This window comes from Ignatzschineria cameli (assembly GCF_003121895.1).
Classification (GTDB): Bacteria; Pseudomonadota; Gammaproteobacteria; order Cardiobacteriales; family Wohlfahrtiimonadaceae; genus Ignatzschineria; species Ignatzschineria cameli.
On record NZ_QEWW01000001.1, the window covers coordinates 1 to 115343 of the forward strand.

The 115343-nt window shown below is 39.8% G+C and carries 87 protein-coding genes and 1 pseudogene (1 of these 88 running past the window's edge); 70 read left to right on the plus strand and 18 right to left on the minus strand.

The genetic code is table 11. The annotated features are described in order from the left end of the window. Positions 1-255: 255 nt before the first annotated feature. The 9 genes from DC077_RS00005 (at position 256) to ttcA (ending at position 26617) form a co-directional block, all read left to right on the plus strand. Positions 256-810: a YiiD C-terminal domain-containing protein gene (locus tag DC077_RS00005; protein ID WP_109202380.1), complete on the plus strand. Its 555-nt coding sequence runs from the start codon at positions 256-258 to the stop codon at positions 808-810. A gap of 337 nt (positions 811-1147) precedes the next feature. After that, positions 1148-2902: a glycerol-3-phosphate dehydrogenase/oxidase gene (locus DC077_RS00010; protein WP_109217699.1), complete on the plus strand. Its 1755-nt coding sequence runs from the start codon at positions 1148-1150 to the stop codon at positions 2900-2902. Between the two features lie 196 nt (positions 2903-3098). Next, on the plus strand, positions 3099-3431 hold the full coding sequence (locus tag DC077_RS00015) for a YerC/YecD family TrpR-related protein (protein WP_109217700.1): 333 nt from the start codon (positions 3099-3101) through the stop codon (positions 3429-3431). 703 nt (positions 3432-4134) lie between these two features. Continuing rightward, positions 4135-20640 carry an autotransporter outer membrane beta-barrel domain-containing protein gene (locus DC077_RS00020; protein ID WP_109217701.1) on the plus strand — a complete coding sequence of 5502 codons (16506 nt, stop codon included), beginning with the start codon at positions 4135-4137 and terminating at the stop codon, positions 20638-20640. A gap of 595 nt (positions 20641-21235) precedes the next feature. Then, a complete protein-coding gene (locus DC077_RS00025) occupies positions 21236-22228 on the plus strand; it encodes an ABC transporter substrate-binding protein (RefSeq protein WP_109202377.1) in 993 nt (330 codons plus the stop codon). 8 nt (positions 22229-22236) lie between these two features. Then, positions 22237-23082 carry an ABC transporter permease gene (locus DC077_RS00030; protein WP_094567016.1) on the plus strand — a complete coding sequence of 282 codons (846 nt, stop codon included), beginning with the start codon at positions 22237-22239 and terminating at the stop codon, positions 23080-23082. Next, positions 23076-23831 (plus strand): ABC transporter ATP-binding protein, encoded by a 756-nt coding sequence (locus DC077_RS00035; protein ID WP_109202376.1) that lies wholly within the window; start codon positions 23076-23078, stop codon positions 23829-23831. Before DC077_RS00030 ends, DC077_RS00035 begins: the two co-directional genes overlap by 7 nt. Positions 23832-24041: 210 nt before the next feature. Next, positions 24042-24509 carry a SprT family zinc-dependent metalloprotease gene (locus DC077_RS00040; RefSeq protein ID WP_109217827.1) on the plus strand — a complete coding sequence of 156 codons (468 nt, stop codon included), beginning with the start codon at positions 24042-24044 and terminating at the stop codon, positions 24507-24509. 1256 nt (positions 24510-25765) lie between these two features. Further along, positions 25766-26617 carry a tRNA 2-thiocytidine(32) synthetase TtcA gene (gene ttcA, locus DC077_RS00045; RefSeq protein ID WP_338033405.1) on the plus strand — a complete coding sequence of 284 codons (852 nt, stop codon included), beginning with the start codon at positions 25766-25768 and terminating at the stop codon, positions 26615-26617. Positions 26618-26635: 18 nt separating this feature from the next. On the opposite strand, the gene DC077_RS00050 is transcribed toward ttcA, so the two are convergent. Together DC077_RS00050 and DC077_RS00055 are read right to left on the minus strand one after the other, a co-directional pair. After that, positions 26636-27913 (minus strand): 5-bromo-4-chloroindolyl phosphate hydrolysis family protein, encoded by a 1278-nt coding sequence (locus DC077_RS00050; protein ID WP_109217703.1) that lies wholly within the window; start codon positions 27911-27913, stop codon positions 26636-26638. Positions 27914-27989: 76 nt separating this feature from the next. After that, positions 27990-29126, minus strand: a complete 1137-nt coding sequence (locus tag DC077_RS00055) for a toxic anion resistance protein (protein WP_239990378.1) — start codon at positions 29124-29126, stop codon at positions 27990-27992. Positions 29127-29684: 558 nt separating this feature from the next. On the opposite strand from DC077_RS00055, the gene DC077_RS00060 reads away from it, so the two are divergent. The 6 genes from DC077_RS00060 (at position 29685) to DC077_RS00080 (ending at position 35581) form a co-directional block, all read left to right on the plus strand. Beyond that, positions 29685-30590 carry a glycerophosphodiester phosphodiesterase gene (locus DC077_RS00060; protein WP_109202277.1) on the plus strand — a complete coding sequence of 302 codons (906 nt, stop codon included), beginning with the start codon at positions 29685-29687 and terminating at the stop codon, positions 30588-30590. A 268-nt stretch (positions 30591-30858) separates the two neighbouring features. Next, complete coding sequence (locus DC077_RS00065; RefSeq protein WP_109202276.1) at positions 30859-31617, plus strand: hypothetical protein; 759 nt, start codon at positions 30859-30861, stop codon at positions 31615-31617. A gap of 14 nt (positions 31618-31631) precedes the next feature. Beyond that, positions 31632-32012 (plus strand): hypothetical protein, encoded by a 381-nt coding sequence (locus tag DC077_RS00070; protein ID WP_094567022.1) that lies wholly within the window; start codon positions 31632-31634, stop codon positions 32010-32012. Positions 32013-32443: 431 nt separating this feature from the next. Then, on the plus strand, positions 32444-32614 hold the full coding sequence (locus DC077_RS10770; RefSeq protein WP_157953452.1) for a hypothetical protein: 171 nt from the start codon (positions 32444-32446) through the stop codon (positions 32612-32614). Positions 32615-33536: 922 nt separating this feature from the next. Next, positions 33537-34268, plus strand: a complete 732-nt coding sequence (locus DC077_RS00075; RefSeq protein WP_109202275.1) for a M15 family metallopeptidase — start codon at positions 33537-33539, stop codon at positions 34266-34268. Positions 34269-34366: 98 nt separating this feature from the next. Further along, complete coding sequence (locus DC077_RS00080; RefSeq protein ID WP_109202274.1) at positions 34367-35581, plus strand: DUF819 family protein; 1215 nt, start codon at positions 34367-34369, stop codon at positions 35579-35581. Between the two features lie 225 nt (positions 35582-35806). On the opposite strand, the gene lipA is transcribed toward DC077_RS00080, so the two are convergent. Beyond that, positions 35807-36745, minus strand: coding sequence for a lipoyl synthase (gene lipA / locus DC077_RS00085; RefSeq protein ID WP_109217704.1), 939 nt, complete (start codon positions 36743-36745; stop codon positions 35807-35809). A gap of 229 nt (positions 36746-36974) precedes the next feature. Between lipA and DC077_RS00090 the strand changes: the two genes are divergently transcribed. Further along, entirely contained in the window at positions 36975-37208 is a 234-nt protein-coding gene (locus DC077_RS00090) for a DUF3079 domain-containing protein (protein ID WP_094567027.1), read from the plus strand. A gap of 15 nt (positions 37209-37223) precedes the next feature. On the opposite strand, the gene DC077_RS00095 is transcribed toward DC077_RS00090, so the two are convergent. Then, positions 37224-38267: a PfkB family carbohydrate kinase gene (locus DC077_RS00095; protein WP_162297628.1), complete on the minus strand. Its 1044-nt coding sequence runs from the start codon at positions 38265-38267 to the stop codon at positions 37224-37226. Between the two features lie 718 nt (positions 38268-38985). On the opposite strand from DC077_RS00095, the gene DC077_RS00100 reads away from it, so the two are divergent. The 3 genes from DC077_RS00100 to DC077_RS00110 all read left to right on the plus strand — a co-directional run bounded on the left by DC077_RS00100 (position 38986) and on the right by DC077_RS00110 (position 40227). Then, the gene (locus DC077_RS00100; protein WP_109202271.1) at positions 38986-39504 is read left to right on the plus strand and encodes an adenine phosphoribosyltransferase; all 519 of its coding nucleotides are present in this window, start codon (positions 38986-38988) and stop codon (positions 39502-39504) included. Positions 39505-39712: 208 nt separating this feature from the next. Then, entirely contained in the window at positions 39713-39910 is a 198-nt protein-coding gene (locus DC077_RS00105; protein WP_109202270.1) for a hypothetical protein, read from the plus strand. 14 nt (positions 39911-39924) lie between these two features. Beyond that, positions 39925-40227, plus strand: coding sequence for a DUF2335 domain-containing protein (locus DC077_RS00110; RefSeq protein WP_109217706.1), 303 nt, complete (start codon positions 39925-39927; stop codon positions 40225-40227). Between the two features lie 41 nt (positions 40228-40268). Here the strand turns inward: DC077_RS00110 and DC077_RS00115 are convergent, their stop codons facing one another. The 4 genes from DC077_RS00115 to dnaE form a co-directional block, all read right to left on the minus strand. After that, entirely contained in the window at positions 40269-41360 is a 1092-nt protein-coding gene (locus DC077_RS00115; RefSeq protein ID WP_109202268.1) for a Fic family protein, read from the minus strand. 237 nt (positions 41361-41597) lie between these two features. Further along, positions 41598-42305 (minus strand): DNA/RNA nuclease SfsA, encoded by a 708-nt coding sequence (gene sfsA, locus DC077_RS00120; RefSeq protein WP_109217707.1) that lies wholly within the window; start codon positions 42303-42305, stop codon positions 41598-41600. Between the two features lie 14 nt (positions 42306-42319). Further along, positions 42320-43288: an AEC family transporter gene (locus DC077_RS00125; RefSeq protein ID WP_109217708.1), complete on the minus strand. Its 969-nt coding sequence runs from the start codon at positions 43286-43288 to the stop codon at positions 42320-42322. A gap of 113 nt (positions 43289-43401) precedes the next feature. After that, a complete protein-coding gene (dnaE, locus tag DC077_RS00130) occupies positions 43402-46893 on the minus strand; it encodes a DNA polymerase III subunit alpha (protein WP_109217709.1) in 3492 nt (1163 codons plus the stop codon). Positions 46894-47392: 499 nt separating this feature from the next. Between dnaE and DC077_RS00135 the strand changes: the two genes are divergently transcribed. The 18 genes from DC077_RS00135 to DC077_RS11110 all read left to right on the plus strand — a co-directional run bounded on the left by DC077_RS00135 (position 47393) and on the right by DC077_RS11110 (position 70459). Continuing rightward, positions 47393-48727, plus strand: a complete 1335-nt coding sequence (locus DC077_RS00135) for a capsular polysaccharide export protein, LipB/KpsS family (protein ID WP_157953453.1) — start codon at positions 47393-47395, stop codon at positions 48725-48727. Positions 48728-48891: 164 nt separating this feature from the next. Continuing rightward, positions 48892-50007: a KpsE/RkpR family capsule polysaccharide export protein gene (locus DC077_RS00140; RefSeq protein WP_109202264.1), complete on the plus strand. Its 1116-nt coding sequence runs from the start codon at positions 48892-48894 to the stop codon at positions 50005-50007. A 189-nt stretch (positions 50008-50196) separates the two neighbouring features. Then, a complete protein-coding gene (locus tag DC077_RS00145; RefSeq protein WP_239990383.1) occupies positions 50197-51351 on the plus strand; it encodes a polysaccharide biosynthesis/export family protein in 1155 nt (384 codons plus the stop codon). Between the two features lie 407 nt (positions 51352-51758). Beyond that, positions 51759-52553: an ABC transporter permease gene (locus DC077_RS00150; protein WP_239990384.1), complete on the plus strand. Its 795-nt coding sequence runs from the start codon at positions 51759-51761 to the stop codon at positions 52551-52553. Further along, positions 52550-53209, plus strand: a complete 660-nt coding sequence (locus DC077_RS00155; protein WP_109217711.1) for an ABC transporter ATP-binding protein — start codon at positions 52550-52552, stop codon at positions 53207-53209. Before DC077_RS00150 ends, DC077_RS00155 begins: the two co-directional genes overlap by 4 nt. Positions 53210-53246: 37 nt before the next feature. Beyond that, positions 53247-54695 (plus strand): bifunctional cytidylyltransferase/SDR family oxidoreductase, encoded by a 1449-nt coding sequence (locus DC077_RS00160; protein WP_109217712.1) that lies wholly within the window; start codon positions 53247-53249, stop codon positions 54693-54695. Continuing rightward, positions 54692-55816 (plus strand): CDP-glycerol glycerophosphotransferase, encoded by a 1125-nt coding sequence (locus tag DC077_RS00165; RefSeq protein ID WP_109217713.1) that lies wholly within the window; start codon positions 54692-54694, stop codon positions 55814-55816. Before DC077_RS00160 ends, DC077_RS00165 begins: the two co-directional genes overlap by 4 nt. Then, a complete protein-coding gene (locus tag DC077_RS00170; protein ID WP_109217714.1) occupies positions 55813-57105 on the plus strand; it encodes a CDP-glycerol glycerophosphotransferase family protein in 1293 nt (430 codons plus the stop codon). The genes DC077_RS00165 and DC077_RS00170 overlap by 4 nt, the downstream gene beginning before the upstream one ends. Positions 57106-57119: 14 nt before the next feature. After that, a complete protein-coding gene (locus DC077_RS00175) occupies positions 57120-58655 on the plus strand; it encodes a glycosyltransferase (protein WP_109217715.1) in 1536 nt (511 codons plus the stop codon). Positions 58656-58724: 69 nt separating this feature from the next. Then, complete coding sequence (locus DC077_RS00180; protein WP_109217716.1) at positions 58725-62228, plus strand: bifunctional glycosyltransferase/CDP-glycerol:glycerophosphate glycerophosphotransferase; 3504 nt, start codon at positions 58725-58727, stop codon at positions 62226-62228. Between the two features lie 55 nt (positions 62229-62283). Then, positions 62284-63579: an accessory Sec system protein Asp2 gene (locus tag DC077_RS00185; RefSeq protein WP_109217717.1), complete on the plus strand. Its 1296-nt coding sequence runs from the start codon at positions 62284-62286 to the stop codon at positions 63577-63579. A 65-nt stretch (positions 63580-63644) separates the two neighbouring features. Further along, complete coding sequence (locus DC077_RS00190) at positions 63645-64058, plus strand: hypothetical protein (RefSeq protein WP_109217718.1); 414 nt, start codon at positions 63645-63647, stop codon at positions 64056-64058. A 25-nt stretch (positions 64059-64083) separates the two neighbouring features. Then, positions 64084-64572, plus strand: a complete 489-nt coding sequence (locus tag DC077_RS00195) for an ATP-grasp fold amidoligase family protein (RefSeq protein ID WP_109217719.1) — start codon at positions 64084-64086, stop codon at positions 64570-64572. 148 nt (positions 64573-64720) lie between these two features. Continuing rightward, entirely contained in the window at positions 64721-66943 is a 2223-nt protein-coding gene (locus DC077_RS00200) for an acylphosphatase (RefSeq protein ID WP_109217720.1), read from the plus strand. 197 nt (positions 66944-67140) lie between these two features. Then, on the plus strand, positions 67141-69201 hold the full coding sequence (locus tag DC077_RS00205; protein ID WP_193450578.1) for a capsular polysaccharide biosynthesis protein: 2061 nt from the start codon (positions 67141-67143) through the stop codon (positions 69199-69201). A gap of 289 nt (positions 69202-69490) precedes the next feature. Then, entirely contained in the window at positions 69491-69673 is a 183-nt protein-coding gene (locus tag DC077_RS00210) for a hypothetical protein (protein WP_094567049.1), read from the plus strand. A 24-nt stretch (positions 69674-69697) separates the two neighbouring features. After that, on the plus strand, positions 69698-70111 hold the full coding sequence (locus DC077_RS00215; protein WP_094567050.1) for a hypothetical protein: 414 nt from the start codon (positions 69698-69700) through the stop codon (positions 70109-70111). A 153-nt stretch (positions 70112-70264) separates the two neighbouring features. After that, complete coding sequence (locus DC077_RS11110; RefSeq protein WP_109217721.1) at positions 70265-70459, plus strand: integrase core domain-containing protein; 195 nt, start codon at positions 70265-70267, stop codon at positions 70457-70459. A 178-nt stretch (positions 70460-70637) separates the two neighbouring features. On the opposite strand, the gene DC077_RS00225 is transcribed toward DC077_RS11110, so the two are convergent. Continuing rightward, positions 70638-73109 (minus strand): SIR2 family protein, encoded by a 2472-nt coding sequence (locus DC077_RS00225; protein WP_109217722.1) that lies wholly within the window; start codon positions 73107-73109, stop codon positions 70638-70640. 244 nt (positions 73110-73353) lie between these two features. On the opposite strand from DC077_RS00225, the gene DC077_RS00235 reads away from it, so the two are divergent. From DC077_RS00235 to DC077_RS00265, 8 genes and pseudogenes are all read left to right on the plus strand, one after another. Beyond that, positions 73354-73698 carry a capsular polysaccharide export protein, LipB/KpsS family gene (locus tag DC077_RS00235; protein ID WP_109217724.1) on the plus strand — a complete coding sequence of 115 codons (345 nt, stop codon included), beginning with the start codon at positions 73354-73356 and terminating at the stop codon, positions 73696-73698. Continuing rightward, entirely contained in the window at positions 73695-73862 is a 168-nt protein-coding gene (locus tag DC077_RS10775) for a hypothetical protein (protein ID WP_157953454.1), read from the plus strand. Before DC077_RS00235 ends, DC077_RS10775 begins: the two co-directional genes overlap by 4 nt. 69 nt (positions 73863-73931) lie before the next feature. Beyond that, a pseudogene (locus DC077_RS00240) lies at positions 73932-75004 on the plus strand (IS3 family transposase). Between the two features lie 229 nt (positions 75005-75233). Beyond that, positions 75234-75767: a hypothetical protein gene (locus DC077_RS00245; protein WP_109201282.1), complete on the plus strand. Its 534-nt coding sequence runs from the start codon at positions 75234-75236 to the stop codon at positions 75765-75767. After that, positions 75739-76200, plus strand: coding sequence for a hypothetical protein (locus tag DC077_RS00250; RefSeq protein WP_109201283.1), 462 nt, complete (start codon positions 75739-75741; stop codon positions 76198-76200). Before DC077_RS00245 ends, DC077_RS00250 begins: the two co-directional genes overlap by 29 nt. A gap of 12 nt (positions 76201-76212) precedes the next feature. Further along, positions 76213-76638 carry a hypothetical protein gene (locus DC077_RS00255; RefSeq protein ID WP_109201284.1) on the plus strand — a complete coding sequence of 142 codons (426 nt, stop codon included), beginning with the start codon at positions 76213-76215 and terminating at the stop codon, positions 76636-76638. Between the two features lie 512 nt (positions 76639-77150). Then, positions 77151-77780: a hypothetical protein gene (locus DC077_RS00260; RefSeq protein WP_109217725.1), complete on the plus strand. Its 630-nt coding sequence runs from the start codon at positions 77151-77153 to the stop codon at positions 77778-77780. A gap of 299 nt (positions 77781-78079) precedes the next feature. Further along, positions 78080-79051 carry an Abi family protein gene (locus DC077_RS00265; protein ID WP_109217726.1) on the plus strand — a complete coding sequence of 324 codons (972 nt, stop codon included), beginning with the start codon at positions 78080-78082 and terminating at the stop codon, positions 79049-79051. A gap of 917 nt (positions 79052-79968) precedes the next feature. Here the strand turns inward: DC077_RS00265 and darG are convergent. Further along, positions 79969-80997 (minus strand): type II toxin-antitoxin system antitoxin DNA ADP-ribosyl glycohydrolase DarG, encoded by a 1029-nt coding sequence (darG, locus tag DC077_RS00270; protein WP_109217727.1) that lies wholly within the window; start codon positions 80995-80997, stop codon positions 79969-79971. A 366-nt stretch (positions 80998-81363) separates the two neighbouring features. On the opposite strand from darG, the gene DC077_RS00275 reads away from it, so the two are divergent. Beyond that, on the plus strand, positions 81364-81816 hold the full coding sequence (locus tag DC077_RS00275) for a YbbD-related protein (RefSeq protein ID WP_109217728.1): 453 nt from the start codon (positions 81364-81366) through the stop codon (positions 81814-81816). 77 nt (positions 81817-81893) lie between these two features. Here DC077_RS00275 and DC077_RS00280 read toward each other — a convergent pair whose 3' ends face one another. Continuing rightward, positions 81894-82589: a CPBP family glutamic-type intramembrane protease gene (locus DC077_RS00280; RefSeq protein ID WP_109217729.1), complete on the minus strand. Its 696-nt coding sequence runs from the start codon at positions 82587-82589 to the stop codon at positions 81894-81896. Positions 82590-82892: 303 nt separating this feature from the next. On the opposite strand from DC077_RS00280, the gene DC077_RS00285 reads away from it, so the two are divergent. Beyond that, on the plus strand, positions 82893-83714 hold the full coding sequence (locus tag DC077_RS00285) for a hypothetical protein (protein WP_109217730.1): 822 nt from the start codon (positions 82893-82895) through the stop codon (positions 83712-83714). A 387-nt stretch (positions 83715-84101) separates the two neighbouring features. Here the strand turns inward: DC077_RS00285 and DC077_RS00290 are convergent, their stop codons facing one another. Together DC077_RS00290 and DC077_RS10780 are read right to left on the minus strand one after the other, a co-directional pair. Beyond that, a complete protein-coding gene (locus DC077_RS00290) occupies positions 84102-84482 on the minus strand; it encodes a hypothetical protein (protein ID WP_109217731.1) in 381 nt (126 codons plus the stop codon). A 216-nt stretch (positions 84483-84698) separates the two neighbouring features. After that, positions 84699-84869: a hypothetical protein gene (locus DC077_RS10780; RefSeq protein WP_157953455.1), complete on the minus strand. Its 171-nt coding sequence runs from the start codon at positions 84867-84869 to the stop codon at positions 84699-84701. Between the two features lie 611 nt (positions 84870-85480). On the opposite strand from DC077_RS10780, the gene drt2 reads away from it, so the two are divergent. From drt2 to DC077_RS00340, 11 genes are all read left to right on the plus strand, one after another. Next, entirely contained in the window at positions 85481-86758 is a 1278-nt protein-coding gene (gene drt2 / locus DC077_RS00295; RefSeq protein ID WP_109217732.1) for an antiviral reverse transcriptase Drt2, read from the plus strand. A 1374-nt stretch (positions 86759-88132) separates the two neighbouring features. Continuing rightward, positions 88133-88921 (plus strand): hypothetical protein, encoded by a 789-nt coding sequence (locus tag DC077_RS00300; protein ID WP_109217733.1) that lies wholly within the window; start codon positions 88133-88135, stop codon positions 88919-88921. 14 nt (positions 88922-88935) lie between these two features. After that, complete coding sequence (locus DC077_RS00305; protein WP_094567070.1) at positions 88936-89376, plus strand: hypothetical protein; 441 nt, start codon at positions 88936-88938, stop codon at positions 89374-89376. 212 nt (positions 89377-89588) lie between these two features. Next, on the plus strand, positions 89589-90476 hold the full coding sequence (galU, locus tag DC077_RS00310; protein ID WP_109217734.1) for a UTP--glucose-1-phosphate uridylyltransferase GalU: 888 nt from the start codon (positions 89589-89591) through the stop codon (positions 90474-90476). Beyond that, complete coding sequence (locus tag DC077_RS00315) at positions 90473-91780, plus strand: nucleotide sugar dehydrogenase (protein WP_109217735.1); 1308 nt, start codon at positions 90473-90475, stop codon at positions 91778-91780. Before galU ends, DC077_RS00315 begins: the two co-directional genes overlap by 4 nt. Positions 91781-91796: 16 nt before the next feature. Then, a complete protein-coding gene (gene pgi, locus DC077_RS00320) occupies positions 91797-93515 on the plus strand; it encodes a glucose-6-phosphate isomerase (RefSeq protein ID WP_109217736.1) in 1719 nt (572 codons plus the stop codon). 66 nt (positions 93516-93581) lie between these two features. Then, positions 93582-94601: a UDP-glucose 4-epimerase GalE gene (gene galE / locus DC077_RS00325; RefSeq protein ID WP_109201295.1), complete on the plus strand. Its 1020-nt coding sequence runs from the start codon at positions 93582-93584 to the stop codon at positions 94599-94601. A gap of 252 nt (positions 94602-94853) precedes the next feature. Next, a complete protein-coding gene (locus DC077_RS11050; RefSeq protein ID WP_275663852.1) occupies positions 94854-94982 on the plus strand; it encodes a hypothetical protein in 129 nt (42 codons plus the stop codon). A gap of 116 nt (positions 94983-95098) precedes the next feature. Next, positions 95099-95713, plus strand: a complete 615-nt coding sequence (locus DC077_RS00330; RefSeq protein ID WP_133243405.1) for a hypothetical protein — start codon at positions 95099-95101, stop codon at positions 95711-95713. A gap of 2 nt (positions 95714-95715) precedes the next feature. Beyond that, the gene (locus tag DC077_RS00335) at positions 95716-96132 is read left to right on the plus strand and encodes a hypothetical protein (RefSeq protein ID WP_109201297.1); all 417 of its coding nucleotides are present in this window, start codon (positions 95716-95718) and stop codon (positions 96130-96132) included. Between the two features lie 2 nt (positions 96133-96134). Continuing rightward, on the plus strand, positions 96135-96548 hold the full coding sequence (locus DC077_RS00340; RefSeq protein WP_109201298.1) for a protein-export chaperone SecB: 414 nt from the start codon (positions 96135-96137) through the stop codon (positions 96546-96548). A gap of 119 nt (positions 96549-96667) precedes the next feature. On the opposite strand, the gene DC077_RS00345 is transcribed toward DC077_RS00340, so the two are convergent. Further along, positions 96668-98038, minus strand: a complete 1371-nt coding sequence (locus DC077_RS00345) for a phosphohexomutase domain-containing protein (RefSeq protein ID WP_109201299.1) — start codon at positions 98036-98038, stop codon at positions 96668-96670. A 345-nt stretch (positions 98039-98383) separates the two neighbouring features. Here DC077_RS00345 and DC077_RS00350 point away from each other — a divergent pair, with 345 nt between their 5' ends. The 4 genes from DC077_RS00350 (at position 98384) to DC077_RS00365 (ending at position 101847) form a co-directional block, all read left to right on the plus strand. Further along, positions 98384-98701, plus strand: a complete 318-nt coding sequence (locus tag DC077_RS00350) for a DUF3870 domain-containing protein (protein ID WP_109201300.1) — start codon at positions 98384-98386, stop codon at positions 98699-98701. Positions 98702-99236: 535 nt separating this feature from the next. Continuing rightward, positions 99237-100154, plus strand: a complete 918-nt coding sequence (gene glaH, locus DC077_RS00355) for a glutarate dioxygenase GlaH (RefSeq protein WP_109201301.1) — start codon at positions 99237-99239, stop codon at positions 100152-100154. 739 nt (positions 100155-100893) lie between these two features. Then, a complete protein-coding gene (locus DC077_RS00360) occupies positions 100894-101247 on the plus strand; it encodes a hypothetical protein (protein WP_133243536.1) in 354 nt (117 codons plus the stop codon). Between the two features lie 3 nt (positions 101248-101250). Next, positions 101251-101847 (plus strand): hypothetical protein, encoded by a 597-nt coding sequence (locus tag DC077_RS00365; protein ID WP_109217738.1) that lies wholly within the window; start codon positions 101251-101253, stop codon positions 101845-101847. Between the two features lie 196 nt (positions 101848-102043). On the opposite strand, the gene DC077_RS00370 is transcribed toward DC077_RS00365, so the two are convergent. Continuing rightward, positions 102044-103510, minus strand: coding sequence for a YfcC family protein (locus DC077_RS00370; RefSeq protein WP_109201303.1), 1467 nt, complete (start codon positions 103508-103510; stop codon positions 102044-102046). Between the two features lie 9 nt (positions 103511-103519). Continuing rightward, the gene (locus tag DC077_RS00375; protein ID WP_164488748.1) at positions 103520-104656 is read right to left on the minus strand and encodes a M20 family metallopeptidase; all 1137 of its coding nucleotides are present in this window, start codon (positions 104654-104656) and stop codon (positions 103520-103522) included. Positions 104657-105666: 1010 nt separating this feature from the next. On the opposite strand from DC077_RS00375, the gene DC077_RS00380 reads away from it, so the two are divergent. Then, complete coding sequence (locus DC077_RS00380; protein ID WP_109217739.1) at positions 105667-107007, plus strand: c-type cytochrome; 1341 nt, start codon at positions 105667-105669, stop codon at positions 107005-107007. Between the two features lie 284 nt (positions 107008-107291). Beyond that, the gene (locus DC077_RS00385) at positions 107292-108140 is read left to right on the plus strand and encodes a c-type cytochrome (RefSeq protein ID WP_109201533.1); all 849 of its coding nucleotides are present in this window, start codon (positions 107292-107294) and stop codon (positions 108138-108140) included. Positions 108141-108554: 414 nt separating this feature from the next. Here the strand turns inward: DC077_RS00385 and DC077_RS00390 are convergent, their stop codons facing one another. Together DC077_RS00390 and DC077_RS00395 are read right to left on the minus strand one after the other, a co-directional pair. Beyond that, positions 108555-110243 carry a Na+/H+ antiporter gene (locus DC077_RS00390; protein ID WP_109217740.1) on the minus strand — a complete coding sequence of 563 codons (1689 nt, stop codon included), beginning with the start codon at positions 110241-110243 and terminating at the stop codon, positions 108555-108557. A gap of 250 nt (positions 110244-110493) precedes the next feature. After that, complete coding sequence (locus DC077_RS00395) at positions 110494-110757, minus strand: rhodanese-like domain-containing protein (protein WP_109201306.1); 264 nt, start codon at positions 110755-110757, stop codon at positions 110494-110496. Between the two features lie 376 nt (positions 110758-111133). On the opposite strand from DC077_RS00395, the gene msrB reads away from it, so the two are divergent. The 6 genes from msrB to DC077_RS00425 all read left to right on the plus strand — a co-directional run. Beyond that, positions 111134-111586 carry a peptide-methionine (R)-S-oxide reductase MsrB gene (msrB, locus tag DC077_RS00400; protein ID WP_275663868.1) on the plus strand — a complete coding sequence of 151 codons (453 nt, stop codon included), beginning with the start codon at positions 111134-111136 and terminating at the stop codon, positions 111584-111586. A gap of 356 nt (positions 111587-111942) precedes the next feature. Next, positions 111943-112251, plus strand: a complete 309-nt coding sequence (locus DC077_RS00405; protein ID WP_109201307.1) for an ArsR/SmtB family transcription factor — start codon at positions 111943-111945, stop codon at positions 112249-112251. An 8-nt stretch (positions 112252-112259) separates the two neighbouring features. Then, positions 112260-112682, plus strand: coding sequence for a YeeE/YedE family protein (locus DC077_RS00410; protein ID WP_109217741.1), 423 nt, complete (start codon positions 112260-112262; stop codon positions 112680-112682). Between the two features lies 1 nt (position 112683). Continuing rightward, on the plus strand, positions 112684-113094 hold the full coding sequence (locus tag DC077_RS00415) for a YeeE/YedE family protein (protein WP_109217742.1): 411 nt from the start codon (positions 112684-112686) through the stop codon (positions 113092-113094). Between the two features lie 1113 nt (positions 113095-114207). Beyond that, complete coding sequence (locus DC077_RS00420; protein WP_109217743.1) at positions 114208-114753, plus strand: fimbrial protein; 546 nt, start codon at positions 114208-114210, stop codon at positions 114751-114753. 336 nt (positions 114754-115089) lie between these two features. Beyond that, positions 115090-115343: the beginning of a fimbria/pilus outer membrane usher protein gene (locus tag DC077_RS00425; protein WP_109217744.1), read on the plus strand. It continues 2248 nt past the right edge of the window; 254 of the gene's 2502 nt are visible here — the first part of the coding sequence; its start codon is at positions 115090-115092; its stop codon lies beyond the right edge, outside the window.

Consider the following 115343-nt stretch of genomic DNA (forward strand, 5'->3'; position numbering starts at 1 on the left):
CCGGCGCATGATTTTTGGAAGAACGCGATAGTGAGATCCGGCAACGCGTCGGCCTCTCTTATTACAGTGAATCAATTATTTTGCTGGTGATAGAGATCGCCACTTGCCGGCGCGGGATTTTTGGAAGCGTGCAACAGTAAGATCCGGCAACGCATCGGCTTCTGTTTGTTATAATTTAATTCGCAGATTCAAATAGGAAGAACGATAAGGTCACTATTGTGCTTCATAAGAGAAGCTTGAGATTGAGGATTAACTATGGAAAAAGAGCAAGTTACATCATTGGTAGAGTTAGAGTCTAATGATTATAGAGATTCTAGTGGTTCTGCTAATTTACAAGAGAAGAGCGAAAGCGGTGATGAGGATATTTGCCACTATCTCTCTACATGGCTAGCAAAAGAGATCCCGATTAGTCAATCATTAGCATTAACACCGCTCTCATGGGAGCAGGGGAAGTTGATCTTTAAGGTACCATTGCAACCGAATCGAAATCATATGGGAACGGGTTTCGGTGGAAGTCTCTATACTGCATCGCTACTAGTTGCTTGGAGCTGGCTCCATCTTAAATTGAGAGAGTTAGGTGTTACGGAGGGGATCCATATTGTGATTCAAGATGCCCATATCCATTATCCGGCACCGATGAAAGCAGATGCATTAGCGATCTGTGAAGCCTCGAGCGAAGTAGCATGGAATCGTTTTGCGAAGATGTTTTCCCGTTATGGGAAAGGACGAATCTCCTTAGAGAGCCATCTTGAAAGTGAAGGGATTACAACAACTCAATTTAAGGGAGATTTTGTGGTCTATCGCGCCTAAATGGTCAGTAAATGATAAGTATATGATAAGTGAGTGATAAGAGGATTAGTTGTTTAGATCATATTATGGTGGCTATTTTCTTAAAGTATCCTCTAGAAAGTGTAAAATAGTGAGTCTAATTTTAGTCTTTATGAAAAAATGAAGCGGATAGCATCAACCCCTATAATCGGTATGAGTTATAAATTATGAGTTACATATTCATACCACCATATAACTAGATATCGTTTGATATCGCTTGATATCACTTAATATAACGGAGGTCGATTGAGGGTAGAGGGCACTAGTCGTGTTTTCATACCTTTCAATAGATCTCTATGACGAGAGAGAAGGAACCCTCATGACGCTTAATGCACGTGATCGACGACAAAATATTCAACTTTTAAAGCAGGAACATTATGATCTTATCATTATGGGAGGTGGTATCACCGGTGCCGGCATTGCGCTCGATGCTGCTTCAAGAGGCATGAAAGTGGCGTTGTTAGAGAGAGAGGATTTTGCCTCAGGTGCAAGTGGTCGCTCGACAAAGATGATTCATGGGGGTTTACGCTATCTTAAGAAACTGCAGCTTAAAAATGTTATGCAGACAGGGAAAGAGCGGGCCACGCTCTATGAAAATGCCCCTCATGTGATTGCGCGTGAGAAGATGTTGATTCCGCTCCATAAAGGGGGGAGCTTTGGTCGCCTTTCAACGTCGATTGGATTGAAAGTTTATGATTATCTTGCCGGTGTTCAGAAAGATGAGCGTCGTCAGATCTATCGCCGAGAGGAAGTTTTAAAGAGAATACCTCAACTGAAAGCGGAAGGATTACGCGGTGCTGCTGAGTATGTGGAGTATCGTACCGATGATGCTCGTTTAACTTTAGAAGTGATTAAGCGCGCTGTAGAGATGGGGGCTCACTGCTTTAACTATCTTGAAGCACAATCTTTCAATTATGATCCTCATGGTTATGTTGAGGCGGTGGTGGTGAAAGATCGAATGACACAAAACACCTATCTTGTTGAAGGAGATATTATCTTAAATGCAACGGGCGCTTGGGTCTATGATTTCTCGCCCGAAGCGATCGTCGATGGGATGGAGGTTCGTTATATTAAAGGGGCACATCTCGTCTTTGATCAGAGGGATCTCCCTTTGAAAGATGCACTCTATGTCGATACCGGTGATAGTAAACAGATGATCTGCGCGATTCCTCGCGGGGATAAGGTCTATGTTGGTGTGAGTAGCTCCCTTTATGATGGAAAACGAGAAGCGCCAACGGTTTCGACAACCGATCAATCTCGCCTTCTTACGGCAATCAATCAGTTATTGCCGACGCTCAATCTTACATCTGAGCAGATTGAATCCTCTTGGGCGGGAGTGACCTCGATTGTTATCGATAAGCATGATACGCGCAAGAAGGGACAAAAATCGCTATTAAAGAGCACCGGAGATGGATTGGTAACGGTTACAGCGGGTAAATTGACCGGTTATCGGGAATTAGCTGAATCAGTGGTTGATGAGATTGTGGCTAAATTGACCCATGAAAAGGGGAAACAATTTGGTGTTTGTCAGACGATGACGCTTCCAGTCTCCGGGGGAGATGTGGGGGGAAGTGCAGGATTGAATGCTTTTGTTGAGAAGGCCGTGACAAGTGGTGTTGCGGCAAATCTCACGGAAGATGAGGCACGAGAATTGGCAATGCGTTACGGGAGCAATGTGGATATTCTCTTCTCTATGGCAAGAACAGCCTCTCCCGAGGAGATGCAGGGATTACCGCTCTCACTCTACTTACAATTGCGTTATGCTTTAGAGTATGAATCGCTCTTAAGACCGAGTGATTTCTTTATTCGCCGAACGGGAATGCTCTACTTTAATATTGCTAAAATGATTCAATATCAAGTGGAAGTGGTTCGTTTTATGGCGCGTTATTTTTCCTGGAGTATTGAGCAGATTAAGCATTACAATAGTGAGCTTGAGATGGCACTCTATCAAGCGACACATCCCGTGGAGGATGATCGGGTTGTAAAATTGACGCAAAAAGAGCAAGATCTTGCCGCCTCGCCTGTGATTGAGGAGGTTGTAGAAGATCCCGCCAATCAAGATCGGGAAAAATAGAGGCGCTTTTTTTGTCGATTTATGTTTTGATATTAGCAACAATTATCAGCCATGAACGACCTTATTACACCTCTTCTATTTATGATGCGTCAAAGATATCATGGGTTGATGAAGTGGTGGGTGAAGACGGTAGGTTATTGCGCGTTGTACTGAAGAATAAAAATAATTTAGGTATCTATAGAGGTGAGGAAGCGTTATGAGTAAAGAACATCTGTCAGTGTTAGAGGAGCGTTTAGATGAGATCGATTTTGATAAATCGTTATGTAATGCCTTTTTAAAATTAAAAGATAGTGATGAGATATTGCTCTTTTTAAAAGATCTCTTAACGCCGAAAGAACTCAGTTCAGCCGTTGAACGTTGGAAAGTATGCCAACTTCTTGAGCGGGGAGATCTCTCTTATCGCGAAATTCATGCCTTAACTTCTGCGAGTTTAACGACGATTGGGCGAGTTGCGCGTTTTATTCATGAAGAGAAAAATCATGGTTATCGTCTAGTTTTAGAGCGCATGAGCGAAGAAGAGAAGATCTAAATTTTTCAGGAATTTTTTAATTCGTATTTTAATTCGTATTCTAACTCGTATTAATTTCTAATTAGTTCAAATATTTAATTAGTACTAATAGAGAAATAAAAAATAGGGAACAAATAGGAAATCATCAGCATAACCGGGCATTAGCTCGGTTTTTTTATGTCTATTGTTAGCAATATAAATTTTGCGTAATTTTATCTTCTTACTCTTTTTTAGAATGAATTTTAATTAGAAGAAATTGCTCGTTATTTTTTTCATTCAATAAGAAAGAATATTTTATAAAAAATAATAACTGTTGTTTATCATGATATTATGCCGATTAATAAAAAATATATATTGATTATCGGTAACTGATATAGATTGATGTTATCTTCACTTTAAGATTGATTAATTTTTACTATTTAATATTTATATTTATATGTCCTATTTTAAGTGTTATTTGTATCTGACAAAAAAAATAGGGCAAAAAATAGATTAAGTATTTACTTTCTTATTTCGGTTTTATTTTATTCAGTTTTTACTCTATTTTTTAATTCAATCAGATTATTAGCAGTTTTATAAAGATCTTTTTGAGGTCTTATTGAAGTTTTTATTAGCCATAAATTTCATTATTTTTTCTTCTGCTTTACATCAGCTTTTACACCATTTACTACTAATTTTAAGAAACTTTGATCGACTCAGTGATCGGAGAGGATGAGGTCAACTTATGAATAATATATTTAAAATTGTTTGGAGTCGTGCTTTAGAAACGTGGGTTGTAGCATCAGAACTCGCTCAAAGTAGAGGTTCGGGTACGCTTGCTAGTAGAAGTATGGAAGTTTCATCCTCTTCAAGCTCAAGAAAGGGGCGGTCGACATTAACGATTACACTGCTTGCCTTATTGAGTGCTGGCGTGCTTTCGGGGGCATCTGCTGAGAGCTTAAAAGATCTTCTCAATGCTGGGGGAACGACAGGAACTTCGAATGGTCGTGTTACTTACTACACCAACGATTCGATCGTGATGAAGGACCAGACTTACAACCTCTCCTTAACTTCAGCAGTTCCGGAAGAGCGGGAGCTAAGCTGGGAATATAATGGGGGCGCCTCAGGATCAACAGCTTTAACGCTTGATAATAGTACTCTCAATGTAGATGGACGTTTTATCACCTATGTTACTACAGGCACTACGCCAAAAGCGGGCACTTTTTATACTCGGGTCGATAATAAGAGTAATCTGAACTTTAATGAGTGGATCTATATTGGCGTTCCTGATATTAAAGCGGAGACTGAAACCAAGTTTGTGCTGAAAATTGATAATGGGAGCCAAGTATCGGGTCAAAATCTCTTTCTTGGAATTACAGGGGGGATTGAGCTCGATCGAGGGTCAGCTCTAAATGTCTCTACCACGAACTATTACAATGTGATAGGAACGCCTGAAGCCGAACTTACCCGAGATCATAAGGGGTATATCAAATTTACGAATGGTTCAGTTGTGAATATTGGGTCAGATACCGCGGCCTTAGCTGCCGGAGATAACTTAAGGCTGATTACAGATAAGAGTAGCACTTATAATTTACATAATGTCTATCTTTATGCCCGCACTTCTAATCCCGATTATAATGCCATTACCAATATTGGAGATGGAAAAACGAAGGCGCTTTTAAGACTTTTTACGCTTGATGCCTATGGATCAGTGGATCTCAATATTGCTGACAAAAGCGTTGTAGAGACGGCCGTTGATGGTGAGTTTATTAATGGATTGACCGGCAAAGGCCGACTTAATGTTAAAGCTAATAACATTTTCAATCGAGCGCAAGCTAATTTTGAGGGAAGTACGGAGATTGCAGAAGGAAAGAGTGCTTTAGTCTCGATCAATAATGCATTGGGTAAAGAAGCGAAAATTATCATCAAAAAAGATGCGACGATGACCTTTGTGGATGGCAAAGTGACGGAGTTACATAATGCCCTTGATTCTGTGGGACAAATCAATGTTGGGGCAAATAATGTCAAAGTCACCGGTAACCATTCAACTTTCACCGGAACTGTGAATGTAGCTCCCAAAAATGCGACTTGGAATATTGTGCAATCGGGTAATTATGATTTTCTCTACCAATTAAAGGGGGAAGGGAATGTTTTAGTGAGCGCCGGAGATGCGCAAAAAAATATTCACTTTAAGAATAAAACAGATCCTCAAGGATTTACCGGAACCTTTACAGTGAATCAAGGGATCTTAAATCTTGATCGATTAGCGCAAAATGCCTTAAAAAATGCCGATTTAACCCTTAAAGGCTCCTCTAGTACCGGGAAAGTATTAGATGATCTGACGGTTAAATCTCTCACAATGGATAATAGTACCTTAGCGGTCACGAATGATAGTAATAGTGAATTTAATCTTATTACAGCCACCGAAGGTATCACTCTGACGGGTAACAATAAGGTGGAGATTGCCAATAAAGATCTTTTAGGAAAAAGTTCGGCGATCAATAATATCAAACCGACAGGCACACTCCTTGATCAGCAGAATCAAGTGGTAACTGGTGAGATCTTTGCACTAGGTAAAACTGCAGGAGATCGAGATTCTATTGTACTAGTCGATAGCAGTGGCAATGCCATTACGAATGTTGTCAAAACTTCCAAGCCGATCTTAGGGCAAGAGGGTAAAGGGACTGCCTATTATGATTATAGTCGTTTAGTGGCAGATGATACCGGCATTCACGCAGGTTATGGTTTAACGGCGCTTTCAGCCAATAAAGGTCAATCGGTATCGATTAATAGTAGTGCTGCAAAGGAGCAAAAACTCTTTGTTAAACTGACCGGAGATGGTGGTTTTACCTATACTGGCAGTAAATTGATCACGGTAACAAATGGTGAGAATAATTATCTCGGGGATTCGATACTAAAGAGTGGTCAAGTACTACTTGGCGCGAATAACGCATTAGGAGAGCAGGGCGCGTTACTCTTGCAAGATCAGAGCAATTTAGACCTTGCTACATTTGCACAGAATGCGAGTTTTACCACGATCGATCAAAATTCAGTACTCAATCTTAATAGCGGGAATTTAACGCTGACTGCTAATCAGGCGAGTCTGATTGAGGGACAATTAGAGGGTGGAAAAGATTCGAGTTTAAATCTAAATCAAGGTGCTTTAACCGTTAATTCGAGTAACAATACGTTAGAAGCAGAAATTAATTTAGGCTCAAAAGCTACCGCAACGCTTGCTAAAACCGATGGTTTAGGAAAAGGAGATATCAATCTTACAGGTAGTAATAAGATAGCAATCAATGGCGCCGGCGATTTTGCTAATCGTGTGCAAGGGGACAGCTCTAATCAACTCAATATTAATGGTGCAGATGGTGCGGTCACATTAACTGCGGATAATAGTAAGTATGCCGGTGAACTCAACATTGCCGACAAAGCAGAAGTAAATGTCAAAGCCCTAAATAATCTAGGAACGGGGATTCTTGGCGTTGCAGGTATCTTACAATTCAATAGTGGTGTCAATGGTGATCTTAATAATGCCTTTAAAGGTGCCGGTAAGATCGTTTTGACTGATAATCAACTAGCGATTAAAGGGGATCATACAGGCTTTACCGGTACGGCAAGAATAGGTGAAAAAGCCACTTGGAGCGTTACCCAAGCGGGTGATTACGATATCAATTATGCGCTCTCGGGTAATGGAACGGCGACGGTGAATGCCGGTGGGATGATTGCGCTTAAAAATGCCGGAGATCAATCTTTTACCGGAACTTTTGATGTGACTAAAGGGCAGTTACAGCTTGATCAAACCGGTTTCGATCTTCTCACGAATGCCTCTTTAGGGTTAAAAGGGGGGCAGGCGAATTTGATGCTTGATGGGCAGAAGGTTAAAAATCTGACATTGAATACAGGTGCTCTCTATCTTGCCCCTTTTGATCAAGCGGGAACACGTTTAAATCATCTTACTGTGGATGGCACTATTAAGTTAGTGGGGCAAGATAACTTTATCAAAGTCGATTCTGCAAAATCAGTGGAGAAGCATGATATTGATTGGGGCTCGAGTTTTGTTGGAAAACCCTCTTTTATTGATCAGCAATATGGTGTCATTGGTGAAACCCTTGTTTATGGCAAGGTTGATAAAACAGAAGGTACGATCTTCCTTGCTGATAAAGATGGGAATTATATTCGCTCGGAAGATGTTGCACTCAGTGATCGAGAGATTCAAGCGGGAAGTGGTAAAGCCTCCTACGGTTTTAATGGTTTGTTGCCCAATGAGGAAGGCATTCATCTCAACTATGGTTTAGCGGTTTTAGATGCTTATCAAGGCAAAAATATTGAAGTATTAACGACAACGGAAAATACAGAAGCTGATCATAATATCCTACGGGCAAAATTGACCGGAGAGGGCGGATTTGTCTTTAAAGGGGACAAAGCAATTGTTATTGATGGCTTTGATAATGATTATAAAGGGGATACGAAGGTTTACGGCCACGTAACTGCTAAGAGCGATAATGTCTTTGGTAAACAGGGGGGCTTGTATATTGAGCCAATAAGCAAAGATGCTGAAAATACCTCTGCTGGTATCTTTGATTTAGGAAGTTATCAGCAGCAGGTAAGTTTTTTTATCATCGATTCAGATGGGCTATTAAATCTTAATAAAGGAACATTGATAGTTAATGCTCAAGATGAGAGATCTATAGTTTATGGTGATATTAGAGGAGAAGAGGGCTCTAAACTTATTTTTGAATATGGTGGGTTTAATGTAAAGTCGAGAAATGAGCCGCTCAAAAGTGATATCTATTTAACCAATAATGCTTCGATATCTCTCATTTATGCTGAAGGCTTAGGAAGTGCAAAGGTTCATTTAGGCTCAGTCGATGAAGAAAAAGGTAATAATATTATTCGCTTACATAATGGTGGGCAATTTGTTACCCAGTTATTGGGGGATGAAAGTAATACGTTTGTTATATTATCCTCAAAGATAGATAATCCTGTTGTTTTAGCTTCAGATAATAGTCAATTTTCTGGATTAATCGTCATTGCTAAAAATGCTTATGCAACTGCTAATGAATTAGAAAATGTTGGTAAAGGTATTCTTCAGGCTAATGGTGTTCTTACCTTGAATAAAGGGATGTCTGGAGTGCTCAGTAATGGGCTACAAGGATCGGGTAATATTATACTCAATGGTAGCAATCTGGAAGGAGTAGGCAAGCACGATAAATTTACAGGTCTGCTCAATCTCGCTGAGAATGCTACTTGGTCCGTGACCGATCGATCGGGGGATTACAATATCAACTATGGATTGGCCGGCAACGGAACTATGAATGTGGGTGCAGAACAAAATATTCTCCTCAATAACGAAAATAAGAATCAGAGCTACACCGGTAATTTCAATGTTCATCAAGGCAATTTAGTGCTCAATACCACAGCAGGTTATGCGCTGAAAACGGGTAATGTCCATCTATTAGCCGGCACAAAAGGAACGGTTGAGAATGACTTAATCGTGGGTTCTTTAGAACTTGATAAGAGTACTTTGAAAGTCACCGCAACAGATGGCAAGTTTAATCTTCTCACCGCAACGAATGGTATTGTTCTCGAAGGAGACACGAAAGTTGAGATCGATAATAAAGATCTCTTAGGTAATGCAGAGATTGATACTGATAAAGGATTATTAGATCAACAAAATATCGCCAATCTCGGTGAACTCTTTGCCAAAGGAAAAACCTCAGGGGATAAAAAATTGATTACCCTGATCGATGCGGATGGTAATGAGATTACCGAAGTGAAGGATATTCATATTCAGCTCAAAGGGCAGGAAATTGCCGGCGATGGCATCTATGATTATACGGGATTAGTCGCCGATGAGATCGGTATTCACGCAGGTTATGGACTCAAAGCGCTCTCGGCAAATAGTGGGCAGTCAATCAAAATCGATAGCACAGGGGCAGATGAGCAGAAACTTTTTGTGAAGCTTACCGGCGAAGGGGGCTTTACCTATACCGGCGATAAAGCGATCACAGTTACTGGCGAAAATAATGATTACCTAGGAGATTCCACTTTTGCCGAGGGTCAAGTCGCGCTCGGTGCAGATAATGCGCTCGGTCAGCAAGGTGCATTAATCTTTACCGGTATTAGCAGTCTTGATTTAAGCAAGTTTTCCCAAGTAGCTGATAGTGTAACGCAAAATGAAGAGTCGACAATCAATCTCAATAGTGGTCACTTAACCTTGACTGATCAGCAAGATTCTACTTTTGAAGGCGCTTTAAGCGGAACAGATCAATCTTCCCTCACCGTTGAGAAGGGCGCGTTAAATGTTACATCGAGTAATGCAGAGCTAGCCTCAAAGGTTCATTTAGGTTCTCACGTGATTGCCAATTTAGCGAAAGCAGATGCGCTTGGAAAAGGGAAGATCCATTTAGCTGAAAATAGCGTTATTAATGTCAATGGCAGTGGTAACTTTGCGAATGAGTTAATGGGCGATAGCAGTGCTGCGCTCAATATTCAAGGAACAGATAGTGATGTGACCTTATTAGGTGATAATAGTGCCTATTCTGGAACGCTCGATATTGCCGAAAATGCTAAAGCGAATGTGACGAATCTTAATAACTTAGGGGAAGCACTCTTAGGGATCGATGGTACTTTACATTTCAATGAAGGTGTCAATGGGGAGTTGCGTAATGCTTTTGCAGGAACCGGTGCAATTATCTTGACGAATAATCAGATTAAGATGCTCGGCGCAAAGGATGATACTGATTTTACCGGCTTACTCTCTTTAGGGGATGATGCGCACTTAAGTGTGGAAAAATCGGGCTTTTATCGCATTAACTACGATCTTTTAGGAACCGGTACGATCGGTATTACCGCGGATAGTACGATCAATTTTATGCCAGCAGATGGTCGAAATCCGCAAGCTTTCAACGGAACCTTCAATGTCCATAATGGTGCGTTACAACTCAATCAGAAAGCGTTTGAGGCCTTAACAACGGCAAATCTTGGTCTACTGGGCGGCGAAGCACATTTGACCGTTTCCGATCAATCGGTCAAAAACCTGACGATGAAAGAGGGGACGATCTATCTCACTGATCCCGATAAACCTGCCCATAATAATCATCTCAAAGTGACGGAAACAATCATTTTAGAAGGCGATAAGAACTATATCGGTGTTAATAAAGAATCACTTGAGAAGAAAGAGGTTGAGGCGAATGAGATTATTGCCGGGAATCCTTCATTCTTAGATCAACAATTTGGCGGAAAAGGGGAGGTTTTACTCTCATCCGGTAATGATATTGTGGTTAAAGACAATAGTGGTGCGATTAACCAAGACTTTGAAGCGATCTTCCTTACAGATCTCAATAAGGAATTGATTACTGGAAAAGATTTAGAGCACAGCACAGGGAGTCTTCAAGATGGCGCGGGAATAGGTTACTACGGCTTTAATGGTCTTCGTACGGAAGGAAAAGAGATCTATCTCAGCTATGGCTTAGATGAAATTGATGCGCAGGAAGATAGGGCCGTATTGATCACTTCTAATAATGATGAGATCAAAACTGAGAGTCGCGATCTACGAATTCGCCTAACAGGAGAGGGTGGATTTACCTTTACCGGCGATGCACCGATTACGCTATCAGGTAACTTAAATACCTATAGCGGTAATACGATTCTTGATAATACCAACATAACCGCAGGGATGGATCAAGTCTTTGGGGTTGGTGGTAACCTTGATCTTAATGGGGAATCTACCTTTGATCTTGGAAACTTTAGACAGCAGATTGATACGCTAAAGATTGACAAGGACTCGACCTTAAATCTCAATAATGGAGCATTACATTTAGTGAAGAATGAGGCTTCAGAGATTATAGGAACAATTAAAGGATCAGAAGATTCCAAACTTCATATTAAGCAAGGCATCGTAAATGTTCAGAGTTCTAATGCAGATTTAGAAACGACGATTGATCTTGATAATAAAGTGACGCTCAATCTTGCACAGGCAGATAGTTTAGGTCGTGGCGATATCGTTATGAATTCTACAGAGCTTGAAGCGGGGAATAATACCATTAACCTTAATGCCGGTGGCCAGTTTGCCAATCAACTCACCGGTGATGCTTCTAATAACTTTAATATTAAAGCGAACACTGAAGGAAAAGCTGTCGAATTAACAGCTGATAACAGTGGTTATGCAGGAAGCATCAATATTGCTGAAAAAGCAGAAGCAGAGGTGAATGTACTCAATAACTTAGGTTCTGGTTTAATCGATATTGCCGGAGGTTTAACCTTTAAGAGTGGCGCCTCTGGAAATTTTGATAATCAGTTTAAAGGGGGTGGCTCCATCACCTTAACCGATAATCTCTTAACGGTGAATGGCAATCATCATGCATTTAATGGAATATTAAACTTAGGTGAAACCGCCAATTGGACTATTGCGCGTCACGAAGATTATCGTGCCAATTATCAGCTTGCCGGCAATGGTTCGATGACCGTAGCGGTAGAAAGTGGGGATGTTAAAAACCTTGCCAATATTCAATTCACAAATAAAAATAAGAGTGATTTTGGTGGTCATCTCTATGTGAAAAATGGCAATCTGCAATTAGATGATGGTGCGCAAAATGCACTTGAAGCAGGGAATCTCCACTTCTCTAATGGCAGTCAAGGAACGGTTTTACAAGATATTACTGTCGGTTCGCTCGAGCTTGTTAACAGTACCCTAAAGGTGACCGACCAAGATGGGAAGTTCAATATTCTTACCGCAAGCAATGGGATTGCGCTCAAAGGAGATACGAAAGTTGAGATCGATAATAAAGATCTCTTAGGTAAAGGCCAAGCGATTGAAGAGATTAAGCCAAAAGGTACACTCCTTGATCAGCAAAATCAGCTCACTTTAGGGGAGACATTTGCGCGTGGTAAAACCTCCGGCGATCGTGACTCAATCACTTTAGTGGATAGCGAGGGGAATGTCGTGAGCGATATCTTCGATGTCAAAAAAGCGATTGTCGGGCAGGAAGAAAATGGGGTTGCAATCTACGATTACAGTAAGCTTGTCGCCGATGATACAGGTATTCACGCCGGCTATGGTTTAGCAGCACTCTCTGCTAATGCCGATAAAGTGGTGACAATTGATAGTGAGGATTCAACGGAAACAACGCTCTCGGTGAAGCTCACAGGTGAAGGTGGCTTTACTTATACTGGCGATCAAGCGATTACCGTAACAGGTCAGCAGAATGATTACCAAGGTGCTTCAACAATTGAGCAGGGATCTGTGAATCTCGGTGCTGACAATGCACTCGGTAAAAAAGGCGCATTGGTTCTCACTGGCGGCGCTCTTAATCTTGCGGGCTTTGCGCAACGTGCCGATCACTTAACAGCGGATGAAAAATCGAAGCTTGATCTTGCAGGTGGCACGCTATCATTGACGAATGGGGTTAACACCATTGCCGGGGAGGTTGCCGGAGATAGTAGCGCAACACTCAATGTGGAGCAAGGTTCACTTACGGTGAGTTCAAATAATGCTGATCTCTCCGCTGAAATCAATCTCGGTGAAAAGGTAACTGCAACATTAGAGAGCGCTGATGGGCTAGGTAAAGGCGATATTCATCTCGCTGGAGCAAATAAAATTGACATCAATGGTGGTGGCGATTTTGCCAATAACCTTACCGGGGAGAATGTCGATAATGCCTTGAATCTCAATACAGGAGCGGTCAATCTCTTAGGCAATAATAGTGCTTATGCTGGAGCTATTAACATTGGGAAAGAAGCACAAGCAAATGTCAATCGTCTGCGTAATCTTGGAACAGGATTAGTGGATATTGCAGGAAAGCTCAATTTTGCTAATTCAACGGTAAGTGGCGATTTCAATAATGCCTTTACTGGCACGGGTGAGATTAAGCTCAATGGCAATACGCTCAATGTGACCGGCGAGCATGATGGCTTCGGCGGGATTCTCAACCTTGCTGAAGGATCTACATGGTCAGTGACGGATCGAGAAGGAGGTTACAATATCAACTATGGTCTTACCGGTAAGGGGACAATCAATGTTGGCACTAAAGGTGCGATTGCCCTTAAGAAAGAGCATGTTGATAATTTTGTAGGCGATTTTAATGTCAAACAAGGAGATTTAGTCTTAGACAATAACGGGTTATCGACCCTTGAAAAAGCATCACTTGGCTTGATTGGCGGTTCTGCAACCTTAATGGAAGATGGGCAATCATTGAAAAATCTCATCTTTGATCAAGGAGCAATGACGCTTAATACTGTCACTGATGAGGAGCGTTTCAATCATCTGACAGTCACAGATACTATCTCATTGAGAGGAGATCAGAATAAGATCCAAGTCGATCCAGCGATCATTCCGGTTCATGATAAGGATTTGGGGAATGTCGATCAGAAGATCTCTTTCCTCGATCAGCAGTTTGGTGAGACAGGCGAGACGCTTATTTCAGGTAACGTCGCTGTTTATGATCATACAGGCGCACTCAGCTCCGACTTTGAAGCGATCTTTTTAGCGGATAAAGAAGGGAAACTGATCGAGTCGAAAGATGTGGGGCAAAGCACTGCCTTGATTCAGAATGGTGAAGGGAGAGCTTATTACGGCTTTAATGGTCTAAAAACCGATGATAAGGGAATCCATCTCAACTATGGATTAGATGAGTTAGAGGCATTTTCAGGACATAATATTGTTGTCTTATCAGACACCTCTAATGTTGAGACTGAAAGTCGAGATCTGCGTGTCCATTTAACGGGAGAAGGGGGATTCATTTTCAAAGGTGACCAAGCTATTACCCTCTCTGGTGTTGAGAATGATTACACAGGGAATACATTGATTGATGGTGCCTCCATTACTGCGGGAATGGATCAAGTTTTTGGGATTCAAGGCAATCTTACCCTTGAAGGGAATTCTCAATTCGATCTTGGTCAATTCAATCAACAGGTTGATACTCTAATGATAGAGGAGTCTTCTCTGTTGAATCTGAAGAGAGGGACATTCACCTTGGATGACAATGAAGTATCAACAGTTAATGGGTTGTTGCAAGGAGTGGCGGAATCTAAGCTTAATATTACTCAAGGCATCGTCAATATCAATTCGAGAAATAGCGGACTTCAGAGTGCTGTTAATTTAGGAAATGACGTTATTATCAATCTAGCAGAGGCTGATGGTTTGGGCTCAAGCATCATTGCGCTCAATCAAGGCAGTAATACCATTAACCTTAATGGAGGCGGTCAATTTGCCAACCAACTCACCGGTGATGCTTCTAATAACTTTAATATTAAAGCGAACACTGAAGGAAAAGCTGTCGAATTAACAGCTGATAACAGCGGTTATGCAGGAAGCATCAATATTGCTGAAAAAGCAGAAGCAGAGGTGAATGCACTTAATAACTTAGGGACAGGTTTGCTCGGTGTTGCTGGTAAATTAGCCTTCAATAGTGAGGCTTCAGGTGATCTTAACAATGCTTTTGCCGGCGCAGGTACCATTGCACTCAATGGCAATACGCTCAATGTGACAGGTAAACATGATGGGTTTACAGGTCTCCTTGAGCTGATGGAGGGTTCTACCTGGTCAGTGACGGGTCGCTCGGGGGATTATAATATCAATTATGCGCTTGCGGGCAGTGGCACCATGAATGTGGGTGCCGAGCAAAATATTTTACTTAATAACAAGAATGAGAATCAGACATATAGCGGTAATTTCAATGTTCACCAAGGAAATTTAGTACTCAATACCACAGCAGGTTATGCGCTTAAAACGGGGAATGTGCATCTCTTAGCCGGAACAAAAGGAACAGTTGAGACTGACATTACGGTGGGCTCACTTGAGCTTGATCAGAGCACTCTCAAAGTGACGGCAACCGATGGTAAATTCAATCTGTTGACGGCGACGAATGGAATTGCCCTTAAAGGCGATACGCAGGTGCAGATCGATAGCATATCTCAACTTGGTCATGCCGAGATTGAAAGTGATAAAAATGTGCTCGATCAACAAAATATCGCTAATCTCGGTGAGCTCTTCGCTAAAGGAGAAACATCAGGGGATCAAACATCCATCACCTTGATTGATGCCGAGGGGAATGCGATTACAGAAGTGAATAATGTTCATATTGCCCTCAATGGACAGGAAACTGCCGGCGATGGGATCTATGATTATACGGGATTAGTCGCCGATGAGATCGGTATTCACGCAGGTTATGGACTCAAAGCGCTCTTGGCAAATAAGGATCAGTCAGTCAAAATCGATAGCACAGGGGCAGACGAGCAGAATCTCTTTGTGAAGCTCACTGGTGAAGGAGGCTTTACCTATACCGGCGATCAAGCGATTACCATTACAGGACAGCAAAATGATTACCAAGGTGCTTCAACAATTGAGCAGGGATCTGTGAATCTCGGTGCTGACAATGCCCTAGGTGAAAAAGGGGCATTGGTTCTCACTGGCGGCGCTCTTAATCTTGCGGGCTTTACGCAACGTGCGGATCAGTTAACAGTTGATGAAAAATCAATGCTTGATCTGGCAGGTGGCACGCTGTCATTGACGAAGGGTGACAATACTATTGCCGGGAAGATTGCCGGAGATGGTAGCTCAACACTCAATGTGGAAAAAGGATCTCTCAAAGTCGATTCAAGGAATGCTGATCTCTCAGCAGCTATCAACTTGGGGAGTGAAGTTGCGGCAACCTTAGCAAATGCTGATGGACTAGGTAAAGGCGATATTCATCTCGCCGGAGCAAATGAAATTGATATCAATGGTGGAGGGAACTTTGCTAATAACCTTACCGGGGAAGATGTCGATAATACATTGAATCTCAATACAGGAGAGATCAATCTCTTAGGCAATAATAGTGAATATGCCGGCAGCATCAATATTGCCGAGAAAGCACAAGCAAATGTCAATCGTCTGCGTAATCTTGGAACAGGATTAGTGGATATTGCAGGAAAGCTCAATTTTGCTAACTCAACGGTAAGTGGCGATTTCAATAATGCCTTTACTGGCACGGGTGAGATTAAGCTCAATGGCAATACGCTCAATGTGACCGGCAAACATGATGGGTTTACAGGTCTTCTCAATCTGATGGAAGATTCGACCTGGTCAGTGACGAATCAACAAGGGGATTACAATATCAACTATGGCGTGACCGGCGGTGGCACCATGCGTGTGAGTGCGGCAGGAAAGATTGCATTTACCCAAGATTTGACGCAAAAACCGCAGAAGAATTTCACTGGTTATTTTGATGTCACCAAAGGAGATCTCGCTTTAGACGATAAGGGTCTATCGGTTCTTGAAAATGCCTCATTAGCACTGAAAGGCGGTTCTGCGACCTTAATGGAAGATGGGCAATCGCTGAAAAATCTCACCTTTGATCAAGGAGCAATGACGCTTAATACTGTCACTGACGAGGAGCGTTTCAATCATCTGACAGTCACAGATACTATCTCATTGAAAGGAGATCAGAATAAGATCCAAGTCGATCCAGCGATCATTCCGGTTCATGATAAGGATTTAGGGAATGTCGATCAGAAGATCTCTTTCCTCGATCAGCAGTTTGGTGAGACAGGCGAGACGCTCATTTCAGGTAACGTCGCCGTTTATGATAATACCGGTGCGCTCAACTCCGATTTTGAAGCGATCTTTTTAGCAGATAAAGATGGGAAACTGATCGAGTCGAAAGATGTAGGGCAAAGCACTGCCTTGATTCAGAATGATGCCGGTAGAGCCTATTATGGTTTTAATGGGTTGCGGACTGATGACAAAGGAATTTATCTTAATTATGGGCTTGATGAAATTGAGGCTTTTGAAGGACGAATTGTTACTGTTAAATCAGATAGAACAAATGTGACCCAAGGAAGCCGAGATTTACGGGTGGAGCTGGTTGGAAAAGGGGGCTTTACCTTTACTGGTGATGAGGCGATTACTCTTTCTGGTAACCTTAATACCTATACCGGTGACACGCTTCTTGATAATACTCAAATTACAGCGGGGATGGATCAAGTCTTTGGGATTGGCGGAGATCTCACGCTGAAAGATCAATCTAAATTTAATCTCGGCACCTTTAATCAACAGATTGATTCTCTACAAGTAGCAGGAGCCTCTACGTTAGATCTACAAAAGGGGAATTTATCGCTGATGAACAACGGGAATTCGACCATTGATGGTGCTCTGTTGGGGGAGGAGGGCTCTCAGCTTAATATCAATCAAGGGATTGTGAATGTTAATTCAAGCAATAGCGGACTTCAGAGTGCTGTTAATTTAGGAAATGACGTTATTATCAATCTTGCAGAGGCTGATGGTTTGGGCTCAAGCACTATTGCGCTCAATCAAGGCAGTAATACCATTAACCTTAATGGAGGCGGTCAATTTGCCAACCAACTCACCGGCGATGCTTCTAATCAATTGAATATTAATGTCAATGAAGGAAAAGTAGCGGTTGATTTAATAGCAGACAATAGCGGTTATTCGGGAAGTATCAATATTGCCGAAAAGGCAGAAGCACAGGTCAATGCACTCAATAACTTAGGCTCTGGTTTGATTGGAATTGCCGGTAATCTTGCGTTCAACTCTAAGGCTTCTGGTGATTTTAATAATCAGTTTAAAGGTACGGGTGAGATTACACTTCATGGCAATACGCTCAATGTTCTCGGTAATCACGAAGGATTCACAGGCTTACTCAATCTGACCGAAGATTCTATCTGGTCGGTGAGCGATCGTTCTGGGAATTACAATATCAACTATGGCGTGACCGGCGGTGGCACCATGCGTGTGAGTGCGGCAGGAAAGATTGCATTTACCCAAGATTTGACGCAAAAACCGCAGAAGAATTTCACTGGTTATTTTGATGTCACCAAAGGAGATCTCGCTTTAGACGATAAGGGTCTATCGGTTCTTGAAAATGCCTCATTAGCGCTGAAAGGCGGTTCTGCGACCTTAATGGAAGATGGGCAATCGCTGAAAAATCTCACCTTTGATCAAGGAGCAATGACGCTTAATACTGTCACTGATGAGGAGCGTTTCAATCATCTGACAGTCACAGATACTATCTCATTGAGAGGAGATCAGAATAAGATCCAAGTCGATCCAGCGATCATTCCGGTTCATGATAAAGATTTAGGTAATGTAGATCAGAAGATCTCTTTCCTCGATCAACAATTTGGCGAAAAAGGAGAGACCTTAATTTCTGGTCAAGTGATCGTCCAAGATAATAATGGTGTGGTCAATCCCGATTTTGAAGCGATCTTCTTAGCAGATAAAGATGGGAAGTTGATCGAATCGAAAGATGTGGGTCAAAGTACCGCGCTTATTCAGAACGATGCCGGCAAAGCCTATTATGGTTTTAATGGTTTAAAGACCGATGAGCATGGAATTCATCTCAATTATGGGCTTGATGAGCTTGAAGCATTTAAGGATAAGAATATTGTTGTTTTATCGGACACCTCAAATGTGAATACTGATGCTCGAGATCTGCGAGTAGAACTTGTTGGTGAAGGTGGATTTATCTTTAAGGGCAGTGAAGCAATCACGCTATCAGGGAATGAGAATAGCTATACCGGCAATACATTGATTGATGGAACATCGATCACTGCAGGTATGAATCATGTCTTTGGACAAGCGGGGAATCTCACAATCTCGAATAAAGGGGCCTTTGATCTCAGTGAGAAGAAGCAGATTGTTGATACACTTGCGATTGAAGAGGGATCAACACTCGATATTCGTCGTGGGGAACTCACTGTCCGTGAAAGTAGTACTCTGAAGGGAGGAACCCTTTTAGGCGCAGCAGGTACCTTTATCTTTGCAGGTAAAAGCGGGGATGAAGAGTTGACGATTGAAGGCATTCATAATGTCGGTGTCGATACGACTCTCCAAAATGGGCGCATGAATATCACTAAAGATGCCATCTATGGAAATGGTAACGGCACTGTAACTGTTGAGAATAGCGGTGTTCTCGGCGGCTATGGTTCTCTGAAAGGGAATCTCCTATTACAAGGTGAGTTAAATGTGGGAAGCACCATGTCACGCACTGTGGGTGAAGCACTCGGTAACTTTACGGTCAATGGTAACTTTAAAGCGGAGAAAGGGAGCCTGATTCGTATCGCAAGTGATGGTAAAGAGGCGGGTCGCTTAATTATTGCCGGTAATGCGGAAGGTGAGAGTCAGCTGCAAGTCAATGATATGCAGGGGCAGGATCTGATCCAACTTGCAGATGGAACGAAGAAGGTGGAAGTGGTGACGATCGGAGGGGATCTCAATACCTTAGAGCTCACCCAGAAAGGTCGTGCCGTTCGTGGAGCTTTTGATTACCGCTTAGAGAAGGGGGGCGATGGCAACTGGTGGTTAGTGGCAAAATCGGGTAATGATGGAGGAAATGGTGATAAACCTGTTTATCGACCAGAAACAGCTGCTTATACGGGAGGATTGGATGTGGCAAACCGACTCTTCACCCATCAGTTGGCAGATCGAAACTATCTTGACCCATCAAGTCGTCTCTGGACCATTATGGGCGGTGATTTTGGGAAGTTTTATGATGATGGAAAACATAATCGAACCACAATCGACAGCTTCCGCATGATGCTCGGGGGTGATATTGTGCAGACTCAGATCGAAGAGATGCCGGTCAAAGTTGGACTCTTTGCCGCATATGGTCATAGCTCGATTAAAAGCCGTCAAGCAGCAACAGGACTTTCGGCAAAAGGGCGCAGTAATGGATTTGGCCTCGGTCTTTACGCCACATTAGGGGATAAGGTGACAGAAGGTCTCTATCTTGATGGCTCGATACAATATGTTCACTTTAGAAATAAGATTTCTGGAGATGAGCTTGTTGAAGAGACCATGAAGACTAAAGGCTTGATCACTTCTCTTGAAGGAGGTTATACCTGGCAATTGGCGGAATCTTTCTATCTGCAACCTCAGGCGCAAATTACCTGGATGGGCGCGAAGATGGATAGCCTGACAGATCACTACGGCACCCATATCTCAGGTAGTAAAAATAATATTGAGACCCGCCTAGGTGCGCGACTCTTTATGGAGAAGACGTTAGAGAGCGGCCATCATGTGACCCCTTATCTTGAGCTTAACTACTACCATAATTCTAAACCTTTCTACACCTACTTTGATGAGACGAAGATTGAGCAGAAAGGGACACGGAATGTGGGGGAGATGAAGCTTGGATTTGAGGGTAAAGTGGAAAAAGATCTCAATATCTGGGGTGAAGTGGGCTACCGTAAGGGTTCAAATAGCTACCACAACACAACGATCTCCGTTGGGCTTCGTTACGATTTCTAATGAAGATCGGAAAGAGATCGGAAGATTTGTGATTGATCGTTACTTAATTGTTACTTGATTGTTACTTGATCGTCACTAAGAGTCGATCACCAGAAGTCGTCTAAAGGCGTAATGATCTTTAGTAAGAGAGAGGAGCCGGTAGTGATGCTATCGGCTCTTTTTTATGAGTGAATGTGGTCGATTGTCATTAATTGCCATTCTATTGCCATTAATTGCCATTAATTTCGATTAATGCATTAATGCATTAATGCATTAATGCATTAATGCAATTGTTGCGTCTGTTAGGATTGTTACGATTGATTCTATGATTGGCGAGGATTGATCGTGATTGAAAATAGAGGAAAAAGATTGACACTATTTAGGAATTGTAATACTGTATCACCACAGTAGTACAGAGAAGTGAAGATTAAGCTTAGAACACTCAAAAGAACACTCAAAAAAACCCTTAATAAGAAGATTCGAAAGAAGATTCAAAAAATTTAAGCTTAAGCAAAGATCTTTAAGCTACTTGACAATATAAAAGCAGTACTAAAGCCGTTTTAAAAGAAGCATTAAAGTTTCAAAAACGGAGGCAAAATAATCATTAGGAGCGATCATGAAAAAGTTACTTGCAGTGCTATTAAGTGCCACATTGGCAACCGGAATCTCATTGGCAGATGAGATGAAGAAGGTCTATGTTAATCAAATTGTAGAGCATCCGGCACTCGATGCCACTGCAAAGGGCATTCGTGATGGTCTTAAGGAGCGAGGATATATTGAAGGGGAGAATCTCGATTTTATCGTCGAATCTGCACAGGCGAATGTTGCATTAGCGGCACAAATTTCAACGAAGTTTGTCGCACAAAATGCAGATGTGACGGTCGGGATTGGTACCCCTTCAGCGCAGAGTTTAGTAAAACCTGCAATGGAAGGAAAAACAAAGATGGTCTTTAGTTCGATTACCGATCCTGTCGGTGCGAGCTTAGTGCCGGCGCTTGAAAATGGCAATAATAATGTGACAGGAATGTCGAACTATGTTGATGTTGCGCCGCAACTGGCCATGTTTAAAGAAGTTCTCCCCGAGATGAAGAAGATCGGTTTTATCTATAATCCCGGTGAAGCAAACTCCATTACTCAATTGAAAGATCTTGAAAAAGCAGCACCCGATTTTGGTTTAGAGGTGGTAACCCAATCGGTCAACCGTACAGCAGATGTTCCTCAAGCGGCAACACGCCTTGCAAATCAGACAGATGCGATCTTTATTTATGGCGATAACACCGCACTTGCAGCATTAGAGAGTATTGTTATTGCCGGTATTAAGGCGGGTAAACCGGTCTTTGTTGCAGATACGGATGCGGTTCTTTCAGGTCCTTTAGCGGCACTCGGTCCTAATCAATATCAGTTAGGGATCGATACTGCCGAGATGATTGCAGATGTTTTAGATGGTAAAGATATTAATACGATCCCGGTAGGATTTCCTGATAAGATGGAGCTCGTTATTAATATGGATACCGCGAATAAGCTAGGTTTAACACTTCCTTCTGAAGTTGTTGAAGCGGCTGCTGTCATCATTAAAGATGGAAAAGCGGAAGCCGTTCAACAAAACTAGGAAATAGGATGAGTTTAAGTGAATTGATTATGAGCCTGGAACTCGGGCTCATTTATGGAATTGTCGGGATGGGGATCTACCTCACTTTTAGAATTATCGACTTTCCAGATCTAACCTGTGATGGTAGCTTCGTGTTAGGAGCTGCCATCTCTTCCGTTTTAATCAAAGCGGGTGTTGATCCCTTTCTATCCTTGGTCTTTGCGCTTATCGGTGGGGCGCTTGCGGGGGCATTAACAGGGATCTTAAATAGCTTCTTTAAGGTAACCGACCTTCTTGCCGGTATCCTTGTGGCATTTATGCTCTATTCGATCAATCTCCATGTGATGAATGGAACACCGAATATCTCTCTTTTGATGTCACCGACCATCTTTATCACCAATAATCTCGTGGTTCTCGGAGGCATTGCGATTATTCTGATCGCGCTCTTTAGTTACCTTCTCAATACCGATTTAGGGCTCTCCATCCGTGCAGTAGGTCAAAATAAACGACTCTGTCTTAATGGGGGCGTTAATGTCAAGTGGATGGTAATTCTAGGGGTAGCGATGGGTAATGCGCTGATTGCAATGGGTGGCGCACTCTTTAGTCAGCAACAAGGATTTACCGATATCTCTGCCGGTATCGGCACCATTATTGCCGGTTTTGCCGCGGTGATTATTGGGGAGCGAATTCTACCATTTCGTTCGATGTGGATTAAGTTATTGAGCTGTATCGTCGGTTCGATTGTCTACCGTATTGTCACCGGTCTTGCACTCCATGCTGAATTCCTCAATCTGAAGAGCTACGACTTCAACCTGATTGCAGGGCTCTTGATTATCATCATTATGGCGATGCCAGGAGGGAAGCGTCGATGCTAAAGTTAGAAGGGATTAAACTTGTCGTCGGCAAAGGCACGCAACTTGAACGCACGATTTTAGAAGATCTCTCTCTTGAGGTTAAAAAGGGGGAGTTTGTTGTTATTATCGGTGGAAATGGTGCCGGTAAATCGACGGTTTTCAACACAATTTCCGGTTTTATGAAGCCGGAAAAAGGTAAGATCTTGATCGATGGCGTCGATGTTACCAAAAGTTCTCAGCAGGAGCGGGCAAAATGGGTCTCCATTGTGATGCAAGATCCTCGCGTTGGCACAATGGAGAATATGACCATTTTAGAGAATATGGCCTTCTCTTATAAGCGAGGTGGCCGTCGTGGTTTTTCGCTCTTCAATAATCGTGAGCGGCGCAATTTTTTTCAAGAGAAGTTAGCACTTCTTGATATGAATTTAGAAAATCGTCTCCATGAAACGGTGACTAATCTCTCTGGTGGACAGCGTCAAGCATTAAGTCTTGTGATGTCGATTGTGGCAGACTCTAAAATTCTGTTGCTCGATGAGATCACTGCGGCACTCGATCCTAAAATTGCCGAAAATGTGATGGCATTAGCGGATAAGTTAGTGCGAGATCAATCGCTCACCTGTGTTATGATTACCCATAATATGGAGCATGCGATCCGTTATGGTGATCGTACCATTTTGCTAAAAGATGGGAAGTTCCGTAAAGCATATAGCCGGGCAGAGAAGGAGAATCTGACGGTATTTGATCTAACACGGGAGTTTACTGATCCATAGGCAATGAGAGAAAAGATAGAAGTTGTTGGTCAATCCTTACTATTTGACGCCTCTACAGAGGGAGAGGCGTTATTGCGTTCACTATTACGTAAAGTTGAGGCGATTGAAAGTAGCGCTATGGCAAAATTAGCGGCGATATTACCTCCGAAAGAGTTTAAACAGTTCCAAAAAAGGATTGGAAAGTTACACAGTGCTTCTCAATCGCGCTGTATGGCAAGCTCATTTCGTGCGCGGATTGCGCCGCGAGTAGGGCTTTCGACAAAAGAGTGTTACCCTAAAATTTCATTCCATCTTCGAGGAAAGAGTGCAGGAACCGCACATCTCCGGCGTTGGGAGATTCGGCTCAATCCAATTCTTTTAGCTGAAAATGGGCAAGCCTTTATTGATGAGGTAGTTCCCCATGAATATGCACATCTCTTAGTTTATGCGCTCTTTGGTGATGTCTCTCCTCACGGACCAGAGTGGCGGATGATGATGGAGGAGATCTTAGAGGTTTCGGCTCATCGAACGCATCAATTCTCTACAGAGAATAGCCGTACTCGTGAATATCGAAAGTTCTCTTATCGCTGTCAGTGTCAAACTCACCAATTAAGTACTATTCGTCATAATCGTCTGTTACGAGGCGAAGCACAATACCACTGTAAAAAATGTGGCTCACCACTTGAGTTCATCGAATAGATATCTACTATTCTCATCAAGAGAGATCTCTACAGATTATTGGAGTGATTGAACAAAAAAGGCTGTTGAGTTGCCGGTCCTCACTATCGCGCTCTTCTATAAATCTCGCGCCGGCAATAGGCATCAAGGATGCCGATCTGCGGGCATACGGTGGTGATAAGAGCGAGATGGTAGGTTCCCGCAGCTCCATCTCTTTCTTAAGCACTGTTTATTGAAGCAAAAAGGCTGTTGAATTGCCGGAGAGCACCTCTGCATGCTTCTATCAATCTCATGCCGGCAAGGGGCGATCTCTCTATCACCGGCAGATGTTGTTTAACGGCTGTTTAAGAGCTGTTTAAGAACCGTTCAAATCATCTTTAATTATTTTTCCGGGATCGAAGATGCCGACCTGCGGGCATGCAGGAGTGAAAAGAACGAAATCGTTCTCTCCCGCCTTTCCAAAAACTATCTTAGAGAATATACATTAACTAACAGAAGCTGTTGAGTTGCCGGTCTTCACTATCGCGTTCTTTCAAAAAACATGCGCCGGCAGAGGGCAATTACTCGCTTACTAGAACATTTTCGGTATTGAAGATGCCAATCTGCGGGCATACGGTGCTGATAAGAGCGAGATGGTAGGTTCCCGCAGCTCCATCTCTTTCTTAAGCACTGTTTATTGAAGCAAAAAGGCTGTTGAATTGCCGGAGAGCACCTCTGCATGCTTCTATCAATCTCATGCCGGCAAGGGGCGATCTCTCTATCACCGGCAGATGTTGTTTAACGGCTGTTTAAGAGCTGTTTAAGAACCGTTCAAATCATCTTTAATTATTTTTCCGGGATCGAAGATGCCGACCTGCGGGCATGCAGGAGTGAAAAGAACGAAATCGTTCTCTCCCGCCTTTCCAAAAACTATCTTAGAGAATATACATTAACTAACAGAAGCTGTTGAGTTGCCGGTCTTCACTATCGCGTTCTTTCAAAAAACACGCGCCGGCAGAGGGCAATTACTCGCTTACTAGAACATTTTCGGTATTGAAGATGCCAATCTGCGGGCATACGGTGCTGATAAGAGCGAGATGGTAGGTTCCCGCAGCTCCATCTCTTTCTTAAGCACTGTTTATTGAAGCAAAAAGGCTGTTGAGTTGCCGGTCCTTACTATCGCATTCTTCTATAAATCTCGCGCCGGCAAGGGGTGATTTCTCTATTATCAGTAATGGAAATTATCGAGGATAGGCTATACAATAACGAACAAAAATTATAGCAAGGGGTCAATACCGGTGAGTCTATCCGTTTCTGAAAAAAAGTTAGAAAAACGTCTCCGTCGTAATGTGGGGCGCGCCATTATGGATTATCAGATGATTGAAGAGGGGGATCGCGTCATGGTCTGCCTTTCAGGAGGCAAGGATTCTTATGCGCTCTTAGATCTTCTCTTAAAATTGCAGAAGCATGCGCCGGTTAAATTTGAGCTCTTTGCCGTCAATCTTGATCAGAAACAACCGGGATTTCCAGAGGAGATTCTTCCTGATTATCTCCGTTCTATTAATGTCCCTTTTGAGATTTTAGAGCAGGATACCTATTCTGTGGTACAACGCCTTATCCCTGAAGGGAAGACTACCTGTAGCCTCTGTTCCCGGCTACGCCGAGGCGCGCTTTATCAATATGCGAAAGAGAAGGGATTTAATAAGATTGCCCTTGGGCATCATCGAGATGATATTGTAGAAACGCTCTTTATGAATCTCTTCTTTGGCGGCGTTTTAAAAGCAATGCCCCCTAAATTAGAGAGCGATGATGGAGAGAATATTGTGATTCGCCCACTCACTTACTGTAGTGAAAGTGATCTGATTAAATATGCAAAATTGCGACAATTCCCCATTATTCCTTGTAATCTTTGCGGTTCACAAGATGGATTGCAACGGCAGAGTACAAAACAGATGTTAGCCGAATGGGAAGCTCAATATCCCGGTAGAATCGATTCGATCTTTCGTGCGATCACCAATATAAAACCCTCTCAACTTGCCGATCCCCATCTCTTTGACTTTAAAGAATTCCTTGTGAAGGGTGGTACTGAGCCCACCGCGCTTGAGCGCAAGGAGAAAGGGATTGATCCGGAGAATAATTGGTTATGTTGATGCCATTATGATCGATGATTAATGTCGATCAACCTCAAATCCCTGACTCCGGAGTAACTTATCGATAACGGTGGTATCCACTTTAAGATCATGGAGATCATTTTCGACTAATTCATCGGAAAGGGTATCGAATGCCTGTTGTAAGGTCTGCATCGAGCGGAGAATCTCCTGATGCAGTTCGATCTGCTTATCGCGCGAGGCATACTCCATCACGGTAAGGTATTTCTGGAGATTCTCCTGAATCAACGGAAGATAACGATTTAAGAAACGTCCTCCCACTAAGACATCACGAGGATCACGCTCCATCGCTTTAATGATCTTTGACGCTGAGAAACCGATCTCCACTACCTGATCGGCAATATCGTGAGGCAGGCGATCAACCAACATCTCAATTTTTTCAAGAAGCTCAATATGTCGTCCGAAGAGTGCATATTTTGCCGCTTTTTCTGCCTCTAATTTCTCTGCGCGACGAAGGGCTGCAAGTTCTGCTTCGATCTCCCGCTCCGTCTCAATATAGGCTTGCTTCTCCCGTTCACTCATAAAGAAATAACTCAATTTACGGCGAATTTTTTTCGGTGCTAAAAGTCCAAAGAGGAGAGTGATTATCAGCGCTAACGAGGTAATTTTAGGGAAGATGGAGAAGGCAGCTGCAGGATGATCCGCTAAGCTTCCGGCTAAAAAGAGGAGCGCTAAGGGAATCGTAAACCAAAATGCGCGATTGTTGATATCTCGATCGCGAATGCCGGAGATCGCTGCAACAATCCCACCGATTAGAAGCGCGATCGGCCAGTAACCACTCAAGACCATAATGATTGTGGCGATAGTTCCCACGCTTAATGCAAAACGATTAGGACGGGAAGGGAAGAGCATAATGAGTCCAAGATAGCTACCGAGCAGACCAAATCCCGGGGTGATTCCATCACTTGAAGGGATAAAGATCCGCGCAATTTCTACCCCGATACCGGCAATAAATGCTTTTGCATGATCAACTAGGCGATTAAAGGTCGCTTTTGCCCCTTCAATACCGCGGCTAAAAGCACTATTGAGGCTATTGAAGATCTCCTGATCGTACGGGTTATTTTGATGGGTAACGTTACGCTTCTTCTCTCTTTTTTCTTCTCGATAAGCGGGGGAGAGATCCATAGCTCGTTCTTGAGCGTAGCGAAATCGCTCTTTAAGAGAAGCACCTTTTAGGGAGCCTCGTTCCGCTGCTGCTTTTTGTGCGGCACGACGTTCGAAGGGAAGCTCATTTGTACGCTCGGAACGAGCGTTATGTGGTTGACGATATTGGCTCATAGAGGACTCATAGATACAAAATAGATGTGATAATCATCGTTGATGGTTGATTGACCATTGTGATTAGCTCTAGTGATTAGCTATTGTATTTATCGACCACCGAGCTAATCCGCTCGCGAAGATTCTCTTCCATTTGCCCCAATTCTACTTCAACTTCTGCACGGCGGCGGCGTGCTTCTGTCGCAATCTTCATCGTCTCTTCAATGGTGTCGACTAAGCGAGTTTGAACTTCACGAATGGTCTCAATATCAACAATGGAGCGCTCCACCTCTTTTGCTGTTGCAATGGAGTTCTGTTGTAATGCGGCCGCATTTTTACGAAGTAACTCATTAGTGGTATCAGAAACATCTTTCTGTAATTGTGCTGCACGACCTTGCTCATCGAGTGAGAGTGAGAGCACAATTTGGCTCTTCCAGATTGGCAGTGTGGAGAGAATGCTCCCTTGAATCTTTTCCGCAAGCTGTTGATTATTATTTTGAATAATCCGAATTTGGGGTGCTGTCTGCATGGAGATCGTTTTTGAGATCTCAAGATCGTGTAGACGGCGCTCAAAGCGATTGAGATTCTCCATCAGATCTTTCACTTTTTGAGCATCTAAGAGATCTTTCGACTCCTCAGCTGCTTTCTGTAATGCCGGCAGTTCCGTCTCTTTAATCTCTTTTACCTTCGCTTTTCCTGCTTCAACAAAGAGGCTTACCTCTTTATAGTAATCGAAGTTTTTAAGATAGAGTTGTTCGAGGCGCTCATTATCTCTTAAGAGACCGACCATTGAGTTATCGAGATGGCTAGCAATAGCGTCGACTTGTGAGGTCAGTGACATATGGTCAATTTTTGCCTGCACCCCTTTTTGAAAGAGTGAACCGATTAGTGGTAATTTAGAGAGGAAGTTACCACTCTTCTCTTCAGCTGAGAGCGGATCATACTCTCGAATTTTCATAATAAGGGAAGAGAGCTGATCACCAATAACGCCTGAATCTTTACCTTTTACCCGATCTAAAAGTGTATCAGCAAATTTAGCGATCTCTTCCATCGGTTTAACACCATAGGCCATCACTTCCGCCGGATTATCGATATTGATTGTCTCGGAAATAGCATTGATTCGAACAAGATCTTCCTTCTTCACCGGGAGTTCTTTCCCTTCATCAAATTCTGCCATCTCTGTTGGGGTAACGGTTTGTAATGCTTTCTCTTCCAATAATTTCTCTTCACTCATGCTTGATCTCTCTTCTTAACGTTATCGTAATATTCCACCATTATAATGTTTTTTGACGGGATAATCCTCAATAATCTAGGTAATTTCCGATTTATGCTCGTTATATACTAATAGGAAAGTTCAGCGATCATAGCAGGGGATGTTTCAAGCTAACTCTTTAATGATAGTAACTTGCTTGATATGTGATTATATTGATGTAACTATATTAACTTAATCATATTAATCTAATCATATCCATCTAATCATATCCATCTAATCATATTCAGCTAATCATATCCATCTAATCATGTTTGGCTAATAATGTTTATACAATCATATCTATATAATGATAAATATTTAATTGTGCTCATTTAGGCGCACTTACTTAATCATGCTTTTAATAGTAACTGCTTAATTTTATTGGGATTAAGTGTCTTTTGTTATTGATAATCGATATTATTTAAATTAATTTAAAGAGAATCATAAAAAGTATTAAATAGTATTTTTCGATAGAAAGCGATCTAATAGAGAAAGAGGCGAGAAATCACCTCTACTACCTACATTAAAGAGGACAATATTATGTCTTTATATCAAAAAGGACTCTCAACTGAACCTAAAGTGATCGCTCATCGGGGTGCCGGAAAGAGTGCGCCGGAGAATACATTAGCGGCATTTCGTCACGCCTTTCAAGAAGGGTATCGCTACTTTACCTGCGATATTCGCTGTTCTGAGGATCGGGAACTCTTTCTCCTTCATGATGCTGATCTTGAGAGAACGACCAATGGTTATGGTAGAGCAGATGAATTGAGCTGGGATCAACTCTCTAAGTTAGAGGCAGGCTCTTACTATTCACCACTCTATATGGGAGAATCAATCCCCCGTTTTGAGGCAGTTGTAAACTTTATTATTAGTAATTATTGCCGACTCAATATTGAGGTGAAAAGTGGCGCGATAGATGATAGGGAATTGGGGCGAATAGTGGCTGAAAGACTCTATCGTAAGATTATTGATCGTCTTGATGCTTGTGTTGATATTCTCTTTGATGAGGATCTCGATCGACTCTTTGAGCGCCTCTTCAATGAGATGCTCGATGGACCGACCGATTATTGTATTAAAAATCAATTTCTCATCACCTCGAGCTCTCCCCTGATTTTAGAGGGGGCCTTTGCTGCCCAACCCTGGATTCCACGAGGTTATATTGTCGATCCTGACGATGATCGTTTTTTAGATAGAGGAGTGAATAGAGAAGTTGATAGAGACGTTGATAGAGAAGCGCTCTTTTCATTACTCAAAAGCTTAAAATGTAGTGCGCTTATTATCCCTAAGGAGTTTGTCACTCCACAACTTGTCGAGCGTTGCCGGCAGGAAAGTTATCTTCTATTTGTGACAGTAGTTGATGAGATTATCGAGATTGATCAACTCCTCAAGATGGGAGTCGATAGCGTCATTACCGATAATATCGATGCAGCGGCTTGTTTTTCTTAATGGTCGCTTTTTACAGAAGATGATAGTGGAAATACATTAAAGTGCAGCAATTGACTATAATAGTTAATGATTCAATCATGTTATATCTCATGTAGATATCTTATATTAGATATCTATATTAGGCGATAACTATTGGGTGCTTGCATTGCACAGCCTTATTAAATTTAGTTTAAATTAACGTTAATTCATTGTGGTTAAAGTCGGTTGATGCAATGTTAGTGCGCCTCATAAAATCTATTGATAGGGTTAAAAAGGAAGATTAGTTTTAATGTTATTACCCCAAAAGAACTCGGCAGAGTTAGCAAAGCTCTTTGCTCAAATGCTCGAAGAGGAGAATTATATAGAACCGGAGACGCCTGAGGAGTTCGCTTATTATCTTGAAATTAATAAAATCCCGAAGAGAAGTATGGATGATCTGCAAGCTTGGGCATTTTATTATGCAGTAAAACGAGATTCTGAGCGGGCAATCGATTATTTTAAACGCTCTTTTTATTTTGAAGATCCTGAGTTTTGTAGTAATTATCTCTACTATTTGATTCTATTAAAAAAGTTTGATGCTTGTGAGGAAGCCTTAATACGTGCTGTAGATAAATATCCCGTAAGTATAGCTTCAATCACTAAGCTTCAGCTCTTTTTTGCAATTTTAAAAGGAGATGAGGAGGGTATCTTAGACGCTTTTGACAACCTCATAAAATTAAAAAATGAGGAGAGTGATTATTATCGCTTCTTAAAAGCACAATACCTTGCCTTTATGCAGAATATGCGCTTTTCAGGAGAGATGCTTCAATTAATTGGGAAGATCTATCAAGCCATTTGTCATCAATATTCTTTTATAACCTATCCTAAAATTACTTTTGAGGTTGATGAGGAACATGGTCTCAATGCTATTATTTTTGCTCTGAAGTCAGAAAAAGATGTGATGCTTATCCCAGAGTTAAATGGAGAATTAGCAGATCGATTATCTCAGTTAGAGCAACTTGATGGAAAGGTATTTACTGCAACATTTGATATGATTAGGAATCTTTAAATATCAGAGGAAATATGGCGGTTAAAAGTATTGATTTTTTGAATTTTGCTGAAGACCTGTTTAAGAGCGCAAGTCGAGAGATCGAATATCGAAATGTAGTATCTCGTTCATATTATTCTTCTTTACATTTGATCAATTCTTTTGTTCTCAATGCACCTAAAAAGCAACAGAATTTAATCAATTATCTTTGCGATACAAAAGAGCATCTCAATGAAAAAGTTGACTCAAAAACTTTGAGATCATTTGGATTGAGATTAGAGCAACAACGGAGAAATAGGGTTAAGGCAGATTATTATCTACATAGACATCTCTCCTCTTATGAGGCAAAAAATGCGCTTAAAGAGGCCAAGATATGTCGAGCTTTACTAGAAAAAGAGGAAGATAAGAATATTTAGTATTGAGATCTATTAATAATCTCGGTAATGCTCTTATTACTCTTATTTTTAAAAGTAATTTGTAAGATATTGTAAATCTCGTACTAATGTGTGTGGTACGGGATTTTTTATTTGATTTTTCAATAGGTAAGAGAATCAGCGGAAGGGCGGGAACCTACCATCTCGCTCTTATCACAACCGCATGCCCGCAGGTCGGTATCCTTGATGCCGAGAAAGTTTTCTGGTAATCGAGTGATTGCCTTCTGCCGGCACGTGGTTTCTGGAAGAGCGCTATGGTGAGATCCGGCAGCGTTCAGCCTCTTTTGTTTAATAGATTCAACTCATAAGAAAATCTGTTGAGCCGCGGGAACCTACTATTTCACTCTTATCACAACTGCATGCCCGCAGATCGGCATCTTTGATGCCGAGAAATAGTATCGATATAGATCAGAATGGAGCGATATTTGCTGTTGATTGAGATCGCTAACTGCCGGCGCGTGTTTTTGGAAGAGCGTGATAGTAAGATCCGGCAGCGTTCGCTCTTTAAGATTGATCATCGCTATTTGACAAAAAAACTTGTCGTCGTAATATTATGGACAACAATCCCCTCAATCTCTGCCTAGTTACTAACTCTTAAAAGTTATTTAATCTAGGAACAACAGAGTTGAGGGCTTTTTTATTTTCTTCCCTAGAATCATCCATGATGAGGTGATAGTAAGATCCGGCAGCGTTCAGCCTCTTTTTTGAATCAATCATCCTTAAGAAGGTCAGTGGAGCCGCGGGAGAGAACCATTTCGCTCTTATCACAACCTCATGCCCGCAGGTCGGCATCCTTGGTGCCGGGAAAATAATTAAATATGATTTGAACGGTTATTAAATAGTTCTTAAACAGCAGTTAAACAATATCTGCCGGTGATAGAGAGATAGCTATTTGCCGGCACGAAATTTATAGAAGCATACAGGGGTGATCTCCGGCAACTCAACAAACTTTTTTCTATCAACAAATAGTCATAACAGGTGATCAAAGATTGCCAACTGCCGGCGTGATATTTCTGGAAAAACGCGATAGTGAGATCCGGCAGCGTTCAGACTCTTTTTCGAATCAATCGTCCTTAAGAAGGTCAGTGGAGCCGCGGGAGCCTACCATCTCGCTCTTATCACAACCGCATGCCCGCAGGTCGGCATCCTTGATGCCGAGAAAGTTTTCTGGTGATCGAAGATTGCCAACTGCCGGCGTGATATTTCTGGAAAAACGCGATAGTGAGGACCGGCAGCGTTCAGACTCTTTTTTGAATCAATCGTCCTTAAGAAGGTCAATGGAGCCGCGGGAGAGAACCATCTCGCTCTTTTCACAACTGCATGCCCATAGGCTGGTATCCCATTTCTTTTTAAGATCTATTATTCTTGGTCATGGTGAATATGATACAAATGAGTAGGAGGAGTGAAATCGGGTGAGTCGTTTCAATGATTCCTAACGATTCTAAAGACTCTAATGATTCTAAAAAGTCTGTTGTTTAAATAATATGAAATAGTGAAGGAGGGAATATGTTGGTGGATGATTGGCTCAAAACGCCGATTGTGAAAAATAGACTTGCATGGGAAAAGGTGGGGAAGATGGATATTGATCTATCTCATCATCTCCATCAGGAGCCTCTTGTTCGAGTCGTTCCCACAGCGAGAATAAGGGTCTATAGCGCCTATTATCATGATGGAATCTCAGGCGCGTTGGAATCGATCTATCTTCGGCAATCCGTTTTAGAGCGGTTAGAGCAACTGGTCGATCGATTGCCGGAGAATTTAGGGTTACTGCTTCTCGATGGTTGGCGTCCGGTAGCGGTACAAGAATCATTGCGTCACAATTTTCGTGAAGATTTAGAACGATCCTATCCCGATTTTAATCATGCCCAAATTGAAGATCTATTAGATCAATTTGTTGCAAAACCGAGTGCTAATCCCCTCGCTCCTAGCCCACATCTTACCGGAGGATCGATCGATTTAACCCTCTTTGATCTATCGACAGAGAGTGAAATTGATATGGGAACCTCTTTTGATGCGATGGAAGAAGCCTCCTGGAGCCACTATTTTGAGGAGAATGCTCATGATGCGCTCGAAAAGCAGATTCGAGATCATCGACGTCTCTTGATCAATGGGATGGCAGCGGTTGGATTTAGTAATCTTCCTTCTGAATGGTGGCATTTTGATTTTGGTAATCAGCTTTGGGGCTATTACCAAAAAGAGCGCGCTTTTTACGGTATTGCTTCTCTCTTAGCACAATGATAAATAGTAGAGAAGATCCGTGAAAGAAGATCTATTGAAAAACGATTAAAGAATAACTAAAAAAATTTCCCTAAAACAAATTAAAAGAGGAGAGGGGTATGGAGACCTTAATATCTGTTGATCAGACCTGGCTACTATTAGCTTTTCTATTTGTTGTTGCTTCTGCATCCATTGTGATAGAGCAGCGTTATAAGTGGTCGGCAAAAGTTCCCGGTGCGGTGATCGCGCTGATTATTGCGATTACATTTTCAAGTTTAAAGATTATTCCAACCGATGCACCGGTCTATGACATGGTGTGGGGCTATGTTGTACCAATTGCCATTCCGCTTCTGCTCTTTCAGGTCAATGTGAAGAGTATCTTTACAGAGAGCCGCCGGCTACTCTTTATCTTTCTTTTAAGCGCTCTTGGGACAATGGTGGGGGCCTTTATCGCCTTCTTTCTCTTTAAAGAGTGGATCCCCGAATTGGATAAAATTAGTGGAATGATGAGTGCTTCTTATATCGGTGGAGGTGTCAACTTTGCAGCAATGACGGCGAAATTAGATCCCTCTAAAGATATGGTGGCTTCCACTATTGTGGCGGATAACCTCATTATGGCGCTCTATTTTATCCTTCTTCTGAGCATCTCTGCGATGAGTTGGTTTCGTAAACGTTATAAAACCCCCTATATCGATGAAGTTGAGCAGAATGTTACCGCTAAAGATGAGAATCTTGCCGCTAGCTATTGGCAGCCCCGAAATATTTCGCTAAAAGATATCGCGATTAATATGGGTGCATCTCTTTTGATAGTCGCAATCTCATTTACCCTTGCTGATTGGTTAAAGCCACTAAGAGGCATGGTGGATCATCTGCTTTTAGAGATTTTAGTCAGCTTTATTACCGATCCTTACTTAATTCTCACAACTTTAACTTTTGTTGTGATCTTCCTTTTTCAAAAGCCTTTCCAGAAGTTAAATGGTAGCCAAGAGCTCGGGACCTATATGGTCTATCTCTTCTTTGTGGTGATCGGGATACCGGCATCCATTCCGATGATTATTCAAAATGCGCCGCTCTTACTTCTCTTCGTTGTACTCATTATGCTCGTCAATTTAGTTGTGAGTTTGGTTTTAGGGCGTCTCTTTAAATTTAGTTTAGAGGAGATTCTCTTGGTCTGTAATGCGAATGTCGGCGGCCCGACAACCGCGGCGGCGATGGCGATTAGTAAGGGGTGGCGCACATTGGTGGGTCCCATTTTAGTGATTGGGACGGTTGGTTATGTGGTAGGAAATTATGCCGGGACGATTATCTATCTAATCACGACACGATTAATGTAGCGAAGCTCAAATTAGAAACACGATTACAATGAAAGCATCATGACAATAAAAGCATTATTACAATAAAAATATCATTGCAAGAAATTGCAGCGTTCGATAAAAAAGGCGTCTCATTTGAGGCGCCTTTCTTGGTTTTTAATATTTATTGTTATTGACCATTGGTTTATTGATGATCGTTTATCGCTGACCATTATTGTGATGATCATCGATCTGTTACGATCTTTTTTATGCCAATGTATTATCGCCGGCATGGTAGCTTGAACGAACCATGGGGCCGATATGGGCAAGCTTAAAGCCTAAGCGATACGCCTCTTCTTCATATGCCTTAAAGGTTTGGGGGGTTACATAACGTTCTACGGCAAGATGGCCCCCTGAGGGTTGAAGATATTGGCCGATGGTGATCATTTCGATATCGTGTTCACGCATATAACGCATCACCTCCATCATCTCCTCATCAGTTTCACCAACACCGACCATCAATCCTGATTTTGTCGGCACATCGGGATTGCGTGCTTTAAATTTCTTAAGGAGCATAAGCGAGTGATCATAATCTGCACCGGGACGCACCTGTTTATAGAGGCGCGGAACGGTCTCCATATTATGGTTAAGAACATCGGGGGGTGTTTCACTTAAAATATCGATCGCAATATCCATACGACCTCTAAAGTCGGGGACTAAGATCTCAATTTTCGTGTGGGGTGAAAGCGCACGAATCTCACGGATACAATCGGCAAAATGGCCCGCACCGCCATCTCTTAAGTCATCGCGATCGACTGAGGTAATCACCACATAATCGAGCCCTAACATCTTCACCGTCTCTGCTAAGCGCTTTGGCTCTTCAGCATCGAGTGGGTTAGGGCGACCATGGGCAACATCACAAAAGGGACAACGACGCGTACAGATATCTCCCATAATCATAAAGGTGGCGGTTCCTTGATTGAAGCACTCACCAATATTGGGGCAAGCCGCCTCTTCACAGACAGAGTGCAACTTATTATCGCGCAAGATTTTAGTAATCTCACTAAAGCGTTTACCACTAGGGATCTTTGCCCGAATCCAGTCGGGTTTAGGAATGCGCTCCTCTTTAGGAACGGCAACAACCTTAATCGGGATACGTGCGGTTTTGGCAGCTCCGCGTAGCTTTTCACCTTGTTCTAATTTCATTGTTATGGTCACTATTTCGCAGATTAAAAAAATCGATAAGAGACAGTATAACAGGGAAAAGGGGGAAGTTAAGAATTGATCTGGAGAATGATCGAGCAACTCTTTATCACTATTGGCTGGAGAGAAAAAGGGGTGTTGAGAGTAGGCGCTAAGTGGCTTTTATGGCATGATGAAAGAGAATCTTCCACGCTTAGCGAATAGATCGAATGCTATCAGAAGGAGTCTGAAGATGATAAAAGCACACCGAAATGGGATCGGGAATGGGATCAAGAAAAAGCAGCGTATTCCTAAAAACCCTAAACATCCAGAAAGAATCTGTTGGGGCTGTGAGCGTCTTTGTGCTGCTAATAAGATGTTTTGTGGTAATGGCAGTGAGCGCTCGCAACATCCTTGTGAGCTCTTCGGTGAGGATTGGTATCTCTCCTTAACGGAAGAAGAGCTCGCTGATATCGAATTGGTATAGGGCATCATTACCACTTCACCACTTCTGGAAGGTGGCTAACTGCTCAGTAAATTGTTCTGGTAGCGTAACAAATGCGCCGGATTGGGTGCAGATATAGTGGCTTAAATGGTGCGCGAATTGATGTGCTTCTTGAAATGGTGCACCCTGATGAAGGGCGGTAATAAAGGCGGCAGAGAAGCTATCGCCGGCACCGATGGTATCTGCGAGGGCGATCGATTTTCCTGAAAGGGCGGAGTAATCATGCGGGCTCATCACGATACTTCCTTCGGCGCCTAGTGTTAAGAGAATCGCATTGAGTTCAAATCGCTCGATCAGGTGGTAGAGCGTATCTCGAAGTGAGAGCGATTCTAGCTGATAGATCTTCTGCAGATAACGTAGCTCCATCTCATTTAGTTTAAGAAGATCAGCATAACGGAGGAGTTGATCGACGAGTGAAGCGGTATAGTAGGGCGTTCGGAGATTCAGGTCACAAAATCGCATTGCTTGTGGATGATGCTGCAAAATTGAGCGAAAGGTTTCGACGGAGTCAGATTCAGCGGTGGGCTCCTTCTCACCCCTATTCTCACTTCCCCTCACACTTCCAGCTTTATCTCTATTATCACAATATTGCTGTGCTTCAAATCGTGCTTCAAATCGTGGGATAGCAGAGCGCATTGCGAGTGAGCCATAGGCGATAAGGGTTGCAGATTGCGCTTTTTCGAGGATCTCGTCACTCAGCGGAATCTGATCCCAGGCGGCGGGTGTAGCAAATTGATAGTGGGGTTCATCCTCAATCAGGGTGATATCGACGCGGCCGGTGGGAAGTTCATTTCTTGCGGCAATGACCGGAATCTTATTAGCGTTGAGCTGAGCTAATGCTGCATCTCCGAGAGAATCTTTACCGACGGCGGTGACCAGTGTTGCCGGGAATCCCAACTGATTGAGAAAGAAGCAGAGATTACTCGGCGCACCGCCTAAGATTCTCTTTTCTTCTGTTTGATTGCTCTCTTTTTGCGCCTCATCCTGAAAGCAATCCCAGAGTAATTCTCCGAAACAGAGCGCAGTGGCTTGATGATTCATATATCGTTCCCCTCTAAAGTATGCTTTTAAATGATGGCATTCCCAATAATGGGTCATCTTACCAATGAAGCGATAATTTTACGAGATCTGCTAAGAGAAGATTCCACAATGACGAAGTGCCACCTTGCCGGCGCGTAATTTGTGGAAGAACGCAATAGTGAGATCCGGCAACGCATCAGCTTCTGTTTGTTAATCTATATTTTCTATATCCTCTAAGATGATTTCTGGAAGGGCGGGAGAGAACGATTTCGTTCTTTTCACTCCTGCATGCCCGCAGGTCGGCATCTTTGATGCCTATTGCCGGCACGTAGTTTTTGGAAGAGCGTGATAGTAAGGACCGGCAACTCATCGACCTCTCTTATTACAGTGAATCAATTATTTTGCTGGTGATTGGGAATCGCCACCTTGCCGGCGCGTAATTTGTGGAAGAACGCAATAGTAAGATCCGGCAACGCATCAGCTTCTGTTTGTTAATCTATATTCCCCAGATTATCCATATCTTCTAAGATGATTTTTGGAGGAGTTCTTTTTAGGGGAAAGAGGTCATTTTTATCGATCAGTGGTATAATTTCTCTCTATCAGTAGTGGATTAAATTATCGAAGAGGTGATTTAATCGCTATTTAACAACGGCTTAAACTTTCATGAAATAGAGTTTAACCGATTGTTGATAGATACTTTGTAGATAGTTTATGATCATTTAGCGCATGAAGGACCGACATGGATTTAAAAAAGTATATTGCTCGAATCAAGGATTTCCCCGCGGATGGCGTCGATTTTAAAGATGTAACGCCACTTCTCAATGATGTTGCTGCCTATCGCTATGCGATTGATGAGATGAGTCAGTTTGTCAAAGCGTGTGGAGCGACAGTGATTGTTGCACCGGAAGCGCGAGGCTTTATCTTTGCAGCGCCAGTTGCCGTGATGACAGGAACACGCCTCGTTCTTGTGCGTAAGCCGGGGAAATTACCCCGTAAATGCCATAAGGTCGCCTACTCCTTAGAGTACGGTAATAATACACAAGAGATGCATGTCGGTGATGTGAAAGAGAATGATCGCGTTGTGATTATTGATGATGTACTCGCAACAGGCGGTACCATTAAGGCGATTATCGAGATGGTTACGCGGGAGAAAGCAACAGTAGAAGGGATCTGCTTCCTTGCTGATCTCACTTATCTTCATGAACCAGAAGTACTAGAGGGCTACAACGTGAAGAGCCTTCTTAGCTATGAGGATTAGTTCTCACTCTATTGACTCAGAAAATTTTAATAATTTAATAATTACTAATAGACTATTTTATTCATGCACATATTCTAAAACTTAAAATGCGGTTTTAGGGGGGATGTTTTACTTTAATATCTATTATCGATAATATGTCAGTGTGTTATGAGATATTTCTAAGTTAATATCTATAAGTTAATATCTAAAATTTCAAAAGGAGGGAATTATGGCATATGTAAAAAGAGGATTTTCAGAATCCTTATTGCATTTATTCAATTTTTTTCCCACTATCGTTGTATCAAGTCCAAAAAGTTATAAAGAAGCTTTAAGATCTGATGTAGAAAAATGTGGTGAGGATTTAAATAATTCTATCATTTGGTATACATCACAATTATCAGATGTTAAGAAGAAAGATTCAGTATAAGATTCGAATAAATAATGGAAGAGATTAAAGACAGTATTAGTTTGACTTCTGATGAGATTCTTGAAATGTCAGATCAAGATATAGAAGAGGCCATTCAAAAGAATCCTGAATTATTGAAGGATGCTGTTTTGGTTCAGCGGATGATGAAAAAATTTTCAGGTCCAATTCCGCATCCGGAGATACTTGAGGGTTATAATCAGATTTGTCCCGGCAGTGCCGAAAAAATTATCAATCACTTTGTGAAAGAACAAGATCATCGCAATCCCCTGAGATTTACCACTAAGCCCAGCTTAACTAGCTGGGCTTATTTTTTGTAATAAAAAACCGCAAACCGTGGGCTAATATTAGTGCTGAAACGCTATTTTCTGTTCAATATATCAATAAGATCATAATTGCGATAGACAATATTTCTTTTCTGATCATTGGGATAAACTATTTTTTGAGAGATGAAATATTTTAGCCATCTATTCGCTGTGGCATTAGTAATTCCTAATGCTTCTTCAATATTTTTAGCAGTAAATACAGGGTGAGAAAATGAGAAAATAAGTATTTTTTGCGCCGTAGAATTCGTACTAATTTTTTCATCTTTCCATAGGCTTGATAACAACTCTTGAACTTCTTTTGCCGTCTTAATATATTTTCGAGCTTGTGTATCAACGCTGGTTAAAAAGAACTTTAACCATTCATACCACTCGGGTTCATCTTTTCTTAAATTATTCAAAAGCGTATAGTATTTAAATTTATTTCTTTCTAACTCTTCGCTCACAAAAATAATACTATTCCCACAAACTCTCTTCTTTAGAAGAAATAGAGTGATTAATAATCTCCCTACACGACCGTTCCCATCTAAAAATGGGTGAATACTTTCAAATTGAGCATGCATTATCCCAGCCATTATTAAGGGGTCAAATTCATCATTAGTTTCATTTAAAAAAACTTCTAAGTTACCCATTAAATCCATCACATTAGATGCGATTGGTGGAATATAAGACGCTCTACTCATATCTCCACCACCGATCCAGTTTTGAACCCTTCTAAACTCTCCTGGAGCACGACTTGCGCCTCTAGAGTTATTTAATATGATTTTATGCAGTTCTTTAATAAAGGAGATTGTAATAGGGTGATCTTGATCTGTTATCTTTTGTACACCAAAATTTAAAGCATCTCGATAATTACGAACTTCCTGAACATCAACATTACCATCTTGATGCGTTGCCTCAACTTCCATAACTTCATCAAGAGTTGCCTGAGTCCCTTCAATTCTTGTCGATTGAACTGATTCTGCTAATGAAAAAACAGAAAACAAGTCGGTTGGAACAACTTGCTTTAATGCTTGTAGGGTATTTAAGCTGTTATGTGCTTTAACCACAATCTTCATCAGATCTAAATGCTCTTCGGCACTTAATGAGATTGGTAATTTTGGCAAATTAAAGGGGATCGCTTTTTTCATTTCATTCCATGCAGTTTACTATCTTAAGATGGTAATATATACCACATTAAGTTAATTTAAACAAAAAATTAACGTAACGATTGGCATGATATTAAATTTGAAAATGTATTTTATTTAGTTTCAATGAAAAATTGTCATCTTGTAATGATTCTTAAAAATAGTGCTGATTGTCAGAATCGTTTTTTCGTAAGTACTTAATTTTATTTCCTATTAAAACTGAAATATAACTAGTAACCCTTAAAGAATCACCGGTAATGGATGGGTGATCTTGATCTCTTCTGGCGTGATCGTCGTCCCGTAGGCGATCACCTCAACGCCTGCGGCGACTGCTTCTCGCAGTAATTTGCCATAAGTGGGATCGATCTCATCTGCCGGACGAACCCCTTTGGCGCCGGTGAGATTAATGCAGTAGAGTAAAATCGCTCGTGTACCACTTTTGGCGAGCGCTGTGAGCTCCCGAAGATGCTTCTGTCCACGTATTGTTACAGCATCGGGAAAAGCGGCAATATCACTCTCCTCAAAACCGAGCGTTACGCTTTTCACCTCAATGTAGAGCTCTTCTCCATCGGTTTTTGTCAGACAGAAATCGATGCGGGAGTTTTCCGTACCATAACGCACCTCTCTTTTTAGCGTAGTGAAGGGGCCGATATCGATTAAGCCTTCAAGGAGCGCCTCTTCTACTAAACGATTTGCATAATGGGTATTGATATTGGCAAGTGCGCCAAAAGGTGTGGTAGCAATCACCCAAGTGCCGGCGGTCCTTCTTTTCGGGTCATTTGCCGGAAGATACCAAAGATCACTACCGGGGAGCAGACAATTTTTCATCGAGCCGGTATTCGGGCAATGAAGGGTGATGATCTCGCCCGAATCGAGCTCAACTTCTGTTAAAAAGCGCTTATAGCGGCGGATCAATCGCCCTTTGGCAAGTATGGGAGTGAATTTCATGCTTCTATTCTCTTTTATCCATGCAGATAGGCAATGAGTGCTGTAACAGTAATTAGCATCCCGACGGTGGAGACCGCTAAAATGGAGGAGGCTTGCTGCTGATATTGTTGATATTTTGTCGCAAGTAGGACGATCATCGGCCCCGATGGCAGTGCGGCGAGGAGTAGACCCTCATCATAGATCAATGCCCCTTTTTGAATACCGAAGAGGAGCGCGATGGCGATAAAGAGTGCTGGCAATCCTACATTTTTTAAGAGGGCGATCAAAAGCACTTCAAAGCTGAGCTTAAAGCGATTAGCGGCAATGGTCATCCCGGCAACAAAGACGGCAACACCGGCAGTAGCTTTACCGATAAGCGTTAGCGAGTGATCCACCACCTCTGGCATTTTGATATCTAAAAAGACTAAGATAAAGGCTAAAAGAGGCGCCCAAACAAAGGGCGTTTTAAAGATTGCTTCATAGAGCGAATGAGCAATAAGCTTGAAGAGAGAATCGTGTTGATCTGCCATTTTTGCCAGGCTCAATTTAATGATAATGGTCGCCAGTGGGACAATTATTACGTTGATTACAAGAGAGATGATACTAATAGCAACACCACTTTCTACCCCATAAAGGCTCCCTAAAAGGGCTGGTCCATAGAAAGGGCCTGCCGAGAAGCTCACCGCGAGGCCGGCAATAGAGGATTCCACGCTATTACGTCTAAAGAGAATTTTTGCCACTAAAAAGCCGACAAAGTAAGCGATCAGTAGTGCGACTAAGAGCGCACCAAAGAGAATAATCTCTTCTAATAGTTGCGCCCGCGTCACCATAATAGTGCCGACGAAGAGCATCGGAGGAAGTGCGATTTTCAAGACAAGCGTGTTGATGGTCGGAATCGGATTAACCTCTGACCCCAATAATTTGGCCTTTTGCGCGCTAAAACCGAAAGCAAGCACAAAAATAATGGGAACAACAACAGCGGCAGATTGTAAAATATGATCCATGAGATGCTCCTTAAAGATTAGATGCCCTTATCCATTATAGAATTATATAGAATTATATATAGAATTATATATAGAATTATAGAGGATTGATTTGTATATAATTGATGAGGGGTTTAACGCTTCCGATAACCCACAGAGAGATCGATCTCATCATGATATTGCTGCTTTAAGCTCACAAGCAACTCATCATCGGCGATCACCTTCTCATTTTGCATCTGTAACACACCGGCACTGCTAGGATTGTGGTATTTAAAGATCAGCTGCAAGCCCTGCTCATCATCACGATGTGGCATGAGCTTTTGGAAGATCTCCTGAACGGTTGCAAGGGAGAGAGGCCGGCGATTCTCGATAAGGATAAAGTGGCCGTGGCGCTCTCGAACTTGTTTTAAGGTCTGCAATTCACTCACCCGAAGTGTCATGCAGTTATTGAAAGCATCCCAGCTATGGCTTCCGCGGATAAAGAGAATAGTGTCGGGTTCGATCTCTTCCCCCGCTTCATTGAGCGCCTCAATCGCCTCTTCATAGAGCCGGAATTCTGAGCGAGCAAGGCCATCATCAAGGACAACGAAAAACATCTTATTACCGGCTTTACTGATCCGAGTATAAAAGGCGGTAACAAGGCCGGCGACAATGACATTATCTTCATTGCGAGAGTGATATTGTGGCTCCGGCATGGCTTGTAGCGCCGTGAGTGTCGTATTGGCCACCTCTTTAATCTCCGCACGATATTGATCGATGGGATGCCCGCTAAAGAAGAAGCCTAAGACCGCTTTTTCCGCATGGAGAAGTTCTTTTTCTGTTAAGGGCATTGCGCTTTGGAGCTGATATTGGGGCTCATCGCTCGGCTCATCACTAAAGAGGCCAAAGATATCGCCCTGACCACTATTCTCATTTTTACGATTTTGATCGGCAAGGCGAATCGCTTCTTCCATCGTGGCAAGAAGTTGTGCACGATAGGCCGCTCGCTCTTGAATGCTCTCTACATCAGGATTGAGGCAGTCGAGTGCGCCGGCACGAATTAAAATATCGATTGCCCGTTTAGTGGTCTTTGAGAGATCGATTCTACGGCAAAAATCGAAGAGATCGAGATAAGGACCATTCTCCTCCCGCTCCTCAATCAGCTGAAGTGCTGCCGCTTTTCCATACCCTTTGAGTGCGCCAAGACCATAGATAATCGCGCCTTCTCTATTGACGGTAAATTGATGATAGGAGTGATTGATGCTTGGGCGGATGATCGGAATCTTCATCGCCAGCACCTCTTCAATGATAATAATAATCTTATCAGTATGATCGAGGTCGGCAGAGAGTACTGCGGCCATAAATTCCGGTGGATAGTGCTGCTTAAGGTAGGCGGTCTGATAGGAGAGGAGCGCATAGGCAGCGGAGTGTGATTTGTTAAATCCGTAGCCGGCAAATTTCTCCATCAAATCGAAGAGACGACCTGCTTTTTCACTATCAAAACCGAGGGTTTCCGCCCCTTGCATAAAGAGTGCGCGTTGCTTCTCCATCTCTTCGGGAAGCTTTTTCCCCATCGCTCGGCGAAGAAGGTCCGCGCCCCCCAAACTGTAGTTCCCAATGATTTGGGAGATCTGCATTACCTGTTCTTGGTAGACAATGACCCCATAGGTGGGCTTTAAGACCGGTTCGAGTTCAGGGAAGGGGTAGATCACCTCTTCACGCCCATGTTTACGGTTGATAAAGTCCTCTACCATCCCCGATTCTAGCGGCCCTGGGCGGAAGAGCGCCACAAGTGCGACAATATCTTCAAAGTTATCGGGCTGTAATCGGCGGAGAAGATCCTTCATCCCGCGTGATTCAAGTTGGAAGACAGAGGTGGTTTGACACGCCTTTAAGAGCTCAAAGGTGGGTTTATCATCGAGAGGAAGCGCATGCAGATCGATTGTCTCTCCGCGATTATACTCAATATTCTTAATGGCCCAATCGATAATTGTCAGCGTGCGAAGCCCAAGGAAGTCAAATTTGACCAACCCTGCGGCTTCAATATCATCCTTATCATATTGGGTGACGAGCGCTGTTGAGCCCTCCTCACAATAGAGCGGGGAGAAATCGGTCAATTTTGTGGGGGCAATGACAACCCCGCCGGCATGACGCCCCACCGATTTCGCTAAACCTTCGAGCTGTTTTGCCAGATCGATCAGAATCTTCACCTCTTCATCTTGATGGTAAAGATCATGAAGCTCCGGCTCCTGCATCATCGCTTTTTCGAGGGTAATACCGATATCCATCGGAATCAATTTCGCAATCCGATCGACAAAACCGTAAGGATGCCCCAATGCGCGGCCAACATCACGAATCACCGCTTTTGCTGCCATCGTTCCATGGGTGGCGATCTGAGAGACCGCTTCCCGGCCATAGCGATTGGCAACATACTCAATTACGCGGTCACGCCCTTCCATACAGAAGTCGATATCGAAGTCCGGCATCGAGACCCGTTCTGGGTTTAAGAAGCGCTCAAAGAGGAGGTCATAGGGAAGCGGATCGAGATCGGTAATCTTCAATGCCCAGGCAACCAGAGAGCCGGCGCCCGATCCTCGTCCGGGCCCCACTGGAATTTGATGATCTTTCGCCCATTGAATAAAGTCAGCAACGATGAGGAAGTAGCCGGGGAACCCCATATTATTGATCACATTGAGCTCAATATCGAGCCGCTCCCAGTAGTGTTGATTCGCTTCACTCTGTTTGCCAATTCGCTTCTCTAAACCGCGATAGGACTCCGCCTTAAAATACTCCTCAATCGTCATCCCTTCCGGAATTGGGAAGGCCGGCAATTGTGGTTTATGGAGTGTTAAGGTGACATTACAGCGTTTGACAAGCTCGATACTATTTTCGATCGCATCGGGGAAGTCGGCAAAGAGCGCCTCCATCTCCTCAATTGAGCGAAGATATTGTTTAGGGGAGTAGTTACGCGGACGATTGGGGTCGAGCATTGAATAGCCCGATTGAATCGCGACACGAACCTCATGCGCTTCAAACTCATCTTCCTGCATAAAGCGGACATCATTGAGCGCAATAAGAGGGAGTTGATGCGCCTCAGCAAAGGGAGCTGCCATCTGGATAAAGCGCTCATCATCTTGCTGTTCAAGGCGTTTGATACCGATATAGAGGCGGTCTTCTAAAAAAGCGGGATAGACACTCTGCAAAAAGCGTTCAGCCGCGGGAGCACCTTGATTGAGCAACTTCTGCCCAAAATGGCTCTCTTTGGCCATAATCACAATCAGACCTGCTTGATACTCCATCAGTTTCTCATGGGTAATATAGGGGACCCCCCGAATCTGATGGTAACGATAGCCGTAGCTTAAAAGCTCTGCTAAATTGAGGTATCCTTGATAATCTTGGGCAATCAAGGTGATTCGACCGACACTATTTTCTTCATCAATCACTAAGCAATCTGCCCCAAAGATCGGTTTAATCCCCGACTTGAGCGCTGTTTCATAAAACTTAATGGCGGCAAATTCATTTCCAAGATCGGTCAGTGCCGCGGCACGCATCCCCATCTCCTTGAGCTTGGCAAAGAGCGGCTTAATCCGAATTAAGCCATCAACCATCGAGAATTCTGTATGAAGATTAAAGTGGGTAAAGGTCATAAATATCTGCTTCACTAATTTGCAAAAAGAGTAGGGCAAAATGATACCACATTCATACACTTTGAGCGGGATCGATGCTGCTCATTCGATCAAATCGAACGATCGCTCTCAATAACCTGCGAAACAACTCAGAGAGCGAGTAGAGCCAGATTCTGATTCAGAACTGATCCAGATACGATCTCGGTACGATCCTAGAAGATCAAAGATAATCGCCTTAAAGATATCTGATGATTATTCGATAATTATCATATAATAAGGAATTTATTTTGGTGTTCGTTTTCGATTGATGTATGATACGGGCGCCTATTGTTAGAGCAACTAATAGAGCAACTAATAGAGCTATGATAGAGCCACGATCGCCCAATAATAGCGTCATTGATAACGTCATGGATAGCACTATTGGGTAGGCAGAATGAGCAGATAAACTCTATCAGTGATAGAGCGAATATAAAATATGGAATATCTCCACGGTAGATGGAGGGGCAGAGAAGGATTGTTTGTGGTCGCAGAGAGAGAACAGCAGGGCAGTCAGCCAATTGAGATCAGACACTACTGGGATGAGTTCCTAGCGGGGAGTGAGCGTATTCTCTTTCTTCAGGGACCGATCGGGCCCTATTTCTTCCATCTTGCGACACATCTAGAGCAGGCGGGCGGAAAGCGCTGCTATAAGATCAATTTTAATGGTGGCGATCTCTACTACTATCCGCTCAAAAATAGGAGAAAGGGCGCAACTTGGAACTATACCGGTAGCGTCTCCCAATTTAAAGAATCACTTAAAGCGCACTTGATAGACGAGAAGATCGATACCGTTGTCTGCTTTGGCGATGAGCGCATCTATCACCAAATTGCGCGAGATCTTGTGCATGAACTCAATCAAGAAGGAATTACGCCTACGCTCACTTTTTGGGCGTTTGAAGAGGGTTATCTGCGGCCGCACTATATCACCTTTGAAAAGTGGGGCGTCAATTACAATAGCCGTATTAATCGTAATACCGAGAGCTACCGACAATTTACCGACTTTACCGAAGTAGATGATCTTGAAAAGGATCTTAATAAAGGGGTCGTCCCCGTTGCCGCCGGTTTTTGGCGCCGAGCAAAGATCGCAATGCGCTACTATAAAGCGATGCGTGATCAGCGGCGACAATTTCCCCACTATCGCCACCATCGAGAGACGCGATTGCATGTCTACGCCTATGCCTGGCTCCTTGCCGGCTGGCGAAATTTACGTTATCGGCGACGTGATCATCAGATAGCTAAAGCGATGGAGGAGGGGCGCTATGGTGATTTCTTTCTCTTCCCCTTGCAGGTGCACAATGATAGCCAGATTATCCAGCATGGGCGGGGAAAGCGGGTGCCTGAATATATTCGGCAAGTGATCGCCTCCTTTGGGCAATATGCAAAACCAGAGGACCGCTTAGTGATTAAACATCATCCGATGGATCGGGGGTTTAATCATTATGGCGCGCTGATTGAGCGCCTTGCAAAGCGCTATAAGGTGGAAGATCGGGTCGATTATCTCTTTGAGATCCCGATGCCTATTCTCCTCCGAGCGACAAAAGGGGTTGTGGTGGTCAATAGTACCAGTGGGCTTTCTGCATTGATCCATAACCTTCCCGTCAAGGTGATTGGTGATGCGCATTACGATAATCCTTATTTAACGAATCAATGTTCTTTAGGTGCTTTTTGGCAACAGTGTCGGACACCGAATAGCCAATATGTGAAGCGTTATCTCTATGCTTTAAAGTTTAAGAGTCAGATGAATGGGAGTTTCTACTATGCGGAGCAATTAATGATGCCGGCGGTAAAATTTTCCGACTCCGACTCTAAATTTTGATACTATCTATGAACGATTTTGTCAGAAGCATCGTCTGCTTTTTTGGCAAAAAAGCGGTAGAGGTCAAGAGATCATTAAGAGATCATCAAGAGATCATGTTAAAAACCGAGATCGAATCGCTATCTCCTTAACCGGAAGAGCCTCTTTATAAAGTATGTCAAAGTATGTCTAAAAAAATAAAATCGATTTTAAGTAACAAACTTTTTGTCGCGATTGTGATCGCACCCTTTCTTATCTCGCTACTCTACTTAACGATTTTAGCGGCGAATCGCTATGTCAGCTCGGCGCAGATTGTTGTACGCCAACAAGAGAGCGGGCAACAGGCGGGGCTTCCTGGGCTTGCGATGTTGATGGGGGCGGTGGATCCCGTCTCGCGGGAAGATACGCTCTATCTGAAAGAGTATATTGTCTCGCATGATATGTTGCGGATACTTGATGAGAAGCTCAATTGGAGTGAGCATTATGCCGGCAGATGGTACGATCCGCTCTATGATATCGCGATCGATGCCCCCTTAGAGGATAAGCTAAAATTTTATCAGCGGATGGTGACCACCCACTATGATGAGACAACGGGGCTTCTCCAGGTGGAAGTGGCCGCTTTTGCCCCCGATTATGCGAAACGCGTTTTAGAAGAGATCATGGTGCAAAGTGAGATCTTTGTGAACAATATCACCCGCTCCATGGCGGATGAACAGCTCGCCTTTGCCCAAAGAGAGCTCGGCGCTGCGACCGATCGTTATGAGAATAAGCAGGCAGAATTGGTCGCTTTCCAGAATCAATACAATATCTTTAATGCCGAAGTGACGGCAGAATCGCTCAATCAGATTGTCGCGAATTTAGAGTCGGCAATTGTTACAGAAAAAGCGCGTCTCAATGCCTTAAAATCGCGCCTCTCTCACAATGCGCCGCAGATTAAAGCGCAAGAGAATAAGATCAATGCGCTTATCAAGCAGCTTGAAGCAGAGCAGCGAAAAATTACCACGAGTGAGATTACCGAAGATGATCTCCTCAATACCATCGCCTTTGAGTATCGCCGGCTACAGGTCGATCTCTTAGTGGCAGAGGAGTTCTATAAAACGAGCTTAGCGGTGGTCGAGAATGCGAAATTAGAGACGATTAAAAATATCCGCAGCCTGATCGCTGTGGTAAAACCCAATTTACCGGAAGAGGCGAGTTATCCGCGCCGAATCTATAATTTAATGACCATTTTAATTGTGTTACTCCTACTCTATGGCGTTAGCCGTTTTGTAATCGCTTCGATCAATGATCATCGTGAATAGCGATCGCGCTTAAAATAAAGATCCAACGGGAAGATCTCATTGGAAGATCTCATTGGAAGAGGCGATGGGAAGATGTGATCACCGTAGTGCAAAAGCGCGCTAGCAATTGCACATGGGACTAGAACGGATGAGCCGAAGTTGAGAGTAACCCTAATCAATAAGATTCTAACGACACACTGAGGTTGTTTAATGATGAGTATGATAAAAGATCAACCGATACGCCAACTATTGCGTATCTCCACCATTGTGATGCCGCTCCTGCTTGCCGGCTGTTCCGGCGTGATCTCTGCATCAGGGCCGGGCGCCTCCTCCATTATCAATCAACAAGATCAGATGACGGAAGAGGGGCCAAAAATTGTGGGCGGTTATGAGTTTATTGAGCTCAAGCCGGCCACCATCGCCCAATATATGCGCCCAAAGAGCACAAAGCTCAATACCGCCATTAGTAAACCTACCGTCCCTGATCTCCGTTTAACACCGGGGGATGTGATCAGTGTCATGATCTCCGATAGTGCCGAAGATGGCGCGCTCTTTGCGCCACTCTCTGCTGGCGGCACCACCTTCAATAAGGTGCGCTTAAGCCGAAATGGCTCTATCTCCCTCCCTTATGTCGGTATTGTGAATCTCAATGGTTTAACAACAACTCAGGCAGAAGCAAAAATTCAAGAGCAATTGAAGAAGTTTGTAACCGACCCACAAGTCTTCCTCAATATTACCGGGGATCTTGGCGGTTCTGTTCTGGTGGCGGGGGATGTTAATAAACCTGGGCGCTTCTCGACATTAGAAGGGCCTTTGACGATTCTCGATGCCGTCAATCTTGCCGGTGGTCCTAAGTTAGAACCCTATCTTGTGGATGTAGTGGTGCGTAATGGCCGTAATGTGACCCGTTATAACTATGCCGATCTCTTAAATGGGCTCAACCACCCGATTACCGCCAATAGTGAAGTGGTGGTCGAGCGTGCAAAACAACGCTTTGTGGCGATGGGTGCAGTGAATAAACCCGGGCTTCATGATTTCCCCTCACGCAATCCGAGCCTGCTCGATGTCTTAGGGACAATCGGCGGTTTGAGCGATCAAAAGGCCAATGCCACCGGTGTCTTTATCTTTAGGCTATCGGACGGTACCACTTTTGATGCCGCAACCAATACCATCACGGCTAAAGAGAAACCGCGCGTCTTCCAGCTCAATATGAAAGACCCCACCTCGCTCTTTGTCGCGCAACAATTTTTGGTACAACCAGAAGATGCGATCTATGTCACTAACGCAGGAACCTATGAATTCCAAAAGTTAATCGCCCCTATCTTCCAAGTTCTTCTTTTAGGAAATAGTGCCAATAACCTCTAATCAAAATAGTGATGATTAATCCCTCCTCTCTGCTATATAAGCGTGGAAGGATAAAAGTTAAAAGAGCGATAGGGCTAATCTCTATCGCTCTCTTTCTGAGGTTTTTATAGTTTTAAGATATCGGGGTCTAAATTAACATTAAATATTATTTTTTAACAATAAAGATCGACTCAAGGGGGCTAAATAACAGTTCTATTCTAGATTTTTATAAAATGATTAAAGCTGTTAAATATCAATTAATATATAGCCCGTTTCATAGTACAATGTTGCGGTAAAATTTTTATCTTTTCGCAAAAATTGCATATTCCCGCCACTTTTTACGATAGTGCCGGCATTTTATAAAGAATAATATAGGCGCAATAACACCTATTAGCGCACCTAATCATAGATTCTAAGAAGAGGAGAAGATGAGTTCCATATCCAGAAGAAGTCCTTGGCAGATTATGCAAGATGTGCTCTTTGCTCTTGTTCTGCGCGAATACCTCACCCGTTTTGGTAGCCGGCGGATGGGCGCTTTCTGGATGCTCTTTGAACCTGCCGCCCATATGGGGGTGATGATCTTCATCTTCACCGTGATTCGTGCACGCTCCGTCCCAGGGATGGATTACCCCATGTTCTTCTTAACCGGGATGCTCCCTTTCTTCCTGATGCGCAATATCATCTTTAAATTGATGGATTCGATCGGCGCCAATCAGGCACTCTTTGCCTATCCCAATATTAAAATATTTGATACCTATGTCGCCCGTGTCTTAGTGGAACTCTCCATCTCAAGCACGATCTACGGCATCTTTATCTTTATCTTTGGTTTCTGGATCGGTTACGATGTGGCGGTTGCTTACCCGCTAGAGTGGCTCTATTCTCTCGTAATTGCTATTCTCTTTGCTTTTGGTTTGGGGATTATCTTCTCTGTCTTAACGGTGATGCTACCCAATCTTAAATCCTTTATTCGGATCGTGTTTCTGCCGATCTATCTGATCTCTGGGGTGATTTTCCCCCTCTGGATTATTCCCGAACAGTACCTCCCTTGGTTACTCTGGAACCCATTTGCGCATATTATCAGTAATATTCGCGAAGCGGTTTTTGTCAATTACCCTGTTATTCCGGGCATGAGCCAAAGTTATCCCTTCTTCTGCACCATGATCACCCTCTTTATCGCCTTAGCGCTTTATCGTCTCCGCCGGCAGAGGTTATTAGTGAAATGATTAAGATCGAGAATCTCACCAAATCCTACCTGCACCATAAAGCAGGGCGCAAATATGTCTTTAAGGATCTCTCCTTTATTATCCCGAGCGATAAAAATGTCGCCATTATCGGTAAAAATGGCGCGGGGAAATCAACATTGATGAATCTACTTGCCAAGGTAGACTCCCCCGATAGCGGGCGGATCATTACCGATAAAACCATCTCTTGGCCCGTGGGCTTATCTGGCGGTTTCCAAGGCTCTCTCTCTGCACGGGAGAATGTGAAGTTCATCGCCCGTACCCAAGGCTTTCGCGGGAAGGAGTTATATGAAAAGGTCGCCTTCGTAGAGGAATTTGCAGAAATTGGCGATTATTTCGATCTCCCCACTAAAACATACTCATCAGGAATGCGTGGGCGCGTCGCCTTTGGCCTCAGCCTCGCATTCGATTTTGATTACTACATCGTCGATGAGGCGATGTCCGTAGGTGATGCCCACTTTAAAAAGAAGGCGAGCCAAGCTTTCAAGGATAAAGTCGGGAAAGCGAATATCATTCTGGTCACCCATGGGATGACACAAGTAAGAACCATGTGTGACCTAGTCATTATCTTAGATAATGGCAAAGCCGAGATCTACGATGATGTGGAAGAAGGCATTAAGATTTATCAAAATTTGTAACTTTTAAATTATTAATGAATATTATAGAAGGATTGTTATGTCAAAAGTAGTAGGCGTAATTTTAGCGGGCGGTGTTGGTGCGCGCATGGGGTTAGGATACCCAAAGCAATTTGCTAAAATTGCAGGTAAGACTGTCTTAGAGCATACCTTAGATATATTTCAGTATCATGACAATATTGATGAAATTATTGTTGTTGCTGTCCCTTTTTATGAAGAGGGGATTAGAAAGATAGTACTGAATGGTGATTACACCAAAGTAACGAAAGTGATTAATGGAGGAAAGGAGAGAACAGACTCTACTAAGTCGGCACTCTCTTCCTTGCATAACTATCCAGAGTCAACAAAATTGATTATTCATGATTCTGTCCGTCCATTACTATCTGCGCATGTGATCGATGAATGTATTAAAAAGTTAGATAGCTATAATGCGGTAGATGTTGTAATCCCTTGTTCAGATACAATTGTAAAGCTTAATTCAACGCATGATGAAATTATTGAAATTCCAAATCGATCGGATTTAAGACAAGGGCAAACACCACAAGCGTTTAATTTAGGCACGTTAAGAGAAGCTTATAAACGTTATGAAGCGCTAAAGCTTTCCGGAACCTGTGACTGTGGTATTGTTCTTAAGGCATTGCCGGAAGAGAAGATTGCAGTTGTATCGGGTTCAGAAACGAATATTAAATTAACACAATCTGTTGATCTCTTTTTAGCAGATAAACTCTTCCAGAGCCGTAGTAATTGCACGTTAGAGCAACTCTCTTCTGCCGACATATTCCAAAAACTTAACGGTAAAGTAATTGTTGTTTTTGGAGGTAGTTACGGTATTGGTGCGGAGATTATTGAATTAGCAGATCATTATAAAGCGAAAAGTTATAGTTTTAGCCGTAGTAGTGGTGTGAATGTTAAGGATATCACCTCAATTGAAAAAGCATTGGCGGATGTCTATAAAAAAGAGAAGCGGATTGATTATGTGGTAAATACAGCGGCGATCTTATCTAATCAGCCTTTAGATCATATGGAAGCCTCTCAAATTGCAGAGATGGTGAGCATTAACTTAACAGGAGCTATCAATGTAGCATTAGTCGCTAAAAAGTACCTTAAGAAAAGTAGAGGTGCTCTTTTAAACTTCACCTCTAGCTCTTATACTCGTGGCCGGGCATTTAGTAGTGTTTATTCTTCTACTAAAGCAGGTGTGGTTAATCTTACTCAAGCACTTGCTGAAGAGTGGATGGATGAGTCGATACGCGTAAACTGTATTAATCCAGAGAGAACGAAAACACCAATGCGTTTAAATAACTTTGGAATCGAGCCGGAAGATACATTGTTAGATGCTCAAACAGTCGCATTTGCATCCTTATTAGCATTAATTAATAATACAACCGGAAATGTGATTGATGTTAAAAGAAAGGATAAGCAATTTATCGATTCTATTTTAGATATTAAAAGTGAAAAAGATGAAGATTGGGTCTCTGAGTTGATATGAAATCAAGATATCCCTACGCACTCTATTTAGATAGTAAAATATTGGGGACTGCAACGCAGTTACTCTCTTTCTTTGAGCAAGAAATATTTTCTAGGGATAATACGATTATCTATTTAAAAAGGTATAAGGAGTCTGCTGCTTCCTTTCAAAAAATATTTGAAAGAGCGCGGGTTCCTTACCAGTTTATGCGTCCTTCCGAATTGGATCAATTATCAGGTCAAATAATATTTTATGCCTTTAATGCCCAATCTAATTGTCGCTTAGTGGCAAATCGTAAGTTAAAACATATTTTTATTACTCATGGTGAGAGTAATAAGGTCTCATCTATCAAGCCGATTATCCGCATCTATGATCATGTCACAATGGCGGGACAATTAAGTTTAGAACGATATTATAAAAGCGGTTTATTCGATGAAGATGATTATAAAAAAGGTCGCTTAATTTTAGTAGGTGATACATTTATAGGAAGAACCGGGTTTTCTTTGTCAACTAAAGCTACCCCGGTTCTTTTTTATGCTCCGACGTGGGAAGGCGGGTTAGCTACAGAAAACTACTCAAGCTTAAAAAATATTGAGTTAGTTAAAAGTTGTCTATTACAAGCATTAAAACAACTAAATATTAATAGAATAGTGATTCAGCCACATCCTAATCTAGGGCATAGGACGAAAAAGTATCTGGATAAATTAATAGAGTTGATACTTTATCTGAAAAAGTCTGGGGTAGAAATCTATTTTCATCATAATGAGATATCAATTAGTTTTATTCAAAAAATAAAGATACAACGTTCAGGGGTAAAAATAATAGAGCCCTCTCATCTTAAAAATTATTACGCTAAACATGCATTTGTTGATATATCAGCAATAGAAAGCCAATGTATTAATGAGTTAATACCTTACTTCTCTTTTTATGATGAAATTAATTTACGAGAAGATATTCCGACTATCTATTTAGATCGATATCAAAAAGTAGGAGTAGAGGTTAATCAAAATGGAATAGAGCTAGATCTCAAAAATGGGGGTTATAATCTCTTTTCATTAAAAGAAGCTCTCTTTAATAATACTCAAATAGATTCAACACAAGTTTTAAATAAAAGAATAACCTTATTAGAGGAAATAGTATGAGTAAGTTGACAAAGTTAATAAATAATCCGAATCTGTTTTTTAGAGACTTTTTTGATAAACGTTTAGGTAATAAAAAAAGCTCTGCTCCAGTATCAAAGTCTAAGCCTCTTAAAAAGGCAGCGCCTAAAGCACTAGTAAAGGCTGACTTAGATATTAGTAATGTAAATATTTATAAAAAGATTGTGCATATTATACATACAGGTGAGGGAATGACTCATGGTCCCTCACATTTGAATATGTGGATACCCCATTTTTTAAAAAATGGTAATGATTTTATGGTCTTAGTTAGAAATCAAGCTCTATTTGACTGGATGAAAAAGAATCACCCTTATGTTGATGTTGCTTATGCAAGACGACCAATAGATGTAGAAGACCTATTAATGCAACTTGCGTATGTTAAAGCTTTTTACTATTTATCTAATACCGGTAATTTAATTCATTCCTTAAGATATAATAATTATAAACATATATTTTTAGGGCATGGAGATAGTGATAAAGCAGCAAGTGCGCATAAGTTTTTTCGAGTTTATGACGAAATCTGGGTGGCTGGGCAGGCGCATATAGATCGATTTAAGAATGCAAGTTTTGAAACTAAACATATGAAATTTGTGAAAGTTGGTCGGCCTAATATGTTAGAAGCTCTTCTCGCATCTGTTACTCCATGGGAGAATCGTTTTCCTGATATTAGAGTGCTTTATTTACCAACTTGGGAAGGGGTTTATGAAGAAAATAATTATTCTTCTGCTCGAATATCAGTAGTAATGTTATCCGAATTACAGAAAAAATTTGGGGTATATCTATCTGCCAAATTTCATCCCGTAACGGGAAGTAGAAATAAACTTTTAGAAAATATTGATGATAAAGTTTCTAAAGCGTTAGCAGAAGTCGGTGCAAACTTTTATATTGCTTCTAAAGAGGATGATTTATCTCGCCTCATTATTGATTCCAATGTTTTTATATGCGATATATCGGCAGTAGTTTCTGAATGTATCGCTGCTAATGGACCTATTTTTGTATATATCCCGTCTGACAAAGAAATTGTTAAGTCGAATAGTAATTTAGATTATTCAGATTATGCATATGTATTCTCAAGTATCGATGAGTTATTTATGTTATTTGAGCAAGTCGTGATTAAAGGCGATGATTATCTAGCTGAGGAACGTTTAAAAGCAAGAGATTATTTATTGAGTGTAAATGAAACTCGTGAATGCATGTTTTCAAGTCAACTACAAGAATTATCAGGAGATAATTTCTCTTATGTTGTAGAAAGAGAAGATATTGTTCAATAATTTTAGAGGTATATATGAAAAATATATTAATGATTGTACACTCATTAAAATTTAAGCAGGGTGGGATAACCGGAGTTATGCTCAATAGAACTCATATATTTAATGAGTTATTAGGGTATAGTTCTAGGTTTTTAACATTTGATTCTGAAACGGACTATGAAAAGCTTGAATTAGCTTTTAAAGAAAGTGGTAGAATGCACAAAGACTCTAAAATTATCAATCTATATGATTTTTATCGAGAAAAAAACACTCTGAATAAAGCTGCTCCATTAGTGAATGATCGGAATAATAAAGATGTATTTATTATTCAAAGTCAATTTTATGAAAGTAAAAAATTTTTAAGATATTTCACTTTTGAAGGAAAGTTGGTTAAAACAGAATACTTTACAACTGAAGGATCCTTACATAAGGAAGAGTTTTATGATAGCTCTTTTGGTGTATCTCAGATTAATTATTATAAAAATAATATTAGGATTAAGAGTATAAGATGTGAGCAGAATAGTGTAGTAGAAGAAAAGCTTTATACGGCTGATGGTTTTTGTTTTTTTTCTAGGTTTAATAGACTGGGGAATAGTGAAAAAGAACATTTGTTTTTATTTGATCGATTAAGCAAGAAAGCTATTGGATTTAATAGTCGCAATAAACTTTACGCTTATTTTATTGAAGAGTTATGCACCAGTCATAAAAAAGAAGATAACATAGTTATAAATGATGGTCCTGGCTCAGTATCGAAAATAATGTCAATGGACCCAACAAAAGCACTAAGGTTTTTGACAATACATACTAATCATTATCAAGCACCATATAAGTATGGTGCACCAATAAAAAAAGATATATTTTCGACAATTGATAATGCTGGAAATGTAGATGGCATTATTGTTCTTACAGAGCAACAACGAAATGATATAGTAAAGCAATTCGGGTATCCTGAGAAGTATTTTGTGATACCAAATACTGTTAATTGTAGTAAAAAACCTTGTAAAAAGACAATAAGAAATAAAAAAATCATTAATGTAGTTTCTCGTTATGCTTCTTCTAAGCAATTAGATCATATAGTTTTATCAATTAATCTTTTAAAAGAAAATTATAATTTAGACTCATCTAAGTTGCACGTTTCTTTATTTGGTATTGGTACTCAGGAGGAGTATTTACGGAGCTTAGTTTTGAAATATGAATTGCAGCATATTATATCAATAAACTCATACGCTACCGATATAGATGAAGTATTTCATAAGTCTGATATAACTCTGATGTCCTCAGTATACGAAGGTTTTGGTTTAACAATTATAGAGGCGATGTCTAATAAAACACCGGTTATTAGTTACGATATTAATTATGGCCCAAGAGATATTATCACTGATGGCAAGGATGGCTTTTTAGTAAAGTCAGGTGATATTAAAGGACTAAGTAAAAAAATTTATGAGGTTTTGTTCAAAAACTATAGTTCTTTGCCTAATATATCTGAGAATGCTTATTATAAAGTAAAAGACAAGTTCGATCATAAAGTAGCATCTGAGTTATGGTCTGATTTATTTAATAATTTCAAATAAGATTAGTATGATATTTGTAATATTTAACTAAAATTAACACATATAAAAAAGTAAACATCAGGATTTAAAATGAATAAAAAAAACACTCTCCGTATAATGGATAAGAGCATGCCTTTAGTATCTATAATAATACCAGTATATAATGTAGAAAAATATTTAAAAGAGTGTTTGTTAAGTATCCAAAGACAAACTTATCCTAATTTAGAAATTATTTTAATTAATGATGGCTCTACAGATAGCTCATTATCTATTGCAGAGGAATTCGCTAATCTAGATGAACGAATTATTATTTATTCCAAAGAAAATGGGGGGTTGAGCTCTGCTCGTAATAAAGGTATTGAGTTAGCAACTGGAAAGTATATTTGGTTTATTGATTCTGATGATTTAATTCAAAAAAATGCAGTTAAAGTTTTTGTAGATATATTAGAAAAAACAGGTTCAGACTTTGCTGTAGGGTCATATTGTCGATTTAATTCGTTTGGCTATATGCAAGCGGCTCATTGGATTAGACAGGCTCATCACGCTAAGCAAGAAAAATTAAAACTGCAAGATTATACTGATATATTAGTCAATGCAATTGCTTGTAGTAAGATGATAAAGAGAGAATTTATTTTAAAGAATAATCTCTACTTTCCAATTGGTGTTCTATACGAAGATCAATTGTGGAGTGCGAAGTTATATAGCTCTGCAAAAGCATTCGATATCTTACCTGATATTATATATGACTGGAGAGTAAGGGATGATATGTCATCGATATCTCAACAGTCAAAAAATGTAGATAATTTAAAAGCTATACTGACAGCCGTACTGACCTCATTAGAGGAATTTGATAGGCAAGGGCTTTCTGATGTAGCTCGAGATAGAGTTGTTCAGTTCATGTCAAATAACATGAGGGAATATTTATCTTGCATAGATTATGCTGGCATAGAGTATATGGAGGAGTTATCTGAAAAGCTTACAACAATGACGCAACGTTTATCATTATCTGATTGGAAAGATATTCCTGCTCATCTTGCTGCATTGCAATGGCTATTAATCCAGAAAGATTTTGATAAAGTTCGGGAGTCCTTAGATTTAGGCATTAGAAATACCAATACTATGTCTGCTATTGCACAAGATCAGTCTATTGTATTAAAGGTCCCTTTCTGGAATGATCCCGAAGTATCTTATCCTCAAGAAGTGCTCTCATTAAAAGAAAATCAATATGTACCCAATATTGAGTTACGTAAATCTTATTGGATTGATAGAAACCAGTTGTTTTTGGAGGGATGGTCATATGTACCATTATTAGATCCTAATGATGAGAATCTAGAAGTACAAGTGTTTTTAGTGTCGGAACAAGATCAAGCTAGTCAAATAGAACTAGATGTCAATTGGTTCTGTCATTCTCAGTTGGATCGCATTAGTAATCATCAGATAAATGATTATCGACGCTGGGGATTTAGATTATTTTTAGATATTGATCAACTAAACTTGCAACATAAATATAATTATAGACTCAATTTTGTATTTAATATTAATAATACTCAGAGAGTTGAAAGTTTAAAAAAGATAGCAACTTGGGGAGCTGCAGGAAAGATCCAGCCTAGTAATACTGATTTAGGAGTTGGAGTAAGATTTACTAGCAGTAAAAAAGATAATGCCTTTTTATTATCGATAGAGAAAAAAGAGATATTTGCTGAAGCTATTTATCAGGATAATAAATCTGTTGTCTTAAATATTCGTTCAAGCAGTGAACTTGCTGCTGTTAAAATTATAGAAATAAACAAAAAGGGTTTAGAATCTAATTCAGTATTATTCAATATATCAGGTATTGGTGATAAAAAATATATATGCCGTATAGATGGGAATATGACTAAAAGTGCAGACTTTGATCATTGGCTGATTAGAGCAGTAGATAAGTATGGTGTATTAAAAATAATAGCTTGGCCTCAATATATTGACTATCCAATTGAATTAAGGGGTAATAATTTTAAATCTGTAGTATATCAAACTGCTTATGGTAATGTAGGGCTTAGAGAGTTAGTAGAAACCTATTATTTTAAGGAAATGACTGAGAAATCTAATAGTCTACTTTTAGAAGGTAAACTTTATGGTGTAGATGCGATTAATAAAATCAGCGTGATTTTATCTTCAGATAAAACTCAGATCGAGTGTGAAGTTAAATGTATAAACCATGAAAAAACTATCATAGAAATACCTTATACTAAAGATTTTTATGGGCAAAAGACCTTTTTATCTCCTGGGCATTATAAACTAATAGTAAATGTCAATAATAAAGAAGTTAGATATCTATACTCTGCTTCAATTGCGCAGTTGCTCCCTAACTGGTTAAATGCCCAAAGTCCTATTGTGGGACGAATTGAAAGCCATCCAACACAAAATAATTTAAATTTAATTGTACAGCCATCTATTCCTCTAAAGGAGCAAGGTGCGAGAAAAATACATGAATATGTTTTAGGACACCAGAATTCTGAAAATATCATAGACGAAAAAATAGTATTCTTTAGAACTTATTATGGTGAGTCTACAACATGTAATGCGGTAGGTATTCATAAAGAATTATATAATAGAAATGAAGGCTACAAATTATACTGGAGTGTCAGAGATAGCTCAGTTAAAGTCCCAGAGGGCGGAATTCCCATTGTAGAGAAGAGTAAGGAGTGGTTCGAGTTATATAGTAAGGCTAAATATATCATTGATAATACGCATCAACCAGAGTTCTATAGTAAGAAGAAAGGGCAGATAGTTATTGCTACTTTTCATGGTTATCCATTTAAGCTTACAGGAATACCTTATTGGGAAGCAAATGATTATCCTCAAAATAGAATAGATTCGTTCTTACGGCGACATGATCAATGGGATTATTTGTTATCTCCTGCTCCTTACGCGACACCCATATTAAAAAATGTCTTCCCATCTAAAAATGCCAAGATACTTGAAATTGGTTATCCTAGAAATGATGTTTTTTTTGCTGAAGAAAGGGATAATATTAGGAGAGATGTGCGTAAGCGACTGGGTATAAAAGAGCATCAAATTGCAATATTATATGCTCCGACATATAGAGATAATTATTCTCTCGATGAGTTCAGAGCGAAAATGATAGATTATTTAGATTTAGAATTTTTAACAAGCTCATTAAATGATAATTATGTCTTTCTTTTAAGGGGGCATATGATGAATACAAGAATGGGAAGTAGCATTGATCTTAATAATAAAATTATAGATGTAAGTGATTATCCTGAAATATCAGATTTATGTTTAGCTTCTGATACGGCTATATTAGATTACTCTTCTTTAAGGTTTGACTATGCTTTAACAGGGAAACCTATGATCTTTTTTGTGCCTGATTTAGAAGATTATTTAGGGGAAATTCGCGGAAGTTTAGTCCCATATGAAGATACTGCGGCAGGACCTTTAGTTAAAACATCTAAAAAAGTTTTATATTGGATTAGTAATCTTAATAAGTGGGATAAGTTTTATCAGGACAAAAGAAAAGAGTTTATTAATACTTATATGCCTTTAGAAGATGGGAAGGCAAGTCAACGTTTTGTTGATGAAGTATTTAAGTAATATGTATAGCATATAATACTTTAAATTATTAAGTGGCCTTATAGGGAAATATTTTATGAAGGAAAAAACGATATTAATGAATAGTTTTGAAATTAAATACGTTTTTAAAGAAGCAAGGTATGATACTGACCACTTAATAGTTGTTTTCAGTGGCTTTGGAGGAAAATCTCAATTTACGTATGATTTTAAAAATTCATTAGAAACTAATAGAGCTAACATTTTATGGATCAAAGATGATTTTGTTGATGGTGTTAATGCCAGTTATTACCTTGATTCAATAAAAAATGGAGTTAAGGGGAGTGCATTAGAAGAAGCTTTGTATACTTTTATTATTAGCGTATTAGAAAAGTATTCTTTAGATAAAGATCAGTGCACTCTTTTAGGATGTTCTAAAGGTGGTACTAGTGCTCTTTATTATGGGCTTAAGTATAATTTTAAAAATATTATTGTTTCGGCTCCAACTATTAGATTGGGCTCCTTTTTAGTAGGAAAAGCTCCTAAAGGAGCGAAGCCTAGAGAAAATGCACAGTTTTTGCTAGAAGATTTGAATAAAATAGAAAATATTGATCTTTTTGATGATCTTATATTGGAATGTATCAAGTCTGATAAGAAATATAATAAAAATATATATTTTATCGCATCAAAAATAGATCCTAAGTTTAAGTCTCAGATAGAACCGTATCTTCATATGTTCTTAAAGTATGAAAATTTTAATTATATTGAAACGGTATCAAAGTTGGTTAGAACTCATGCTGATGTTACGTTCCATAATGCTCCTTTAATTTTAAGTATATTGGGATCTCTCTCTTTTAATTTACCACCGATATATAATCGTACTATTATAGGGACGGCTGATTTTGATGGAAAAATAAGAGTAAAAAGAGAGTCTTCAAATGCCCCTGTTTTTCAATTGAAAGAGTTGCAATTGAAAGGTGAAAAGTTTTTTTTAGAAGGAGTTTATTTTTTACGAGATATTGAGTTAAAAGAATATAGTGATGTTAAGTATACTCTAATATTAGAATCAGATTATAACGAGTATGCTCTACCTCTTGCTATAGGGAATAAACCAGAGTTATCAAAAAATTATTATAAAAACTATTTCGTGAATTATGATAAAGGATATTTTACAACTCCTAAATATGGGGGGATTAATTTAGATAATATTGAGTGTGGTGTCTATTCTCTTAAAGTTATTATAAAAACGAAGACAAAAAGTGATTTAGTTAAGCTGAATGACACTCATATTGTTGTTAAAAGTACTCCGAATGAAATCGAAGTGAAAGATAAAGTTTATCGTTTAAAATTCCAGGAAGAGTTAATAGTACTAGAGGTTAAAGAAAAAGAATCTTAAGCGTGATTTTTTGAGTTTATGATTTGTAGAATTTAATATTTATGATTTACAGGAGTGGGGTTGCAATGAAAATAGAAATAAATATAGATGAAAGTACTTTATCTACATTATTTAAAGAAAAAACACGTAAGGAAAAACCGATATCTTTTTCTAAAAGCCTTGATTTAATGTGGGATCATGACAAAAGATGCATAAGATTAAAAAAGGAAAGAAGTTCAACTTTTAATCTAGATAATAAACTCGTAGGGTATTGTTTTGCACAGAAGTGTGGTTTTGTTACGCCTAAAATCTACCAAGTAGGTATTCCTTTAAGTGAAGTGAATTTCCGAAATGGGGTAGTAGTGAAACCTATGTATGAAAGCTCTGCTAGAGGTGTTGTAATTGTTTATTCAGAAGATAATATCGTTTATTTAAATAAAAATGAAAAATATAGTAGCATTTCTGAAGTTAAGACTTACTTAAAAAAGCTTATTAAATAATGAAACGGTAAAACAAGATGTTTGGATGGTAGAAGAGTTATTGGTTGGAGAGAGCTCAATAGCGAGGGATATTAAATGTTACTCTTTCTATGGCGAGGTAGGACTTATATTAGAAACAAAACGGATGCCCCAAATTGAGCGGTGTTGGTATGATGCAGATCTCAATTATGTTGATATTGGTAAGTACTCAAATAGACTTTTTAAAGGCAGTAGAGATGATTTGCTAGAATTAATAAAAGTAGCTAATAAACTGAGTTCAGAGTTACCTTCTCCGTTTGTAAGAATAGATTTTTTATATTGTAATGGGCAATTTTATGTTGGAGAGTTTACCCCGTTACCAGGATCTTTTTGGATTATTAATCAAGAGTGGGATGAGAAATTAGGGGTTCTATTTGGACAAGCATCTGTTCGTTTAGCTCACGATATATCTTTAGGTAAAATATTTAATAATTATTTAGCAACACCTAAAACTGAAGCTTTAGCAATGGATTTAATAAAAAGTCAAATTGATTAATTTTTTATGAGTTTTGTTGAGGTTTTTAGTCTTTAAAATAATGCGTAATTTTACGAGTTTATTAAAAAAATACCTCTTCTGATAGAATAATTTAAATAAAATTTAATATTCTATTGCTCCTGTATCTTTATAGAAATGGTAACCTATAATGTTTTTATCTTTAAAGAATAAAAAGAACTTGTTTAAATCTGATTTATTTATTCAAGGAATAAGTGATGAAACGATAAATATGATGAGTTTGCAGGATAAAGAAAGCTCTCTCGTTCTTAGTCGAATCTTTAGACGAACAGTGAATGATAACTATACTATTTTTAGTGATCTCAATTTCCCACACATTCAGCGCAGAAGATTTATGCGTTCAAATAAAGAGGGGGCGGAAAGATTTATTAATATTTTATTTGATCAGGGTCACAGAGTATTAATAACACCTCATCATAATTTATCCTTAACCCAAAAGGTTATTGATAATCTCGAAGAATTTTCATTATATTGGGAAAGATATACGAAATTTCATGAAGCAATTACTATAGAGGTATATCAAGATGGTGATCCTTTTGTTTTATTCATTAAAGATGGGAACCTATTAGGGGTATACTGTATCGTACCTGCATTTGTAATTGGCGACGGAGAGTCAACAATACAAGAGTTAATAGTAGCTTTAAAAGATAGAAGAAGTAAAAATGTGCTTTATCAGCAGTATAAATTAGAGAAAATTGATAATACTCTTAATATGGAACATATTCCTATTAAGGGGGAAGTTGTTCAATTAAAACTAAGTCGCCAGATTAAATATGGAGCTCAGTATCTTAGTATTACTGATTTGATTCAAGACCAATATGATTCTCTAATTAAAGACGTTAATAAAATAGTTGATAAAAAATACTTTTTAGTTTTAAGTTGTTTTAGTAAAAATATTTTAGCTGGTGTTCATGATAAGACATTGGTTATAGATAATATAAAGCAAGGTGCAAATATTTATCGTCACTTTTTAGCAGAAGCTAGGTTTAATATCTCATCGATTATAAAGGATAATTTTATCTCAAATGCTTTTGATAAAGAGATATATAAAAAGGCGAAAATATATAAAAATAGCCATTTTACTCGAGTATCTCAATTAATTATCTTAAAAGAAGCTGCTTATCAGTTAGGCTTAAAGTCAAGAGTTCTAGATACAAGAACCTTATTGATAGAGGATCCTCTTAATGATACTAGGTGTCTTTTTTGGGGAGGAATGTCCCAGTTTACAACTCTACAAGCGCGACAACTTGCGGATAATAAACATTTGACAAAGATGCTATTAGATGAGTATGGAATAAGAGTTCCAAAAGGTAGGCTCTTTAAGATAGGGGAGTATGACAAAGCTAGTCAATATATTTCTAACTTTAATGGTAGTGCTTTTATTGTTAAGCCTCTCAATTTAATGGGTGGTAGGGGAGTTTCGACTGATATTTTTGACCATAATCAACTATTAATGGCCTGGCAAAGATGCGAGCAACTAAAATGTTCAAACATTATAGTGGAAGAACAGATACTCGGAGATGATTATCGTGTTCTTGTTGTGAAAAACAAGGTTTATGCTGTGGCTAGGCGTATTGCGCCCTATGTTATTGGGAATGGAAGGGATAACATTAGAGAACTCGTTGAGTTAAAGAATATAGAAAGAAGAAAAAATAAGTATTTGAGGAACTCTCCAGTAGTTATTAGTAGCTACGTTGAACAATATTTATCACAACAAGGCATAAACCTTAACACTGTACCAGAAAAGGGACAGAGGGTTAATTTATCAAAAGTTTCTAATGCTGGAAGTGGTGGTGAGATTGTTGATTGCTCGGATAACGTTCATATAGATTGGATCCCGATAGCAGTTAAGATACGGGAGTTAATGGCTAATGCATATCATGTAGGGATTGACTTTTTGATGGAGGATATTTCTAAGTCACCTAGTGATCAAAAATGGGGAGTTATAGAGGTTAATACAAATCCAGATTTTGCGGTTCATCTATTTCCAAGCGAGGGGATGCCACGAAATGTTGGTAAGCCTTTTTTAGAAGAAATTTTTTCCCCATCTCCACAAAATAAATTTGTTTATAGACTTAAAATTTTAGGAAAAGTTCAAGGAGTTGGGTATAGAAAATGGTTTAAACAGGTTTGTGAGTTTAGATCTGTTTTCGGTTATATTAAAAACACCTCATCGGCGGATATCGTGGATGCTCTTATAGTAGGTTATAAAAATAATTTAGATGAGACTGTTGAGCTCAGTTATAGAGGTCCTAAAAATGCTGATGTAAGACAAGTGATAGTGGATGACTTAACTGATAATATTGAAGAATATAGATCATTACAATCTTTTGAAATTAAAGTAACGGATTAAAGAGAAATATAGGTATTTACTTATGAAGGATTGTTGATAATTTTTATAACTCGTTAAAGTTATCTATTTTGGTTCCACAAAGTGCTATAATTTCGTCCTTAATTTAATTCTTAGGGTGGAAATATAGCGCTTTTTTATTGGGATAAGTGTTATCTTGGTGAGCTGTTTCCCAATTAGGATGAAGGACATTATTTAGCATGATCATTACCACTTCTTCAGGCTTAAAACGAAAGCGTGCGCTGTTGGACGCATTACTTGATACGACGATGGGTGATATCGTTGTCGGCTGGGGCAATAAGGCGAATACGGAGAAGGCGCGGAGGTATGCTGAAAAGCATCGGCTTCCTTATCTTACGCTTGAAGATGGCTTCCTTCGCTCTATGGGGTTAGGGGTGAGTGGTGATGCGCCGTTATCGATTGTGGTGGATGATTTGGGGATCTATTATGATGCTGCTAAGCCCTCTCGACTAGAGACACTTATTTTAGCGCAGGAGGATCTGCTCCCACGATTGCCGGAAGGGGAGCGAGCGCTTCGGCTGGTGATTGAGCATCAATTGACAAAATATAACCATCTTCCTGCCACTTGGCCGGCACATCTTCCTTTTGATGCCGGGAAAAAGCAGGTTTTGGTGATTGATCAAACCTTTGGGGATCTCTCGTTACAATATGGTGGCGTCACGCCGGAGACTTTTCAGGAGATGTTAAGCGCGGCTAAGGCGGAGAATCCCGATGCGGTAATCTGGGTGAAGATTCATCCCGATGTCTTAGCGGGGAAGAAGCAGGGGCATTTTACGGCGATGATGCCGGAATTACAGGCGGATATTCAGGTGCGATTATTGGCGGAGGATCTTCATCCCCACGCTCTGCTGGCGCGGATGGATCGCGTCTATGTGGCAACTTCGCAGATGGGGTTTGAGGCTTTGATGCTCGGCAAAGAGGTGATCACTTTTGGGCTACCTTGGTATGCTGGTTGGGGCTTAACGGAAGATCGGCATCCGCAGGTTCAAATGCCGGCGTTCAAATCCCGCCGCCGGCACGCAACACTTCTTGAGCTCTTTACCGCGAGTTACTTGCAATATTGCCGTTATCTTAACCCGTACACCGGCAAGCGTGGGACGATCTTTGATGTGATCGATTATCTGATCATGATGAAACGAAGGGAAGCGCTTCTCGCTGGGGAGATTTGGGTCGTTGGGCTCTCTTTTTGGAAGCGGCAGATTATTCGCCCCTTTATTCAGAGCTATCGTAATCAGCTTCGCTATTTCCGAACGGAGAAGGCATTACGGGAGGCGTATGCAGCGTTGCCGGAATCGGCGCGGAGCAATATTCGCCTCTTAATTTGGGGAAAGCAATTTCCCGATTTAGTCAGCTGGGCAGAGCAGGAGGAGATCGCCATTTTACGGATGGAAGATGGCTTTATCCGCTCTGTGGGATTAGGCTCCAATCTGGTGCCACCGCGCTCTTTAGTGCTCGATGATCGGGGGATCTATTTTGATGCATCGCAACCTTCACGCTTAGAAGCGCTCTTAACGCATACAACATTTTCCGCAGAACTTTTAGCAGAAGCCGAGGCGCTACAACGGGATCTTGTCGCCTTTAAGGTGGGGAAATATAATGTGGGAGATCGCACAGCGCAGATTCCAAGGATCAAGAATCGCCCCATTCTCCTTGTGCCGGGGCAGGTGGAAGATGATGCCTCCATTCAAACCGGGACGCGCGATATCAATACCAATTTAGGGCTGCTCCAAGCCGTTCGCCGGCAAAATCCCGAAAGCTATATTGTCTATAAACCGCATCCCGATGTGGTGAGCGGAAATCGCCTTGGCCACGTGGATGAAGCGCTTGCCCGGCAATATGCCGATCTTGTGATGGCAGAGGGGGATATCATTGCCATGATCGAGCAGTGTGATGAGCTCCATACCATGACCTCGCTCTCCGGCTTTGAGGCGCTCCTTCGCGGGAAGAAGGTAGTCTGCTACGGCATCCCTTTCTATGCCAATTGGGGCCTTACGGAAGATCACTATACCTTAACCGGCAGAAGAGGACGGAAGCTCACCCTTTCGGAACTGATCGCCGGCACCTTGATTCTCTACCCCACATATCTCGATATCGACACCGGTAAAATCACCAATGCTACTGCTACATTGCAAGCACTCGTCAAAGAGCGCGAAGCGCAAGGGCAGACAAAACTGAAAACCACCTATCTTGAGCGAAAGTGGCAGCAGCTAAAGGGATTATGGCGAGTGATGGGGTGGTAGGTTAAAGCGTAAATTTATCCTAAAAAGAGACAAGCTAAAATGAGAGATTTCGTCATCCTTATTGAGATGGCGGAAATCATGAAGCGATCAAAACTTACAGAAACATCAATTGCTAACATTTTAAAGCTTCTTATCATAGTTATATGCAACATCGTTGAAACTTTTTTGACTGGTGCACAAGCATACTATATCATTTGTTAAACGATGCTTAGGATCCTAATATATTACTTTTAACTGTGTAGGGTATATTTCCTAAGTATTTTCTTTTTAAGAAAAGGTGAGGTTATATATGAGTAATAAGAAGGTGCTAAGACCAATCAATAAGGAAGTCGTAAGCTCTAAAGAATTCCTTATTATTCTGGAAAAGGATAGAAATAATATTAAAAAAAGCCGATTCATTCCTCCTAAATTAGGTTCTAATGGTGGCTTTGGTTTTTTTGAAGTTGAATATAAACTTTCTCAATTAAGATAAGTAGGTTGAGGGGCTTTAATAACGATGAGTAGTATGCAGACTCAAGAAAATTTTCAAAATGATACTTCCTCACAAGAAGCTAATTCTTCTGAACAGGAAGCAATGATGAGTCGTTTACTAGATCTACAAGAACGAAATCTTATCCTCCAAGGTAAAGAGCTTGATCTTAAAGAAAAGGATCTGGATAACCAAAAACATCTAGCTGAAAAGAATTTGGATCTATATGCTAATGATCTTCAATGTCAACGAGCTTACAAATCCAAGTTAGTTATTTTAGGGATTGTTTTTAGTGTGTTTTTTATGATTTTCTTAGCTATCCTAGCTTACTGGGGGAAAGACGATATTATAAAAACGATTTTAACTTTCATTTTAGGGGCTCTTTCGGGAGCTGGATTTATAAAAGGGAAGATAGCTTTAAGCAATACCGATAAACAGTAACTCAACAAACCTCTCTCAACAATCTTTATAAAGCATCAAAACGCATTTAAAGCGCATTTAAAGCTCTTTCACTATGAAAAGATCTATCATCTCACGTAAGAATTGGCGCTTAAGTGCGATTTTTTGACATCTACTCAAAAGCCGTTTTGTAATATGCTTGGATTACATTTAAAATCTCTTCTTCAGCAATCTCATCAATCCCCAAGAATCGCTGTGCATGAATCCCTCTTTCTTCATACCGTAAACTTACCCTTTCAGGTGCGAGAACTGAGTTGGGCTTGGATGTTAAGTTATAACAAGGAAAGACCTCATGAGTCATTGGGAAATTTATCTCCCAATGAATTTTAAAAACAATGAACCGACAAAGTCTCTAGTTATAAACTGTGCGCTTGACGGTAAGCTTACGTTATAATACGGTAAAACTCCATAAGGATGTTTAATGCCTTATAAAGTTTTAGAAAATTATCTTAATACCGAAATGTAAACGATTGGCCAGTTTTTAACACATCGAATTAGACGTCCAATTCTAGACTCTATTAAATTCTATCGAAGATATTATTTTCTTTAAGATAGTTATGATTTTATCCGCGTGAGGATTCCAATTACCATCTTTTTTAAATTCTTCTATATCTTTTAATGCTTCTTTACAGGAGTATTCAAACTGAACTTTATTACCTTTAGATAGCGTTTTATATTTATTATTATAAAATTCTTCATATACATTTTGTTGTTTGTATCTAGATATATCATTAGGGACTTTCATTAATAATAAATGTCCTTTAGAAAACCAATTGAAGCTATCAATTTCTTCTAGTGATTTTTTTAAATAGAGTCTTGCCTGCTGCGTATCAATATAATGAGTCTTATATTCAATTTTATTTTCTGCTAATTTATATGCGTGAGATAAATATGTTTGAGCTTTTCTATAGTCATTTAGAGTTATTTGAGCCATTGCATATTGTAACCAGTAATGAGGATCATATTTTATCCAAGAAATTTCTTGTTTTAATAAATCATAATATCTATTTAAATTTGACTTTTTATTCCTCTCTGGAATAACCCTTTCAATAAAGGAAAAACGTAAAATTTGAGTTTTGATGTCTACAATGTTTTTATCGCTATTTTCATATACATCTAAGTTTTTTACGATATATATAAGCTTTTGAATTATATAGCCAGGATCATAATAGTTTGATATAAAAACTTGGCTAAAAACACTCGAGTGAGCTGAGTATGTTCTACGAATAGGATCAAATTTGAAAAGTTGTTTAAACTTGTCATCGTATTTTAGTTTAGATCCATAAATAATCTGATTATTTATCATTTTAGATATAATATACTCATCGCTAGGTCTACCTAACAGGCTCAAAAGACATATGCTAAAGACAATATCTTTGAATTCAGTTATTTCAAATAACTGCGATACTATTTCTTGTATTTTATCTTTAATATTTTGAGATTTTAACAAGGATAATAAGACAGATGAGATCATGGAGTTGTTTTTATCTTTTATAAATAATAACTTATTAGAGTATGTTGGTTTTCTAATAAGATCGGCCCAATAACCAATATAATCTATCAATTCAATCATCTGCTTATTCTCATTATCTGATAAAAGATCTAAATTAACATCAATAAAATTTTCAACATAATGAGAGTTTTTTTCATATAATGCTGTGCGAATAGTTGTAACTATTTTAATATTTTTAATGTCTTTCGTTTGTATATATTTAATAATTTCTCCGTGTTGTCCGCAGTTTTCGATAAATAAGTATATTGTTTTATCAGATTTTTTTAAGAGATCTAGGTCACTGTAAGGATCATCAAACTCAGTTAAGTTTTCGGGAAGGAAGTAAACACTGCTACCAAGATCTCGAGTTATTAAAATAGCTAGAGATTCCAGACATATACTTTTACCATTTCCTAGTTCAGACGTAATAACAATATTATGACCGTTTCTTATTTTATCGATCATAAAATCTAACTCATCCCTATAAATTAAAGCTTTTCTAGATGAGTTATTGCGTAGGGCATACTCTAGATACTCTTGAGTTACAGTTCCGTACATTAGAAAATTTAGAATGTCTGAGTCATTGATTGAGTATTTATCATTATTTTTCAGGGTATATAAATCTAAACATTTTATTTCATCGGCTAAATCTTCTTTTTCTAAATGATCAACTTTTTGCTCTATCCAACTCGAAAAGCCTTCTATCCCAATATCGATAACTTTTCCATATTTTTCTAATCGACGTCTGTCTCTATTTGTAATATCAGGTTTTGTTATAAAATAAATCCTCTCTTTACTATTTTGGTTATTTTCCACAAGAACTTTTTCTATCTCAAAATCGTAAAGAGAATACCCAACAAAGACAAATGCTTGGGCATATTGAATATCTCTACTAAACAAGGCTCCCCAGGGGGTATGGATAAAGTTGTCAATAGAGATATAGGACGTTGCGGTTAATTTAAAATCTGATCGAATCGTATCTTCATTTAAATCATCAATATGACCATTTATATGCATAACATATGGTTCGGGATAACCATTGTATTTATTTGACTTTTTTAATGTATAAACTTTCTTATTTGAATTTTTGCAAGCTTGTTGTATTGAGTCATCATAGTTAGTTGTATAGAATCGTTTCCATGGTAATTGGCAGATATTATTTTGATAAATACTAGTTTCTGTAACGCAAAACAAATGGTTCATTTTTTCAATAAAGGTTGGTATTTTATCAGGAGTATCTATTAGTAGATCACTCATATATGATAGGTCATTAACAGAGTCGGGGTCAGACTCATCAGAATAGTTTAGAATTGAGGCAATGTGATTTGCTAATGTTTTTGCGACCATTAAATTACTACCTTCGATATTCTTAGCTGTTTTTGAGAATCCTGCTCCTGTAAACAAAACAGCATTTCCTGTTGGAATTTTTCTCTCTAATTCATTTAAGTATTGTTGGTTTTTTCCAGTCAGAAAAGATGCTAGGTTCATATAATTACTCCTTACTTGTATTTATTAAAAATCAGATAAAAGATTAATCTTATTAATATTTCATTACTTTTAAAGTATATAATTAATAGAGCTTGGTTAGTAGTTTTTATATTTTTGTCTGTATAAAGTGCTATAATTTCGTCCTTATATTTAATTCTTGGGGCGGAAATATAGCGCTTTTTCATTGGGATAAGTATTATCTTGGTAAGCTGTTTCCCAATTAGGATGAAGGACATTATTTAGCATGATCATTACCACCTCTTCAGGCTTAAAGCGAAAGCGTGCGCTCTTGGACGCATTACTTGATACGACGATGGGTGATATCGTTGTCGGCTGGGGCAATAAGGCGAATACGGAGAAGGCACGGAGGTATGCTGAAAAGCATCGGCTCCCTTATCTTACGCTTGAGGATGGCTTCCTTCGCTCTATGGGGTTAGGGGTGAGTGGTGATGCGCCGTTATCAATTGTGGTGGATGATTTGGGGATCTATTATGATGCTGCAAAACCCTCTCGACTAGAGACGCTTATTTTAGCGCAGGAGGATCTGCTCCCACGATTGCCGGAAGGGGGCGGGCGCTTCGGCTGGTGATTGAGCATCAATTGACAAAATATAACCATCTTCCTGCCGCTTGGCCGGCGAATCTTCCTTTTGATGCCGGGAAAAAGCAGGTGTTGGTGATTGATCAAACCTTTGGGGATCTCTCGTTGCAATATGGTGGCGTCACGCCGGAGACTTTTCAGGAGATGTTGTAATCCCCCCCTAAAAATAATACCGACTATAAGTAGAATTTTCTCGTATTATTTACTTAGGAGAAATTAACTATGAAAAAATCAAAATTCACAGACTCACAAATCATGTCGATCTTAAAACAGAATGAATCAGGCGTGAAAGTGACTGATTTATGTCGAGAACATGGGGTTAGTTCGGCGACATTTTATAAGTGGCGTTCAAAATATGGAGGAATGGATGCCTCGATGATTACTCGCTTAAAAGAGCTAGAAGCTGAAAATGCAAGGCTTAAAAAAATGTATGCTGAAGAGTGCTTAAAGTCCCGTATTCGTCAAGAAGCTTTAGAGGGAAAGTGGTAAAGCCATCTCAATGAAAAGAGATGGCTAAAGCTGTCTTAAAGACACAAAATATCCCCATTCGTTTGATTTGTGAGATATTTGGAATTAGCAAAACGGCTTTTTATTATCAGGCTAAAGCCACCTCTGAAAACAGACTTATTGAAACTTGGTTGCTGAAGTTAACTAAAGCTCATAAGCGTTGGGGATTTGGCTTATGTTTTGATTATTTGAGAAATATTCAAAAGTTCCGATGGAATCATAAACGAGTTTTAAGGGTTTATCGGGAATTAGAACTTAATCTCAGAATTAAACCTAAAAAACGAATCATCAGAAATTGCCCTGAAGCATTGGGATTAGCGACAGAAATTAATCAAATATGGTCGATGGATTTTATGTCTGACAGTTTGCAAAATGGACGTTATTTCCGAACCTTCAATGTGATTGATGATTATAATCGGGAAGGTCTTTGTGTGGATATTGATTTTAGTTTACCGACAGAAAAAGTGATTCGTTCCCTGGAAAGAGTTATTGAGTGGCGAGGAAAACCAGCAGCGATTCGATGTGATAATGGCCCTGAATATATCAGTCAAAAGTTAATTGATTGGGCTAACTCAAAGCAGATCACTCTAATTTATACTCAGCCGGGGAAACCTACACAAAATGCTTATATCGAACGATTTAACCGCACCGTAAGAGAGGAATTACTATCGAATTATCTGTTTGAAACAATCAATGAGGCACAAATTTACTCCACTAAATGGCTATGGAGTTATAATAACGAAAGACCTCATTCAGCCATTGGATCTGTACCACCGTGCCAACTTTAATAAACCAAGAAAAATCTTCTACTTTTAAATAGTCTTAAAAAGGGGAGGATTACAGTAGGTTTGATATTGCAATATAAGCGATATTTATAGGAGAGGCGTTATCATTATTGCTATGGATGTGCTAATCTTTTTATGCATAGAATTAAATACTGTAATATTTTTTGTTAGTTTAAGTAATCCGGAAGTCATTGCTTAAGTAAATCTTTAAATATGTATTAGTGAAATTTTTATGGAGATAATTTCCTTATATAAAGCGCCGGTATTACCGCCGAAAGAAGAAAATGGGGATCGCTATATAACAGGGAGTACCCCTCTTTACTCTCATCGAGTATTGATTCAACACCTAGTAGGTGATGATGCTAAAGGTATAGTGATATCTGCAGACCTTGAGCATAAGATTATTGAAGACTTTAAAGCGTTAAACTCTGATAAAGTTTACAATATTGATGAGCTTCAAGATCAATATGAGGTTGATAGTATCTCGGAGATTATTACTCTTCTTATGAAGGAAAACTTTTACCCCGAAAATAAGGCTTATTTTCTTAACTCTTCTTGGTGTATATATCATGTAGGTGATAGTAAAAAATGGGCGGCTAGTGATGCTTATATTCTTAACCCGTATCCCAAAGATACTTTATTAACAAAAACAGAAAAGAGAGAAGATTATTACTGTAAGTTTTTTATAGGAAATAAAAGATTGATTTTGATTGGGGTCTCTTTTCATGAGGTGCGAGATGAATACAATGGTGTTAGACGAATATAATCAGTTCTTAGAACCTTGTTGCATATGTGATAGTGAGCATACAGTAATTGGGATTAAAGAGCGCGAGGCTCTTGGTGATACTAAATTTACATATCAACAGTTGCTGATTAGGTGTTTAGATTGTGGGTTTGAGTTTGTTAATAAAGAACTATCAGCACAAACACTTAAGAATCGGGATAGGGCTGAAATGATGCTGAAGCTTAGTCTTACGACTATAAAAGATGCTTATCAGAGTAGAAGGGTATCCTTTGATTACACAATTGAAGTGGACAGAGGCTTACAAAAAGGGAGTGGAATTATTAATAATATTTACACCCATCGCATTCCAACGGTTAATTATAGAACAACCATTAGCTCTTTCTCCTCGATTGATCAATCAATTTTTACTTTAGATAATCAGTTACCGCCTAGACACTCCACATATGTAAGATAGGAATCTATGTGTATGAATGAAGAAATGTTACAAGGATCGCTAATACTACCATTTACGCAATTGGGGTTTGCAATAAAAAAGATCTCAAAACAAGATATTGATGAGGTATTAAATGCAAATATAAAAACAATAAAACTCACTTCTGATAAGAACTTTCAGATAAGTGTTGATGACAATGATTATCAAAAAATTAGGGTTGTCAGTGATATATCTATCTATGCTTCTGATGGAGAAAATAGCGATTTAAAGAATAGGCAACTATTTATTAATACTGAGGTTGAAGTACTATATTTAGTGCATGATGAAGCTAAGGTGTATGAAGCTGATATGGTGCAAAAGCTTTTAATTGCACAAACCAATGTACAGCTTATAGATGTTGTTAATTTTATTTTGCGAAATAGTGAGTTAAAAGGGGAAGATATCAGATACGATGTTTGAAATTGATGTTTTGATAACACTTAAAATGTGATTTTAAAAGATGAGTTTTATGCGCTAAAACTTATTTAAATGAGTACCTTATTACCCGCCATGTCTCTATATTAATTATTTTAATTTATGTGGGAGCTGGCGGTTTTTATTTCAGAGTTTTTTTAAAGGCTTTGATTTTTAGAACTGATCGCCGGCACACTCATCCTCTATCCCACCTATCTCAATATCGATACCGGCAAAATCACCAACGCCACCACTACGCTACAAGCCTTAGTTTTAGATCGCAATAAACAGAAATCCACCAAGCTGAAAACCACCTACTTCGGCAGAAAGTGGCAACAGCTAAAGGGCTTGATACGGACGATGGGGTAGGCTGAGTTCTGGGATAAAACAGGAAACAGAGATTGTCAAAAGTCAATTAATAAGTGTTAGGGATAATAATTAATTTTAATTACAATATAATTTATGGGTTATTCTTTATAGGTTAGTTTATTAATCAGATAGTGTGTGAAATATAATTTATGTCTAATTTTATTAATTTATTAGAAAATAATGCAGGTATTATTGGTATTTTAGTTACCTTATCCACTACTTTAGGCGGCATAATTGTTTTTATCTATAATGTTATTCATGAATCTAAAAAAATAAAAGCAGATAAAAAAAAGCTGAAGCAACAGATGATAACAAATAATATTGCTCCTATGAGGCAAGCTTGGATAAATGATCTAAGGAAAAATATTTCTGATTTCAATATGACCGCCAAAATTGCGAGATATGAACTGTATAAATATTTTGGTTCTGGGCAAAAGTCTTCTGATAGTGAGTTAAAAATTGTTGAAAAAAAAATACTGAAAGACTATTACAAGTTGAATGAACTGGCCGAATATTTGAATCTATTATTACCTTATAGTACTGAGGGAGAAAATGCTAGAAAAGAGGAATACGCAGACAATTTAAGAGAGGCTATAAAGGAAACAATTCAAGGATTTGATGCAATATTTGATCTTTTATCTAATAGAAGTGATGATGAAGCTTCATATATTGAAACGGCGAACACCATTAACAGTTCGATAGAAAAAGTATCTGATATGGCTAAAAAATTGTTATTACAAGAATGGCGTGTTACAAAATCTCTAAAAGAGTTAGACTAATCAAATTTTTGGTGTGTAGATAAATAATGAATAGACTTGAGTGAAAAAGTTTATATGGGTTGCGCTGAATTAAAGTTAGAGCTTTATGATAGCACCTCAAAGCCGTCATCTTTTAATCTATACTGAATGATAGTCGCTCACATCCCCCCTATATTTATCTGATGAACTTATTTTTATCTCTATTTGATAATATTATGCCGTAATTTTTGGATAATGTTAGGCGATCTTTTGACGATCTCTATTTAGATCTAAATATACTAAAGTTGAGAGGTTGATATTAGATAAGATGGAGGAAAGTGATGAATAATCAAAAACCTTGGAAGTCTTTTGATGAGCAGTTATCACTACTGGAGGGTAGAGGGCTAATTATTGATAATAAGACAGCTGCGCGCAATTACTTGGAGAGAATTGGTTATTATCGGCTTAGTGGTTATTGGTATCCTTTCCGAAAAGTAGATCAAGAGAGATCTCAAAAAAGATTAAACCTATTCCTGGATCATAGCCATTTTGAAGATGCCGTTCGTTTATATGTTTTTGATAAAAAGTTACGATTATTAGCTTTTGATGCCCTAGAGCGTATCGAGCTAGCAGTCCGCGTAGATATTAGTTATTTATTGGGTAAAAAAGATGTATGTGCTCAATATAATCCAGATCTCTTTCATGGGAAATTTTCAAAACATATTTCTCCTAAAAGTAAAAGGACAGCACATCAGGCGTGGTTAGATAATCTAGAAAGGCAAGTAAAACGGGCTAGAAAAGAACCTTTTGTTATCCATTATCAGAGAAAATATAAAAATCAGCTTCCTATTTGGGTCGCTTGTGAATTATGGGACTTTGGTATGTTATCTCATCTCTTTTCAGGCTTGAAAATTGAAGATCAAGAAATAATTGCAGAGAAATATGGAGAAATAGCAGCTCGAAAAGTTGATGGGCGTCGAATTCTATTGGCTCAGTGGTTACGTAGTTTGAATTTTATTAGAAATGTGGCAGCACATCATAGTCGTCTTTGGAATGTGAACATAGTAGAACGATCAAGCAGTATTAACACAGATCTCTATTGGAAAGAATTAGATAATTCAAAAGTTTTTTATTATTTTTGTATTATGCAACAAATGATCAAAGCAATATCCCCAAACTCATCTTGGGGGAAACGTTTCTTAAATTTACTAGATAACTTCCCATTGCCTAAAAATAGAGCAGTTGACCTTTGTGACATGGGTATTCAGAACATTACGACATTGAAAGAATGGGAGTTATGGGAGCAGATTTGAGGTAAAAGAAAGCCGGGACGTACATTACGTGTAATGCAGAGGTACCCGGGCGTATTACTGAGTATGATACTAATAACTTGTTACTTTATCAATAGTTGTTAGTCAATAGCATTTTATTTTAATGTGAGCTCAAGCCAAAAGCCTTAATTCGTTTAATGATCTTTTCTATTCTCGCCCACCTTAGGCTCCCTTTACTACCCAATTACCGTTCTTTTTTCTCTATCTCTATGATTTAAATTAGTAATCATCTTTTCTGTTTTATTGCTCTTGAAATATTACCTGCATTTAATATTGTCGATAATCTAGTTGTCTCGGCTAATTGACAATGCTTTTATGGCGAATAGCCACTATTTTTGTATTATGCAACGAAGAATCAAAGCAATATTGCCAAATTCATCTTGGGGGGAAATGCTTCTTAGATAAGGTATATTTTCATGGACTTATAATATAAACCCCATTATAAGGGGGTTATTTTTAGAACTGATCGCCGGCACGCTCATCCTCTATCCCACCTATCTCAATATCGATACCGGCAAAATCACCAATGCCACCACCACGCTACAAGCCTTAGTTTTAGATCGCAATAAACAGAAAACAACCAAACTCAAAACCACCTACTTCGGCAGAAAGTGGCAACAGCTAAAGGGTTTGATCCGAACGATGGGGTGGTAGGTTTGATATTGAATAAGGATCGCTGTCGGTATATTTTTTCCTCTAAAAAGACAAAAGCCCGAATGGTTCGGCAACTACCCAAGATAAAGGGATAGGCTTACTGCAAACGGGCATATATCTGTATAGAATATTATAGATGAAGCATATTGTTGTCAAAACTTCTTTTTAGGAGAAGGGTTGTTACTAAAAGGTTTAATCGAAGGGAGAGTAATCAGGTTAAGATCTGATTTTCTGAAGTTTTAATTTTAAATCCAGCCTTTTTCAGTTAGGATTTTTTCAGCGATATCGATCTGCCTTTTTGAAAATTGTTGTTTATGTCGATTCCAATTATAAAATCCTTGATAAAGATCTGATCTCTTTTCCTGCTTTTTTAACCAGTGAGTTGTTGCCAATAATTCTAATCCCGCTGAGGATTCAAATCCATCAATGAGTGCATTCACTTTATTAAAATTAGAGGATATATCACCATTTTGCTTTAAAACATGATGCGCTTCAGCAACAGCATTAGGCATTATTTTAATAATTTTTCGAGGATCATCGCCGCCATCTAGATAGCCAGAAATATAGTGACCTTCAATATGTTGTAAAACATGCCTTAAGTTCTCAGCATAAGGACCATAGCTTCCTTTGGTAAATCGTAATCTAAGGTTGTAGCCAGACTCTTGAACAAAGTACATTAACTTATGAAGTTCAAGAAGCGTAATGTACGGATCTATGAGTTTTTTCAAATATTCATCCATTAAACTAATAAGGATGGCGCGACCTTCTGTCATTTTTGGTTTTTTTTCAGACCGAATGGTCACATTGTATGTCGATTTTTCTATTGGTTCATACACAAAGATAGAGACATCTTCTGAGATGGGAGATAGCTTCTCAATGATTCTGTTTTTTACTATAGACCACTCTAATCCACCTAATCCTGCTCCTAATGGGGGGATTGCGATTGATCTGATTTTTCTTGTTCTAATTTCAGTGATTAATGTGTCTAAACCTGCGTTAATATCTTCTATTTTACTTGCACTACGCCAGTGTCTTTTAGTAGGGAAATTGATAATTAGTTTAGGGTTAACGGGGCTACCAGTTTCAAAGATAAACATTTTTCCAGGTGCAACTTGTTGTAAATCACAGGCCTTTTTATAAGCCTGAAAGTTTTCCGGAAATGCTTTTTTAAATTGTAGAGCAATCCCTCGTCCCATTACTCCAACACAATTGACAGTATTGACTAATGCCTCTACATCTGCGTGAAAAAGATTTCCTTGTACGAAGTTAATCATCATTAATCTCCATGGAAGTGGGATTATAACAGGGAGGGTGGATATTTTATTGCATAAGTTAAGAAAATTTTCAGGAAGTAAAGATCACCATTATAGAGGATATTGGCAATATCTCAGAGATATGTTTGATAGTGATATATGTTAAGAGTAGGGTTGATAAAGAATCTTAGGAAAAGGGTTATAGAAGTTCTAAGAGATTCATGAAATAAAAGAGAGCCGGGACGTACATTAAGTATAATGCAGAGGTACCCGGGCGTATTATTGAATATATTAGCTACAAGTAATTGTTTTATCAATAGCTAAAAGGTTTGATCCGAACGATGGGGTAGTAGGTCTGATTGTGTAAAAAAAGGAATTCAAAAGCAGATGAAGACGGGAAAAAATAAGAATATATTGATAGCACTATTGCTCACAGTGTTTGTTATCGGGCTGATAGTTTTTATTTCTATTTTAGGCGGATTTCATGATACAAAAACCATAAAATTTCCGACGCAATATCAGGCTACTGAATATATTGAGAAGGGGTGGATTCCTCGGGATATACCTGAGAATGCAACAAATATACTGCTTTCTTACGATCTAGATACAAATGTCATCAATGGTAGCTTTCAATCAACTCAAGAAGATATCCGTAAATTTAAGGAGAACCTAGTTGAATCTGAGAAGGAGGAGTTTATTCATAAAACAAGAATATTAAACCCTGATTTTCAAAATATTGTAGAGTCTTTTTTGAGTAGAGAGATCTCCTTTTACAAGAATGATCGTTACTTTTTTGTGATTGAGGATCATACAATATACTTCTTTAGCTTACATCCATAACACATTTTAAAGCCTTTCTAGTAACAGGATGTTTCCATAAAATCAATTATCTCTTTTAGGATTAGTGTATGTGCGCTCTACACAACATAGAAGAGAAAAGAGAGCCCGATGATATCCGCAAGAGAATGTGCGAGGAAGAAGGGGAGCAGATTCTTTGGTCTCAGCCACTTTGTGTAGAGAAGAAATAGGAGCGCGCCTAAGAGAAAACCTAAGCCGATCGCGGTTTCTAATCCTTGATAGGTATGAAAACTAAAACGAATCAAGAGGGAGTAGAGGAATGCCCATTTGAGGTTTTGTGAGCGAAGGGTAAGACAGAGCCCTAAAAAGAAGATCTCCTCATAAAAACCATTGAAAAGGGCATAAAGAATCAGAGAAGGTTCTTTAAAGGCGGAAAAGGGGAATGGAACGGGAGTGCTCCCAACGGTATCGGGATAGAGTAGAAGATAGAAAAGATCCATGCCGAGTGCAGCAAGAAGAAAGATCATCACGGCTTGAGGAATCACCCAACGATTAATGCGAATATGTTGCCCTAATGTGGCAAAATCAAAACCTCTGATCCAAAGATAGATAATGGCTATAAATAGGTAGATGGATTGTGAGAAGAGCGCGCCATAGTTATCGCTACTTGAAAAGGTGGTTAAGGTCTCAATATCGGTATGATTCTGACTTAATTGCAGATAGAGAATGGATGATTGGTAGATTGCCGAGCCAAAAAGAATTCCTGTGAGGATCAAAAGGTCGAGCCAAGTAAGGTTGATACATCTCTTTTTCATGCTACAAAATATCTCGATCTCAAAATGGTGATTTTATAATTTTATGGTAGAGGCGTCGACCTCTGCAAGCATCTAAAGCGTGAATATGGCCTTATTTTATTTTTCTTTGGAGGAGGTTGTACTCTCTGCTTACGATCTATTTTTATATAAAATAGATCTACCTAAAATTGTGTTTATAAAACTTATAAAACTTATAAAACTTATAAAACTTATAAAGATCAATACCCAAATACCGATTAATTATAATAAGTGATATTATATTAAAACGAAAAATTTGAAGCGAAAATCACAAAAGGATCAATCATGAAAAAAATAGTTCTTTTAGGCTTTATCTCGGCGTTACTGGTAGCTTGTACCCCGAAGGATGAAGATTACTACTTTAAGCACCTAGATAAAGCAGAAGAGAAGGCAAAGAGCTGTAATAGCCAATTAGAAAAAATATTGATGGCGGGAAAGGATGAAAAGGCGCTCGCTAAATTGAAGGAAGATACAGAGTGTCAGGCGGCTTTTGATGCGCTTAATAAACAGAAAGAGATTGAGCGAGAGAAAGAGAGAGCGGAGAGAGAGCTTAAGAGACAACAAGAGTTAGAAGCGAAGCAGAAGGCGATTGAAGAGGCTAAAAATCGTATTTCTCAATCGCTGATCGATAAAAATTGGGATGAGATCATTGCAGAATACTTAAAACAGAAAGAGTGTAACAGCCTCTCCCAAAGAAATACCCCCGAGTGCATGGCTTGGAAAGAGATCCATGAAGAGGCCTTTAAGAATGGGGAAGAGCAACTCTCAAAAGAGAACTTTGAAGCCTTAACAGAGCAGCAAGAGACTTATTGTAATTTGGATAAGCGATCGGGTTCTGCCTGTGATGTTTGGAAAAAGAGCTGGAATACTCAAAATGCTGCAATCGTTAATCAATTTATCAACGATGATCAGCGCTTTGTCGAAACCTATAACCAGTGTTATGACGCGGTGGAAAAAATACGGCAATCAGATGAGGGCCGTAGAGTAAAAACTCAGCTAGAGCGTGAAGTGACCGGGAGCTATCCTTGTTATCAGATAAAGGAAGCTTACTCTAAGAGAGGATTAGGATCTGGGTGGAATATCTTCACGAAGCGCATTAGCTTGTAGTATTTGTTGATCAGTGAGAGAAAACAGGTAGGTCATTGATACAAGCAGATTGATACAAGTGCATCAATACAAGTACATCGATAACAAGTACATCAATACAAATAGAGTGATACAGGTGCAGCGATACAAGTACAGCGATACAAGTACAGCGATACAAACAGATTATTGATAATGTCGATTTAAATAGAGATCACAAACCTCATAAAGCCGCTCGATTACTGAGCTTTTTATGAGGCTTGTTTTTCAACTAATAGATGAGAATCTATTAGTTGAAAGAGGGAAGATTTGTATGGAACCTATAATATAAGTGCTATAAGTTACTTTAGTATGTTGTATCTAAAGTAGATATAGCACTTTTTGCTTTGAAAACTATAGGTAAAGCGATATCTATTGTTTTACTTTCCGCTCAAATGAGACATGGTTTTTATATGCTTTACGAATATACTTAAAATAGATAAACCCATAGACAACAACTGTAAAACTTAATAAATAATAGATTACATTATCAGAAGTATCAATATTATTAGCTACAAAATGCTGTAATTTTTCAGTGGGAATTCCGACATAGTGACTATAATTTTTAATTAAATATATAATGCCAGAAAGCGCTGCGATCAGAGCTATTACAGTAAGAATATAGTATCCAAAAAAAGCGGGGATTGAGAGGCCATAGCGGATTTCTGCTTTACAACCGACACAGACATTTGCACCTTGTTTAACATCAGTTAAACAGTGAGGACATGTAATTGTTTGTACATTACTAGACATTTCACTCCTTCTTTAAATCATTTACAAATAATAATTGTTTTTATAGTTTATTCATTACGGAATATAGGGCATAAAGCAATAATTTTCAATTTATTATTCAGCAAATTTTATATTTTCATAATAGATATACTGGGAGTAGGAACCCTTAAAAGTAGTGAGCATAAAGAGGATCTGTTTTTTGATCTAAAAAATTTCTTATTAATATATTCCCTTATCTCATTTTTCCCATTTAGGATCATAAGATTCTAGTGAAGGGCGCAATCTTCTGATATTCGCTTTCTTCTTAATAAGTGCGCGTCGCTTTTCAGAGAGTTTCTTGTAATACTCAAAGTAGGTGAGCATTTGGTCTTTTTCTCTCTTTTCTTTGGCATTATTCTCTAGTGTCATATCGTTATCTCCTTTTACCACGCATAATGGATAAAACTCAAAAGCATCATAAGAAGGGAGGCAAGAGAGTCTTAAAAGAGAAGGAACCCATTTTAAGTTATTAGAGTCTGTTGAGCATTTGGAATAAAAAAATAGATAGTTGTAAAATGTAATCGTCAAAAAACATTACAAACTCTCTATTCTTATGTTTCAAACATTACTTAATGACAAGCTTTGGTGGAAAATGAAGTTTATCCTCCTAGATTTGAATATTTATGACTTTTTTATCTATTGTTGCTTAATATTTATATTTAAGCTATTTTGTATTTGCCCTATTTAATAGGAATGGGGGGATATCACATGATGTCAACCAGAATAACCTCCCAGTGATGGATGATTATTCCGATGACAATGCTGTAGATATGAATATGCTTAATATGAATATTTATGGTAATACGCATCTTTAGTCCTCCTTGTGAGACTGAGGTAATGATATAATAAATCATATGCAACATATGGTGGCACAGCGGTTTTATCGCAATGAATACGTAAAGATTACGTTTGTTAAGCCCCAAACAGTATAGGATGGCCACAGTCCGACCTGTTTGGGGTTTTGCATTATATGGGCTTAGATGAAATTAGAAAGTTCTGATTGGTATCGAAATAGAGGGTACCTACATTTTGATCAGCAGGTCGGGATAAAAGCAGCTCAAGCAATTGTGACAAATCCTAAAAAGGTGGCACGTCATAGCTTCTACCCAATGTTGAGATATTGTGCTTTTACAATAAAACTGGGTAAAGCATCAGAAGATGCTTCGTTGGTTAAAAACCATAAAGCACGAGAAATCACTTATGCCTCACATTTAGATTCCCATATATATGCGTACTACGGGAAAGTTTTAGAATTATCCTATGAGGAGATTCTTTCGCAATTAAATCTCTCCGATGTTGTTTTAGCTTTTAGAAGGTTAGGTAAGTCGAATGTCGATTTTGCGTATGAGGCTTTTAAGGAGATCGAGTCACGAAAAGATTGTGACGTTATTGCGCTCGATATTACCGGTTTTTTTGATAACCTTGATCATCAACACTTAAAGGATGCTTGGGCAAAGCTTCTTCATAAAGAGCAATTACCGGAAGATCACTATGCGGTGTATCGATCATTAACTCGTTATGCTTATTGTATAAGGGATGAAATTTATAAAGAGTTTGAAATTTCTTTAAACAATCCTTGGTATCAGCGTAAAAAGATCTGTTCCGCTGATGAGTTTCGATCTCGGGTGAGGGGAAAGCGATATATTTTAATTAATAGCACAGATAGAGGTATTCCTCAAGGAACCGCTATTAGTGCATTACTCTCTAATATCTTTATGTTAAATTTCGACAAAAAATTGCATTCAAAAATGAATGATTTAGGCGGAAGTTATCGTCGGTATTGTGATGATATGCTATTTATACTTCCTAAGTCTCAACAATTTGATGTCGAAAGCTTTGTGGCATCAGAAATAGAAGCATATGGGTTGTCTATTAACTCTAAAAAAACAGAAAAGCGATTATTTAGAGAGGGGATAAGTAATAAAGCGCTCCAATATTTAGGGTTTACCTATGATGGTAAACGAATTCTGTTAAGATCAGCTGCTTTAGCTCGATTTTCTGAAAAAATGAATAAATCTATTCGTTTAGTGAAGAAGACGGTCGCTAAAGAGTCTAAAAAAGTGGGTTATAAAGTCCCATTACGTAGAAAGAAGCTGTATGAAAGATATAGTCACTTAGGTCGTCGTAATTTCATTACTTATGGGCTTAGAGCTTCTAAAGTGATGAATTCTAGGGCGATTAGAAAACAGATGAAACCATTGTGGGATCGTTTAAATCAGAAGTTAGATGAAGTAGATCAATCGATCAACGATGAATAAGGGCATTAATAAAATAAAAGAAAGCCGGGACGTACATTAAATATAATGCAGAGGTACCCGGGCGTATTACTTAGTAATCTTAGTAACAACTTATTATTTTATCAATTGTTTTTTAATATAAATATTGGCTTTACGCTTTTAAGATCTTCTTATGAATATCTTCTTCCTCAATCTTCACTAGAGAGAATTATTGAAGCTAACCAGTATATCCGTGACGACGTGCATTTGCGATACAGTCCGCTCTATTTTTATAGCCTGATGAGAAGGTCGTGCAAGGATACCGAGATTATAGGCAACAATTGAAAGATGTTAAAGTGGAGAGTCACAAGGAGATCGATAAAGCGCGTAAAGCATCTTCAAATTCCTGTAATCCCCCCTAAAAATAATACCGACTATAAGTAGAATTTTCTCGTATTATTTACTTAGGAGAAATTAACTATGAAAAAATCAAGTTTTAAAGACACAAAATATCCCCCTTCGTTTGGTTTGTGAGATATTTGGAATTAGCAAAACGGCTTTTTATTATCATGCTCAAGCCATCTCTGAAAACAGACTTATTGAAACTTGGTTGCTGAAGTTAACTAAAGCCCATAAGCGTTGGGGGTTTGGTTTATGTTTTGATTATAATCGAGAAGGTTTTTTGCGTGGATATTGATTTCAGTTTACCAACATAAAAGAGGCGGCGCTCTTCTGAATATTTATAGCTATCGAGAGTAGGAAGCAGGTCTTCGACAGCTTCATGATCTCTATTTTCACTGAGAAAGCCTAATTGACCTTGTGAGATGTCGATGATAATGCAGTAATCCGCCTCTAATCTTTTACTCCCATGCAGTGACCAGTAATAGAATATTTATCTCTCTTTATAATTGGGGTGATGATGCTGTAAGAGTCGTTGAATTTTATTCGAAATGTGACAATTAGTCTTTGTGATATAGGTATATTTAGAGTAGTTCGATTTTGAGGGGGCTATAAGGCAAGTTATTACTTGATAATCAATTGATGGTGAAATGCTAAACCTTTCAATTAATTTTTAGTGTTATGCTAAACTTTATAATTCCAGTAGGCTTACACTGATTGATATAATTTTGATCTGCATCTTTTACTCATATTTTATTCATGTTCTATCTAAGAGAGATTGTCATGAAACTGGATATTAGATTATTACTATTTAAGATCTTGGAAAAGTTGAAGATGCACATATAGAGCCTCCACTTTTACTGCGGTTCTTGAAACTTATTCTTGAAACTTAATTTGCAACTATAAGAGATCTTATGAAATAGATGTTGCAAAGTTTTGTTGTAAGGAAGAAGGTAAGAGAATAGAGAAAGTAAAAGAAGCAAAAGAAGTAAAAGATATAGGGTTATAGGATAACTGATGATCGCTCCAGAAAAAAAAGTAACGGGAATTTTAGCTGAACTTTATGAAAAAATGGTAAACGAGATCTACTTTACAGAATTTGAGAGTCAGCTATATGCCCGTAAAATGGAAGGAATAGGAAAGGCAACAAGTGAAGAAAATCTTGCTTGGGCATACTATTACGCCTGTAATAAAGAGTCAGAGAAAGCCTTACACTTTTTTAAGAAGTCTTTGCACTATAATAATCCTATATTTTTGGGAAATTATCTTACCTATCTTGTTAGAAATGGGCTAATAGATGAATTTTTACTAGCGACCGAGAGTGCTAGCTTAAAACCTTGTTTTAGAGGAGTTGGGCAAGTACTTTGGAGCGAGCTCTTTATCTCTATTTTACGAGGGAATTTAATGGTGGCTCGAGAGCAACTTGAGGGTTTAATAAAACTAGATAATGAGTATTCGTTATGGGCGAAGAAAATGGAATTAGATCTCGATCGATTTATAAAAGAAGCTAAACTGGATTCTCAACAACTCCAAATATTAGGAGATATTTTTATTACATTGATTCGGGAGTATCGGCTTTTTGCTTTAGGCTGGTTTACATTTAAGAGTTACCCAGAGTTTGGTGTAAATCATCTATCATTGGTAATCGATTATCGACATAAAGATATTATTGGTGCAATTAATTATGAGTTGGCTATGGCGATTGCTAGTGAAGAAAAATTAGATAGGAAAAAGTTTTCTGTATCGGTGGATATGTTTGAGAGAAGTAATGATGACAAGGCATTTAGTCATCAAATGATGCAGTAATTGGAGATGAGTTAATGTCAGTAGTTGGAGAGGATTTTTTAAAGTTTTCTGAAAACTTACTCAATCATTCAAGTACAGAAATAGAATATCGTAATGTGATTTCTCGATTATATTATAGTCTAATCCATGTCACAGGGCGGTGTTTAGCGCCTTCAGCTCCTAAAAAATACCATACAGAGATGGAAAGATATTTAAAAATGCCAGATCGTCACGATCCTAATGAGCTGATACCATCTCTAGAATTAAAAGCATTAGGAGAGTTATTAGCTGCAAGGCGAGCAAAAAGAGTAGTTGCTGATTATAAGTTAGAAGAAGATGTCATGAGAGCAGATGCAGATGGAGAAATGGAAATTTCTAAACTTATCCATCAAAAGTTACACGCTTATCAACTTCAAGAGAAGGGAATCTCTTCATCTCAAGAAATTCAAAATGGTAAATTGTCGAAAGAAAGTTAATAGCTCTATTTTTAAGCAGAGCTTAAAGTACAATAAAGAATTTTAAATTCTTCCATACATCCTTTTAATCACTTTTGATCGTTTTTAAATAAATGGCTCTTAAGAGTTACTTATTGCTAATAGTCATTCTCTCTTATCCCGATTATTGGTATCCTTATACCCATTATAGATATTATAGTTGTTATCGATATTGACCAATAGTAGGGATTTTCATGATTAAGAAAGCAATTTTACCTGTTGCGGGCTTAGGGACCCGTTTTCTGCCGGCGAGTAAGGCGATTCCCAAAGAGATGGTGACGGTGGTCGACCGTCCCGTGATCGATTATGTGGTGCAAGAGGCGGTGAAGGCGGGCATTGAGGAGATTATCCTTGTGACCCACAGCTCGAAAGGGAGTATCGAGAACTATTTTGATAAAAACTTTGAGCTAGAGACGATCCTTAAAGAGAAGCAGAAATTTGATATCTTGGCGGAGATCGAATCTATTCTTCCCAAAGGGGTGAGTGTGGTGAGTGTGCGTCAAGGCGAGCCACTTGGTTTGGGGCATGCGGTGTTATGTGCGAAATCATTGATCGGTAATGAGCCTTTTGCCGTCCTTCTTCCCGATGTATTGGTCTATAACGAAGAGGAAGAGAACGATCTTCAGAGAATGATCACTTATTATAATGCGCATCAAGCAGCTCAAATTATGGTGGAAGAGGTGCCGGCAGCATTGGTGGATCAATATGGGATTGTAGATGTTGCATCGACGCCGGATGAAGGCGCGTCAGTTGCGATGCAAGGGATTGTTGAAAAGCCCGCGGTGGGGAGCGCACCTTCAAATCTTTCTGTGATTGGGCGTTATATTTTACCGCCGGAGATTATGCCGCTTCTTGAGAAGACCCCGAAAGGGGCTGGTAATGAGATTCAGCTCACCGATGCCATTGCGTTATTGCAGCAAGAAGCGCCGATTGAGGCGTATCGGATGAAGGGGCAGACCTTCGATTGTGGTAGCAAAATAGGGTATCTAGAAGCGGTTCTCCATTATGGTGCAATTCACCCGACATTGGGTGAGCCTTTCAGAGCCTTAATCGAAAGATCAGCACGTGAGATAAAGTCATGAAGATTGCCATTATCGGTTCCACCCTTCAGGCAGGGGTATTAACAGCGCTCCTTTCCAAATATGGGAATGAGGTCTATGTGTTAACAGAGATCAACCCCAGTGAGAGCGGTAGCGTTAAGCCGGGTTTCTTTCCCCATCTGCAAGATCCACAACTCTTAGCGGAGTTGAAACGTTTGGAGGCGAAAAAGACTTTCAAGCAGCTCGATTCTATGGATGATCTGATGGCGCTCTCAACGGAGATTGATGGCTATTTCCTCAGCTTTAATACATTAGCGTGTCGGGAAGCGGTCGATTTTTTAGAGCAGGTGGCAAAAAGAATCGCCGAGAATCATATCGCCGAACAGCAGAGTACGATTCCGCTCTTAATTAATGGTTCGACCTTTGGGCTCTATGGAACAGAAGCACTTCGGCGCATCTTTCCTGAGGCAGATTGGGCATATCTTCCCGATATTGTGCAAGAGGGAAATGCGGTGAAGAGCTTTATTGATCTTGCACAACTGATTGTGGGGGTAGAATCGGATCAGACGCTGATTCGGCTTAAAGAGCTCTTTCGCCCCTTCTTTCCGCTCCCATCTCAATGGTTGGTGATGCCAATTTTAGATGCGGAGCTGACAAAATTGAGTATCTCCGGGATGCTCGCAACGCGTATCAGTTATATGAATGATCTGGCCAATGTAGCAGAGACGATCGGTGTTGATATCCTCAATGTGAAGCAGGGTTTGGCGGCAGATCGCCGAATTGGCGGCGCTTATCTTTCGCCGGGGGCAGGCTTTGGCGGAGAGAACTTCTCAAGTGATATCTTGATGCTCTCTGAAGAGGTCGGGCGCCGAGGGGTGAAGAGCCGTCTGATGGATCAGGTTTGGGAGGTGAATGAGGATCAGAAAGAGGTGCTTTTCCGCCATCTTTGGCGTTACTATGAGAGTGATCTTGCCGGCAAAAAGGTTGCCATTTGGGGTGCCTCCTTTAAAGAGGAGACTGCAAGTATCTATAACTCCCCAATTCATAAGATGATTCGAGCGTTAGAGGCTCAAAATGTCAAAATTTCGCTCTTTGATCCTGAGGCGATGCCCGCAGTGAAGAGTGCTTATCCCCATTTGTCGATCCACTATTGTGAGGATAAGTATCAAGCGCTCGAAGATGCCGATGCACTCATTATCTTAACGGCATGGAAGGAGTTCTTCAGTCCCGATTATGCCAAGATTAAGGAGAAGATGGCGCATCCATTGATCCTCGATGGGCGTAATATTTTTGACCCCAATTATATGCAAAATTTAGGGTTTATCTATAAGGGAATCGGCCGTTAGAGGCGGGAGTAGATCGATGCAGAATCAATCATTCAATCAATCATTAACGATATTAGAAACATTGCCACCATTATCGGCAGATCCCCACTTTGTGGCGCTTGAAGCATTGGCAGAATCGATGCAGAAAAAAGCATTAGCACAGCTCTTTATTGAGATGCCCAATCGTTTTGAGGCGCTCCATTTTCAGTTTGAAGCGCTTCTGATCGATTTTAGTAAGCAACGCATTGATCAGGAAGTTTTAACGAAACTTGCCGAGTTGACGGAATCGCGCCGGCTTTCAGAGAGTATTGCACTTCTCTTTTCAGAGAGTCGCATCAATCAGAGTGAGAATCGTGCGGCGATGCATTGGGCACTTCGAACCCCTAAAGCGGCGCTCGATCAGCTAGGAATCGACCCGAAGATCAGTCATGGGATCCATCAAGAGCTTGAAAAGATGTACGCTTTGGTGGAGAAGATCCATCAGGGGCAATATCGTGGCGCGACGGGCGAGGTGGTAACAGATGTGGTCAATATTGGGGTTGGCGGTTCCGATCTTGGCCCGCTTATGGCTTCTTATGCTTTGGCAGATTTTACGGTCCGTACGGAAAAGCCACTCAATATCCACTTTGTCTCGACGATGGATGGAAGTCAGCTCTCCGAACTACTTCATCAGCTACGCCCTGAAACGACGCTCTTTATTATCTCTTCTAAATCTTTTGGAACAATCGATACCTTGAAGAATGCGGCAACGGTACGGAGCTGGCTGGAAAAAGCATTAGGGGATGAACCACAACTGCTGAAAAATCACTTTATTGGTGTTTCAAGTAATCGTGAAGCGATGAGTGCATGGGGCATTGCTCAAGAGCGGCAACTCTATCTTTGGGAATGGGTCGGTGGGCGCTATTCCCTCTGGTCGGCAATCGGTTTACCGATAGCACTGACCATTGGTGTTGATGGATTTAAAGATCTCCTAGAAGGGGGGCATCGCATCGATCAACACTTTAGAGAGGCGCCGGTGGAGGAGAATTTACCCATCTTATTGGCGATGATTGAGATCTGGAATAGTAATTGTCTCGATATTCAGACCCATGCAGTGCTCCCTTATGATGGACGTTTAAAATATTTTGCCAGTTATTTGCAGCAACTTGAGATGGAATCGAACGGTAAGAATATTACCCGTAACGGTGAGCGGGTCGATTATACAACTTGCCCCATTATTTGGGGAGAAGTTGGACCCAATGCGCAGCATGCTTTCTATCAGCTTCTCCATCAGGGAACCGAGGCGGTGAGTGCTGATTTTATCGCACCGAAACGGCGTTATACCGATGCGCAATTTACTTATAGCGATAATGCCGAAGAGTTAATCGAGCAGCATGATCTCGCTTTAGCCAATTGTCTTGCTCAATCACGATTATTAGCCTTTGGAAATGCGGCACTGGTAGAAGAGCATGAGGGGAACATTGAAGAGATGGAGAGAATCCCTGCCTATAAAGGGTATGAGGGGAATCAACCAAGCTCAATGATTCTTATCGAGAGCTTAACACCGAAGACATTAGGGATGTTGATCGCGCTCTATGAGCATAAAGTTTTTGTGCAATCGGTCATTTGGAATATCAATCCTTTCGATCAATGGGGCGTTGAGAAGGGGAAAGAGATTGCCAATCAATTGATGCCTTATCTGCAAGGGGAGCCTGCTCAAGAGGGTGTGTTAGATTCTTCAACGCAAGGGTTGATCAATTTCCTCATTACAAGATAAGTGGTGCTGTGGTAGGATTAATTTCAGAGATATCAGCAGTCGATGCCATGTGAAGGAGCAGAAAAAGTGAAGAAAATTTTAGTGACTGGGGGCGCGGGTTATATCGGCTCTCATACTGTTATTGAGTTATTAGAAGCCGGTTTTGAAGTCGTCGTATTTGATAATCTCTCTAATAGTTCGGTGGAATCTTTAAGACGTGTTGAAGCGATCACGGGGAAATCGATCCTCTTTATTGAGGGAGATATTCGAGATGGCGCAGCACTTGATGCGCTCTTTAATGAGTATGAGATCGAAGCGGTGATTCACTTTGCCGGTCTTAAAGCGGTCGGAGAGAGTCAGGAGATCCCGCTCGTCTATTTTGATAATAATATTGCCGGCTCCATCTCCCTGATGAAAGCGATGGAGAAAGCGGAGTGTTTCAATCTGATCTTTAGCTCATCAGCTACGGTCTATGATGAGGCCAATATCTCCCCCTTAACAGAAGAGATGCCAACGGGAATGCCTTCTAATAACTATGGTTATACCAAGTTGATTGTAGAGCAGTTATTACAAAAAGCAGCAATTGCTGATGATCGTTGGTCCATTGCGCTTTTACGCTATTTTAATCCGGTGGGTGCTCATCAGAGTGGTCAAATTGGGGAAGATCCTCAAGGAACGCCCAATAACCTGATGCCATTTATGACTCAAGTGGCGGTGGGAATGCGTGAGAAACTCTATATCTTTGGGAATGATTATCCCACCAATGATGGAACCGGTATTCGTGATTATATCCATGTAGTGGATCTTGCAAAGGCGCATCTATCGGCGCTACAGAATCGGTTAAAAGCGAAAGGGTGTCGCGCATGGAATATTGGGACCGGCAATGGTACCTCTGTTTTAGAGATGAAAGAGACTTTCGAGAGTGTCAATGGGGTGGAGATCCCTTATCAGATCACTGAACGCCGAAGTGGTGATGTCGCGATCTCTTATGCCGACAATACGCGTGCGATCAAAGAGCTCAACTGGAAACCGCAATATGGTCTTAAAGAGATGCTCGAAGATAGCTGGCGTTGGCAGAGAGAGAATCCGAGAGGGTATCGGGAGTAAGTAGAAGCATTTTATTGTGATCTAAGATCTGCTAAGATGTTTCCATCCTTTAGCGTTACTGGTCATTTTCAGTCGGGTGTTAAGCCAGACTCTAACTTATTGAACAGATTGAGAGTTGCGAAAGCTAATTTCCCAGCTCTCAGGAGAGCCGGAAAATTATCTTTCGCTCCCTTCAGTAAAGGATCGAGATAGAGCCTCAAAGGGTTTGGTCATTTGATCAACACTCTCGAGGCTCTATTGGTATTTGGGTGATTGAAAGATAGAGACGATGTTGGTGATCTCACTTTTTTTGGAGGACCTTACGGGATTAACTCATTTAAAAAGATGCAGGATTTAACCACTTTAGTGCATCAAGTAAGAGGAACAGAAGCGATCGACTAGTCTTGATCAGCAATATCTGATCACCATTTATTGGCAATTATTACTACATTATTAGCTTAATATCAGTAAATAGCATTGGTCTTATTAGTCTTCATCTGAGTTTCTTTAACGTTAGAATGTCAACAAAAGTTAATTTAATAGGATTTCATACTTGTCGTTACATTGAAGGAGAAAATTGTAAAGAAGAGGTGATGAAATCTATCCCTTTTTTGTGCGATGAGAGTAGGGAGCAGTGGTTAGGCGTTGGCTATTATTTTTGGACAGATAGTGATTATTATGCGCATCAATGGGGTAAGCATGGATATAACAATCAATACTGTATCAATAAGTTTTCTATTGAAATTACAGAGGATCGGTTATTAGATTTAGTAGGTAATACTCGAGATCAAATATTGTTTCAGCAATTTATAGAAGGATTGTTGACAAAAATAGAAATTATTATTGGTAATTGTCATTCATCTAGTGAGCAAAAATCTTTAAATAAAAAATTACAGAAAGTGAAAGATGGTATTTTATCGACAATATTTTACATTGCTCGAAAATATGAGTTAATTGATTATTGGGTTATAAAAGCTTCTGATAATGCTAGTCATCAGTCTTCGAAATATCACTTTAGAAAGAAGAGGCAAGAACATCTCATTTTACCGACGAGGCAGCAGATGGTAGTCTATGAGGAAGCAAGGAGTTATATACTTCATGAAAAGTGGGTATTCCCAAAAGGAGAAGAGTAGACATGGGATTTTATTTGGATAGATTAGATCTAAACCTTGATAATATTGAGGAATTTTTAGATGATTTTATTGAAATAGATGAGCTATATAAGTCCCAGTTAGATATGGCACTTCAGCTTAAGATACGGGATTTTCTAAATAGAGAAAAAACTTTTTTTGATTTTCCTGTTATTACAATGAGCTCTAGATTACTCAATAGTCAATATAGTGTGGAGTATCGCAGTTCTGAGAGATCTTTATTAATAGGAAAACCAGATTGGGAGAAAGCGAAGCTTTCTGAAATGGTCAAAGAGAGAATTATTGAGTTAGTTCAACAAAGATTAAAAGTTAATAATTCATTGGCATCTTCTCGTAATGTAGCTGAGAAGATTGGACACTATAGCGATAGTGAAAGTGCATCTCAGGTAGTAGCAGCATAAAAATGAAAATTCAATTAAAATCTAATAAAGTTCTTTTTTTACAGTTTTTCCCTATAGATCATGATGTTGAAGTTTCTGAGGTTGAAATTAAAAATCAAGATCATTTTAGCTTTGATTTAGAGGTCTCTTTTCCTACACAAAAAAATCACAAGCTGTTTACAGTAACGACGCAAGCAACTTTAGCACAAAAGGATCAGTATTTATTACAAATTATATTTTCTTCTGAATTTGAGACCAATAAAATAATAGATACAAAATTTAAGGCTAGTAAGTTTCCGTATATTAATGCACCTGCAATTGCGTATCCTTTCTTTAGAGCTACTATTGCAACTATACTGATTAACTCAGGATGGGAGCCATATTATTTGCCATCGGTTAATTTTGAAAAACTCTATAATGAAAAAATAGGGGTATAGATAGGCCTGTTCACTCATAAAAAATCCCTCAACCTTGATTGAAGGCGAGGGATTTTTATTATCTGTTATTTTATTATCTGTTAATTATCGTTGACTTATATTGAGAAGGCGCTTACCAATTATTGCTCAATCAACGCCGTCAGCTCCGCAATATATGCCTCCATAGGACGTGGATCTTTTGCAGCATCTGCCTCGATATTGAGTCGAAGTAGTGGTTCGGTATTGGAGGCTCTCACATTAAAGCGCCATGCACCAAAGTTGAGGCTAATCCCATCGGTGGTATCGATTTGGGGATTGTGAGGCTGATAATGGGTGAGAATTCTTTCAATCGTTGCTTTCGTATCGGCGACTTTAAAGTTAATTTCACCACTACAGGGGTATTGGGTGATCATCTCTCCGACAAGGGTCGAGAGTGGTTTTTTTGTCTCAGAGAGAAGCATTACCACTAAAAGCCATGGGATCATCCCGCTATCGCAGAAGGCGAAATCTTTAAAGTAGTGATGCGCACTCATCTCGCCCCCATAAATGGCATTCTCTTGACGCATCGCCTCTTTGATAAAGGCGTGTCCCGACTTTGATTGAATCGCTTCACCATTGAGGGATTCAACAACCGCTAAAGTATTCCAGATCAATCTTGGATCATGGACAATTTTTGCCCCGGGTTGCTGCGTTAAAAAGGCTTGCGCTAGCAGGCCGACAATATAGTATCCTTCAATAAAACCACCTTTCTCATCAAAGAGGAAACAGCGGTCAAAATCACCATCCCAAGCGATTCCCATATCGGCTTGATGAGCTAAAACCGCACTTCGTGTACTCTCGCGATTCTCAACGAGAAGCGGGTTAGGAATTCCATTGGGGAAGGTGCCATCGGGATCATGATGAATCTTAATAAACTCAATGGGCACATTAAGCTCTTTAAAACGCGCTTCTAGCGCATCAATCACATGACCAGCAGCGCCATTACCTGCATTCACGACAAGTTTTAATGGACGGATTTTAGCAGGATCGATATAGGTTAAGAGATGTTCGATATATTCCGGGACAATATTGTAAGGGGTGACTTCTCCCTTCTTTTCAATCGGCGCAAATTGATCCGCGATGATTCGATCATGAATCTCTTTTAAACCACTCTCCATACCGATAGGGCGCGCATTTTCACGCACAAGCTTCATCCCATTGTAATCGATCGGGTTGTGACTTGCGGTAACCTCAATTCCCCCTTCAACATCGAGATGAAAGGCGGCAAAGTAGACCTCTTCTGTTCCGGTTAGCCCAAGATCATAGACATCGACACCGGCATCGGTCAATCCGGAGATAACTGCCTGCTTTAGTGCTTCACTTGTCTGCCGAATATCAGCACCGACCGCAACTTTTGAGGGTTGATAGATATCGCCATAGGCACGACCAATTTTATAAGCGAGAGCTTCATCGAGCTCTTCACCGAGTTTTCCACGAATATCGTAAGCTTTAAAGCAGGGAAGTTGTATCATAAAATATCCTTATTTTTAACGGTTCACTAACAGTTCACTAACAGTTCATTAACAGCTTATCAATAACATCATCATGAACCATGATTCTTTCATTCTAGTCCTTCCGTTTATTATAATCATTCACCATTTTTTTGTTGATCACTTTAGCTCTGTTGCGTGAAAAGATGTATGGGGAATTTCGTATAAGCGCTATAGCATGCATTTGTAGAGGGGATTAGCGGTAATAGTTGAGTAAGGGCGCTAAATGTTGTTACGATAAGGGACGACCGATATTGTAAATTGACAAGAAAGAAGTGATAGGAGAGGGAAGAAAGATGAAAAGTCGTCGAGATATGGGAGTGACAAATGAATAGTAAAACACTTTTTTTAGCAGGATATGCGCGTTTACCACAAGGAATGGCAGCAAAAAATCTCTTTGAATCGATGACTATTACGGTAGAGATTGAACCTAAATATGGGGTTATTTTGGCAGCTGACTGTACTTTGATTACTGAGCTTGGGCGTAACTTTATCGGTCAGCTATTGCGAGGTTATAGTCTCAATGATGGTGTTGAGGTGATTATTGAGGCAATCCATGATGCTTATCGGGGTAAGGCAACAAGTGCTCTGATTGCGGCACTAAAAGATCTAGAGCATCAGTATCAACAGATCAAGCGCCGTTAAGTATTTCGTTAAATATCGATAAATAGCAGTATTTTGAAAGATGGATTCTATTGGCTAAGAATGGCTAAGAAAAATTTTTAGAAAAAGGGGTAGCATTATTTTTTGTTGCATGCTACATTCAAGATCAAGGTTCAACAGATAGCAGTGCTCGTTAATACGATACCTTACGGAATCAATCCCATTAACAGATCCACTCCTTTAACTTGAACTTGCCCAATTATAGTCATGTCGTTTATTGTCAACTGCAGAGCCGTTTTGGATCCGTCGTCCGCATTGCGCACAACAGACCAATAAGAATGGATAAACCAGTAGACAGATTGCTTGAAGATTTTTATTAAAATTTTCAATTGGTCTGTTTGCTGGTTTTTTTGTGGCTAAAAAACGGTGAAAGCGCACTCTTATTCAGACTTGTACGTTTTTTAAGATGAGCGAGATGAGTGAGATGTGTGTTTGCTAAAAAGATTTTTTCATATAGACAACTAGAAAGTTAGAAAGTTAGAAAACTAGAGAATTATAGAGATATAGGGAGAAGAGAATGTCTAAGTTTATTCAGAAAAATGATCAATTCGAAGTGAGTTTTAATCCACAATCGAAGCGTCTACTCAATGTGAACCTCTCTAAGAGTGTTGTTGAGAGCTTTTTAAAGCGAATTCGTGAAGAGGGAATCGGTGTTCAGCGCTTAGAATATACCCCTTATGAGCGTCAGGTGATTGCAAGTTACTTAGATGAAGCGGCGGGGCATGATTTTGGTAATATGTTGCGCGAAATCGTCAATGATCGTGAAACCGGAGGTTTTACTGCAGGTCTTGAGGGTGTTACTGAAGATACAGATGAGTATGTGATCTTCTCAACTGCAATTGCCCATCTTGTTGGAATCTCTAACTTTGACTCGATGACCGGCAAATATTATGCGCGCTTTACGGTAAAAGATACCGATAATAGCGACTCCTATCTGCGCCAAGCTTATCGTCTCTTTACGCTCCATACAGATGGAACCTTTGTTAATGAACCGACGGATTGGCTCTTAATGATGAAGATGGTTGAAGAGAATGCAGTAGGAGGCGAGAGTCGTCTTCTTCATCTCGATGATTGGAGTGAGCTTGATAAGTTCCATAAGAGTTCATTAGGGGAGCATAAATTCCAATATATTGCGCCACCGAGTAAGAATGTCCAGGAAATTGTTTTCCGTAAGCTCTTCTTCTTAAAGAATAATCGTCCTTGTATCTGTTTTATTGATCAGTTTGCGTATCCTGAAACGATTGAAGAGGCAAAATTCCTCAAAGCACTCTCCCAATCATTAGAATCAGATAAGAGTGTGATTGAGCTTGAGTTACCCGTTGGTAATCTTGTGGTGCTTAACAATGAGTTCTGGATGCATGGTCGCGCTGCATTTGAGAAGAATCCAAACTTAAATCGTGAATTACTTCGTCAGAGAGGTCGTTTCTACGAGTAGTTTAGATAATATCGATCAAGCAAGATAACAAAATAACCATTTAGGAATAATCTCTTAATCGGTGAGCGATTATAATAATGGTTATGAAGTTGACTTGAGTTTGGTGGAGTTATGAGAGATAGCGGAAGAGAAAAGAAAGAAATCTGATATATCGTAATAGCTCACTATTGAGAAGAGGCTCTAAAGTCATATTGGCTTTAGAGCCTTTTTTGTTGTTGAAGTTATTGCTGAAGTTATTGTTGAAGTTATTGTTGAAGTTTATTGAAATCTGTTGAGATTTATTGCCTTAAGAGCGTAGAGAGGTGAGGAACTTCGATAGAATCTCTCTGTTTGTATTGATTTAAAAGTATTAATGGTGCTTTTAAAATAAAATAAAATGATTCCTGCAATCAAAATAATTATTACGAATTATTGAAAATTATTACTTATTTAATTAAAGATAAGATTGTTAATGGATAGTAGTTTATGTTTGATTAATGTCAGCTAATATGTGATGAATAAACTTGCTTAGTGATACTTTTGTTTTATTAATAATCTTATAAAGTAATATTATAGGGTTTGTTGCTGATTAACAGATCATTGATGGCAAAATTGATGGCAAAATTTCGATCTGCAGCACTATCAGTGACATGCAAGTGTAATATCTGAGTATGACTGAGCGTGATGGAGAATGATTAAACGTAGCTAAGATAGATATGTATTACTAAAATTAGAAAAATAGTTAGGGATCTTAAAGACAATGAAAAAACGAGTAACCATGGGGATTGCATTACTGCTAATCGTAGCTTGTAGCCCTAAGGATGAGGAGTATTACTTTAAAAATTTAGATATCGCGGCAGATAAAGCGAGTAGTTGTGATCAAGCGCTCATTAAAGCAGCGACCATCAATGATGAGAAGACCCTCTTAAAATTAAAAGAGGATCAAGAGTGCCAAGCGGCATTTAACGCTTTGAGAAAGCAGAGTCAACTTGAAAGAGATCGGGAGCGGGCAGAGGAAGAGCGACAAAGAGCCATTGAGCAAGCAGCGCGAGAGCAGGAAATTTCTGATCTTAAAAAGAGTATTTCCCAATCACTTTCAGGAAAAAATTGGTAAGAGGTGATTGCAGAATACTTTAAGCAAGATGAGTGTCAGAAGCTCTTTTTAGATCGAGATAATTATCATTGTGTTGCTTGGAAATCGCTCTATGAACATGCTTTGATTGAAGGAAAAGAGCAGCTATCTCAAGAGAGTTTTGCCGATCTTAATCGTAAAGAATCGATCTATTGTGGTTTAGATAAGCGGCGTGGGTCAGCTTGTGATGTTTGGCAGCAAGCAAGAGAAGCGCGAGTCTATCAAGATTTAGCGGGACTCGATATTCTTGCTTTAGAGGCATTAAAAGAGGAGTATTGCAGCGCTAAAGGGGAGTATCAGATCTGTGCTGTCTGGAAAGAGCGTTGGCAAGAGCAGAATAAGCATGTAGTTGATCGATTGATGAAAGATGACGCCCTCTTTATGGAGCGTTACAACCATTGCACAACGTTAGTGGAAGAGATCAGACATTCAGGTAAAAGTTGGGGGGAGCGCAATCGTTTAGAGCGAGAAATCGTCAATCATTATCCTTGTGTACAGGCAGCAGAAGCATATCGAAAGAGAGGATTGAGCCGGGCAAATTTTAGTACGTCGGTAGTGCTTGAGAAGAATGTCTCTAAATAGTAGATGAGCTCTAAATAGAGCAATTCTAGAGAGGAGTGTTCTAAAGAGAAACCCCAAGGGAATCGACAAATGAAGTGTGATTCTCTTGGGGTTTAGTTTTATATAGCCTAAAGCCTTAGACGCTTATCAGTATTAATGTAATGAGATCACTTTAATAAGCTAACTTTAATGTACTAACTTTAATGCACTAACTTTATTAGATCGGTCCATAATTGATAGCGGTTGCAATCCAGATTGCAATCATTCCAATAACAACCCAAATTAAGAGGATTGGGAAGACAAACTTCACCCAGCGAGTCCATGGTACTTTCCCCACAGCAAGAACCGCCATCAATACGCCCGATGTTGGGGTAATGATATTGGTAAAGCCATCACCTAGCTTCAGAATTAAGACGCCAGTTTGGCGCGTAAGATCTAAAACATCAAGGATTGGTACCATAATTGGCATAACGATCGATGCTTGGCCAGTTCCTGAGGTGACAAGGAAGTTGAAGAGCAGGTTGAAGAAGTAGAGCATCTGCGCGCCCCAATAGTGAGATGTCTGTTGCAGAGGGACTAATGTTGCTTGAACAATCGAATCGAGGACATTTCCCTGATCTAAAATCACAATGACCGCTCGTGCAAGACCGACTACAAGCGCCCCATAGACCAGTGATTGAGCCCCTTTAATAAAGGTCTTCACATAGGTATTGGGGTTGATTCTAAAGATCGCGGCAACAACAATACTCATCATAATAAAGATTGCTGAAAGGTGATCGACTCCCCATTTGTATTGAAACGCACCATAGAGGAAGAGGCCGATGAATGCTACAAAGAGAAAGAGGCTGAGCTTCTGCTTCCAAGTAAAGGGCTCTTTTAGATTCTCCTCTTCACTTTTTGCTTCCGCCTCAAGATCTTCATAATCGGGGTTATCCGTAGCTAAGGAAGCCATGTAGCTCTTTTCGGGAGCTCTTGCAATGCGATTGGCATACCAGACAATGTAGAGAATGGTTACGCTAATCAGAATTACAAAGAGCACAATACGAAAGATAATGCCGGAGAAGAGCGGAACTTCTGCCAATGTCTGCGCAGTCCCTAAAATGGTAGGATCGAGGATACCAACCGCATTGCCGGCATAATAACCTAAATAGACCACTGCTACGCCGGTAATTGCATCTAATTTCATCGAGCGCGAGAGGGCGATTCCGATAGGGATAAAGGCAATTACCGCATTTGCGGCTAATCCTAGTGAAGAGAGAAGACCAAAGATTAACCCTACGGCAATGATAAGAATACGGTAGTTTCCTTTTGTCTTAACAATCAGCGCATTGATCCCTGAGTCGATCGCACGCGTCTTATCATAGATAGCAATAGCGCCACCAATCATAAAGATTAAGAAGATAATACTTGCCGATTGTTTCAAACCAATGGGAATAGCATAGAAGATATCCATCAATGAAGCTGGTTTTGAAGCAACTTCGTGGAAACTTCCAGGTACAACACGATTGATGCCGTTGGCAACTTCCCGCTCATAACTGCCTGCTGGAATAAGGTAGGTTGCAAGCGCTGCGAGAATTACAATGCCAAAGATAATGATAAAAGCATCTGGCATTGCCCATTGAAATTTCTTTTTTACTTTTTGATCCCCATTGTTAAGGGATTCTCTGTTAATAGGTTGCGTCATAGAATCTCCTTATGAACCAAGTTTAGCTAAGAGATGGGCAAAGAGCTTTGTTCTTTCTGTCAAAGTCGGCAATTCGAGATACTCTTTATCACTATGTTGATGTCCGCCCACGGGACCTAAACCATCGACGGTAGGAATCCCTACACCAGCAGTAAAGGAAGCATCAGAACCCCCGCCGGTAGCGATATCTTCGATCGTTAAACCAAGTGCTTGTGCTTCTGCTAAAACAAGATCTACCAATTTTGCACTCTCTTCGGTCTTTGCCATAGGAGGGCGATTAATACCACCGGTCAGTGTTAATTGAATACCTTCTAAGATGGGCTGACTGCAGATCTCCTTCACGGCGCGATCGATCTCAATTCCTTGCGCTTCGGTAGAGATCCGCACGTCGATCTCGGCATAAGCATTAGGCGCAACAGTATTAACAGAAGTTCCGCCAGAGATAATTCCCACATTCACAGAGAGCCCCTCTTGATGGCGTGAGAGCGCATGAAGTGCTTGAATTTTATAGGATAGCTCTTGAATAGCACTGATACCCGCTTCAGGTGCAATACCGGAGTGAGAGGCCTTTCCTTCAATCTTCAGCTGATAAGTCCCCACACCGCGACGCGCACTCACGATTGCGCCATTAGCTCTAGCAGGCTCCATCACAAGGGCAGCTTTCTTCCCTTTTGCGGAAGATTCGATCAAAGCTCTTGAGCTATGTGAGCCGATCTCTTCATCACAGTTGAGAAGGATCTCAACATTTTTATAGTGATCATTACCCGCTTCATAGAGTGCTCTGATGGCATAGTAGACTAGAACATGACTCGCCTTCATATCGATCACGCCGGGACCATAAGCGCGATCACCCTCGATAGAGAAGGGGCGTTCAGCAACAGTACCTTTTGAAAAGACAGTATCAAGGTGAGCTAAAATAAGAATTTCAGGATTTTCTACATCTTGATGCCGGATGCGGTAGTTATTACCTAATGTTTCATTAGTAAAGATCTCAATCTCAAAGCCTAATTCTCGGTAGCGTTCAATAATTTTTGCGGCAACGGCATCTACACCGGCTTTATCATAGGAACCACTATCGATATTGACTAACGTTTGTAAAAAATTGACCATAGCGCTCTCTTGCGCATCGATCCATACATTGATCATCTCTCTCTCTTCTCCTCTGTTGTAATGTTAGATCTAATAGTAGATCTAATAGTAGATCTTTTTTTATATAAGATTTTAGCGTTACAATCTCTAATTTAAAATTGCAGCTATTTTTTGATCCTCTCTCCGCGCGTTGATTTGTTATAGAGAGTTAACGCTTTCACCTCTTTAGTAATATTTTGAAATAATTGAAAGAATGCTCTATCAAATCACGCGTTATCAAATTATGCGCTATCAAATTGCAATAACGATGGAGATTGGTTTTAAAAATTCTATGCTATGTGAGCTACAAGCGAATGGCAATACTTTTCAAGAGCGATAAAAAAATTTTATAGGTAAAATTGCGAAGGTTGCAAGAATCTTCTTTTTATCTCTTTTTTTCGATCTAAAGTTCCTACTTCTTGACTATTTTTTTAGCAGCAATATCGGGCTTAATTGATCCTTGTTCGATCTAAAGCGCCAATCTTTATTGAAAGACTATTGAAGGTCTCTATTTTTATCAAAGCCTAAATTAGATCCCTTTTCTTTCCATCTCTTTATTTGATGAATGTTTTATTTGATGGATGTCATATGAGATGCAAATTGTTATTTATTTTAAAATTGTCCCAGTGTATGAAAAATAGCGGATTTCGCTAAGATCAATCCTTCTTAACCTATTGGTAATATTGATAAAGTGAAAAATTGCAATTTTTAGATCAGATAAATCCCCATAAGTCAATCGCTCTAATGGATAGCTTCCTCTCGAATTGGGTGAGCAGTAGACTGAGAAGCTAATAAGTTAGCGCTGAGTCAGTGATTTTAAGTATCAAAAGATAGTAGAGAATCGATAGCGATCTTTTAAAGAGAATTTAAAAAGAGAATTTAAAAAGAGAACTTAAAATGAAGATGCCCTCATCAGAATAAATAGGTCATAAGTAAAAAGAATAAATAAGAGTGGTATTTTCCGGCGATCGGATAACAAAAGAATTTGAAAATTGATTGACAAAAATTAAAAGTAGCGGGGTGCAAGTATGAAGAAGCTGATAGGTAGTCTGGTGATTATAGGCGTAGTAGGGTTTTTAGGCGCCTATGCTGGGTCCACATTTTTAACCCATTCCCGTAAAGCGGAGATGCCGGCAGATAGCGCAAAGATCGCTTATGATGAAGCCTTAATCACGCGCGGTGAGTATGTGGCAAGGCTCTCAGACTGTGCCGCTTGTCACAGTGTACCGGGGGAGCCAGAGTATGCTGGAGGACTTGCAATGCAGACACCTTTCGGTGCGATCTACTCTACCAATATTACTCCCGATCTTGAAACCGGTATCGGTAGTTACTCTTTAGAAGAGTTTACCAATGCAGTTAAACATGGTGTGCGTCAAGATGATGCGCCCCTCTATCCGGCAATGCCTTATACCTCTTATGCCATTATGCCGGATGAGGATATGGAAGCGATGTATGCCTATTTTATGATGGGAGTTCAACCAGTATTAAAGTCTAATGCGCCAACAACATTCCCATGGTTTATGAGTATGCGTTGGCCAGTTGCTTATTGGCAGCTCTTCTTCTCTCCATCACGTGAATTTAAGCCTGATCCAGCATTGAGCGATCTAGAAAATCATGGTGCTTACTTGGTGGAAGGACCTGGCCATTGTGGTGCGTGTCATACGCCGCGAGGCATTGCCTATCAAGAGGTGGCACTCTCTAATGATTCAGATCTTTTTCTCTCAGGCGCATTGATTGATGGCTGGCGTGCAAAGAGTCTTCGTGGGGAAGCGCAGGGCTTGAAGATGTGGAGTCAGGAAGATTTAGTGGAGTTCTTAAAGACAGGGCGAACTGACAGAATTATCGCTTTTGGTGCGATGGCAGATGTGATTGAACATAGTTCTCAATATTGGAGCGATCAAGACCTTGCCGCAACAGCAGCTTATCTAAAGAGCTTATCGCCGGCGCCTAATAAGATCTTAAATCTTCCTGAAAAAGAGGATACCACAACGGATCTTCTACTCTCTGGTCAATATAGTGATCCTGGTGCAATTCTCTATGTAGAACATTGTTATACCTGTCATCGTGCCGATGGTGATGGTGTTCCTCGTATTTTCCCGGCATTAAACTTAAATAGTGCGGTGATTGCCAATAATGCTCAATCCGTTATTCAGGTAACCCTCGAAGGGGGTAAGATGGCCGCAACTCCGGCAGATCGAATGGCATTTACAATGCCTGCATTTAACCATTTAAGCGATGATGAAGTGGCGATTATTGTTAACTTTATTCGCAATAGTTGGAATAATACTGCGCCTGAGATTGAGGCGAAAGATGTTGCAGAGATTCGAGAGTTCTTACGGCATAAAGCCCCTAATATCACCCTAAACTAAGAGAGGAGAGGATGATGAAGATCGATCAGAAGAGAAGTCCCTCAGTCACTTTAGTGGGGAATAGGGGAATTGATCACAACCTTGTAACGACAGAGATCACGATGATGACACCTGCAAGTAGAGAGTGGATAGATCAATCACAATGGTTAGATAAAAAGAGCGAAATGGAAGTAAGGGAAGGTATGCCGATGAAGAGTAAGAGAAAGAGAGACCAAAAAGCGAGAGACCGAAAAGCGTGGAGAAAATCGATTTTAGCCTTTATTTTAGGAGGATCGATTGCCGGCATGGGTGCTATCGCAATTGCTGCGAATTTAACAGAAGCTGATCCGGAGCGTTTTCCAATGACAGACCAAAATGGGGAGGATTTAGGCTGGTATACCGTTCCTTCCGATCTTGAGATCTTAAAAGAGCCCAATGCAAAAGAGATCCTCTACGGTAAGGTATTGCTCAATGAGACTAAGCGTCTTCTTCCTGATAATGTGGGCGCAACGATGAACTGTAATAGTTGTCACATTGCGGAAGGTAAAGCGCAATATGGCGCGCCATACTTAACAACAGCGCATCAATATCCTAAGGTGATGCCACGTGCAGGAAAGATGGTCTCCTTAGAGGGGCGAATTAATGGTTGTTTCCAACGTTCAATGAATGGAAAGCCCCTCGATCCTGAATCGAAAGAGATGAAGGCGATGATCGCTTATATGACTTGGTTAAGTGCAAGTCAACCTGCCGATGCAAAAGTTGCGCTTGTCAACTCTGGTCCTGTTGATGAGAGCTTAGTACCTGATCCTATCAGAGGACAGGCGATCTATGAGGCTCAATGTGCAACTTGTCATGGTGATCAAGGTGAGGGCTTAAAAGATAAGCGAGGAAATGTGATCTTTCCACCACTTTGGGGACCTGAATCTTTCAATATTGGGGCTGGTATGGCAAGAACCTACAAAGCGGCGCAGTTTGTAAAATATAATATGCCGATGGCGGTTAGCTTTGATGGCGCATGGGGGCAGGGAGGTGTCTTAACTGATCAAGAAGCGGTAGATGTCTCTGAATACTTTACCCATCTTCCCCGTCCTGATTTTGAAGGGAAGGTCAATGACTGGCCAAATGGTAAAAAACCTAAAGATGCGCGTTATTAAAGCGTAGGGGCAATCTTGCTCTAGATCATGATTCTCTTGATTATTGAAGAAGATCTCTTGAAATGAGACAAGATCACCCCATATTACAGTTGCATCCCTAAAAGAGGCCCCGACAATGACTTTGTCCCAAGGGGCCTTTTTCTTGTCTTGAGTTTTTGAAACGTGATTGGTTGAGAGAGGAGAAAAGAGGGCAAGAGAGACAGACTAGATTCAGTGGATGTTGACTTTCAACTAGATGGGGACTTTCGGCTATTGAGAGATATAAAAATAGCGGGATACTGTCCCGCTATATGTTCTGTTTAATTCTCTTCTATTTAGGGATCACTAATGATCACTAATGATCACTAATGGATCATTAAAGATTCCCTTTTATGATCCATTAGATGATCGTGGTAGATCTAATTGAAGATGGCTCTAATTGGGATGAATCGGCGAGCGACCTAAGATTAAGGTCTCCGCTAAATCGATCTCATAGAGGAGTTTTGCGTAGAGCTCAGGGCTGATACGTTTCTTCGAGTTAAGCTCATAGAGTTTTCGGCGTTCTGCCCGAACAGCAGAGAGACGAATATGGACCTCAATGGCATCACTCTCTTCGGTTTTCTGTATCATATGGTTGACCTGCTCAATTTCGCTAATGACATGATTGCTAATCTGGCGAATAAAGAGCTGTCGCTCACTCTCTTCTTCAGAAGGTTGCTCTGCATTGAGTATCTCTGCGGTCTTCTCTACTGCTTCAATGGCTGCATTTGCAATCTCTGCACGCACCTCATGTTCTTCATGAATGCTCTCAACAGCAATGGGCTCTGTTGCTCCCCGTTTTTTTCTTAATAGCAGAGGTAAGACCAAAGCTGCCGTGATAAGAGACATAATAATAATCCCCGCTGCCAAGAAGATTACCTGATAACGCGCAGGGAAGGGAATATCAGGATTGGTGGAGATAAAGAGCGGAATAGAGAGGGCAGCTGCCAATGTTACGGTCCCACGGACTCCCGAAAAAGTGAGAATAAGGAGCTCTTTAAAACTCATTGTGGCAAAGACCATCGGCTTCTTAAAAGGCGTGATGGGGCTTGTGTAACGGAGCAAGAGCAACCAGAGAAAGCGTAATAGCATCAATGCAAAGTAGATAAGAACGATATCACCGATTAATGTCGTAAATGTGGTCGATGGATCGACTAAAGCATCGAGGTAAGTCTCTTGGAAGATGCTGGGAATCTGTAATCCCAACATTAAGAAGACAGCACCATTGAGGAGGTACTCGATCAATCCCCAGATACTATTTGCCCGTAGTCGCATCTGTACCGGCGTTGTTTGGAAGAATTTAGAGAAGCTTACTGTCATCCCAGCTGTTACAGCAGAGAGAATCCCCGACAAATCGAGTAGTTCTGCAATCGCATAGGCGCCAAAGGGGAGGAGCATCAGAAGGATCATCTGTGAGCCGACATCATCTCCTTGTAACTTGCCAATATAGAAGATCAGCTTAATGTAGACCCAAGAGAAGGCGATTCCTACAATTACCCCACCGACAGCCATCTTTAGGAAAGTTAAGCTCAAGAGAGCATAATCTTCAGTAGTTGTAAGTGCCGCAACTCCTAAAGCAACAGCAATAGCAAATTTAAGAGAGACCAGTGCTGAGGCATCATTCATCAATGCTTCCCCTTCTAAGACTCGCATTAAACGGTGTGAAAGACGACCTTTTCCAACAATACTTGAGAGCGCAACCGCATCTGTCGGAGAGAGAACAGCTGCTAAAGCGAAGGCAACAGGAAGTGACATCTCCGGCATAAAGTAGTAGATCAGATAGCCTAAACCCGCAACGGTTACAAAAACGAGAACTAGGGCAAGGCTGGCAATCTCTCGCCCTGAGCTAATAAAATCTTTTAATGGCATCTTTCGGCCATCTTCAAAGAGAAGAGGCGGAATAAAGAGCAACATAAAGAGCTCAGGATCGAAAGTGACATGAAACCCATCATGAGGCCAGGAGACAATCGCTCCTAAAAGGATCTGAATAAAGGGGAGTGGAAATTGGAAAGGGATCAGCTTATGCAGGGTACTCGCAAGTGCAATAAGCAAAATAATAACAAAGATGGTAATAAATATACTCATACGGTTGAATGTGCTCCTATGCGAGAAGGGATCTTGGGAAAAGTAACGTCACGTTATCTTTCACGTTATCTCTCATGTTAATTGTTGATAATCGTTAGTCGCTATTAGCGATTTTTTATTAGTGATTGTTTATTAGTGATTGCAAATAATCGATTGGAAATAATCGAAATGAATCTTTTAATGGAATCTTTTAATGAATCTTTAACGGATGTTAACGATACAGTAGATAATTAGATCTTCAATCTGATATTTACTCATCACGTAATTGTGGATATTGTTGCCACAGTGCGGAGAAGCTCCCTAAGTTCACAGCTTGATGATAACCATGATGAAGAAGGGCTTGTGTCGCAAACTCAGATCGAACGCCAGCGGCGCAGTAGAGACCGATCTCCTTCTCCTTAGAATCTACATATTGCTCAATTTCATTTAATATATTTTGATACTCAATTAAGATAGCCCCTTTGAGGTGCCCGGCATTGAACTCTTCGGGAGTTCTAACATCAATGATTAACATAAGTATATTGTCACTTTATCTAATAGAAAGAGATGCTTATTCTACCACTGCGTAAGCAATGCATAAATAGAGAATTAGAGGCGCGATAATATTTTTTTAGGCAGAAGCTTTACTTTTTTGAGAGGAGAGAGTAATTTTAACCGACACTCCCTCTAAAGCATATCAGTTTAGTATGTTATTAGGAGTCCCCTTTTAGAGGAGAAGTTGAGAAAGCGGTCATAATTTCAGCAGCGTCAGTGACACTTTTCTGTAAAAAAGTGATAAATTAGAGGGATAGTAGGGAGAACCCATCATAGAAGTGCTCTCTAGTAATAGTTTAAACGGTAGGGGAGAAGAGACAGTGAGTGAGATAAAAGAGGGTGTAACAAAGCGGCATATATTATCAGAAGCGGAGAAAGCCTCTTTAAAGAGTCGGTTAACTTCGATGCAATATTTTGTGACACAAGAGAATGGGACAGAGCCTCCCTTCCAAAATGAGTATGATCAGCATTTTGAAGAAGGTATCTATGTTGATATTGTCTCAGGTGAGCCTCTTTTCGCTTCTTGTGATAAGTTTGATGCAGGCTGTGGATGGCCGGCATTCTCGCGCCCGATTGAGGCAGAAGAAATTACAGAGCATGATGATCACTCTTACGGTTATCATAGAACTGAGGTGAGAAGTCGTAGTGCTGATTCCCATTTAGGACATCTCTTTGCAGATGGACCTAAAGCGCTTGGAGGGATGCGATATTGTATCAATTCGGCAGCTTTGCGTTTTATTCCTAAAGAGAAGATGGTTGAGGAAGGATATGGTGATTATCTTCCATTGCTAGAGAGAGGAGAGGCGTAGATAAAGCGAGCAATTTACTTTAAATAAGTAAATATTGTTGTGGCTAATAGTGATGGATTATAAGGGTGATCATCTCAATTGATCGAGCCAATTTGTATCTACTCTGCCGGCACAATGAGTGATGAGACTCGATTGATAACACTCTGTTAGCGTAAGCAGAAGGAGTCGAGATTAAGTTTAAAGGAGTGCTACCTTCAAGTGGAGAGAGAAAGTAGCGCTCTTTTCTGTTGTTTAAAGCTATAGAATTAGTTTTTAAATATATTATTAGTAGGTATAATGATTGTTGTAATCGATTTTGGATGCAGATTTCGGTGCAATGATTGAATTTTTAATATAGTTAGTTTCTAGGGGGAAAGATGAATATTCAAGAGATGCGTGAAGGCGCAACGGAAGCGACCGCTTTTTTAAAAAAATTTGGCAATGAGGATCGGCTACTGCTGCTCTGTCATTTGAGTAAAGGGGAGTTTTCTGTCTCTGCTCTCGAAGAGTTAACCGGTATTCAGCAACCAACGCTTTCACAACAGCTCGGTGTTTTGCGTGAAGATAATTTAGTCAAGACGCGCCGTGATGGAAAGTGGATCTACTACTCTGTTGATGATCCAAAAGTGATTACACTCTTACACTGTATTTACGATCTATTTTGTGCTAAAGAATTTAAGGAGTAATCAATATTATGACATTCTTTTCGCTTCCGGCGCTTCTTGGGGGATTGCTCATTGGGTGTGCCGCTGTTCTCTTCCTAATTGGGTTAGGGCGGATTATGGGGGTGAGTGGTATTGTAAGTAATCTTTTAACGCGTCAAGGTATTACAGCTTGGCGCGTTCTCTTTGTGGTTGGCTTACTTATCTCTCCCGGAATTTATTATCTAATTGCGGGGTCACTTCCAACGGTTTCTGTCACCTCTTCAATACCTCTTCTGATCGCCGCAGGCCTTCTGGTCGGGGTAGGATCTGCGATGGGATCAGGTTGTACAAGTGGCCATAGTATCTGTGGTATCTCGCGATTTGCTCCGGGCTCCCTTATTATTACGGTGCTCTTTATGGTGGCAGGTGGCGTTACCGTTTTTGTCCTAAAACATCTGATGATGGGAGGTTAAGATGAAGTTGATTATTTCGTTTGCCTCAGGATTGCTTTTTGGTTTAGGGCTTCTCTACTCAGGTATGGCTGATCCTGCAGTTGTTCAAGGTTTTTTAGATCCTTTTGGGGATTGGAATCCTGCGCTTTTATGGGTTATGGTTGGCGCGTTATTGATCTCTTTTCTCGGTGTCTTTATTGCTCGAAGACGAGACAAAACATTAACGGGCGATCCGCTCAATTTTCCTAAAAATAGCAAGATTAATAAAGATCTTATCTTAGGGGGATTGATCTTTGGTATCGGTTGGGGATTAGTTGGGATCTGTCCGGCACCAGCACTAGTACTCCTTGGGCGTGGAATGTGGGAAGGAATCATCTTTGTGATCGCAATGCTCGTTGGGATGCGTCTGGTCACATTCTTTAAAAATCGTTAAGTCAATTAATTGATGGTTGAGTCTTCGATAGAGGATGCTATAAATCTACTATTACAAGTAGATATTTAAAAGATTTAATAGATGTAAGGAATTTATATAATTAAATGTTTTAAAGTCCCTACTATTCTATCTTCATGAGCCTGGTCATTTTTTGACTAGGCTTTTTTATTGTTTAAAAAAAAAGAGATCGGAGGAGGAGATCTTATTCTTTTGAAGGGGGATAAGACCCTGGTTGTCATTCTAACTAATTGCTTGTAGTTAAGGGATAAGTAATAGGTCAGTAATAGGTCAGTAATAGGTCAGTAATAGACAAGCAATAGAGTATTTATTAATAATCTATCAATAATTAACACATAAATAACCAATATAAAATAATGTTATTTTTTGTTAACTTTTTATTATTTCCTCTATATTTCTCTGTTATTTGGATATTTTTAGTTCTGATATATCTATATTTTTTAAAGATAATTTAGAAAAATTATCTTTAAATCGCTTGTTTCTTTAACGCCTTGAGTCAGGATCTATCTGTATGGTATATATTGTTAATATCTTGATCTTTATCTCTATTTATCTTCTCAATTTGCTGTATATACGATATTGATCTAGGTTCAAGAAGAGTGATGGATAGATGCGAACAGCGTCAATAAAAGCTTATGATATTTACATTGTTAAAATTATTAAAATAAAAATTTTATGTTTGAAAATACCAATATACAATAATTTACATTAAATAATGTTTATTTATGTGATTTTTTCCCTTAGTTTTGAATAAATATTGATCAAAATTTTAAGGTGGAATACCTATTAAAAAATAATAGCTTTAAAATTCCCTATTTTTTATATTTTTCCTCTTCCGCTTATTTGCCGGCTTTGTTAAGGGTTATCGAATATTTACTTCCATAATTATCTTGCGATTTATTCATCAGACAAGATTAAGGGCATGAGCGCGTCACTTTACTTTAAAATATTTTTTATGTTAGGTTTCTCCCTGTCATCTTTTCTGCTTGTCAGATTGAGGACATTGAGGAGAGGAACTCTTAGGATTTCACCTCCTTCTTTTTAATATTGAACAAATTGTTAAATAGAAATTGAATTAAAAAGGTTGTGAAAACTATGAAAAAATTATCATTAGCATTAGTGGCGGCATTATCTTTATCGACAGCAGCATTTGCACAAACTGCAGGTTCAGATGGCCAAATTAAGTTCACCGGAACAGTGACAGAAAAAGGTTGTGAAATTGTTGCGGGCAACTCTGCAAACATTAATCTTGGATCAATGCCTAAAGCATCTCTTAAAAATGCCTTCAGTGGTTGGACTACAGGAGAAGTTAAATTTATAAATTGTAATTTAGAAGCTAAGGAAGGTGAAGGGCTTCAGTCAGTCTCTATTACTATAAACCCAGGTGCAAAAGCCTCTTTTGGAGATGATCTTTGGGCTAATAATGGTAAAGCAAAAGGGGTTGGTATCGAAGTAGAAATTGGGGGTAAAGATGGTATTAAACCAATCTCTCCTGCTGGTGTTACAACTCCGATAATTGCTAATATCGATAAAGTAAATGGTACTGCCACATATCAGGTGCGTGGTCGTATGGCAGGTGATGCTGAAGTAACTGCTGGCTCTGTCGAAACAACAGTATCATTTGTTGCAAGCTATAAATAAGTCGCTCTAGCAAAAACTTAGAAATTAAGGTTAGTCACTTTAGTGGTTTATTAGTACTTTAATTTCTATGCAATAAAGGATAGGTATCCCTCTAAACTTATTGAGGGGTACCTACTTTTGAATCAATTGAGCGGTGGTGACGATGTACTTTGCAAGTTAACTGTTTTGTTTAAAATTTATTTAAAACTTAAATCAAAAAGTGCTGTTAATGAATTTATAAATAGATTCAATAAATAGATTCAAGATAATTATTTTGATGGGAAAGTTTCTCCTATCAACCATCTCTCTATCATCATCCTAATCCTAGATAATCATCCTAGAAAGAGTTACTGAGTAATGAAACCTTTAATGAAAGCTGCTGTGAAAAGAGGGGGAACCCTAATTCTTATCGGTGCTCTACTATCACCTATCAGTTATGCATTTGAATTTGACAATAAGATTTTAGAATCTTTAGGGTTTGAGAATGTTGATCTTTCTGCCTTTGCGGGGAGTAATGATCAATTTACGGGTAAATATCTTGCTGATATTGTGATCAATGAGCAAAATATTTTCTATAACTATCCTGTCTATCTCTATAGCGAGGAAGGGCA

Excerpts from the sequence above, each read along its gene's own strand:
- DC077_RS00005 (WP_109202380.1), top strand. The coding sequence starts at position 256 with ATGGAAAAAGAGCAAGTTACATCATTGGTAGAGTTAGAGTCTAATGAT.
- DC077_RS00010 (WP_109217699.1), top strand. The coding sequence starts at position 1,148 with ATGACGCTTAATGCACGTGATCGACGACAAAATATTCAACTTTTAAAG.
- DC077_RS00015 (WP_109217700.1), top strand. The coding sequence starts at position 3,099 with ATGAGTAAAGAACATCTGTCAGTGTTAGAGGAGCGTTTAGATGAGATC.
- DC077_RS00020 (WP_109217701.1), top strand. The coding sequence starts at position 4,135 with ATGAATAATATATTTAAAATTGTTTGGAGTCGTGCTTTAGAAACGTGG.
- DC077_RS00025 (WP_109202377.1), top strand. The coding sequence starts at position 21,236 with ATGAAAAAGTTACTTGCAGTGCTATTAAGTGCCACATTGGCAACCGGA.
- DC077_RS00030 (WP_094567016.1), top strand. The coding sequence starts at position 22,237 with ATGAGTTTAAGTGAATTGATTATGAGCCTGGAACTCGGGCTCATTTAT.
- DC077_RS00035 (WP_109202376.1), top strand. The coding sequence starts at position 23,076 with ATGCTAAAGTTAGAAGGGATTAAACTTGTCGTCGGCAAAGGCACGCAA.
- DC077_RS00040 (WP_109217827.1), top strand. The coding sequence starts at position 24,042 with ATGGCAAGCTCATTTCGTGCGCGGATTGCGCCGCGAGTAGGGCTTTCG.
- DC077_RS00050 (WP_109217703.1), bottom strand. The coding sequence starts at position 27,913 with ATGAGCCAATATCGTCAACCACATAACGCTCGTTCCGAGCGTACAAAT.
- DC077_RS00055 (WP_239990378.1), bottom strand. The coding sequence starts at position 29,126 with ATGAGTGAAGAGAAATTATTGGAAGAGAAAGCATTACAAACCGTTACC.
- DC077_RS00060 (WP_109202277.1), top strand. The coding sequence starts at position 29,685 with ATGTCTTTATATCAAAAAGGACTCTCAACTGAACCTAAAGTGATCGCT.
- DC077_RS00065 (WP_109202276.1), top strand. The coding sequence starts at position 30,859 with ATGTTATTACCCCAAAAGAACTCGGCAGAGTTAGCAAAGCTCTTTGCT.
- DC077_RS00070 (WP_094567022.1), top strand. The coding sequence starts at position 31,632 with ATGGCGGTTAAAAGTATTGATTTTTTGAATTTTGCTGAAGACCTGTTT.
- DC077_RS10770 (WP_157953452.1), top strand. The coding sequence starts at position 32,444 with ATGGAGCGATATTTGCTGTTGATTGAGATCGCTAACTGCCGGCGCGTG.
- DC077_RS00075 (WP_109202275.1), top strand. The coding sequence starts at position 33,537 with ATGTTGGTGGATGATTGGCTCAAAACGCCGATTGTGAAAAATAGACTT.
- DC077_RS00080 (WP_109202274.1), top strand. The coding sequence starts at position 34,367 with ATGGAGACCTTAATATCTGTTGATCAGACCTGGCTACTATTAGCTTTT.
- lipA (WP_109217704.1), bottom strand. The coding sequence starts at position 36,745 with ATGAAATTAGAACAAGGTGAAAAGCTACGCGGAGCTGCCAAAACCGCA.
- DC077_RS00090 (WP_094567027.1), top strand. The coding sequence starts at position 36,975 with ATGATAAAAGCACACCGAAATGGGATCGGGAATGGGATCAAGAAAAAG.
- DC077_RS00095 (WP_162297628.1), bottom strand. The coding sequence starts at position 38,267 with ATGAATCATCAAGCCACTGCGCTCTGTTTCGGAGAATTACTCTGGGAT.
- DC077_RS00100 (WP_109202271.1), top strand. The coding sequence starts at position 38,986 with ATGGATTTAAAAAAGTATATTGCTCGAATCAAGGATTTCCCCGCGGAT.
- DC077_RS00105 (WP_109202270.1), top strand. The coding sequence starts at position 39,713 with ATGGCATATGTAAAAAGAGGATTTTCAGAATCCTTATTGCATTTATTC.
- DC077_RS00110 (WP_109217706.1), top strand. The coding sequence starts at position 39,925 with ATGGAAGAGATTAAAGACAGTATTAGTTTGACTTCTGATGAGATTCTT.
- DC077_RS00115 (WP_109202268.1), bottom strand. The coding sequence starts at position 41,360 with ATGAAAAAAGCGATCCCCTTTAATTTGCCAAAATTACCAATCTCATTA.
- sfsA (WP_109217707.1), bottom strand. The coding sequence starts at position 42,305 with ATGAAATTCACTCCCATACTTGCCAAAGGGCGATTGATCCGCCGCTAT.
- DC077_RS00125 (WP_109217708.1), bottom strand. The coding sequence starts at position 43,288 with ATGGATCATATTTTACAATCTGCCGCTGTTGTTGTTCCCATTATTTTT.
- dnaE (WP_109217709.1), bottom strand. The coding sequence starts at position 46,893 with ATGACCTTTACCCACTTTAATCTTCATACAGAATTCTCGATGGTTGAT.
- DC077_RS00140 (WP_109202264.1), top strand. The coding sequence starts at position 48,892 with ATGTCTAAAAAAATAAAATCGATTTTAAGTAACAAACTTTTTGTCGCG.
- DC077_RS00145 (WP_239990383.1), top strand. The coding sequence starts at position 50,197 with ATGATGAGTATGATAAAAGATCAACCGATACGCCAACTATTGCGTATC.
- DC077_RS00150 (WP_239990384.1), top strand. The coding sequence starts at position 51,759 with ATGAGTTCCATATCCAGAAGAAGTCCTTGGCAGATTATGCAAGATGTG.
- DC077_RS00155 (WP_109217711.1), top strand. The coding sequence starts at position 52,550 with ATGATTAAGATCGAGAATCTCACCAAATCCTACCTGCACCATAAAGCA.
- DC077_RS00160 (WP_109217712.1), top strand. The coding sequence starts at position 53,247 with ATGTCAAAAGTAGTAGGCGTAATTTTAGCGGGCGGTGTTGGTGCGCGC.
- DC077_RS00165 (WP_109217713.1), top strand. The coding sequence starts at position 54,692 with ATGAAATCAAGATATCCCTACGCACTCTATTTAGATAGTAAAATATTG.
- DC077_RS00170 (WP_109217714.1), top strand. The coding sequence starts at position 55,813 with ATGAGTAAGTTGACAAAGTTAATAAATAATCCGAATCTGTTTTTTAGA.
- DC077_RS00175 (WP_109217715.1), top strand. The coding sequence starts at position 57,120 with ATGAAAAATATATTAATGATTGTACACTCATTAAAATTTAAGCAGGGT.
- DC077_RS00180 (WP_109217716.1), top strand. The coding sequence starts at position 58,725 with ATGAATAAAAAAAACACTCTCCGTATAATGGATAAGAGCATGCCTTTA.
- DC077_RS00185 (WP_109217717.1), top strand. The coding sequence starts at position 62,284 with ATGAAGGAAAAAACGATATTAATGAATAGTTTTGAAATTAAATACGTT.
- DC077_RS00190 (WP_109217718.1), top strand. The coding sequence starts at position 63,645 with ATGAAAATAGAAATAAATATAGATGAAAGTACTTTATCTACATTATTT.
- DC077_RS00195 (WP_109217719.1), top strand. The coding sequence starts at position 64,084 with ATGGTAGAAGAGTTATTGGTTGGAGAGAGCTCAATAGCGAGGGATATT.
- DC077_RS00200 (WP_109217720.1), top strand. The coding sequence starts at position 64,721 with ATGTTTTTATCTTTAAAGAATAAAAAGAACTTGTTTAAATCTGATTTA.
- DC077_RS00205 (WP_193450578.1), top strand. The coding sequence starts at position 67,141 with ATGATCATTACCACTTCTTCAGGCTTAAAACGAAAGCGTGCGCTGTTG.
- DC077_RS00210 (WP_094567049.1), top strand. The coding sequence starts at position 69,491 with ATGAGTAATAAGAAGGTGCTAAGACCAATCAATAAGGAAGTCGTAAGC.
- DC077_RS00215 (WP_094567050.1), top strand. The coding sequence starts at position 69,698 with ATGAGTAGTATGCAGACTCAAGAAAATTTTCAAAATGATACTTCCTCA.
- DC077_RS11110 (WP_109217721.1), top strand. The coding sequence starts at position 70,265 with ATGCTTGGATTACATTTAAAATCTCTTCTTCAGCAATCTCATCAATCC.
- DC077_RS00225 (WP_109217722.1), bottom strand. The coding sequence starts at position 73,109 with ATGAACCTAGCATCTTTTCTGACTGGAAAAAACCAACAATACTTAAAT.
- DC077_RS00235 (WP_109217724.1), top strand. The coding sequence starts at position 73,354 with ATGATCATTACCACCTCTTCAGGCTTAAAGCGAAAGCGTGCGCTCTTG.
- DC077_RS00245 (WP_109201282.1), top strand. The coding sequence starts at position 75,234 with ATGGAGATAATTTCCTTATATAAAGCGCCGGTATTACCGCCGAAAGAA.
- DC077_RS00250 (WP_109201283.1), top strand. The coding sequence starts at position 75,739 with ATGAATACAATGGTGTTAGACGAATATAATCAGTTCTTAGAACCTTGT.
- DC077_RS00255 (WP_109201284.1), top strand. The coding sequence starts at position 76,213 with ATGAATGAAGAAATGTTACAAGGATCGCTAATACTACCATTTACGCAA.
- DC077_RS00260 (WP_109217725.1), top strand. The coding sequence starts at position 77,151 with ATGTCTAATTTTATTAATTTATTAGAAAATAATGCAGGTATTATTGGT.
- DC077_RS00265 (WP_109217726.1), top strand. The coding sequence starts at position 78,080 with ATGAATAATCAAAAACCTTGGAAGTCTTTTGATGAGCAGTTATCACTA.
- darG (WP_109217727.1), bottom strand. The coding sequence starts at position 80,997 with ATGATTAACTTCGTACAAGGAAATCTTTTTCACGCAGATGTAGAGGCA.
- DC077_RS00275 (WP_109217728.1), top strand. The coding sequence starts at position 81,364 with ATGAAGACGGGAAAAAATAAGAATATATTGATAGCACTATTGCTCACA.
- DC077_RS00280 (WP_109217729.1), bottom strand. The coding sequence starts at position 82,589 with ATGAAAAAGAGATGTATCAACCTTACTTGGCTCGACCTTTTGATCCTC.
- DC077_RS00285 (WP_109217730.1), top strand. The coding sequence starts at position 82,893 with ATGAAAAAAATAGTTCTTTTAGGCTTTATCTCGGCGTTACTGGTAGCT.
- DC077_RS00290 (WP_109217731.1), bottom strand. The coding sequence starts at position 84,482 with ATGTCTAGTAATGTACAAACAATTACATGTCCTCACTGTTTAACTGAT.
- DC077_RS10780 (WP_157953455.1), bottom strand. The coding sequence starts at position 84,869 with ATGACACTAGAGAATAATGCCAAAGAAAAGAGAGAAAAAGACCAAATG.
- drt2 (WP_109217732.1), top strand. The coding sequence starts at position 85,481 with ATGAAATTAGAAAGTTCTGATTGGTATCGAAATAGAGGGTACCTACAT.
- DC077_RS00300 (WP_109217733.1), top strand. The coding sequence starts at position 88,133 with ATGATCGCTCCAGAAAAAAAAGTAACGGGAATTTTAGCTGAACTTTAT.
- DC077_RS00305 (WP_094567070.1), top strand. The coding sequence starts at position 88,936 with ATGTCAGTAGTTGGAGAGGATTTTTTAAAGTTTTCTGAAAACTTACTC.
- galU (WP_109217734.1), top strand. The coding sequence starts at position 89,589 with ATGATTAAGAAAGCAATTTTACCTGTTGCGGGCTTAGGGACCCGTTTT.
- DC077_RS00315 (WP_109217735.1), top strand. The coding sequence starts at position 90,473 with ATGAAGATTGCCATTATCGGTTCCACCCTTCAGGCAGGGGTATTAACA.
- pgi (WP_109217736.1), top strand. The coding sequence starts at position 91,797 with ATGCAGAATCAATCATTCAATCAATCATTAACGATATTAGAAACATTG.
- DC077_RS00330 (WP_133243405.1), top strand. The coding sequence starts at position 95,099 with ATGTCAACAAAAGTTAATTTAATAGGATTTCATACTTGTCGTTACATT.
- DC077_RS00335 (WP_109201297.1), top strand. The coding sequence starts at position 95,716 with ATGGGATTTTATTTGGATAGATTAGATCTAAACCTTGATAATATTGAG.
- DC077_RS00340 (WP_109201298.1), top strand. The coding sequence starts at position 96,135 with ATGAAAATTCAATTAAAATCTAATAAAGTTCTTTTTTTACAGTTTTTC.
- DC077_RS00345 (WP_109201299.1), bottom strand. The coding sequence starts at position 98,038 with ATGATACAACTTCCCTGCTTTAAAGCTTACGATATTCGTGGAAAACTC.
- DC077_RS00350 (WP_109201300.1), top strand. The coding sequence starts at position 98,384 with ATGAATAGTAAAACACTTTTTTTAGCAGGATATGCGCGTTTACCACAA.
- glaH (WP_109201301.1), top strand. The coding sequence starts at position 99,237 with ATGTCTAAGTTTATTCAGAAAAATGATCAATTCGAAGTGAGTTTTAAT.
- DC077_RS00360 (WP_133243536.1), top strand. The coding sequence starts at position 100,894 with ATGAAAAAACGAGTAACCATGGGGATTGCATTACTGCTAATCGTAGCT.
- DC077_RS00370 (WP_109201303.1), bottom strand. The coding sequence starts at position 103,510 with ATGACGCAACCTATTAACAGAGAATCCCTTAACAATGGGGATCAAAAA.
- DC077_RS00375 (WP_164488748.1), bottom strand. The coding sequence starts at position 104,656 with ATGATCAATGTATGGATCGATGCGCAAGAGAGCGCTATGGTCAATTTT.
- DC077_RS00380 (WP_109217739.1), top strand. The coding sequence starts at position 105,667 with ATGAAGAAGCTGATAGGTAGTCTGGTGATTATAGGCGTAGTAGGGTTT.
- DC077_RS00385 (WP_109201533.1), top strand. The coding sequence starts at position 107,292 with ATGGGTGCTATCGCAATTGCTGCGAATTTAACAGAAGCTGATCCGGAG.
- DC077_RS00390 (WP_109217740.1), bottom strand. The coding sequence starts at position 110,243 with ATGAGTATATTTATTACCATCTTTGTTATTATTTTGCTTATTGCACTT.
- DC077_RS00395 (WP_109201306.1), bottom strand. The coding sequence starts at position 110,757 with ATGTTAATCATTGATGTTAGAACTCCCGAAGAGTTCAATGCCGGGCAC.
- DC077_RS00405 (WP_109201307.1), top strand. The coding sequence starts at position 111,943 with ATGAATATTCAAGAGATGCGTGAAGGCGCAACGGAAGCGACCGCTTTT.
- DC077_RS00410 (WP_109217741.1), top strand. The coding sequence starts at position 112,260 with ATGACATTCTTTTCGCTTCCGGCGCTTCTTGGGGGATTGCTCATTGGG.
- DC077_RS00415 (WP_109217742.1), top strand. The coding sequence starts at position 112,684 with ATGAAGTTGATTATTTCGTTTGCCTCAGGATTGCTTTTTGGTTTAGGG.
- DC077_RS00420 (WP_109217743.1), top strand. The coding sequence starts at position 114,208 with ATGAAAAAATTATCATTAGCATTAGTGGCGGCATTATCTTTATCGACA.